The following is a 94,677-nucleotide window of genomic DNA, read 5'->3' as shown; positions in this document are numbered from 1 at the left end:
CCGGCGGCCTGGGTGGCACGCTGGGTGGTTCGTTCGGCGGATCGGGCAGCCTGGATCGCAGCATCGACCTCGACAATGGCCGGGTCGGCGCCAGCGGCAACGGCAATGGCCGCGCCGAAGGATCGGCAAGCCGTCGTGGCAAGAGCCGCTCGGCCAGCGGATCGGGATCGGCCAGCGGCAATCTGGCGGTCGATACGCTGGGCACCAGCGATGTGACCAGCGCGACCGATGCGGCGCGCAGCCGGGCGAGCGACACGGTCGGCGCCGCACGGGACCGGGCGGAAAGCGGCGTCGCGACGGCGCGCGATCGGGCGAGCAGCACCGTGGCATCGGCCCGTGACCGGGCAGGCAGCACGGTTGCCACCGCACGGGATCGAGCCAGCTCGACGGCCAGCGGCGCGCGATCGGCGGCGAGCAATGTCGCGGGCAACGCGACCAATGCCGTCGGCAGCGCCGCCTCGATCGACGCCAGCGGGCAGGTTTCGGGCAGCGGCGAGACCCATGGCAGCACCAGCCAGCCGCAGAGCGAGGCCGCTACCCCTTCCTCTTCCGATCAGGCCACGGATTGACCCCATAACCCCGTAGCCGTCGCCTGACGGAAGCGGCCGGCGATCCCCATAGGATCGCCGGCCGCATCATGTCCGCAATCGGACGACGGGATCAGCTGGACGCGACCACCATGGCGCGGGCGCGATCGGTCGCCGCGCGCGTGTCCCCTGCCAGTTTCTTCACTTCGGCCGCGACCACCGCAAAGCCGCGCCCCGCCTCGCCCGCCCGTGCTGCCTCGATCGTGGCATTGAGGGCGAGGAGATTGGTCTGGTTGGCGATGCCGCTGATCGTGTCGACAATGTCGACCAGCCCGTCGACCGTGCTCTTGAGTTCTGCGCGCAATATCTTGGACGGGGTGGTGTCGGTCGCGATCTTGAGGATACGCTCGACCCGGCCTTCGGCATTGAAGACCGGATTATAGGTGGCCTGCAGCCAGATGTCGCGGCCATGCTTGTCGAGGCGCCGATATTCGCCGGCATCGAAATCGCCCTGCGCCAGCTTGTCCCACAGCGCCGCATAGGCGGCCGAGCGCGCCTGGCCTTCGTCGCAGAAGATGCGATGATGGCGGCCGACAATCTCCCCCAGCGCATAGCCCATGGTCGCCAGGAACAGGTCATTGGCCCAGAGGATCGTGCCGTCCGGCGCAAATTCGATCACCGCCTGCGAACGGCAGATGGCGTCCCAGACGGCATCGCGGCTGTGGGGGTGAATGGCCTGGCCCATGAACATAAAACTCCTTCACCCCCGGCCTAGGCATCGATGGTAAATGGCAGCTTAATTCTATGGAAATTACATAATTTGTAACAATATGGCGGATACGGAAAAGGCCGGCGATCCCATCGGACCGCCGGCCTTTCCACCCCCTGACATGCAATCAGCGGTCGATCAGGCAACCCGCGCTTCGAGCGCCTCGACCTCATCGGGATCACGCAGCACATAGCCGCGGCCCCAGACGGTCTCGATATAATTGTCGCCACCGCAGGCCAGCGCCAGCTTCTTGCGCAGCTTGCAGATGAAGACGTCGATGATCTTGAGTTCGGGCTCGTCCATGCCGCCATAGAGATGATTGAGGAACATCTCCTTGGTGAGGGTCGTGCCCTTGCGGAGCGAGAGCAGCTCCAGCATCGCATATTCCTTGCCGGTCAGATGGACGCGATTGCCGTCCACTTCCACGGTCTTCGCGTCGAGGTTCACCGCCAGCTTGCCGGTGCGGATGACCGACTGCGAATGGCCCTTCGAGCGGCGGACCACGGCGTGGATGCGCGCAATCAGTTCCTCGCGATGGAACGGCTTGGTGACATAATCGTCGGCGCCGAAGCCGAAGGACCGGACCTTGCTGTCCATTTCGGCGACGCCCGACAGGATCAGCACCGGGGTCTGCACCCGTGCCGCCCGCAGCTTTTTCAGCACGTCATAGCCGTGCATGTCGGGCAGGTTCAGGTCGAGACAGATGATGTCATAGTCGTACAGCTTGCCGAGATCGAGGCCCTCTTCCCCGAGATCGGTGGTGTAGACATTGAAGCCCTCGGTCGTGAGCATAAGCTCGATCGCCTTGGCGGTGGTCGGTTCGTCCTCAATCAGCAGCACGCGCATTGGAAGCCCCTTCGTGTCGCAGGTCCGTTCACCCCACCAGAACGGTTTCTGCTCGCAATCATTAACCAAAAAACTTCTGAAGGACAAAGGTTAATTTTTCGCTAACCCGCAGGAATCCGCGAGTCGTATAAAAACGAATCTATTTACAAAGCGTTGACCCCGTAACGATCCCTATCGAGTCAAGCTGGATTCCGGGACGAAACGAGCAAAGTCCTGCCCTGGTTCCGCCTTTCGCAGGGGCGATCCGCGGCCGTCACAAGGCGGAAATTTGCACTTCGTAAACCAGCCTCAGCAACCATGGTGGCGGGTCAGGAAGTCGAGCAGCGCCTCCACCCGCGCCGGCCGCAGGCGCGAGGGCGGCGTCACCAGATGCAGGCCGAAGGGCGGCGGCCGCCAGTCGAGCAATATCTCCTCCAGCTCGCCCGAACGGATCGCGTCGCCGACGATGAAATCGGGCAGACGGGCGATGCCGACGCCAAGCCGCAGCGCGGGCATCATCGCCTCGCCGCTGTTGACGGTGATGCGCGGGCGGACCTGCACCGTCACATTCTGCTGCCCCGGACCGGTGAAGCGCCAGACATCGGGCGCGGTGACGTTGGAATAGCAGAGGCAGTCATGGCTGCCGAGGTCGGACGGATGGGTCGGGCGGCCGCGCTCGGCCAGATAGGCGGGCGAGGCGACGACATGCATATGGACGTCGGCCAGCCGGCGCGCGCGCAGCGAACTGTCGGGCATGTCGGCGATGCGGATGGTGGCGTCGAGGCCGAGTTCGACGATGTCGATCTTCGCATCGGACAGATGCAGGTCGACATCGACCAGCGGGTTTTCCTTGGTGAACTGCGCGATCAGCGGCGCGATCCGCAGCAGGCCGAAATTCATCGGCGCACCCAGCCGCACCGTGCCGGAGAGTTCGGCGGTCTCGTCGCGGGCCGCCTCCTCCGCCGCCTGCCCTTCGGCCAGGATGCGCTGGGCATGGTCGGCAAGGCGCCGGCCGCTCTCGGTCAGCGCCAGGCGGCGGCTGGTGCGGCTGAACAGGCTGGTATCGAGATGCTGCTCCAGGCGGGTCACCGCCTTGGACACGGTGGCCTTGGAGACGCTGAGCGCCTTGGCCGCGTCGGTAAAGCTGCGATGTTCGACCACGGCGGCGAACATCGCCCAGGCCTCGAAATCAGGTAGGCGCATAGGGAAACAATCCGTTTCAACACTGCTTATTCAAGAAACGAACCTGATCGCTAGATTGTCGGAAAGCAAGCCGGAAGCATCCGGCATTCGCATTCGAAAGGCAGACCCCATGAGCACGACAACCGCGAGCCGCATCGAGCGCCGCCCGTTCGCGTCGCTCGGCCATGCCGACCATGGCTGGCTGAACGCACGGCACCATTTTTCCTTCGCCAATTACTATGATCCCGCCCGCATGGGCTGGGGCGCGATCCGGGTATGGAACGACGACGAGATCGGTCCGCGCTCGGGCTTTCCGCCCCACCCGCACAGCGACATGGAGATCATCACCTATGTCCGCACCGGCGCGATCACCCACCAGGACAGCCTGGGCAACAAGGGCCGCACCGAGGCGGGCGATGTCCAGGTGATGTCGGCCGGCACCGGCATTCGCCACGCCGAATATAATCTGGAGGACGAGACCACCACCCTGTTCCAGATCTGGGTCATTCCCCGGTCGGTCGGCGGATCGCCCAGCTGGGGCGCCAAGCCCTTCCCGAAGGGCGATCGCTCCGGCAAGCTGGTGGTGCTGGCCAGCGGCCATGACGAGGACAAGGAAGCGCTGCGCATCCGGGCCGACGCCCGGCTGCTGGGCGGCACGATCAAGGCAGGCGACAGCGTGACCTATGAGACGGGCGAAGGCCGCCATCTCTATCTGGTCCCGGCGACGGGCCGGATCGAGATTGACGGCCAGACCTTCGAGGCGCGGGACGGCGCCGCCATCATCGGCGGCGCGCCCATCACCATCACCGCGGTCGAGGACAGCGAGATCGTCCTGGTCGACAGCGAATAGACATGACGCTTACGCACCGGTCCGTCATCCCCTCCCCCCGACGGACCGGTCCGGGTCGCCCGCATGCTCCCTCCCTTGTGCGGGCGACCACCCTTTCAACCTTTCAGTTTCAGATGAGGAGACGTGACAATGGCTAAGGTTCTGGTTCTCTATTATTCGTCCTACGGGCATATCGAAACGATGGCCAAGGCCATGGCCGAAGGCGCTGCCGCCGCCGGTGCGCAGGTCGACATCAAGCGCGTGCCCGAAACCGCGCCGCTGGAAGTTGCCAAGAATGCGCATTTCAAGCTGGACCAGGACGCCCCGGTCGCGACCGTCGCCGAACTGGCCGACTATGACGCGATCATCATCGGCACCGGCACCCGCTTTGGCCGCATGTCGAGCCAGATGGCGGCCTTCCTGGATCAGGCCGGCGGCCTGTGGGCACGCGGCGCGCTCAACGGCAAGGTCGGTGGAGCCTTCACCTCGACCGCGTCGCAGCATGGCGGCCAGGAAGTCACCCTCTTCTCGATCATCACCAACCTGCTGCATTTCGGCATGACGATCGTCGGCCTGGACTATGGCTTTGCCGGCCAGATGGGCGTCGACAAGGTGCGCGGCGGTTCGCCCTATGGTGCGACCACCCTGGCCGATGGCGACGGCAGCCGCCAGCCGAGCGAGGAAGAACTGGACGGCGCCCGCTATCAGGGCCGCCGGATCGCCGAAACCGCGATCAAGCTGCACGGTTAATCGCCGCCCGCGCCGTCTGGGGAACGCAGCCTGGCTGCGTTCTTCGGTCGCATGGGTGCGCCATCAGGTTGTAGGGAGCTGGCACGCCGGGACTGCGCGCCAGCTCCTTTTTCTTTTTATTATCCCAGCGTCTTGGGCGTGACCCAGACTTCGACCGGGGTGATGAACTTGCCCGGTGCGGGCTTGCCGACGACGACGCGGTCGGCGGTGACCAGTTCGCCATTTTCAAGGTTCAGCGACACCCAGGGCTTGGGCATGCGCTCGAACTTCATTTTCTGGATGGGCTGGCCGGTGGCCGTGTTCATAATGGTGGCAATGATAGACATAGGGCGCGGCCGCTAGCGCCTGCCCCCGCCCCCTGTCCAGAGCAGGAATCGGCAAAATATTTTCGACCCTTGCGAAAAAAATTGCTGCCCATGTCACATCGGGCACGGCCGTCTCGTCATGTCAGCAATAGCAAGCAAAGGAGCTGTATCATGACCGACAAGATCAATCCCTATGCCGCCGCGCCGCAGCTGATGAAGAGCTGGACCGCGCTGTCCACCGCGGTGGCCGACAGCCTGGAGCCAAGCCTGATCGAACTGGTGAAGATCCGTTCGTCGCAGATCAACGGCTGCGCCAACTGCATCAACATGCACACCTATGAAGCCCGCGAGAAGGGCGAGAGCGAACAGCGCATCTACCTGCTGTCGGCCTGGCGCGAGGCGCCCTGCTACACCGACCGCGAGCGCGCTGCGCTGGGCTGGACCGAGGCGCTGACCGAAATCGCTAAGGGCCATGCCCATGAAGCGGCCAAGGAGGCGCTCAACTGGGAGTTCACCGAGGAGGAACAGGTCAAGCTGACCCTGATGATCAACATCATCAATGGCTGGAACCGCATCGCCGTCGGCTTCAACCTCTGGTATGACATGCCGATGAAGGCAGCAGCCTGATGGAAGGGGGGACGCAGATGGACGCCGCCGACAGCTTCGACCCGCTGCGTCCCCGCCTGATCCGGGTCGCCTATCGCATGCTCGGATCGGTCGCCGATGCCGAAGATGTGGTGCAGGACGCCTTCATTCGCTGGATGGGCGCCGACCATGGCGCGGTGCGCGAACCCGAAGCCTTTTTGCGCCGCATCGTCACCCGGCTCTGCCTGGACCAGATGAAGTCGGCGCGGGCGCAGCGCGAAACCTATGTCGGCCCCTGGCTGCCCGAGCCGGTTGTCGAGGAAGCGGACGAGGAAGAGGATGTCACCCTGCCGCTGATGCTGGCATTGGAGCGTCTCTCGCCGCTGGAGCGGGCCGCCTTCCTGTTGCATGATGTGTTCGGCCTCGCCTTTGACGAGGTGGCGAGGACCATCCGGCGCGATGCTGCCGCCTGTCGTCAGCTCGCCGCCCGCGCGCGCGATCATGTCCGCGACGCCCGCCCCCGTTTCCAGATCGAGAAACAGCGCGGGCTGGAGATTGCCGGCGCCTTCTTCGCCGCGTCGCGCAGCGGCGACATGGGGGCTCTGGGCGCGCTGCTGGCACAGGATGTCAGCTTCCACAGCGATGGCGGCGGCAAGCGCCCGGCCGCGATCCGCCCGGCGATCGGCCATGGCCAGGTGATGCAGGTCCACAAGGCGCTGGCGGTGCTGTTCGGCAAATATGGATCGACCCTGCTGCGCACCTGCATGGTCAACGGCCTGCCCGGCTTCGTCACGCGCGAGGCCGATGGCGAGTTGCAGACCACCGCACTGGACATAGAGGATGGCCAGGTGACCGCCATCTACATCATGCGCAACCCGGACAAGCTGCGCCATCTGCACTGAATGCTTAATCGCCGGATAAGCCCGTTCCTTGTCAAATTCGCAGCCCCCGCCGCGCCATGGCAGGATCGGGGACCGGGAGCGAAACAGAGATGGTTGGTGCGATCGGCGGCTCGAGCAATGGCTGGGGCCAGTTCAAGAAGGCGATGGAAGAATTTGCCGAAAAGGTTCGGCAGGCGAACCAGAATAGCGGCAGCACGACAGCGAAAGTGACAGAGGCGAGCACACCGGCGGCCACCACGCCGGTTGCGGCCAGCGAGCCGGTCGCCAGCGTCCAGCCGGCGGTCGAAACGACACCAACTACCGCAGCGACCGCGCCGGCGCCGGTGATCGCGAGCGAATCCGCCGCCGTCGTCAGCGATAGCGTTGCCCTGTCACCTTCGCTGTCGCCCCTGACCTATAGCGCGCCCACGCCAGCGCCGCGATCGCAGGCCGTCGCGGCGCCGGAAACCACGCTGGACACGCAATTGTCCGACGCGGGCTATTACGCGTCGCCAGCGGCATCGGCCGTCGCCGACCCGGTCGCTCCCGCCCAGCAGGAGGATGCCGCCGCGCTGAGCCAGGCGCAGGTGATCGCCCAGGCCGCCTATGCCCTGGTCGCCCGCGCCGGCGAGGATCATCGACTGTCGCTGATCCAGCAGGGCTGACGCCCCGCGCCGTCAGCGCGCCAGATAGCCGCCATCGACCGGATAATAGGTTCCGGTCATGAAGGAAGCGCGATCGGACAGGAGGAAGCTGGTCATGGCAGCGATCTCCTCCGGGCGCGCCAGCCTGTCGAACGCATGCAGGCCGGCGAGGACGGCCCGTTCCGCATCGGTCATGGTCTTGCCGAGCGCCGGGGTTTCGACAAAGGCCGGCCCGACCGCATTCACCCTGATACCCTGGCCAGCATAGTCCAGCGCGGCGGTCTTGGTCATGCCGACGACCGCATGCTTGGACGTCACATAGGCGGCGGAGCCGGCCCAGCCGACCGCGCCCAGGATCGAGGCCATGTTGACGATCGCGCCGCCACCGGATTTCAGCATCGCCGGAATCTGATATTTCATGCCGTAGAAGACGCTGTGCAGATCGACGCCGACAACCCGGTGCCAGTCATCGATGGCAATGTCGGCCAGCGGCGTGGATGGCGCGCCAATCCCGGCATTGTTGACCGCCAGATGCAGTCCGCCGAAGGTTTCGACGGCGAAGTCGACACTGGCGCTGACCGCTTGTGCATCGCTGACATCGACCTTGAAGGCGCGCGCCCGATCCTCGCCACAGGATTGCGCGAGACGCTGTGCCCCCGCTTCGTCGAAATCGGCGATGACGACCTTCGCGCCTTCCGCCAGCAAATCCTTCACCACCGCTTCGCCGATGCCCGATGCACCGCCGGTGACGATCGCGACCCGATCCTGAAACAACGCCATTCCAACTGCTCCTTGATTATCGCCGCCGGGCGACGGCATGACCGATGGGAAATAAACTCGACTCAAAGTATCCGGTTCCGTATCCTTTTATGTCGGAGCCGAATGGAAGGAAAGCAGGGATGGCCACCGATACCAGCCAGCGGGCTGACGGATCAGGGAGCGACGGATCGGCGCGGCCGACAGGCCGGCCGTCGCGCGAGGCGGCCGAACAGATTGAAGCGACGATGCTGGATGCGGCATTGGCGACCTTCATCGAGGCCGGTTTCCAGGGGGCCAGCATGGAAGCCATCGCCCGCCGCGCCGGGGTGACCAAGCGCACCCTCTATCGCCGCGCGCGGACCAAGTCGGACCTGTTCGTCGAGGTGGTCGAGCGCCTGGCCCGCCAGTCGGGCATGCCCAATCTGGCGCGGGTCGAGGCAGGTCCGCTGGAACAGCGCTTGCAAGCGGCGGGCGAGATTTTGCTGGGCTGGCTGCTCAATCCCCATGCGATCGCGCTGTATCGCATGATCGTGGCGGAGGCGGCGCGTCAGCCGGGGCTAGCGCTCAGCGTCGATGGGCCGTTCCAGCGTGCCAGCACGGCGATCGCCGCCATCCTGGCCGAGGATGGCGCCCGGCCGGCAGAGATCGTCAGGCTGGGCGCGGACATGTTCGTGCGGCTGGTCGCCGGCGAGGCGCTGGACCGGGCGGCGCAGGGGATCGAGCCGGCTGGCGTTTCAGACCGGACGCATGCGCGCGCCATGGCGGCCATCGCCTTCTTCCTGGCCGGCTGGCGATCCTGGCCAGCGTCGGCGCCGTCCTTGTCCTAGAGCATCCAACGGCTGAGGCGCGGGGACAGGCGGATGAGGTGCCACAGGGCAAGGGGCGCCAGCAGCGCGAGCGCGAGCAGCCAGGGCTTGGCCAGATAGGGCGTGCCATAATGGATGATCGCGACATGCAGATACATGATGACCAGTGACGCCCGGCCGAGTGCGGCGAGCGGGGCCGCCACGGGCGCGATGCGGGCGGACAGGCGGAACAGCAGCAGCGACGTCGCGATGCCCGAGGCGATCGAGAGCAGGGGCCAGCCATAGTCGGCCGCCTTCATGTTGAGGGTCGGCAGCCAGCCGGCAAGGCCCGCCAGCGCGAGCAGGCCGAGTGGCGCTATCCAGAAATTGCGCCAGTGCAGCCGCGGCCAGAGCGCGCCGACCCAGAGCAGGATCATCGCCATCGGCACGCTCAGCAAGCCGAGCGGCGAGGCCTGCGTCATCCAGCCCAGCCCCTCCGCCAGCACCAGCAGTCCCGGCATCAGGATCAGCCAGCGCCGGTCGAGCGGATCGGGCCAGCGGTTGAGCGCGAGGTTGAACAGGATGCGCGCCAGCATCAGGCAGGGCACGAACCAGAAGATGGTATAGGGACCGCGCAGCCAATAGCCGCCAAGCAGGATCGGCAGCAGATCGCGCGGCCATTGGTGGAAGATCGGCAGATTGCCCTTGGCCGGTTCGATGACCTGATCGGCCAGGATCAGCAGCGCGAGGAAGATCGCATAGGGGCGCATCTGGCTGACCAGTTGCCGCCGGGTGAAGGCGCCGACGGGATGCGGCCGCGAGAGCATGCCCGACAGCAGGAAGAAGAGCGGCATGTGGAAGCTGTACATGGCGTCGCGCAAGGGTCCGCGTGTCCAGACATGGCCGACCACCACGGCAATGATGCCGATGCCGCGCGCGACATCGACCCAGTCTAGCCGTTGCGGCGCATGTTGATAGGCAAGGCCCCTATTCTCCATCGGCTCCACGCCCTATAGGATGCGGCGTGGGCGTCAATCGCCCAACCAGATTACCCGGACGCCAGATTTCCCGATCGGATTGATATTTGACCCTGCTTAGCGACAAAGTGCTGTTCATCGATGGCGAGGCCATCATCCTCGACAAGCCGGCCGGCCTGCCGGTCGATGCGCCGCGCGACGGATCGATCAGCCTTGAAAACCACCTCGCCTCGCTGACCTTCGGCTTCCAGCGCTGGCCGCTGGCGGTCCACCGGCTGGACCGCGACACCAGCGGCTGCCTGCTTCTCGCGCGCAATCCCAAGGCGCACAAGCGCTTTGCTGCCGCGTTCGAGGCCGGCACGGTCGAGAAGCGCTATGTCGCGGTGCTGGAGGGCGTGCCCGAGGCGGATGAGGGCACGATCGCCCTGTCGCTCAAGAAGGTGAGCACGCCGAGCCAGGGCTGGCGCATGATCGCGGCGAAGGCGGGCAAGCCCGCCGTCACCCACTGGCGCAAGCTGGCGGTGAAGGACGGCCGCGCGCTGATCGCCTTCACGCCCGAGACCGGCCGCACCCATCAGATTCGTGTCCATGCCCAGCATGGGCTGGGCTTCGGCATCGTCGGCGATCCGGTCTATGGCGACGGACAGGGCGCGATGCTGCTGCATAGCCGCTTCCTGAGCGTGCCGCGCGGCGACAACAAGCCGCCCGCGCAGGCGACCGCGCCGCTGCCGCAGAGCTTCGTCGATGCAGGTTTCGGCCCCGAGATATTGGATGAGACCGGGCTGTAAGCCCCGGCCCCGCGCCATGGTCGCCATCCCCGTCACCCGCTCCATCGCGATCGATAGCGACGAGATTGTCGAGAGCTTCGCGCGCGCGTCGGGGCCGGGCGGCCAGCATGTGAACACCACCGACAGCGCGGTGATGCTGCGCTTCGACGTCGCCGCCTCGCCGGGGCTGCCCGATGTAGTGAAGCAGCGGCTGGCGGATCTGGCCGGATCACGCATGACCCGCGACGGCGTGCTGATCCTGCGCAGCGAGGGCGCGCGGTCGCAGTTGCTCAACCGGCAGGAGGTGCGCGAGCGGCTGTTCGCGCTGATCCGCGAGGCAACGATCGTGCCCAAGAAGCGGCGCCCGACCAAGCCGACCAAGGCATCGCAAAAGCGCCGCGTCGACGGCAAGGTCAAGCGCGCAGCCGTGAAACAGGGACGCGGCCGGGTCAGGATGGACTGAATTTAGCGGCCATTTACGAATTAACCATCATTGCCTTGCTAGGGAAAATGGGACGCAGGACCGCGTTCCCAGCTTCCCGAGGATGCCATGCCGGCCGAACGCCCGATTCTTCTGCCTCCGCGCCCCTGGAACTGGTTCATGTGGGTTGCCGCCACGTTCCTGGGCGTCTTCCTGATCATCTCGGATTTACGCCAGCTTGACGGTCTGCACCTGCCCGAAGCCCGACTTCTGATCGGCCGCGACTTTCTGAATGTTTGGTCGGGCGGAACACTTACGCTGACCGGCGAACTTGAACGCATTTATGATCTGCAAGCCTACATGAATTGGCAGGCCAGCATTTTCGGCCCGCTGGAGATGCTGAACTACTCCTATCCCCCGCATAGCCTGTTTCTGGCGATGCCCTTTGCGCTGTTTCCCTATCCGGTAGCGCTCGCCTTGTGGACGGGCCTTGGCGCCATCTTCTTTGCTTGGGCCGCCCGCCCCTATATACCGGCCGGCCTGTCCCTCTGGCTTGCGCTGCTGACGCCGGCGGCGATCGTCAATATCTGGGTCGGCCATTATGGGTTTGTCATTGGCGGCCTGTGGCTGCTGTTCTTCGCCCAGTTGCGCCATGCGCCGGTCCGCGCCGGACTTGTCGCCGGGCTGCTGACGCTCAAGCCCCATCTGGGCCTGCTGATTGCCCTGACGCTGGTCCATCGCAGGGCCTTCCGGGCGATAGGCGCGGCACTCGCCGTCACCTTGGGGCTGATCGGGCTGAGCGGCTTGGCGTTCGGCTTCGATCTCTGGCCCACCTGGCTGACGGATACCTCTGCCCTCCAGACCCGGATCATGACCGCAGAAGGCGAAAAATTCTATTTCTTCATGATGACATCAGCCTATGTCGCGCTGCGCGAGGGGCCTTATTGGCTGCCGCTGATGGCCCAGACCCTGTTCGCGGGCAGCGCGCTCTACCTGGCCTGGCGCGCGCGTGACTGCTCCGTCCATCAACTGGCCTTCATCACGGCCACCGCGACGGCCCTGATCACCCCCTATATCTTCAACTATGACCTGACGGTTTGCTGCCTTGGCTTCGCGGTCCTGCTTTATGGCCAATGGCACGCGCTTCATCGCAACGAGCGGGTCATCCTGTGGATGGCCTTTGCCGCCCCCCTGCTGGTGATGGCGTGGAACCTCATTGCACCGATCGCCCTGCTTGCCGGCCTGGTCGTCCAGATACGCTGCTACACGGGCATGTCCTACGCAGATCTGCTGTTGCCGGCCCCTCTCAAGCGGCGATGGATCGATAATCCCGTCCCCACATCCTAGCCTCTGGCCGAGCGGTGCTGGCCATCCTATATGCATGCCCATGTATGATTTCGCTCCCGCTGCCGACGCCGACAAGGCGACGCTTTACGCCGATCTTCTGTCCGCTGCCGACGCGCTGACCCGTGACGAGCCCGATGCGGTCGCCAATATGGCGAACCTGTCGGCGCTGATCTGGCAGTTCCTGCCTGACCTCAACTGGGCGGGCTTCTATCGCATGGTCGAGGATGAGCTGGTGCTCGGCCCGTTTCAGGGCAAGGCGGCCTGCATTCGCATCCCGCTGGGCCGCGGCGTGTGCGGCACCGCCGCGCAGACGCGCGAGACGCAGTTGGTGGCCGACGTCCATGCCTTCCCCGGCCATATCGCCTGCGACGCGGCGAGCGCGTCGGAGATCGTCGTGCCGGTGGTGCATGATGGCCGGCTGATCGGCGTGCTGGACCTGGACAGCCCCCGCCCCGCCCGGTTCGACAGTGCCGACCAGCAGGGGCTGGAAGAACTGGTCGCGCGGATCGCCGGCCGCATCGGCTGATCGCCGCCCTGCCCCGTTCCGGGACAGGATTTCATAAGCCGAACATGGCGTTGCACGGATCGTCATGCTAATTTCCGCGTTAGCATGATGACCGTGCGGGCGGCCTGACGCCCCTGCAGGAACAGGGAGCATGATGATGGCCGCGCGCTTTTTCTTCGCCAGCAGCGCCATGGCGCTGATCGCCAGCCTTGCAGGGCCGGTTGCCGCGCAGGCGCCAGCGACATCCAGTACGGGCGTGATCCACACCACCACCACGGCGACGGCCACGACGGCCCATCGCTGGGGGCCGCGCTATGACGGGCGCTGGTATGCCGGTTGGGCCGCGCCGGGCGGCTGGCAAAGCTATCAGCGGCCGCGGGTGGGCTTTGCCCTGCCCGCCTACTGGGTCCATCCGCGCTTCTTCATCGCCAATTATGGCGTCTATGGCCTGCCGGCGCCGACCACCGGCTATGGCTGGTCGCGCTATTATGACGATGCGGTGATGACCGACCAATATGGCCGGGTGCGCGACGTGCGCAGCGGCATCGACTGGTCGCGCTATGAGGGCGGCTATGAAGAGGGTGCGCCGCAGCCGGCCGTCATCGCCAGTTCCGGTGGCGAGGCCGGCTATAGCGCGCCCGACGACATGGTGACCTATAACCCCGCGCCGCAGCCCGCACCACAGCCCGCCCCGTCCAGCCGCCCCGGCGTGGACTATGACGCGCCGGCCTATGCCAGCAGCGCCGTCAGCCCGAGCGCAACAACGGTGGAGACTGTTGCGGCGGCTCCAACGGCTCCGCCAGTTCCGGTGGCAGCGACGAGCGGCACGCACTGGTCGAACCAGCCGGCGACCACGACCCTCGTGTCGGCCGCGCCGCCAGTGCCCGGCCTGCCGCCGGGAGGCTATATTTCGGGCGGCTTCTATTATCCGCCGCCGCTGGTGACGACCATCATCATCAATCCCGACGGCACGACCCAGGCGACCACCCGCTATGCGACCGAGGCGGCGCCGCGCTGAACCGTCCGGAACCGCGACCATGGGTTGGTGCGTTGACGGGCGGAATCAGGCGACGGGAGTGGCGTTATGCTGCATCATGTATCGGTGGGCACCAATGATGTGGCGCGGGCGCGGGCCTTCTACGACCCGCTGATGGCGCTGCTGGGCTATCGCAGCCTGCGCGACCACCCCCATTCGCTCGACTATGGCGTGACCGACGTGGTGTTCAGCGTCGAGACGCCGGTCGATGGCGCGCGCGCCAGCGCGGGCAACGGCATCCATATCTGCTTCGTCGCTGCCGATCGCGGCGCGGTCGACGGATTTCATCGGCTGGCGCTGGAGCTCGGTGGCAGCGATGCCGGCCCACCGGGCGTGCGGCCACAATATGACGAGCATTATTATGGTGCGTTCGTGCGTGACCCCGATGGCAACAAGATAGAGGCGGTCACTTTTTCGGCGCGATAGGCGCCGCGCCGCGGGCGGCGAGGACCGACGCGGCGGGCTGTGGCCGGCCATAATGATAGCCCTGCGCGATATGGCAGCCATGCTGGAGCAGCAAAGCGGCCTGTTCGGCGGTCTCCACGCCTTCGGCCACCACCTCCATGCGGAAGCTGCTACCCAGCTTGATGACGGCGTCGACGATGGCGGCGTCGCCGGCATCGCTGTCGACATGGCTGACGAAGCTGCGGTCGATCTTCAGCACATTGACCGGATATTGCTTGAGATGGCTGAGCGAGGCGAAGCCGGTGCCGAAATCGTCGAGGGCGATACGCACCCCGCCCCGCGCGAACCGGTCAAGCGCGCGCGCGACCTGATCGGCGCCGCGACCAAGGAAGACCGACTCGGTCACTTCGATCTCGAAATTCTGAGCCGGCACGCCATGCTGATCCAGCCGGGCCAGGACATGATCGGCAAAATCGGCCTGCAGCAGATCCGCCGCCGAGGCATTGACCGCCACCCGGCCGGGATCGAAGCCCATCCCGAGCCAGGTCGCCATGTCGTGCAGCACCGCATCAAGCATGAGGTCCGTCAGGCGGATGGCCAGTTCGCCATGTTCGAAGGCGGCAGCAATGGTGGCGGGCGCCTGCACCCCGAGCCGGGGATGCTGCCAGCGCAGCAACGCCTCATAGCCCAGCACCTGCCCGCTGCGCATGTCGACCTTGGGCTGATAATAGGGTTCGACCAGTCGCTCGGCGATCACCTGGCGCGCCATGTGGATCATCGAACTGCGCTGCTGCGCATCGGCCCGCAACTGGGAATGGAACATGGTGAGCCGGCTACGACCGCTCGCCTTCGACGCATAGAGCGCCAGGTCGGCCGCCTTGAACAGTTCATGCGCATCGTCGCCATGTTCGCCGAACACGGCGCCGCCGACGCTGACCCCGGCTTCGAGCAACTGCCCCTGATAGGCGAAGGGCACCCGCATCTTGTCCAATATCGCCTGGCTGCAGGCCTGCACCGTCGCACTATCCACCAGCGAGGCGGCGATCAGGCCGAACTCGTCCCCACCCAGGCGACCGACCACCGCATCGGCCGGCGCCGCCGCCGCCAGACGCTCGGCAAAGCCGCAGAGCAGCGCGTCGCCCGCATCATGGCCGAGCGAATCGTTGATCCGCTTGAGGTCATCGATGTCGAACAGCATCAGGCCGAAGCCCGCGCCGGTCGGGCGCGCCTGATCCGCCAGTTCCTCCAGCACGCCCTGCCACAATGTCCGGTTGGGCAGCCGCGTCATCGGATCGTGGGTGGCGGCCCAGCGGATGCGTTCTTCCGCATCGCGCTGTTCGGTGACGTCGAGGAAAGTGACGATGATCCGGCGCAACTGGCCGACTTCCGTGCGCGTCGCCCAGCCGGTGCTGCGGATCCAGCGCAGCACGCCGTTATCGGCGCGATGGACGCGCAGGGTCGCCTCGAAATGGGGCGGCAGGACATTGGCGGCAACGCCGTCCATCATCGCCTTGAGCTTGTGCCGATCATCGGGATGGACGAGCGACAGGGCCAGTTCCGTGGTCGCGGGCGCATCCGCCGTCAGGCCCAGCATGGCCCGGAATTCCGCCGACCAGCTGCGTTGGCCCGAGCGGGCATCATAGTCCCATATGCCGAGCCGCGCCGACTGCACCGCAAGGCGGAAATGCTCCTCGCTCTCGGCCACCGCCTGCTGCGCCAGCTTCTGATTATGGATATCCTCCAGCGTGCCATACCAGCGGATGATCGCGCCCCGGCCATCACGCCGTGCGGCCGCGCGCGCGCGCATCCAGCGATAGCTGCCGTCGCGCAGGCGCAGGCGATAATCGACATCGACCGGATCGCCCGACTGGAGCCGCTCGCGCCATAGCGCCAGGGTCCGGTCCATGTCGTCGGGATGCAGGGCGTTGATCCAGCCGGCGCCCATCGCCTGTTCGGGCGAGCTGCCGGTCAGATCGCGCCAGCGCGGCCCGACCTCCTCGATCGCGCCATCGGGCGTGGCGGTCCAGGGAACCTGGGGGCTGAGTTCTACCGACCAGCGATGATGTTCACGACTTTCCGCCAGCGCGGTTTCGAGCAATTCAGCCTGTTTGTCGCGACGATCATGCATATCCTCGACCGTTCCATACCAGCGCCATGCCCCTGCGGGCATTGCCTGCCGCGTCATGCGGAGCAGGCACCAGCGGCTTGCGCCATCTGCGCAACGCAGGCGAACGACCAGCGGTTCCGGCTGCGACGAGGCGGCGGCGGCCCGTATGATGATCCCGATATCGACCGAATCAAAGCCCTTGCGCCAACCATGGCGCATCAGCCCCATGCGAAGCCCCCCGCCCCGCACCTCGCCCTCGACCCAGTAAGTCAGCAGGCGACCGCGATAATCCGCGAACCAGTGAATGACGGGTGGGCGGACATGCTTGATCTTGGACGATAATGTCCTGTGCGCGATGTTGGCGCCGGACGGCATATGGGCCGCAGGCCCGCCAAGTTCGCGGGCGCCATCGGCAAAGCGCCGATCAGCGAAGCGATCCATCGCCCATCCCCGATTGCCGTGCCGCCCTGTTCCTCATGGCAGCGATGATGCAGGAAAAGCTTAAACAAGCCTGCACGTAACCGGAATGATCAGGAATCTGTAATTTACAGAAACTGTGCCGTCAGCGGCGCAAGATGGCGGCCAGTTCGACCGGCAGCGGCGGCTCGTCCCGCGGCATGACGACCCGGATCGCTTGCGCCTGTTCCTCCGGATCGAAGCGGACCCAGCCGGCACGGCTGAGCTTTTCGAGCGGGCGGTAGCGGATCTTGTACTGCATCCGCTGCGAGCCATCGACCCAATAGCCCAGATACACATAGGCGAGGCCCGCACGGGCGGCGCGCTGGATATGATCCATGATGATGAAGTTGCCGAGACCCGGACGATCTTCCAGTTCGGTGTCGAAGAAGCTGTAGATCATCGACAGGCCGTCACCCTGGCGATCGGTCAGGCAGGCGCCGACCAGCTTGCCGGGGCGGCCATCCTCGCCGGGCAGGCGATATTCGACGACATGGCTTTCGACCGGGGTCTGTTCGACCATGTCGGCGAAATCCATCTCGTCCATTTCGGTCATGCCGCCGCCGGGATGCCGCGCGCGCAGATAGCGCTGGAGCAATTCGAACTGCTCCTCGGTCGACCAGGGCTTGCAGGCGGTGACGACGAGGTCGCTGTTGCGGCGGATCAGCTTGCGCTGGGTCGCGTTGGGCTTGAATTCCTGCGCGACGACGCGGACCGACACGCAGGCCGAGCAATCGGCGCAGCTGGGGCGATAGGCGACATTCTGGCTGCGGCGGAAGCCGATGCGGCCGAGCGCATCATTGAGTTCCGAGGCATTGTCGCCGTTGAGTTCGGTGAAGACCTTCCGCTCGCTCTTGCCCGGCAGATAGGGGCAAGGGCTGGGGTTCGTCACGAAGAAACGCGGAAAGCGGAATGGTGCGCTCATGCCTCTCCCCCCGATTCAGTCATGCGAATTTGCCTTTTCATGGTCGGACTATGCCGTCCCGGCCCAACCATGAAAAGGTCATTTACCACGAAATTTTTACCGATGGTTAAGCATGTCCCAAAATCAGGCAACCTCGATCGGCGCGACCTCATAACCCGCCGCGCCCAGCGCCGTGATCAGCCGCTGGAGATGGGCGCCATCGCGGGTCTCGCACTCGACGTCGAGGCTGAGCCCCTTGGCCGGCAGATTGGTGAAGATGCGCTGGTGCGACAGCTCCAGGATGTTGACCGCTTCCTGGTCGAAGATGCGGGCGACATGAAACAGCGCGCCGGGCCGATCCTGCAGGATGATGCGCAGGCGGGCGAGACGGCCCGAGCGGGCGAGATCGCGCAGCAGCACATTGGCGAGCAGGCGGGTGTCGATATTGCCGCCGGTCAGGATCAGGCCGACATTGCGACCGGCAAACTGCTCGCGATAGCTGAGCAGCGCGGCCAGGCCGGCCGCGCCGGCGCCCTCCACCACCGTCTTCTCGATCTGGAGCAGCAGGCTGACCGCCTCCTCCAGCCGGCGTTCGGTGACCAGCAGCACATCGTCGGCGAGACGTTCGACGAAGCGGCGGGTGAGTTCACCCGGCTGCTTCACCGCGATCCCCTCGGCCAGCGTGTCGCCGTCGCAGGCGAGGTCCGCGCCCTTGATGAAGTCATACATCGACGGATACAGCTCCGCCTGGACGCCGATCAGGCGGATATCCGGCTTCATCGCGCGCGCCGCGGTGGCAATGCCCGAAAAGAGGCCGCCGCCGCCGATCGGTATGATCAGCGTGTCGATTTGCGGCGCATCCTCCAGCATTTCCAGACCGACCGTGCCCTGACCGGCGATGATGTCGGGCTCGTCGAACGGATGGATGAAGGTCAGGCCCTGCTCCACCTCCAGCTTGCGGGCATGGGCATAGGCGTCGTCGAACTTCTCGCCATATTGGACGACGGTGGCGCCATGGCCCTGGGTCTGGGTGACCTTCACGATCGGCGTGGTGGTGGGCATGACGATGGTGACGGGCACGCCAAGGCGCTTGCCGTGATAGGCAAGGCCCTGCGCATGGTTGCCGGCCGAGGCGCCGATCACGCCCTTGGCCTTGGCCGCTTCATCGAGTTGCAGCAGACGATTGAGCGCGCCGCGTTCCTTGTAGGCGGCGGTGAACTGGAGATTTTCGAACTTCAGATAGACGTTGCAGCCAAGCATTTGCGAGAAGGTCTGGCTAATGAGCGTCGGCGTCTTGACGATCGACCCGGAAATACGTGTCCGGGCCGCAAGGATGTCATCGACGGTGACGGGCAGCGGCAGGGCGCCCTCTATCTTGCTCAGCGTGTTCATGGCGCAGCGCCCTAACGCAAAATTGCCGGTGAAGAAACTGGCACTTGCCGAAAACTGGCCCTATGGCTTGGTTGCACGCACGAAATGTACGAGGCTTATGGCTAATATCGCGTTTATCGGCCTGGGGGTCATGGGCGGCCCGATCGCGGGGCATCTGGCCAAGGCGGGGCATCATCTGACCGTCTACAATCGATCGATCGGCAAGGCCAAGAGCTGGGCCGAGGCCTATGGCGGCGAGGTCGCGATCAGCCCGGCCAAGGCCGCCGAGGAAGCGGACATCGTCATCAGCTGCGTCGGCACCGACGATGACCTGAGCCAGATCACTCTGGGGCGCGAAGGCGCGTTCCGCACGATGAAGCCGGGCGGCCTGTTCATCGACCATACGACGGTGTCGGCGCGGATCGCGCGGCAATTGTCCGTCGAGGGCGAGAGCCTGGGCCTGCACTGCGTCGATGCGCCGGTGTCGGGCGGGCAGGCAGGCGCCGAAAATGGCCGGCTGTCGATCATGTGCGGCGGGTCCGCCCCGGCGGTGGCGGCCGCGACGATCGTGATGCAGGCCTATGCCGCGCGCATCGTCCATGTCGGCAAGGCCGGCGCGGGCCAGACGACGAAGATGGTGAACCAGATTTGCATCGGCGGCGTTCTGCAGGGCCTGGCCGAAGCGATGCGCTTTGCCCAGGCGGCGGAACTGGACCTGGACAAAGTGTTCGAGGCGATTTCGGGGGGCGCAGCGCAAAGCTGGCAGATGGACAATAGATGGAAGACGATGGCGCAGGACAGTTTCGATTTCGGATTTGCGGTGGACTGGATGCGCAAGGATCTGGGACTGGCGCTGGAGGAAGCGCGGGCCAATGGCGCGACCCTGCCGGTGACGGCGATGGTCGATCAATATTACGCCGACGTGCAGGCAATGGGCGGCCATCGGCAGGACACCAGCGCGCTGGTGCGGCGGATCACCCGCGCATGAGGAAGATGATGCTGGCGGCGATCGCCGTGCTTGCTCTGCCCATGCCGGCCCATGCGTCGGGCGTGATCGACAATGTGAACGGCATCGCCATCGGACCGGATGGCAAGATCTTCCATTTCGGCGCGCTGATGATCGACGATGAGGGCAAGGTCGAGAAGCTGATCCAGGGCCGCTATCAGGAGCCCGAGTACAAGCCCAAGAAGCCCAAGCGCGGCCAGCCCTGGCCCGAGCGACCGAAAGGCCCGAGCTTCAAGCTGGACGCGGGCGGCAAGACGCTGATCCCCGGCCTGATCGATGCGCATGGCCATGTCATGGGGCTTGGCCTGTCGCTGATCACGCTGGATCTGTCCGACACGAAATCGCTGGCCGAGGCACAGGCGAAGATTCGCGCCTATGCGCAGGAAAATACCGGCCGCAAATGGATCATCGGCACCGGCTGGAACCAGGAGACATGGGGGCTGGGCCGGTTCCCGACCGCCGCCGAACTGGATGCGGCCGTGGGCGACATTCCGGTCTGGCTGGAGCGGATCGACGGCCATGCCGGCTGGGCCAACAGCGCGGCTATCCGCGCGGCCGGCGTCAGCGCCACGACCAAGGCACCGGCCGGCGGGCGGATCGAGATGGCGGCGGGCAAGCCGGCGGGCGTATTCGTCGACAAGGCGATGGATCTGATCCAGAAGGTCGTGCCCGCCCCTGCCCCCAAGGATCGCGACAATGCGCTGGAAAAGGCGCAGCGCGCGCTGCTGGCGGTGGGCATCACCGGCATTGCCGACATGGGCACCAGCATCGAGGATTGGCAGGCCTTCCGCCGGTCGGCCGACCGCGGCGCGCTGCGCGTGCGGATCATGTCCTATGCCTATGGCCTCGACAATATGGTGCTGATCGCCGGGCCGGAACCCACGCCCTGGCTGTATGACGATCATCTGCGCATGGGCGGGATCAAGCTGCTGCTGGACGGCGCGCTGGGGTCGCGCGGCGCCTGGCTGAAGGCGGACTATAGCGATGCGCCGGGCCAACGCGGCCTGCCGATGATCCCGTCGACGCAGCTGCGCAACATCATGAGTCGGGCGGCGATGGACAATTTCCAGGTCGCGGTCCACGCGATCGGCGACGCCGCCAATGGCGAAATACTCGACGCGATCCAGGAAATGTCGGACACCTATACAGGCGACCGGCGCTGGCGCGTCGAACATGCCCAGATCATCGATCCGGCCGACCTGCCGCGCTTTGCCCGCTATGGCACGATCGCGTCGATGCAGCCGGTGCATGAAACGTCGGACTGGCGCATGGCGACGGCACGGCTGGGCGAGGCACGGCTGAAGGGCGCCTATGCCTGGACGGCGATGCTGGACAATAAGGTGCCGCTGGCGTTCGGCTCTGACGTGCCGGTCGAAAGCCCCAATCCCTTCCCCGGCATTGCCGCCGCCATGTCGCGACAGGACGCCAGGGGCGAGCCGGCCGGCGGCTGGATGCCCGAGCAGAAGGTGAGCTTCGAGGCGGCGCTGGACGGCTTTACCCGGCAGGCGGCCTTTGCCGGCTTTGCCGAGAAGAAATTCGGCAGTCTGGTGCCGGGGCAGCGGGCGGACTTCCTGCTGATCGACCGCAATATCGAGACGGCCAGCCCGACCGACATTCGCGGCACGCAGGTGCTGGAAACCTGGATCAACGGCAAGCGGGTCTATGTGAAGGGGCAATAGCCCCTTCGCTTACATCGCGTTGTCGGCGGCGTTCATGGCGTCGTCGATCGTCTCGGGCAGCGGCGGCTGGACCGGGCGATCGCAACCGGCCAGCTTCATATGGGCGCGCAGCGTGTCCATGCGCCCGAGATTCCAGCGCGCCAGCGGCACGCCGAGCGGGCGGAATTCGGCACGGTCGAACAGCTCGACAACATAGGTCTTGCACAGCTCGTCCACCTGATCGAGCGTCAGCATGCCGAGGTTCATGACCATCGGCTTGCCCGGCACGCCGTTGCGGCCGCGCACCAGATCGGTGACGTAGAGGCCGCCGCGCGGATCGACCAGCACGACGTCCGCGCGCGAGGCGTCGATCATGCGGTGGCTGGCGGCATAGGGCTCAACGAAGACATGGGTGCGCCAGACCAGGAAGCCGGCGGTCAGCAGCGTCACCAGGAAGCCGATGAAGATCGGCCGCATCGCGCCCTGTGGCCGGAAGCGCGCCCAGCCAAGGCCGCCGAGCAGGCAGAAGGGGCCAATGAAGCCATGGGCATAGCGGAAGCCCCAGCCATAGCCCTGCGCCAGCGCCAGCGCACAGCCCGCCAGGCAGCCGAGCGCCAGCGGCAGGGCGATCTCACGGCCGCGGATCGCATCGCGCCAGCGCATGGCCAGCACGCCCAAGCCCGCGAGCGGGACCATCAATATGTTGTTCCAGGCGGCATAGCGGCTGAGATTGACCAGCGGCTGCCAGCGGTCGCCCAGGCGCTGGAACAGGCTGCCCACCTTGTCGGCGACGCCGGCGGACGGGCGCACATCGGTCGGCGCGCCCAAAGCGTGGAGCAGGAAACCGGGCCAGATCTTGGCCCAGACGATGACGATCGCGACCAAGGTCAGCGCGTGGAAGGCCGCCACGGTCCAGCGCCGCGCCAGCAGCATCCAGAGGATGAAGGGGGCGATGAAGATGGGCGGAAAATGCCATTGATGCAGGCCCGCCGCGATCAGCGCGACCACGCCCGCCGACAGATGGCCGGCAATGCCGCCGCGCAGCACCAGCGCCAGCCAGACCATGTTCAATGCGAAATGGCCGGTCATGGCATAGGGGGTCATCGCCGTGACCCAGAGCTGGGCCGAAGACAGCCCCAGCAGCATCGTTACCCAGACGGCATCGGGCCGGTCGGGGAAGAGATGCAGCGCCACCCGCCATAGCGAGAAGAGGCCGAGCACCAGAAACACCGGGCCAGCGAGATTGGGGTCGCCCATTTGCCAGAACAGGGCCTGGATCGCGCTGTTCACCGGCAGATAGGCAGCGGTCCAGTAATCGGCCGCGCCGAAGGGCGAGAAGAATTCGGGCATGATCGCCCGGCGATAGGGTTCCCATTCGACCGGGATCGGCCGGGCGAACAGGCCTTCGCGCATATAGGCAGCGGCAAAGCGCGCGACCTCTTCATCGCGAGAGACGGAATAATCCTGGAACAGCGCATAATGGCCAGCCCAGGCGGCCAGCCCCAGCAGCACGATGATCGGCACGATGATGCGTGCGCGCGGTTGCGGCAGGCGAAAGCCCATCCCTTCCGCAAAGGGCGCGGCAAGCGCCAGCAGGAACAGGCCGATCATCAGCGCCGGAAAATCCTGGTCCAGGAACAGGATGACGGCGAGGCTGACACCCTGACGCCAGGTCACATGCCACAGGAAGGTCGCGCCCAGCCACAGGGCAAGGCCGATCGCCCCGGCGAGGAACAGGCGCCGCGCGCTGACGAAGGGCATTCCCTTCGGCATCAGCTGTCCAGCAGCGCCTTGTTGACGAAGATGCCGTCCATTTCGACCAGCAGCGGGAAATGGCCCTTGTTGTTAGCGAAGAAGGCGGAGGGGACGAAGGCGCGCGCCTCCAGCCAGTCGATCATCGCGCGATAGCCGGTGCCGCCTTCATAGATGGGACGCACGCCCAGTTCCGTCTGGATGCCGGCCATGTCGGCGATGACGCTCCCCGCCCCTTCGCAGACCGACAGGTCATGGCCCTGCGTGTCCATCTTGAGGAAGGGCCGGGCGAAGCCATGGGCGGCGCGCAGTTCGGGCAGCAGGCTGTCGAGCCGGCGGCACTGCATCTCGACCGTCTTCGTCACCTTGTTGCGATCGGCGAAGATCGCGTCCTGTGCGCCCGACGGCGCCTTCAGGGAGCTGAACTGGTCGGCGGCCATGATGTTGAAGCTGGCGGTGCCGTCGAAATCGGACAGGGCCATGTTGAAGACATGCCAGTTGCGGTCCGACGCGGCGGCCTTGCTCAATTCGGCAAAGACGTCCGGGTTCGGCTCGAAGGAGAGGATGGTGCCGGCAAAGCCCGCATCCTTGCGCGCCATGGTCGCATATTGGCCGCGATTGGCGCCGACGTCGAACAGGCAGTCGATGGCGAAGGCGGACAGGAAGCGCTTGAGCGCCTGGATCTCGGGATATTGGTGGACGCGGCCGGCCAGCGCCAGGCGCACGGCCAGTGCGCGGTCGGACAATTCGCGGACATAGCGGCTCATGCGCGCAGCACCTGGCGGTAAATATCCATCGTCGCCAAGGCCATGTCCTTCCAATTGCCCATAATATCTCCAAAGGCGCGCGCCCGCGCACCCGCTGCCTGCCTGATGGCCGCGCTTTCGATCAGCGGCAAGAGGGCTTGGGCGAGCGCCGCCGCATTTCCGGCCGGAACCCGCGTGGTGACGCCGTCCGGCAGGGTGCCGAACATGCCCGCGTTGGAGGTGACCATCGCCTTGCCATGGTGCAGCGCCGACAGGAAGGCGCCGCTCGAATCGATATGGCGATAGGGAAAGACCATGAGGTCGGCTTTTGCCATATGCGCGTCCAGCCGGGGTTCGGTGAGGAAGCCGAAATCGGTGATGAGGCGGTCGCCGAAGCCGGCGGCATGAACCGGATCGAGGATCGGGGCGACATCCATGAAGGGCTTGCCGGCCAGCACCAGTTCGAAGGGGTGACCCGCGCGCCAGAGCGACAGGCAGGCCTCCACCAGCAGGTCGACGCCCTTATATGGGCGGATCGTGCCGAAGAAGAGGATGCGGGGCGCGGCGGGATCGGGAATGGCCGCAAGGTCCGCCGGGGTGGCGGGCGCGAGCCGCATCGGCGGGTGCGGCGTCACATGGATGCGGGTGGGATCGACGCCCTGCCCGACCAGCGCCGCGCGCGTCGTGTCGCCATGGACGATCAACGCATCGAACCGATCGAGCAGCGCGCGATAGCCGCGCCCCTGCAGGCCGCTGTCGGCATGATAGGCATCGGCATTATGGACGGTATGGACGAGCGCGGTGCGGCCCTTGAGCCGATCGAGCATCAGCCGGTCGGCCGGCGCCAGCGGCAGCCACTGGACATGGGTGACGTCCGCGCCGGTCATCGCATCGAGATTGCCGAGCGCGCAGGTCAGGCCATATTCGGCCGCCTTGGCGAGACGGAAGGCGCGCCCCTCCCCCAGCCGATCGCGCAAAGCCTCGCTGCGGCGGAAGAAGCGCGGCGCGTAAGCATAGCCCTGCGGCACGATCCCATCGGTGGCGCGCATCGGCCGGCCGAGCAGGGTCACGGCCGCACCCGCCTGCGCCAGGCCCGCGCACAGCCCGTCATCATAGCGCCCGGTGAAGAGCGACGGATCGAGCATAGCGATCTTCATGCGCGCACTAGCCGGCGCAGCGAGACGAGATGCAGGCTGGCGGCCAGCATCAGGGTCAGGGCATAGAGGCCGAGGAAGCCGAGATCGAAGCGATCGGGCCAAAGCGCGCCGGCGAGCGGCACGCTGAGCAGCGAACCGGCAAGGAAAGGCAGCGAGCGCTGGAGCAGATGGGCGAAGCGGCCGAGCGCGGCCTGGACATAGACCGAGACGCAGATGACCGAGAGCGCGACCAGTGCCAGCGCGGTGAGGCCCAAGTCGGCCTGATCGATGGCCGCGCGGCCGTCGAACAGCTTGTCGAACAGCCAGCCGCCGATCAGCATCAGCAGCGCCGAACCGGCGAGCGCGAAGAAGAGCGCGGCGCCGAGCGCACGGGTCAGGAGCTGGCGCACCCGCGCGCTTTCGCCGGCATGATAGGCGCGGGTGATGCGCGGCAGGGCCGCCTCCACCATGGCGCGCACCAGCATCGAGAGCGAGCGCGACATCTTGAAGAAAAAGTCGAACAGCAGCATCGGCCGGGCATCGCTGGTGGCCATGGCGATGGTGAAATAGGGCGCGTTATAGGCGACGATATCCGACACGGTGAAGGCCGCCGACGCACCGATATCGCGCAGATAATGGCGGCGCACATGCCCACCACCAACCCGGAAGGCGAACCAGTGGCTGCGGCGCATATTGAGGCGGCGATGGACATGGACGATGGCATAGCCGATCACCAGAACACTGATCGCCAGTTGCAGCGCGACCGACAGGCGCGGATCGAGCCCGAACAGGATCGCCGCGAGGAGCCCGATCGTCACCAGGCGGCGGGCGCAGTCCAGCCCTTCCCACAAGAAATTGCCGTCGATCGCCGCCAGCGCCCGCTTGGCAAGCAAAGCCGGCAGGTTGAGGCAGGCGGTGAGGAAGAAGAGCAGGAACAGCATCGGCATGGCGGTATGCAGCCCGCCCAGCGCCAGCGCACCGAGCAGGATAGCGACCGCGCCGGCGATCAGCAGCCCCAGGAAGAGGAAGAGGACCCCCATTTCCTCCAGCCGGAAGCCGCCATCGGCCGCCTCCTCATCGCTGCCCAGCCAGAAGCGGCGCAGGCGCGCATAGATGATGCTGGTGAGGCCGAATTCCGCCGAGATGGTGAAATTGCCGAAGGCGACCAGCAGCAGGAAGGCCTGGAACTCCGCCAGCGGCAGCACCCGCACGAAGACGAAGGTGACGGCGAAGCCCCAGATCATCACCAGCCCGACATTGGCGAGCTTGACCAGCGCGAGGATGCGGGCGGATGCCTCCATCCGCGCGAGCATGCTCACTGCGTCGCAGTTCCCAGCGGCTTGCGCGCGCGGAACAGGCGGTCGTCGAGCGCATAGAAATGGCGCGTGTCAGCGTCAATGTCGCGCGCGTCGATCTCCTCCAGCTCGAAGCCGGCAGCCCGGATGCGATCGGCAAAGTCGAGGCCGTACTGCCGGACATGATCCCACTGGCCGAAGCGGCGCTCGCGCTCGCGCGGGGGGATATCGAAACTGCCATCCTCGGTCGGCTTGTCCCACAGCGGCACGATCAGCCAGGCTTCGCCGCCGGGCTTGAGCGCGCGCAGGATATTGCGCAGCACGGCCATGTCGTCGGGCACATGCTCCATCACATGGCTGGCATAGAAGAGGTCGTAGCGATCGGTGTCGGACAGCGCCATCAGGTCGACCTTGTGCATGCCGGGCACGGTATAGCGCGCGGGATCAAGATCGGCCGGGACATAGTCGGCCGCTTCAGAAAAGCGCTTGACCAGGCTCCCCTCATTGGGGGCCATGTGCAGGATCGCGCCGTCGGTCGGCACGGTCAACACGCCCTTCATGAGGAGATAGTTCATCAGCCGCTCGCGCGGCGAGGCGTTGCAATTGGGGCAGCCCCATTCGCCATTGTCGCCATAGCGGAAGAAGCCGACGACCGTCGTGCCGCAGGCCGGGCAGCCACGATTGGCGCGCGCGCCCAGCGCCTTGCGCAGGTCGAGACCCAATTTGGTCAGATGCTTGCCGGCGGCCTTGGCCACCCGCTGGACAGTAATCACGCCATTCTCCGCTCGGTATCAGCTTCCGGCCTATACAATATGGCGCGGCTTTGGCGAGGGGGATCCGCGCGAAAGATTATCGCGACTGGGCCGGATTCCAGATCGTGACGGTGCGGCCGCGCATCGCCTTGAGCACGCCCTGAAGCGTGGCGGCGTAGGCGATCAGTATGTCGACCAGTGCCGCCAGAGGTCCGCCGCGCGACCGCAGGCCGATCCAGGCGAGCAGCGCAAGGCCGATCGCGCCGGCCATGTAGAGCATGGGCGAGAGGCGCAGCGCCAGAGCGCCAGCGGCGATCGCGCCGGTCAGGATGAAGGCACCACCGAACCAGCGGACGATCTTGCGCGAGGCATATTTGAACCGGTCGACCGCCGCCATGCGGCGCAGTTGCGGGCGCAAATGGCTGTGCGTGTGCCAGGCGCGGGCGGCGATCCGCACCTTGCGCCGATACTCGTCCCCGCGCCCGGTCACCAGCCGCTCGCGCGCGATCACATCCTTCGCCTTCACCAGCCGCTTGCCGGCGAACACAACTGCCATGGAAACGGTGAGGTCGTCGAGCACGCTATCGGGAAATTCCGGATAGAGGCTGCGACGGATAGAGAAGATCGAGCCGTCGGCCCCCAGCACATTGCCGGTGCGCGACTCCTCGTCCTTCAGCCGTTCCTCGATCCGCCAGTAGAGCGAACCGACGGCGGCGGTCGCGCTGTCGCCCTCCCCCAGATAATGGAGCGATCCGAGCACGCCGCCGATATCGGGATCGGCATAGCGAGCGAGCAGATTGTCGATCGCGTCGGCATCCAGCAGCACATTGGCGTCGGTGAAGATCAGCACATCGCCGCGCGCACGGGCGGCGAGCAATTTCATGCCATGCGCCTTGCCGCTGCGTCCGGGGCCCTGCAACAGGGTGATAAATCCGCCGCCCCCCTGCGCCGCGATCAACCCGGCGGTGCCGTCAGACGATCCATCATCGAAGGCCAGGATTTCGAGAGTGGGATGCCGATCCTTCAGCATCGCCAGGTTGGCGAGCTTGTCCGGCATCGAGGCAGCCTCATTATAGGCGCAAAAAAGCAGCGAGGCGCTGGGCAGCGGGCCATCGGCCGGCGCTTCCGCACGGGTCGGTAACAGGCGCAGGATCAGCGGATAGAAGAAGAAAGGCCAAGCGACCGCGACAAGCGAAAGCAGCAGGACAAGGACAAGCAGAAGGTCGATCATGATCAATAGGCCTTGTGATGCACCAGAACACCCAGCGTCGCGACGATGATGCGCAGGTCGCGCCAGATCGACCAGTCGCTGACATATTCCAGATCCGACTGGAGCCGGTCGATCAGATCCTGATGATGGTCGGTCGCGCCGCGATGGCCGCGCACCTGGGCAAGGCCGGTCATGCCCGGCTTGATGCAATGCCGTTCCCAATAGCGGGCATCGACCTCCCAATAGAGGCTGTCGCCTGCCTTGGCGGCGGCGGCATGGGGGCGCGGGCCGACGACGCTCATGTCGCCGTTCAGCACGTTGAAGAGCTGGGGCAGTTCATCGATGCTGGTCTTGCGCAGGAAGGCGCCGACGCGGGTCACTCGATCATCGTCGCGCCTGGTCAGCGTTGCGGCCTTGTGGTCGCTCGCCTCGGTCCGCATCGAGCGGAACTTGTAGATCGAGAAGGGCCGCCCATCCTTGCCGATGCGCGGCTGGCGGAACAGAATAGAGCCGGGGCTGGTCAGCTTCACCGCCAGAGCGGCGCCGAACAGGACGGGCGACAGCGCGATGGTGGCGATGGTGGCGACAATGATGTCGAACAGCCGCTTGATCAGGCGGTCACGGAACTGCAACGGGCCACCGGCGACGATGATCGTCGGCTGGCCGTCAAACTCATCGACCCGTGCAGGGGCGAAGCGCAGCAGTTCGGGGACGACGATCTCGCCGCGCGCCGAGAGCGACTTGAGCGCCGCCGACCAGTCGTCCATCCGTTCGAGCGGACAGGCGACGATCACGCGCTCCGCCATGCCGACCGCAGCGGCCAGGCGTGCGGCCATGTCGGCGTCATGGCGTTCGGGGTGGAGATTGGCGGCGTCCGCCTGGATCACCTCCATATGGGCGCCGGTCTCGATCGCGACCCCGTCCATGATGACGGCCGTGAGGTGCGGCACGTCGCCCAGCAGCCGGACGGCGAGGCGCGCGACAGCCAGGCGCACCAGCGCCAGCGTCGCCGCGCCCAGCAGCAGGCCGGTGAGGAAGGTCAGACGCGACAGCTGTTCGGCGATCTTGCCCAGATAGACGATCAGCAGCATCAGCAGCGCCGCCTGCGCCAGCGCCAGCAGGGCGCGGAAGATGCCGCGGCGCACACGATCCAGCGTGTTGATGCCATAGGCACCACCCTGCACCGCGAGGATCGCATAGAGCGGCGCGACCATCGAGAACATCACCAGGCCATGGGGCTTGCCCGGCTCGCCGAGGAAGGCGCCGACGACCAGCCAGTTGGCGAGGAGGAAGGCGATGAACAGCCCCGCCATGTCGCCGGCCAGGCACAGCGCATAGAGGCGCAGCCGCACAATTTCCTTCGAGACAGTCAATGAGGCGCCCTGCATGATCATTATGCTGTCCCGTTGGCACCGGGCGGGGCCGGTTGCAAGGGGATCACGCGCCGAACAGCCGGCCGAGCGCCTTGTCGAGCATCACCATTTGCCAGAGCAGCCGGCCATGATCGGCCATGCCAGCCTTGTGATCGGCCGCGACCTTGGCGAGCATCTTCGTGTCGAACCAGCCGGTGCGGGCCAGCGCCGAGCCGCCGGCGACCGCTGTCGCCTCCCCCGCCAGCGCGCCGCGGAACCAGGCGCTGATCGGCGTCACGAAGCCCATTTTCGGGCGATAGAGAATATCCTGCGGCAGGAAGGGCTCCATCGCCTTCTTCATGAGGTACTTGCCGCTATTGCCGCGAATGCGCTGGGCAACCGGCAGACGCGCGGCAAATTCGACCAGCCGATGGTCGAGCAGCGGCTCGCGCGCTTCCAGGCTGACGGCCATGCTCATCCGGTCGCTCTTGGTCAGGATGTCGCCGGGCAGCCAGATGCGGATATCGGCATATTGGGCGCGGTCGAGCGGGTCGCGCGCCGGGGCGTCGGCCATCGCCTTGATATAGCGATCCTCGGCGCGATAGGCGCCCAGCCGGCTTTTCATGTCCTGGCTGAAGAGGCGCTGGCGCAGCGCATGGGGCGTGACCCCGACCGAGGCGGCATAGGCTTCGCCGCCGTCGCCGGCCAGCTCCAGGAAGGTCGATTTGGCGCGCAACGGGCGCGGCGCCCAGTCGGCCTTGGGATAATAGCGGCCGAGCGTGCCGAACAAGGGTTCGCGTACCGACGCGGGGATCAGGCCACGCAGCCTTTCCCCCTGCATCTGGAAACGGTGGCGGCGATAGCCGGCGAACGCCTCGTCCGCGCCATCGCCGGACAGGGCCACCGTCACCTGTTCGCGCGCCAGTTCGCAGACCCGGTAGGTCGGCAGCGCGGAGGCATCGGCAAAGGGCTCGTCGAAATGGAAGGCCAGCGTGTCGGCCAATCCATAATCATCGGGTGATACGATGCGCGTGCGGTGATCGGTCGCGAAGCGCCGCGCGATCCGGTCGGCATAGGCGGTCTCGTCCAGGCTGGCGACATCGAAGCCGATGGTGCAGGTCTTGACCGCCTGGTTCGAGGCCTCGGCCATCAAGGCAACGACGCTGCTGCTGTCGACACCGCCGGACAGGAAGGCGCCGAGCGGCACGTCGGACACCATGCGCGAGCGCACCGCCTGACGCATCAGAGCGACCAGTTCCTCCTCCAGCACCTCCGGCTTGGCCTTGCTGCGATCGGCAAAGCTGATGTCCCAATAGCGTTGCGGATGGGCCAGCGGACGACCGCGCACCAGCCGCAGCGTCTCGCCCGCGCCCAGCTTGCGCACGCCCGCGACCATGCAGGCATCGTCGGGGACATAGCCATAGGCGAGATAATCCTCGACCGCGCTCAGGTCCGGCGCACGGCGGAGAAGCGGATGGGCAAGCAGGCTCTTCAGTTCCGATCCGAAGATCAGGCTGCCATCCGACAACAGGGCATAATGGAGCGGCTTCACCCCCAGCCGGTCGCGCACCAGCCAGAGCGACTGGGCGCGCGCGTCGAACAGGGCGAAGGCGAACATGCCGTTGAAGCGACTGACGCACTCCTCGCCCCATTGGCGATAACCATGCAGGATGACTTCGGTATCGCTGTCGGTGCGGAAGACATGGCCCTTCGCCTCCAGTTCGGCGCGGACCTCGGCGAAATTGTAGATTTCGCCGTTGAAGGTGACGACCAGGCTTTCATCCTCGGTCAGCATCGGCTGGGCGCCGCCGCCAAGGTCGATGATCGACAGGCGCAGATGGCCAAGGCCCACGCCCGGCGCGGTCCAGATGCCGCTGCCGTCCGGGCCGCGATGCGGCATCACGTCCAGCATGGCGCGCACCCGCGCACGATCGACCGGCTTGGCCGTTTCGAGATGGAAGATGCCCGCAATTCCGCACATTGTTACGGTCCTAGCCTATGCCCGCGCTGCGGTCAGCCAATTCCTTCACATTGCCCAGATCGCGCAGGAAGGCGGCGATCGCCGCGTCGGAGGAATGGCCGGGATGTTCTTCGGCGGAAACGAGGATCGCGACCGAGCGCGGATCGCGGCCGAGCAGGCGGGCGAGCATGGTCTGGATCTTCACTTCCGGCTTGCTGCCGGTCGGCGCGCCCTGCCCCACCACATAGAAGCTGACGACATGGCGGACGAGCGGGCCGGGACCGGTGATCTGCTCGCCGCGCGCTTCGGCGGGCGCCGGTGCGGGCGAGGACCAAGTCCATTCCTTGTCGGGGTCGACCGCGCCCTGGCCGAAACCGACCAGTTCGCGCTTGTCCTCCTGCCGGTCAAAGGCGGCGACGACGAGGTCCACGACCTGTCCGTGCGCGTCGGCAAAGCGGCCAGAGATGAAATGATCGGCGCCATCGAAGCGCGGTTTCCAGGGGTAGGTCTGGGCCGCACTGGTGCGGGTCCAGCCCGGCACCGCCGGCAGATCGATGCGCGATGGCAGCGGCCGGGCAGTGGCCGCGGTGGCCGCCAGCCACAGCGGCGCGGCAACGATGATGCCGAGTGCGATCGCCGCCATCATGCCGGCCGGCGCCTGCCGCCGGACAAGGCGCTGCAGCGGCACGGGATCGAACCAGGGATCGCCGGGCTTGCGATCGAAGAAGGGCCAGGCGGTCGCCATCACGATGATCATGATGATCGCGAAGAACACCCAGCCATAGACGACATGGTCGAAGCCGACGGCGGCATCGACCGTGGTCAGATGGGCGACCAATATGGTGGCGAAGGCGCGCACGCCATTGGCCAGCACCGACAAGGTGAGCGCCCCGGCCATGAACAGGATGCGACGCGGCCAGCTCTGGAAGCAGACATTGCAGACCAAGGCGCCATAGGCTGTCATGGCGATCAGGAACTTGGCGCCCGAACAGGCCTCCGCCACCTCGAAATAGCCGGTCGGGGTGGTGATGAAGATGCCCTCCATATGGGCGGGCACGCCGGCCAGCGTCAGGAACATCATCGACAGATGCGCCGTCACCAGCTGAAGATGCGGCACGATCTCCTCACCGAAGGGGACCATGAAGAAGGCGTAGAAGAGCGGGAAAAGCAAGGCGCGCGCCACCATCGGCCCGAGCAGCGCGATCACCGCGCCCTGAAGCATCAGGACCAGCGCGCCATGGCGGACCATCGCAACGCCCGCCGCCGCGCCGAGCAGCCAGACAAAGGCGCCAAGGCCAAGCCAGATCAGGCCCGGCGGCCAGGCGACCGGATCCAGCTGGCGCAGGCCGGGCAGACGCTGCTGCACCAGCCAGGCGATGAGGATCGGGATGAAGAGGCAATGGCCGAAAGTGGAAGCGTTCCACCAGATCGAGACCATCGAATAGAGATCGTCGAAGAAGAGCGTCAGGATGGCGGCGGCCACCACGCCCAGCGCGGTCAGATGACCACGCCAGCCGGCAAGGCCCATGCGCGGCATGTCGGCAAGGGAACGGGCGCGATCGGTCATGCGGCCTGCGGATCGGCCTTGCCCGACGCGCCGAGCAGCAGGTCGGGCAGACCGCCGAGCGTCGCCGACCAGCGATAGCGGTCCTCGACACGGCGACGGGCGGCAAGGCCGAGCTGCGTTCCTCGCGCCGGATCGGTGAGCAGCGACAGGATCGTCTCGGCTTCGGCCGCCGGGTCATCCGCGACCAGGAAATCGCGGCCATCGACCGCATCAATGCCTTCGGCGGCCTGGGGCGAGGCGACGACCGGACGGGCCATCGCCATGGCTTCGAGCACCTTGTTCTGGATGCCGCGCGCGATGCGCAGCGGCGCGACCACCAGATCGGCGGCGGCCAGCCAGCCGCGCACATCGGGCACGCCGCCGGTGACGATGACGCCCGGCAGATCCGCGAGCGCCTGCACCGGCTTCGACGGGTTGCGGCCGACTATGGCGAAGCGCACATCGGGGCGTACGGCCTGGATGGCGGGCAGCGTCTGGCGCGCGAAACTCTCGACCGCCTCGACATTGGGGCGATAGTCCATCTGGCCGGTGAACACGATCACCGGCCCTGCCCCCTTCTCGACGGCCGGAAAATCGGCCGCCGGGTCGAAATAGTCGAGCGCCACGCCATTTTCGAGCGCTACGATCCGGTCGGCACCGAGGCCGCAGGCATCGCGAAACAAGGCCGCTTCGGCTTCGCTGACGAAGCTGCAGATATCGGCGCGGGTCGCGACCTGCCGCTCGAAATCGAGCAGCACGCGGCCCTCGCGCCGGTTGATCCAGCCCATCGGGCCGGAACCCTGCGCGCCATAGGCGGCATATTTGGCCGAATCGAAATCGACGAAATCCATCAGGAACCGCACCCCCGCCGGCAGCATGGGCACGAAATGCGCCATCTGCGCCGAATAGGCAATGACGGCGCGGATCGGCCGTTCGGCCATGACCTGGGCGACCCAGCGATGCAGGTCCGGATGATCGAACAGCGACACCAGCAGCGACTGGCCGCGCGCCAGACCCGAGAGGCCGGCGACGATGCGCGAACGGTCGCGCATCAACACGCACTGGCTGGCCGTCAGTTGCGCCATATCCGGAGCAAAGCCCATGTCGCGATCATCATCGGCAAAGCAGCCGACATGGACCGGCGCCATCTGCGCCAGCCGCTGGAGCAGATGATAGGACCGGATCTTGTCGCCCCGGTCGGGCGGGAACGGGATGCGATGGCAGAGGAAAAGCAACTCGCCCGTCATCCAAGGCCCCGCGCGATATGCGGACCGATCAGGTTGGCGACGGGCAGCGGCAGCTTCTTCCACAATTCCACCTTGCGCCGATATTGGGGCGAGAGCGGGTTGACGTCACGCGTCTCCTTGCCCGGCGCGGTGCGCAGATGATAGCCGAGCGGATCGCCCTCGAACCCCCAGGTCTTCTTCCAGGCGGCGGGACCGGTGCCGACTTTCGAGCGGCCAAAATCGAAATGGGTGAGGCCGCGCTCGCGGGCCTGGCGCATCAGGGTGAAATAGAGGACTTCGTTGGAGCGCATCGCCCGCGCCTCCAGCCCGGCGCCATGCCAATAGGGCATGCAGGCACCACCATGATAGAGGCTGATGACCGCCGACAGGGGCTTGCCGTCCTTCGATACCATGGCAATGTCCGCATCCGCCCCGAAACGGTCGAGGATCGCATCGAACAGCGCGCGCGGGAAGACCGGCGTGCCGAGATTATGGACGCTCTGGCAATAGAGGCGATAATGGATGTCGCGCAGCCGCTGGTCGTGCCCGGTCTCGAAATTGAGGTCGTTGCCCAGCCCCTTGCGGATTTCCGCACGATGGCGCTTGGGCACGGCTTTCAGTTCCGCTTCGTCATCGGCGGCAAGCGCGCGCGAGAAACCGAGATAGGCATCGGCCTTGTTCTGCCATGAGGCGCCGCCGGGCGCTTCGCCACCGCGCAGCTCCAGCGTGTCGCAGCCGAGCTTTTCCGCCTGATACCAGGCGGCATCGGCCAGCCTGGCGATCGCCTTGCGGTGGGACGCAAGGATGCCGCCATCGACAGCGAATCCGCTGCCGACCAGCGCCTTGCCGAACAGGGCCGAACGGATATGGGTGAGCGGCAGCACGCCGTTGATCTCGCCCGAGGGCGTGCGGGCGACCAGCATGATCGCCTTCTGGCCGGTGCCGGCCTCCACGCCCATGATCCAGGCCGGTCGATGAAAGGGCGTCGAGCCCGGCTGGGCGCAGACCCAGGCATCGATTTCCGCCACGACAGCCGGATCGGACAGGCGCGCCTCTCCGACGATGACGCTCAGATCGACAATCGCATTCATCTGGTCATTCCCTCAGTACCCTGGCACCGGCATAGGCCCAAAGGGCTGAATATATGGTAATCAGCCGAGGCCCCGACTGATCATCGGCCCCAGCAGATTGGCGACCGGCAGCGGCAATTTCTTCCACAGTTCGATCCGCCGCTGATATTTTGCGCTGGTCGGGCTGACGTCGCGCAACTGGCCGGTGGGCGACCAGTCATAATAGACGAGCGGCTGCGGATCGAAGCCGAAGCTCTTCTTCCAGGCGGCCTGGCCGCTGCCGACCTTGGACCGGCCAAAGTCGAACCGGCCCGCACCGCGCGCGCGGCCATGGCCCATCAGCCGGTAATACATGAGTTCGTTGGAGCGCAGCCGGCGGGCATCGGCGCCGCCACCACCCCAGAAGGGCATCACCCGGTCGCCATGATAGAGGGTCAGCACCGCCGAGACCGGGCGATCGCCATCGCGCACGATGCTGATGTCGGCGTCCGCGCCAAAGGCGGCGATTACCTCGCGGAAGAGGCGCGCGGGGAAGACCGGGGTGCCGAGGTTACGAACGCATTCGGCATAGATGCGATAATGGTCGCGCAGATGCGCCGAGGAGCGGCCATGATCAACGCTGAGCGCGGGATTGGCGAGCGCCTTGCGCAGTTCGGCGCGATGCTTGCGCGGAATGGCGAGTAGTTCGGCCTCTTCATCGGCGGCAAGCGGGCGGACGAAGGCGACATGCTCGCCCTCGCAGACGCGCCACCCCTCCCCCGGTGCGACACCGCCGCGCAGTTCGACCGGCGCATCTCCGCGTGCCCGCGCCTCATTCTGGGCAGCAGCAGCCAGGGCGGCGATCACGGCCGGATCATCGGCCAATATGCCACCATCGACGGCGAAGGCGGCGGACACCAACGCCTGGCCGAACAGGCGGCTGCGCACATGCTGGAGCGGCAGCAGGCCGCAAATCTGGCCCGATGGCGCGACCGCCGCGAGCATCAGCGCCCGGTTCGCGGTCGCCCGCTCGATCGCGATCAGCCAGGCCGGACGATGGAAGGGCGTGCTGGCGCCATGAGCCAGCACATAGGCATCGGCCGCCTGCGCCTGCGCCGGATCCTTGAGGTCCAGCGTGGTGATCGCCAGATCGGCCCGGTTGCCCGCGATCATGTGGCGCGCGCCGCTTCCTGCGCAACCAGCGCGTCGACGCGGGTCCAGGCGAAATCCTGGGTCAGGCGGCGCAGCTTGGCGGCCATGACGGACAAATTGGTATAGTGGCGCACCCGCGAGCGCAGTGGCGCGCCGGCGACGCGTGGCTGATCCGGGTCGATTTCCCAGGGGTGGAAATAGATGATCGCGGGCCGCTGCGCCTGGCCGTTCACCTGGCGGATCGCCCAGCGCGAAAAGCCATAGGGCAGCAGGCGGAAAAAGCCCCCGCCGCCGGCCGCCAGCGTGCGCTGGCCCAGCTTTGCCGTGGTGACCGGCAGTTCGAGCAGCTCCGATCCCGCCACCGGCTTCCAGGCGAAGCGGGGCGAGTCGGGCCAGCCATAATGGTCATGCCGGATCGGCGCGACGCTGCTGGAATAGGCATAGCCTTCTTCCGCCAGGATCGGATGCGCCCAGGGCGTGCGCGGATCGATCGAGAAGCTGGGCGCGCGATAGCCCGACACCTTCTGCCCGCTGGCATCCTCCAGGATTGCGCGGGACTTGCGCAGGTCGGCGCGAAACTGTTCGGGCGTGAAGGTGAAGACGCGGGCATGGTCATAGCCATGGCTGGCGACTTCATGCCCGGCTTCGGCAATGCGGCGCATCAAAGCGGGATAGCGTTCGGCGACCCAGCCCAGCGTGAAGAAGGTCGCGGTGACGCCGGCCTGCGCGAACAGGTCCAGCACCGCATCGGTGTTGCGCTCGACGCGATGCGTCAGCCCCTCCCAATCGGAACGGTCGATCGTCCGCTCGAAGGCGCCGACCTGGAACCAGTCCTCGACATCGACGGACAGGGCATTGTGCATCATGATCTTGTCCCGGTGTTGCCGCGCGGGCGCGATCAGGCGGCGTTACGCTCCGGATCGGCGGCGCGTTCGTCGCGCTCGACCCAGTCGACCAGCAGGGTCAGCACGCGGCGCAACGCCGCATCCTGTTCCTCGACACGAAATTCGAGACCCGACAGGCGCTCCTCGATCAAGGCGAAGCAGCCCTTGAGCGCTTCGGGATCGACCGTCGGCGCGGCATAGGAGGCATGGTTCTGCATCGCGCGCAGGGCGGCGATCTCGGCACGCAGCGCCTCGATCTCCTCATGCACGGCGGGCGACACGAGATCGGGCTGCGCCGGCGCCTGCCAGGCAACCGCCTGCGGTGCGGGGGCAGCGGCGACCGGTTCGGCCGGTGCGATCGGTTCCGGCGCGGTTTCGCCAGCGGTATCCAGCACGGACGGCGCGATCGGTTCGGCGCTGACATCCTCGTCCACGCCCATATCCTCGATCACTGCCTGGACCGCCTGACCGTCAATCTCGGTCAGTTGCTCCAGCGCGCCCAGCAGCAGCACGCGGCTGACCAGCGCGTTGATGCGGCGCGGCACGCCGCCGGTGGCGGCATAGATGGCGTCAAGCGCATCGTCGGTGAAATAGGGATTGCCGGTCCAGCCGACGAGCGTCAGGCGATGGCTGATATAGGGTTCGACTTCCTGCGGCAGCATCGGGTCGAGATGATGGGTCGCGATCACGCGCTGGCGCAGCTGCTCCAGCTCGGGCGACCGGACAAGGTCGCGAAATTCGGGCTGGCCGAGCAGGAATATCTGCAGCAGCGACTGGCCGCCCAACTGGAAGTTGGACAGCATGCGCAGTTCCTCGATCGCCGAGACCGGCAGGTTCTGCGCTTCGTCCACGATCAGCAGCGAACGGCGGCCGGCGCGGGCCTGGCCCTGCAAATAGGCCTCGATCTGGCGCAATATCTGCGCCTTGGCGACGCCGTCGGTGGCCAGGCCGAAGCTCTGCGCGGCAAGGCGCAGCATGTCATCGCCCTCGACCTGGGTCGACACGATCTTGGTCGCGGTAAGGCGCGCCGGGTCGATCGTGCTCATTAGATGGCCGACCAGCGTCGTCTTGCCAGCGCCGATGTCGCCGGTGATGACGATGAAGCCCTCGCCCTGCGCCAGACCATAGCCCAGATAGGACAGTGCCTTGCGATGCGTCGTGCTCTCGAAATAGAAATGCGGGTCCGGCGTCAGCTGGAACGGGCGTCCCTGCAATCCATAGAACTGATCGTACATCTGTCGTCTCCATCCGGCCGACCGGCGTCGTACAGACGCCGTTATAGCCCGAATTTCCTTAAAAGCTGTAACGCAGGCCGACCTGGCCCATCGCGTTGATCAGCGTGTCAAAATCATCCGCCTTCGCCGCATCGACGCCAAGCGAAGCCGATGCCGTAAGTTTCCTGGTCAAGCCCCTGAAATAGCTTGTGAAGGCACCATAGTTCAAGACATCGGCGCGCGCGCCGCTGGCATCGAAATAATTGATGTAGACCGCCGTATCCAGGGAATCGCGATCGTTGAACGCGTAGGTGACGGTGCCATTGCCATACCAATTCTGGTCGCGGGTGCCGCTGATCAGCACGCTCTGGGTCGTCGGCGTGATGAACTTGCGGTTGGAATAGCCGCCGCCCAGACCAAAGCCCCAGGGGCCGCGTCGGGTGGAATATTGGCCGGCGACGCCGCGGTAGCGGAAATTGGCGCCGGTGATGCCGGCCAGCGCATCGTTGAAACATTCGCCCCCGCCGGTCGGCGAGAAGGCGCAGCCGGTGAGATCACCGGTGAAGGGATTGCGCGGCACGATCAGGTTGGTGCCGGTGAAGGCGGCCGCATCCGCCGTGATCATCCGGCCGAAGCTTTCAATGCCGTCGAACACGGCGATGCCGATGCTGCTATTGCGCCCCTGCCAGGTGAACTGGCCCTGATAGGACATGCCGCCATAGCGTTCGCCCACCGTCGCCTTGAGCGACGTGCGGCGATTGGGCCGCCACAGCACGCCCACATCCCAGATCAGGTCGCCGAAATCATAATAAAGTTCGCGCGGCGAACTCTTGTCGGTGACATAGCGGCCATTGCGGATGATCGGCACGCCATCCTCGTCCAGCAAGGGCGCGCGCTGGCTGATCTCGATATCCTCATAGCCGATGCCGCCGAGCAGCGCGACCGTGGGCGAGACCGGCATGATCGCATCGACCCGGCCCCAGACATCCTCGAACCGCTGATCGAGCTGGCTGGCATCCTCGCGGCTATAGCCGGCACTGGCGGTCAGGCCGACCGGCAATATGGTGCCCGGCGCAAAGCCGACGGAACCGTTCAGATCATGCGACCAGCTTTGTGCGAAGGAGCCATTGGCGATCGCGGCGCCGGGGACATTCACATCGACATCGTCATCGACGCGGGCATAGCCCAGCCGATAGGAAGCCTTGATGTCGAGATCGCCAACCTTCGTGGCGTAACTGGGCCCGATATAGCCGCCCCAGATCTGGCTGGTAAAACGGTTGTCGATCGCCGCAGCGCCCGAATAGCCGTCGGTGCGCACGCGCGAGGCGATGCCGCCGGCCTGCAGGGTGAGTTCGGGGGTCAGCTTGTAGCCGGCGTTGGCGATACCGCTCAGCACGTCGGAATCGGTTGCGTGGCCCCAGCCGAAACTGTGCATATATTGTACGTCCGCGGCGGCATTGAGCCGGCGGGTCTGGACTTCCACCGTCACGCCGGCGGTGAGATTGGTGTAGGTCACGACATCGCCGTCGCCCTTGAGCGGCACCATCACCACCTGGTCGATACCAAGATAAGGCGTGACATCGACCTTCCTGGTCGACGCAGGCGTGACTTGCGCCAGCGCCGGTGCGCTGACACTGGCAAGCACCAGCAGCGAGGTGCCGGCGATCAGGGCGCGCGCGGTCATCCCGCCTCCCCCTTGCCATAATAGGAACCGAAGCGACGGGCGCCGCCGGTGTAGCGGACGGCGTTGAGCAGCAACTGGACCTGCGCCCCGCCCTTGAGCAACGCGGCCGCCTCCCGCAGTGCGCTTTCCGATGTCTTGTCGGCGCGCACCACCAACAGCGCGACCGCGACATGGCTGGCCAGCACGGCGGCGGGCGAGGCCGCGAGCAAGGGCGGGGAATCGAACACGATGATGCGATCGGGCCGCCCCTCGGTCAGCCGTTGCAGCAGCATCTCGGTGCGCGCGGAGGCGAGATATTCGGTGTCGGCATGGCTGCGCTGGCCCGCCGGCAGGACCGACAGCGAGGGAATGTCGGTGCGCAGTACGCAATCCTCGATCGCGACCAGCGGATCAGCGAGCGCATCCATCAGCCCCGGCCCGGCCTGCAGGCCCAGCGTTTCGGGGATGCCCGGATTGCCGAAATCGGCATCGACCAGCAAAATCTCGCGATCCTGTTCGGCCGCGAGGCTGAGCGCCAGGTTGATCGCGCAGAAGGTCTTCCCCTCGCCGCTATGGGGCGAACAGAGGAGGATGCGGTTGCCGCGCGGATTGTCCTGAAGATGGGTCAGCAGCCCGCGCTTGAGCAGGCGGAACTCCTCGCTCATCGCGGTGACCGGCGCGCCGGGCACCAGGAAGCCGGCTTCGGTCAGTCGGTCGCGATCGACCGGCTGGGCCGGGCTGGTCCAGGCCTGTGCGCGGAAGATCGGCGCTTCATCGGACGCGACCGGGGCCGGCGCCTGCGGCGCGGGATCGAACATCGGCGGCGGTGGCGGCGCATCGGCCGGCACATCGACGGCCGGCGCCGCACGACCACGCAGGGCCGCCTGGAAATCGAAAATCTCGGTGGCGCGTTCGATCAGCGAGCCGCGGCCCTTGATGGGGCTATGCTGGTTCATGGGATCAGGCTCCTTCACGCCGTACCGCGCTGGATGAATTCGACGACGATCAACAACAGGCACAGGGCCGCCAGGCCGCCGCTGGCGCCCGCAAACCATTTCATCCGCTGCTTGTCGAGAGCGACCTGGGCCGTGCTGGCAACCTGGGTGATCGACCCGGCGACCGGAATGCCCACCGCCCGTTCCAGACGGGCGGCCGTCGGGAAGGTGCCCTTGAGCTGGCCGATCGCGAAAGCGACGCCAATCCCGGCGCCGATGCCGAGGATCAGCACGCCCAGCAGCAGCAGCGGCCGGTTGGGCGCAGCCGGCGCCGTCGGCAGGCTGGCGGGCTGAAGCACGCTGAACTGCACCGCGCCGGTTTCGGTCTTCACGTCGCCACGCAGGCGGATTTCCTCGCGGTCGGCGAGCAGCTTGTCATATTGGGTCTGGAGCGCGGCATAGTCGCGATCCAGCTTTTCCTGTTCGGACGCCACGCCCGGCTCATCGATCTGATGCGCGGTCATGGTGTTGAGATCGGCCTGAAGCTGCGCCTTGCGGGTCGACAGCGCCTGCACGGTGGCGGCCCGTTCGGCCTGCATCGACTTGATCGACAGATAGGCGGGATTGGGCGTGCCGGCAGCGGCCGCGCCATTGGCGCCGCCCTGGCGACGCAGATTATCGACCTGCCGCTGGGCGGCGATCACGTCGGGATGGCTGGCGGTCCAGCCACGCGCGCGCATGCCGGCGAGTTCGGCCTGGGCCTGGGCCAGCGGGGATGCACCGCCGCCGACCGCCACGCCCGGCAGGGTCGCCGGGGTGCCAGCCAATTGGCCGTTCATTGCGCTGAGCGCGCTCTGCGCCTGCACCAGTTGGGCATCGATATTGTTGATCTCCAGACGAGCCGCATCCATCCGCTGGCTGATCGTGCCGGCGCCCGGCAGCACGCCGGCATAGCGCTGGGCAAATTCGACGCGCCGCTTGTCGGCGGCTTCGAGCTGCTTGCCGCGACCGGCGATCTGCTGGTCGAGAAAGGCCAGGCTCTGGCGGGTTTCGGTGCGGCCGCCAGTCAGATTTTCTTCCTGGAAGATGTCGATCAGCTTCTGCACCACCTGCTGGGCGATGCGGGCATTGGCGCCATCCGACAGGCCGCTGTCGGCCGAGGTCGCGCTGATGTCGATCATGCTGGGGTCCGCCTGGGCCAGCACGGTGATATGTTCGCGCAGGGTGGTGATCTTGCCCGCCACGTCGCGCGGCCCGGAAATGGTCTGGGCAAGGTCAGTGCCGCGCACGACCTTTTCCAGATTTTCCGCGCTCAGCAGCGTCTGGCGCACCCGGTCGAGATCCTGCTGGGACTGGACCTGGGTGATGCCGATCTTGTCCTCCAGCAGCGACTGGGTGTTCACATAGACCCGCGCCTTGGATTCATAGCCATTGGGGATGAGCGACACGCCCAGCCAGCCCAGCATGCACACGCCCCAGGCCACGGCCAGCGCGATCCAGCGCCGGCTCCATATGCCGTGGAGAAGGACCAGCAGCTCGTCGTACAGACCCGCCATGATCAGAACATGCTTTCGGGAATGATGATGACGTCGCCGGGCGCCAGCATGACATTGGCCTTGGTGTCGCCCTTCTTGAGCAGGTCGCCGATGCGGACCTGATATTCCTTCTGCTTGCCGCTGGCCTTGTCGAAGCGGACCAGCCGGGCGCGATTGCCGGACGCATATTCGCTGAGGCCACCGACCGAGATCATGGCGTCAAGCAGCGTCATGTTCGCGCGATAGGGGATGGAGGCCGGCTTTTCAGTCGCGCCGACGATCCGCACCTGCTGGCTGTAGGTGCCGGAGAAATTGTCGACGATCACCGATACCAGCGGATTTTCGATATATTGGGTCAGCGCCAGCTTGATGTCGTCCGACAGCATCTTGGGCGTCTTGCCGACGGCCGGCATGTCGGTGATCAGCGGCGTGGTGATGCGGCCATCGGGACGCACCTGCACCTTGGCGCCCAGTTCCGGGTTGCGCCAGACGAAGATGGTCAGGTTATCGAGCGGGCCGATGATATATTCCTCGCCCGGCCCTTCCTGGGTCGCGACGAAGGATGCGGGGGGAAGCTGCGGCGCGGAGCCGGTCGAAGCGCAGCCCGACAGGGCCACCGCAGGCAGCGATGCACCGATCAGGAGCCTGGAAATCCGCTGGAAACGCATAAAATTCACCCCTTCATACCATCATAGCCGACGCGCGATCGGAAAAAATGATCGCGTGCAGGCCCATGGCTTCATCCTCGTCATGCCCAAAAAGGGTAAAGATAGGGTTAGGCCTGCTGTCGGACTTGGATTAGCCAAGTAATAGTTCACGAGGACTTGGGTGGCCAAGAAAGGCCGCGGGACTCGCCGACGCGCCATAGGCACCGGCAAGGAAGATCGCGATGAAATCGCCGACATCGACTGGCGGCAGCGCCACCTTTTCGCCCAGCCGGTCGATCGGCGTGCAAAGGCAGCCCACGACATTGACCGGCTGGGTGGTCGGCTCGCGCCCGAAGCGGTTGGCCACCGCGATCGGATAGTTGCGCCGCACGACCGTGCCGAAATTGCCGCTGGCAGCCAGTTGATGGTGCAAACCGCCGTCCACGACGACGAAGCTTTCGCCCTGGCTCTGCTTCACATCGACGACACGGGTCAGATAGATGCCTGCCTCCCCCACCAGCCAGCGGCCCAGTTCGATCGCGAATGCGCTGTCGGTCAGGATATCGGGCAGCGCGTTGAGCGCGGTGTCGAGCGCGACCCCGATCGGCCGGATGTCCAGCCGCTCGTCACCGGGGAAATAGGGGATGCCGAAACCGCCGCCCAGATTGACGAGCGGCGGCGCAGCGCCGACGGCGTCGGACAGGCGCGCCGCCAGATCGATGGTTGCCGCCTGGGTCTCGATGATCGCCATCGGATCGAGCGCCTGACTGCCGGCGAAGATATGCCAGCCGCGCCAGTCCGCGCCGCCATCGATCATCGCGCGCGCCAGCGCGGCCGCGCGATCGGCATCGACGCCGAAGGGCTTGGCGCCGCCGCCCATGCGCATGCCGGACCCTTTGAGGTCGAAATCCGGGTTCACCCGCACGGCCAGGCGCGGCACCTTCCCCAGACGCTCCGCCACGGTCAGCGCGCGCGCGCCCTCCCCCTCGGACTCCAGGTTGATGGTGATGCCGGCATGGATGGCGGCTTCCAGTTCGTCATTGCGCTTGCCCGGCCCGGCAAAGCTGATCCGCGCCGGGTCCATGCCGGCCTCCAACGCCATCGCCAGTTCACCGCCCGATGCTATATCGAACCCGTCGACCAGCCCCGCCATGCGCGAGAGCAGCGGCGCATAGGGGTTGGCCTTGATCGCATAATGCAGATCGATCTTCTTGGGGATCGCCTCGCGGAAGCGGCGGACCTGCGCCTCGATGATCCCCATGTCATAGACGAACAGCGGCGTGTCGCCCGCTTCGTCGACCAGGCTCGCCGCGCCGCAGCCGCCGATCAGCAGCATGCCTTCTTCTTCGGCAAACCAGGCGGGAATGGGGCCCATGGGCTTCATGACGCATACTCCTTGGCCAGCGCGACTCGATCGATCTTGCCATTGGGGTTACGCGGGAACTGTGCAAGCACTAGCGTCTCGCGCGGCTGCATGAAATTGGGCAGTTCGGCCTTCAGATGGGCGGCAACAGCCGCGGATATAGCGGGATCGGCGGCGCGCAGCAGCAGCAGCACCGCCTGCCCCAGCCGCTCATCCCTGACGCCAAGAGCGACAGCCTCCGCCACGCCAGCGACGGCGACCGCCGCCTCCTCGATCTCGGTCGGGCTGATGCGATTGCCGGCCGACTTGATCATCGCATCGTCGCGGCCGACGAAATAGAGCAGCCCATCCGCGTCGCGGCGGACGGTGTCGCCGGACCATACGGCGGTGCCGCCATGGCGCGCGGCGGACGGAGCGGGCTTGAAGCGCTCGGCCGTGCGCGCCGCATCCTGCCAATAGCCCTGCGCCACCAGCGGGCCAGCATGGACCAGTTCGCCCGGCTCGTCATCCTCGGCCAGCGAGCCGTCGGGACGGACCACCAATATCTCGGCAAAAGGAATGGCCGACCCCATCGAATCCGGGTGACTGTCAACCAGCGCGGGCGACAGATAGGTGGAGCGGAAGGCTTCCGTCAGGCCATACATGGGATAGAGATCGGCCTGCGGGAACAGCGCACGCAGCCGCGCGACCAGCGGCCGGGTCAGTGCCCCGCCGCTATTGGTCAGGCGCCGGAGCTTGGTCGCGATCTCCGCCGGCCAGTCCAGTTCGGTGAGTTGTACCCAGAGCGGCGGCACCCCGGCCAGGGTGGTGATGTCCCAGCGATCGACCGCCTTCACCACGTCGCGCGGGGTCAGATAATCGAGCGGATAGGCGCAGCCGCCCGCATACCAGGTGGAAAGCAGCTGGTTCTGGCCATAGTCGAAGCTGAAGGGCAGCACGCACAGCGTCCGGTCCTCCGGCGCCAGCCCCAGATAATGGGCCACCGACACCGCACCGAGCCAGAGATTGGCGTGGCTGAGCATCACCCCCTTGGGCCGGCCGGTCGATCCGCTGGTATAGAGGATGGCGGCCAGAGCATCGGGCGCGGCATCGGACGGCGGCAATGCCGCGCCGCCGCTCATCCCCGCCGCCGCATCATCCTCGCGATGGAGATGACAGCCGGCCGGAATATCGCCGGGTGCCAGCGTCGACAGGCGGCTGGCCGTGCCGATCAGCAGCGCCGCGCCGCTATCGGCCAGGATATGGGCGACCTGCGCATGTTTGAGCAGCGGATTGATGGGGACATGGACAAGCCCCGCGCGCGGCGCGGCGAGCGGCATCAGCGCCGCGACCGGCCCCTTGGCCACCCAGCTCGCCACCCGCGCGCCGGGCGCGAGGCCGAAGCCCGCCAGCCATCCGGCAAGACGACCAAGCGCCTGTTCCAGTTCGGCATAATCCTGCGCGCCCGATCGCCCTGCGAGCGCCGGCCGTTCCGGATCGCCACGCAGCAGCAGATGGTCTATCGGCTGCACATCCGCATCGTCGATTGGCGCCTTGGAAGCCAACAGGGGGTCGCTTAACGTCATGTCCAGAATTAGGTCCTAAGGGCAGCTAAGGTGCCGGGAGATAATAGGTTGCTGGTCCCAAGGGAATATCGGACGCTGTCGGAAGTGCGGTCGGCGATCGGCGGCCGGATGGACCGCGCCCATATCGACAGCCTGTTCGACCGGCTGGACTGGTTTGAAACATTGCACCCCCTTTGCCTTGGCGACACCCCGCTCAGGGTGTTCCAACAGACAGAGGACGCCTGCGAGGCCTGGTTGTTCCTTCTCGCGCCCTCGGCTCGTCGCCTAACTGCCCTTGCCAATTGGTATAGTTTCGCCTGGAGCCCCATTTTTCTCGGGGAGCCGGACGCGCGGCAACAGGCCCGGCTGCTGGAAAATATCGCCCGCCATCTGCTGCGCGAACAGGCGCAGATCAACCTCTATCCCCTTGCCCTGCCCGGCTCGCTGATCGGCGCCTTTCGCCGCGCCGGCTGGTTCGCGGTGCAGCGGCCGATGGGCGGCCGATATCTGCTGCATGTCGATGGCCGGGATTTCGCCAGCTATTGGGCGCAGCGCCCCGGCCGGTTGCGCAACCAGGTGCGGCGCAAGGCCCGGCAGGAGCGTTACGACCTCAGCATCCACAACAAGCTGACCGATACGCTGTGGCAGGATTATGTCGATGTGCAGGCGCATAGCTGGAAGGCACCCGAGCCTGGCCTCAACTTCCTGCGCGTCCTGGCGCAGCGGGAAAGCGATGCCGGCACCTTGCGGCTGGGCTTTGCCCGACTGGACGGCCGCGCCGTGGCGACACAATTATGGACGGTGGAACATGGCACGGCGCTGATCCACAAGCTGGCCCATGACAGCACCCAGGACGAAGGATCGCCCGGCACCTTGCTGAGCCATGCGATGTTCGCCCATGCCATCGACCAGGATCGGGTCGCAACGATCGATTATGGCACCGGTGACAATGACTATAAGCGCGAATGGATGGATGAGCGCATTCCCCTCTACCAGATCGACCTGTTCAATCCGCGCCGCGCATCCAGCTGGATTCCCGCCGCGCGCACCTGCATTTCCGCGCTTGTCGGATAGGCGGCGAGCCATTAGATAGCCGCCATCATGCGGGCGCAAACCACTCAGCCGGTCGACCGGACAGACGATATCGAAACCCTGGTGCGGGCGCTGCTGCGCGACGTGCTGAGCCTGTCGCAGGAGCGGGCCGATGCGTTCGAGGCCGACACGCCGCTGTTCGGCGCCCTGCCCGAGCTGGACTCGATGGCCGTCGCCGGCCTGCTCACCGAGATGGAAGATCGCTTCGACATCCTGATCGAGGATGAGGATATCGACGGCGACACGTTCGAGACCTTCGGCACGCTGGTCGCCTTCCTGCGCGCCAAGCTGGGCTGAAAGTCGCCCTTTCCAAAAAAGTTCGGGCTGAGCCGTTTCCGGCCCAGCCTTTCTTTTCTTACGCTTCGACCAGTTGCTCGAAGTCGGCTTCGGCGAGGAAGCGTTCGACGTCGAGGGCGGCCATGCAGCCCATGCCGGCCGCAGTCACCGCCTGGCGGTAAATCTTGTCGGTCACGTCGCCGGCCGCGAAGACGCCCGGAATGGCGGTGTGGGTCGTGCCCTTCTCTACCACAATATAGCCTTCATCGAGCGGCAGCTTGCCGTCGAACAATTCGGTCGCAGGGTGGTGGCCGATCGCGACGAAGCCGCCATCGGTCGGCACATGCGACTTCTCGCCGGTGACGGTGTCGATCAGATCGACGCCGACCAGACCTTCGGGCGTGCCGCCGCCGACGAACTTGTCGACCGCCTTGTTCCACAGCACCTTGATGTTGGGATGGGCGTGCAGGCGCTGCTGCAGGATCTTTTCCGCGCGCAGCGAGTCGCGGCGGTGGATCAGGGTCACGTCATGGCTGTGATTGGTGAGGTAGAGCGCTTCCTCGACCGCGGTGTTGCCGCCGCCGATGACCACGACCTTCTTGCCGCGATAGAAGAAGCCGTCACAGGTGGCGCAGGCGCTGACGCCCTTGCCCTGCAGATGCTCCTCGCCCTCGACGCCCAGCCACTTGGCCTGGGCACCGGTGCAGATGACCAGCGTGTCGGCGACATAGAGGGTGCCGCTGTCGCCCTTCAGCTTGAAGGGACGTTCGGACAGGTCGACGTCGACAATCTGGTCATACATCATCTGCGCGCCGACATGTTCGGCCTGGGCCTGCATCTGCTCCATCAGCCAGGGGCCCTGGATCACATCCTTGAAACCCGGATAATTTTCGACGTCGGTGGTGATGGTCAGCTGCCCGCCCGGCTGCATGCCCTGCACCACGATCGGCGCCAGGCCGGCGCGCGCGCCATAGATGGCGGCGGACAGGCCGGCCGGGCCGGAACCGAGAATGAGCATGCGGGTGGAGTGGGTGGCGGTCATCGATAATTCCAGCTGCGATTCGTGTGGCCGCCAGAGATAGGCCCTGCCAGCCCCCACGCAAGCAGGAGTTGGGCAGGAGATTTGCTTGGGACGGCCAAAGGTTGAGGCGCAGCATCGCCGAGGCGTTGCACAAGCCGCGTTGCCCTATGATCCATTATGTATCACAAATAGCAGATCGATGGATAATGGGAGAGACGGAGCATGGCGACATTCGTGCTGGTGCATGGCGGGGGACATGGCGGCTGGTGCTATCAGAAGGTCGCGCGGCGGCTGCGCGCGGCGGGGCATGAGGTCCATTGCCCGACGCTGAGCGGCCTTGGCGAGCGCGCCCATCTGCTCAACGCCGACATCGATCTCGACACGCATATCCAGGATGTGGTGGCGCTGATGACGTTCGAGGGGCTGGAGGATGTCATTCTGGTCGGGCACAGCTATGGCGGGATGGTGATCACCGGTGTCGCCGATCGTGCGGCCGAGCGCATCCGCGAGCTGGTCTATCTGGACGCCGCCCATCCTAGGGACGGGGAATCGCTGGAAATAGTGGCACCGGCGCAGATGGAGCCGACCCGTGCCATGGGCCGCACCGTCGACGGGATCGAACTGGTGATGTGGCCTTTCCCCGGCATGGCGGGGTTCTTCGGCATCACCGATCCGGCCGATGTCGCCTGGACCGAGGCGCGGCTGACGCCGCATCCGTGGAAATGCTTCGGCCAGCCGCTACGGCTGGAAAATGGCGACGCCGCCTTTCGCCTGCCGCGCACCAATATCAATTGCACCCATGCGCTGCAGAACAGCCCGGACGCGGCACGCGCCCGCCAGCTCGAAGGCCATCGCAATTTCGAGATCGATACCGGCCATGACCTGATGATCACCGAGCCGGAGGCGGTCGCGACCATGTTGATGGAGGTGGCGGGTTAGAGCCTCACCTTACCCTTAGTCGAGGACGTTGGGCAGATCCTCGAACCCCTTGCGCAGGGCGGCGGACCAGCCCTGCGAAATCATGGCGAATTCCTCATTGTCCGCCTCGATCCGGGTGCGGACGCGGAAGTCGAACGTGTCGGTCTCGATCACGGTGAGGTCGAGCGGCATGCCGACCGACAGGTTGGAGCGCAGGGTTGAATCCATCGACACCAGCACCGCCTTGGTCGCATCCTCCAGGCTCGTCTCGCGCTGGATGATGCGGTCGAGGATCGGCTTGCCATATTTATGCTCGCCAATCTGGAAGAAGGGCGTGTCCTCGGTCGCTTCGATGAAATTGCCGGCCGAATAGATGAGATAGAGGCGCGGCTTGCCGCCCTTGCGCTGGCCCGCGATCATGATCGAGGCGCTGGCGGCCGATCCGTCCATGGCGATGCTCTCGCGGTAGCGTCCCTGCATGGTGCGCATCGCGTCGCCAACCAGTTGCGCCGCACGGTGCATCGTGTCGCAATTGAGGATGGTTTCGACCTCCGGGTCGCTCTCCGCCTCGCGGATCGCGCGCGACAGCATCGTCTTCACCCCCTGGGTGATCGACAGATTGCCCGAACAGAGCAAGGTGATCGCCCGCTCACCCTCGACATGATAGGTGAAGCTTTTCCGGAAGCGGGCAATATTGTCCATGCCCGCATTTGTCCGGGTGTCCGACAGCATGACCAGCCCCTGGTCCACGCGTACCGCCACACAATAGGTCATCGCCCCGAAGTCCTGCTTATCTCTACCCTAGGAGCGGGGCGTGGGCGTGCTCTGCTGTTGCTGGCGTTGCAATTGCCGTTCCTCGACTCCGTCTTCCGCCTGCGCGATCCGGACATCGGCGTCAATGCTGATATCGCCCGCGACCGTAACGGAGCCCCGTATCGGGGCAGCTTCATCGGCATCCAGGCCGCTAGCCAGGCGCAGATAGCGTTCGGTGACGCAGACGCGGTTGGACGGATCGAAGCCGACCCAGCCCAGCCCCGGCACCAGCGCTTCGGCCCAGCCATGGGTTTCGTGCAGCAGATCGCCTTCGGCCGCGAGCAGATAGCCCGAGACATAGCGAGCCGGGACGCCCAGCAGGCGCGCACCGGCCAGGAATATCTGGGCATGATCCTGGCACACGCCAGCACCCAGCGCGAAGGCCTGCGCCGCGGTCGTGTCGGCGCCGGTCACGCCCGGCCGATACTGAACGGCATCGCTGATCGCGGCCGACAGGGCATGGAGCTGTGCAAGCGGCCCGTCGCCCTCGGGAAGAGCGGCGACCATGGCGCGGATCGCATCGGACGCTCTGGTCAGCGCCGTGTCGCGCAGGAAATAGCGGGCATCGACCCGGCATTGCGGCAAGCCACCAATACCATGGGTCTCGCGCGTCTCGACCAGCCCCTCGGCCACGATCACCGCCTCGTTCAGGCTATCATGGCGGACCCACACCGCCTCCATCTCGCCATAGCTATTGGGACGGAAATTGGTCAGCGCCTCACCATTGATGCTGACCTGCCAGTCATGGACCTTCTGGCCCGGCGTATCGACCGGCACCAGCTTCAGCCGCATGGCGACGCGGCCGGCCGAGGCGGGATAGCCATAGACGGTCTGGTGACGGACGAGCAATTTCATGGCGCGCTTCCCCTCCCCCTTCAGCCGAAATGATAGGTTTCGGCGATTTCGACGCCGAGCCGGTTGCTCATCATCAGGCTGTACTGCACCGTTTCATGCAGGCCGCGGCGGAAAATCTCGCCGGCGTCCAGTTCCTCCAATTCACTCACCAACTGCTTCACCGTGTCATGACAGGTGCCGCGCGCATTGTGCCAGCCAGCCAGCCGGTTGAGCCGATAGGCGAGCTGATCGCAGCAATAGGCGACGCTGCGCGGAAACAGCCGGTTGAGCATCAGGAAGTCGGTGATCTGCCAGGGCGTATAGGTGCCGCCATAGACATGATGATAGGCGCGCGCGCCCGACAGGGCATAGAGCACCGACGTCCATTGATAATGATCGCGATTGCCGCCGATCACCTCGGTCTCGGGCAGCAGCACATAATATTTCACATCGAGCAGCCGCAGCGTCATCTGCGCCCGTTCGAGCGCGGAGCCGCAGCGCAGGAAGTCATGGCCTTCATTGCGCAGCTGGCCCGAATGGGCCGCGCCGCGGAAGGTCATGACACGGGTCTTCACCCAGTCGATCAGCGCGGGCAGCTGCGCCTTGGCCTCGGCCACGTCATAGCTGTCGAGCTTGCGCCAGCCGTCGTTGAGCGCCTCCCACATGTCCTGGGTCAGCATGGTGCGCGCCGATTTGGCATTGGCGCGGGCCTTGAGCAGGCAGGAACGGATCGAGCTGGGATTGTCGGCGTCCAGCATCAGGAAGGACACGACATCGCTTTCCGTCACCGGGACGCCATCGGGAAACTGATGCCCGGCGCCGGTCGCGCGCACGACCGACCGCCATTCGTCGCGATGATGCGCGCCCGGCAGGATCGCCATGCGCTGCCCCATCGACAGCAATCGGGCGGTGGCTTCGGCGCGCTCCATATAGCGCGCCATCCAGAAGAGATTTTCGGCGGTCCGGCTCAGCATGTCTTGGCTCTTTTCACCGTGGGGGCCGACGTCGTTGCGCCCGGCCCTGCATCATCAGGGGTAATCGAAAGGAGAGAAGCGGCTGCGCCCATCAATCCTGCAACACCCAGGTATCCTTGACCCCGCCGCCCTGGCTGGAATTGACCACCAGCGACCCTTCGGTCAGCGCCACGCGGGTCAGGCCACCGGGGACCAGCCGCAACTGCTTGCCGACCAGGCAATAGGGGCGGAAATCGGCATGGCGGCCGACCACGCTGGCCGGACCGAGCGTCGGCACGGTCGACAGGTCCAGCGTCGGCTGGGCGATGAACTCGCCGGGATTGGCCTTGATCCGCTCGGCATAGGCCTCGACCTCCGCCTTGCTCGCCTTGGGTCCGATCAACATGCCATAGCCACCCGAGCCATGGACTTCCTTGGCCACCAGTTCGTGCAGATGCTCCAGCACATAGGCCATTTCGTCGGGCTTGGAGCATTGCCAGGTCTGGATATTGTCGAGGATCGGCTCCTCGCCCAGATAGAAGCGGATCATCTCGGGCACATAGATATAGACCGCCTTGTCGTCGGCGATGCCCGATCCGGGCGCAGACGCCAGCGTCACGCCGCCATTGCGATAGACGCTGAAGATACCGGGGACGCCGAGCAGGCTGTCGGGGCGAAAGACCAGCGGATCGATATATTCGTCGTCGATGCGGCGATAGATGACATCGACCGCCTTGGGGCCGAGCGTCGTCTTCATCCAGACCCGGTCATTGTCGACGAACAGATCAGCAGGCTCGACCAGTTCCACACCCATCAGGTCGGCGAGGAAGCTATGCTCATAATAGGCGCTGTTGAGCGAGCCGGGCGTCAGCACCACCACCACCGGATCGCCCTTGCAGGCGGGCGGCGCGACTTCCTTCAGGCTCTTGAGCAGTTCGGCGGGATAATCGTCGACCGGCGCGACCATGCCCTGCGCGAACAACTCGGGGAACATGCGCGTCATGATCTCTCGATTTTCGAGCATGTAGGACACGCCCGAGGGGGTGCGGCAATTATCCTCCAGTACCTCGAAACTGCCCGGCCCGGTGCGCACGATATCGATGCCGACGATATGGCTATAGACCTTCCCCGGCGGGGTGAAGTCCGCCATTTCGGCCAGATAGGCGCTGTTGCGATAGATGATGTCGGCCGGCATGATGCCCGCCTTCACGATCTCGCCGCGATGATAGACGTCGTGCAGGAAGGCGTTGAGGGCGCGGGCCCGCTGGCGGATACCCTTGTCGAGGATGCGCCATTCGTTCGCGGTGAAGATACGGGGCAGCAGGTCGAAGGGGATCAACCGTTCCGGGTCGCCACCCTCGCCATAGACGGCGAAGGTGATGCCGATGCGCCGGAAGATCGCTTCCGCCTCATCCATGCGACGATTGAGCCCGGCTATGCCTGTCCGCTCCACCCATTTCTGCACTTCGTCGTAACAGGGGCGCAGCGAACCATCAGGCTCAAACATTTCATGGAAGGGCAAGTTGTCGTTCCTCCCTCGGCCCTCGGCCGGTTGTGCATTGCAACAATAGTGCGCCGCATCGTTGCGATTGCAAGACAAAAATGGCGGAGCGGAAAAAGCGTTCCTTCGGCGATGCCAGGATTGCGGAAATAGGTCGCGCCGATCGTTTCTACGCGCGCAGATGGGCGCGCGACGGGGGCTCTGGCAGGGCGTTCAAAAAAGAATGCAGATTTTTGCAATCGCCCCGTTGACCACCGTCCATCCCCTGCGTATAGCGCCGCCTCACCGCAGGGAAACACCCCCTGCGAGGCCCATGGGGCGGAGTAGCTCAGCTGGTTAGAGCAGCGGAATCATAATCCGCGTGTCGGGGGTTCAAGTCCCTCCTCCGCTACCATTTCCAAGACATCGAAAATGGCCCTTAGGGGCGCATTCAGGCGAGAGACCAGGCCGCAGACGCCGCCCTTCTCAACTTGATCGCAGCAATTCTGTGGCGATGCCCTGTCGCTTGCCGCCGCAGCCGCCCGACGCCTCAATGCAGCTTGAGGCGGGGGCGCACGAAGCGGTTGATATGGCTGACCAGGATCAGCGCGGGGCCGCGTATGTTGCCGTGAACGGCGAGCAGATGCATGCGATAGAGCGACATATAGACGAAGCGGGCCAGCCGCCCTTCCACCGCCATGCGCCCGCCGACCAGCTTGCCCATCAGCGATCCGACCGTCGAATAGCGGCTGAGCGACACCAGCGAGCCATGATCCTTGTAGACAAAGGTCTTGAGCGGGCGATCGGCCATCAGTCGGCCGAGATTGGCGAACACCGTGTCGGCCATCTGATGCGCGGCCTGCGCGCGCGGCGGGATCGGCCGATCAGCGCCCTGTGGCGTGTAGGAGGCGCAATCGCCCATCGCGAAGACGCGGTCGTCGGCCAGGCTCTGTAGCGTCGGGCGCACGATCACTTGGCCGGCGCGGGACAGTTCCAGCCCATCCAGGCCATCGCGGATCGCCGCCGCCTTGACCCCGGCGGCCCAGACCTGAAGATCGGCGGGGACGAAACCGCCATCCTTCGTCTCCATCCCCTCAGGCGTGGAGGCGGTGACGGCGACGCCAGCGCGCACCTTGACACCCAGCACCTCCAGTTCCTCGCGCGCGGCGTCGGCCAGTCGGTCGGGCAAGGCCGGCAGGATGCGTGGTCCCGCCTCCAGCAGGGTGACGTCGAGCCGCTGGCGATCAAACACCTCCAGCCCATAATAGCCTAGCGCATCGGCGGCATTATAGAGTTCGGCGGCCAGTTCGACCCCGGTGGCGCCACCGCCGACGATCGCGATCCGCACCCGCGCATCCGACGCGGGATCGGCCGACATGGCGCGCGACACGCGCAGGCAATGGTCGAGCAACTGGTCGCGAAAGCTGTCGGCCTGGGCCCGGCTGTCGAGGAACAGGCAATTGTCGGCAACGCCCGGCGTCCCGAAATCATTGGTGACCGATCCATAGGCCAGCACCAGATAATCATAACGCACCGAATGGGCGCTCACCACCTCGCGCCCCTTGGGATCGAACACCGGCGCGACATGGACCCGCCGTGCAGTTCGATCGATGCCCTGCAACGTGCCATAGAGATAGCGATAGCCCCAGCGGTGGCAGTGGCTGCGATAGCCGACCTCGTCCAGGCTGGCGTCGAGCGATCCGGTCGCGACCTCGTGCAGCAGCGGTTTCCAGATATGGGTGCGGTTGCGATCGATCAAGATGATGTCATGCCGCTTGCGGCCATAGCGGGCGCCGAGCTTGCGCGCGAGTTCGAGGCCGGCGGCGCCGCCCCCGACGATGACGATCTGGGTCTTCTTGTCGGGGATCAAGCGCATTCCTCCTCGATCGACAGACCGGCGGATCGCGATCCGGCGCGCCGGTTGTGCATTGCAATAGGCCGCCCGGCGTCGCAAAGCGAGGCGTGGACAAGCAGAATTTCACCGAACGCAACCGGCGCGACATCATCGAGATCGCCACCCGGCATTTCGCGGAAAAAGGCTATGCCGGCGCGCGGGTGGACGAGATCGCGGCCGCGACCGCGACGTCCAAGCGGATGATCTATTATCATTTCGGCAGCAAGGACGGACTCTATCGCGCGGTCCTGACCGAAGCCTATCGCGGCATCAGATCGGCCGAGCTTGAGGCCGAACTGGGCGACCTGCCACCGCTTGCCGCGCTGGAGCGGCTGACCGCCCTCACCTTCGACTATCATTTCAACCATCCCGAACTGGTGCGGCTGGTGATGGACGAGAATATCCGGGGCGGCCCGCATGTCGGCGAGATTTCGGAAGGGCATAATGAGATCGTCCTGCCCAAGACCCAGGCGCTGATCGATCGCGGCATTGCCGATGGCAGCTTCCGCGCCGGGCTGGACGCCGTCGACCTGCACATGACGATCAGCGCCCTCGCCTTCTACTTCGTGTCCAACCGCCACAGTTTCCACGCGATCTTCGGCGTCGACATGACCAGCGAAGCGGCGGCCAAGCGGCGCCGCGCGCAGGTGATCGACAATGTGCTGCGCTATTGCCGGGCAGACGCCTGAAGACTGGGCCGAGACCATGGGCCGGATCAGAACTGCATCTTGACCTGGCCGCCCAGCGCCAGCGCATCATTGGTGCGGCGGTAGGAAAAGGCACCGGGATCAAGAATATATTGGACGTCCGGCCGGATGCTGAGCCAGCGCCGCAACTGGATGCCATAGCTCATCTCGATCGCGGTCTCGCCCACCGGCAGCGCGGCGTAGCCGCCGGGAATATCCTGCGCATCGGCGGCTGCGCGGCGCAGGCGTGGATTGACCTGTGCATGGACGATGCCGATCGAGATGCTGTCGGCGTCCCGGCCGGCAAAGGTGCCGGTCTTGACCAGCCCGGCGGCATACCAGTGGGTGATCTGGGCCGACGCCTCCGGATTGGCGGTGAACTGGGCGAAGATGGAAAGGCCGCGATTGCCCGTTCTTTCGCGCAGGATCATCTGGTCGGCCAGCGCATAGACGCCATAGCGGCCCCGCAGCATGCCCTGCTCGCCGCGCCGGGCGGCGCGTGACGTGTCATAATAGGCGCCGATCTTGTAATGGCCCGGCAGCACATGACTGCCCGGCGCGAGGCCGGGGTCATATTCCAGCTCCAGCGGCAGCAATACGCCGGTCGTGCCGCCGGCAAAGGGGCGGAACGCATTGTCGGGATCGTTGAGGCGGGGATTGACTTGATAGACGCCGGCGCGCAGCGCCAGATCCGGCCGGATGCGATAACGCACCGCCGCGCCCCAGCGGGCATTGGGATAATTATACCAGCCGCTATTGCCCGATTCCGACAGCGGATGGGCACAGAAGGCCGCATTGACGAAATTGCAGCCCAGGATCATCCCGCCCAGATCATTGCCCATGGCAAAATAGCCCAGCCGCAGGTTGAGCCGGCCATTGTCGATATTCTGTTCGTAGCTGAGTTCCGACAGACGGGTATAATTGCCGCCGGCCGCCTCCTGGATCGGCAGGCGATTGCCGACGATGTCGGAGGAAAGGCCGACGCCGCGCCGGTCGTTGATGGTCACATGCACGATGCCGCCGGACAGGCCGACGATCCGGTCCATGTCGAAATCGAGGCTGGCGCGCAATTGCTGGGTATAGGCGCTGCCCCGCCGCTGGCCGCCATCGACCGCGGCAAAGGCTTCGCCGACATAGTCCGCGCGCACGGTGACGCCCGCCTGCTTCAGCCGCGTACGCAGCCCGCCCCAGTCGCCGGTCAGCGTTTCGCGCGGGGCCGTCACCGGCTTTTCCGGCGCGACCTCCTGCGCATGGGCGCCCGCAACCGGCAGCAGGGTCAGCAATGCCGCCAGGGGCAGGCGGGCATGGAGGTGAAGATGTTGGGCCAAAGCCCCTCCCTTCCGCGCGGCACATCTGCGCGCGGTGACATGATAAAAGACGACAGACAGGCGGAGCGGCGCCGGGCCGCCCCGCCCATGGTTCAGCGCAGCGTGTAGGCGATCACATAATCGCCCCGGTCGGGCGACTGGCGCGCACCGCCCGCCGTCACGACCACATATTGCTTGCCGCTCTTGGGCGACTTGTAGCTCATCGGGCCGCCCTGGCTGCCGACCGGCAGGCGGGCCTTCCACACTTCCGCACCGGTCGCCGCGTTGAAGGCGCGCAGATAGAAATCCTGCGTGCCGGCGATGAAGATCAGGCCGCCCTGCGTCGCCAGCGTGCCGCCCAGCGTCGGCATGCCGATCGGGATCGGCAGGCCCATGCGGATACCCATCGGCCCGGTGTCGCGCACCGTGCCCACCGGCACCTGCCACTTGATGGCCCGGCTCTTGAGGTCGATCGCGGTCAGCGTGCCATAGGGCGGCGCCTGACAGGGAATGCCCAGCGCCGACAGGAAGCGGTCCTTCACCACCGAATAGGGCGTGCCCTTCAGCGGGACGCTGCCCATGCCGGTATTGACCGCCTCGCCCGCGCTGCCCGACTGGCCCTTCTGCGCTGCGGTCTGCGGGAACATCTGCACCCACAGGCCAAGGCGCATGTCGTTGACGAAGATGGTGCCGCTGGTCGGGTCGGTCGAGATGCCGCCCCAGTTCATGCCGCCCAGCGATCCGGGGAAGCTCAGCGACTTGTCGGTGCCCGGCGCGGTGTAGAGCCCTTCATAGCGCATGCCCTTGAAGGCGATGCGGCAGAGCAGCTGGTCGAACGGAGTGGCGCCCCACATGTCCGCCTCGGTCAGCGGACCGACGCCGATCTGCGGCATGCCGAGCGACTTGGGCTGGGTCGGCGAATAAGGCTCGCCCGGAATATTTGCCGGCTTGACCGGCACTTCCTTCACGTCGGTGAGTGGCTTGCCGGTGGCGCGATCGAGCACATAGACCTGCCCCGCCTTGGTGCCGAAGACGAGCGCAGGCACCTTGCGGGCGGCATCGACGGGAAAGTCTACGAAGCTCGGCTGCATCGGCAGGTCGAAGTCCCACAGGTCGTTATGGACCGTCTGGAAATGCCATTTCTCACGGCCGGTGGTGGCGTCGAGCGCCAGCATCGACGCGCCATATTTATGATCGAGGGCGCTGCGGGTGACGCCATAGAGATCGACCGAGGCGCTGCCGACCGGCATGAACACGGTGTTGGACGCGGGATCATAGGACATGGCGGCCCAGACATTGGGGGTCGATCGGGCATAGCTCTTGCCCGCCGCGGGCGCGCCGGTGATGGCCGGGTTGCCCGGATCGAAGGCCCAGCGCAGCTTGCCCGTAATGACATCGAAGCCGCGCATCACGCCGCCCGGCATGTCGACCTGCACATTGTCGGCGACACGGCCGCCGACCACGACCGTCGTGCCGGCCAGCGTCGGCGCGGAGGTCAGCTGATATTGGGGATCGGGCGCATCGCCGAGGCCGGCCTTCAAGTCGACCCGACCGTTGGTGCCGAAATCGGCGCAGAACTTGCCGGTGTCGGCATCCAGCGCGATCAGTTCGGCATTGATCGTGTTCATCAGGATGCGGCGCTGGCAGGCGGCGCCCGTCGGCACCGTCACGGCGGTCACCGGCGTCGCGCCGGGCAGGCTGGGCTGCTGGATCGGCGCATGGGCGTCGAAATAGGCAAGGCCCCGGCAGCGCATCCAGACCGATGCCTTGGCATGGATCAGCGTCTTCCACTTCTCGCGCCCGGTATCGGCGTCGAGAGCGATGACATTGTTGTGCGGGGTGCAGATGAACAATGTATCGCCGACCTGCAGCGGGGTATTCTGGTCCTCGGCGCCATTGCCGTCGCTCTGCGCGACGTCGCCAGTGCGATAGGTCCAGGCGACCTTGAGCTTGTTCACATTGTCGCGGGTGATCTGGTCGAGCGCGACGAAGCGGCTGCCACCTGGCGTATTGCCATAGGCGGTCCAGTCCTTCTGCTCGCGCGCCGGATCGACCGGCACCAGCGAAGCCACCTGCCCGGCAAAGGGCACGGTCGGATGGACCATGAACATGCCGGCCGCACCGGCCGCCGAACCCAGGCCGACCAGCGTTGCCATCAGCAATGCAGGCCGCCAGGCAGGCGCCGAACCGTCGCCGCGCCGCAGCAGCGGATAGGAGAGCGCAACGACGGTCGCGCCGACACCCATCGCCAACAGGCGGGAAATGAGCGGCCAGAAGCTGAAGCCGACTTCCCACAGCGCCCAGAGGACCGTCACCAGGAAGGTGGCGCCGAACAGCAGGCCGCCGCTGGTCTTGCGCAGGGCGATGAGGCCGCCCGCAAAGACCAGCGCGATGCCGGCGATCAGGAAATAGGGACTGCCGCCCAAGCTGACGAGCTTGCCGCCGCCGATGGCGAAAAAGAGGCCAGCGGCAAGGATCACCGCCCCCAACAGAAGCAGCCAACCGCGAACGAGCGGCTGGCCGTGCATTTTCGTGCCTAACACGCGGCACCTCCTTCATCTCTTATGGTCGTCGGAGAGCGGTGCCCACGGGTCCACAGGCCGATCGAGTCGCCCAGCCCTGACGGCTGCGACATTGTGTACCATTTAGTACACTCCTGCCTCGCTGGCAAGTTGGGCGCAAATCCCGCGAGGGACGTGCGATGCCGCTGAGGGTTTCCCATAGCGATACGTTATCCCCGACATGAGCCCATGGGATCGCAGCCCAGCATTTTCCGCGACTTGCACAGATATCGTTGAGGTTTGGCCAACTGCTAGCGTTTTGGGGGTTTCGATGAACCTGGACGAAACTGACCGGAAGATATTGAACAAGCTTCAGACCGATGGTCGCATAACCAACCAGGATCTGGCCAAGCATTGCAATCTCTCGCCATCGGCCTGTTTCGACCGGACGCGCAAGCTGCGCGACAATGGCTATATCTCTTCCTATGTCGCGCTGCTCGACCCGCACCTCAACCAGCGGCCGCTGCTGATCTTCATCGAAGTGCTGCTCAACCGCACGACCGGGGACATCTTCCGCCAGTTTGCCGAAGCGACACGGCGGCAGCGGGACATATTGGAGTGCCATATGGTGGCCGGCGGCTTCGACTATCTGATCAAGGTGCGGATGAAGGACATGGCCGCCTATCGGAAATTCCTGGCCGAGGAACTGGTCGACATGCCGGGTGTGCGCGAGACGCGGACCTATGCGGTGCTGGAAGAGGTCAAGTCGACGACGGCGCTGCCGCTATGACATGAAAGCGGCGCCCTTTCCCAGGGCGCCGCTTTCGATCCATTACATGGCGTTGGGATTGGCCGGGCCGGCGCCAGCCTGGCCGGTGCGCGCCTTTTCCGCCTTCACCATCTCGGCCACTTCGGCCAGCAGCTTCTTGGCATCATAGACGATGCCGTCCTTGACCGTGTAGCTGACGCCGCCGACCATTTCCTGCTTGTTGGTTTCCGGGTTCAGGCGCGAATGACCGGTGCCATAGAGCGTCTTGAGATTGGCCAGCGGGTTTTCCCTGGTGATGACCATGTCGGCCAGCATGCCGACGCGCAGCACGCCAGTCGGCGGCGCCATGCCCTTGGGCTCATAGAGGGTCTGCGAACCCCACATGGTGGCCGAGCGCATGATCTCCAGCGGCGAGAAGCCGGCTTCGCGCAGCAGTTCCAGCTCCTCGATATAGGCGAAGCCATAGACTTTGTAGATGAAGCCGGAATCAGTGCCGACCGTCACCCGGCCGCCGATATTCTTATAGTCGTTCACCAGCTTGAAATAGTTGTTGTAGAATTTCTTCCACGCAAACTCGTTCTCGGTGCCCCAGTCGTAGAAATAGGAACCGTGATTGTCGCGGGTCGACTGGAAATAGGCCCAAAGCTGCGGCGTGGTGTACAGGTTCTGCCAGTCGGCATTGCGCGCCCGCATCAGGTCGCGGGACGCGGCATAGATGTTCATCGTCGGGTCGAAGGTGACATGCTTCTCCTTCTGATGCTTCAGATAATCCCACCAGCGTTCGGATTCCGGCTCGACCGTCTGGTTCCAGATTTCCGCCACCTCGCCGAAGCGATGCTGTTCGTTATTATAGTCATAGTCGGACGGAAAGCGCTGGATCGTCCCGTCCTTCAGCAGGGATTCGAAATGGCCATAATAATGGGTGACGGTATCCAGTCCCGCCTCGGCCGCGTCATAGGCGTTGAAATTGGCGACGCCGGTCTGTGACAGATGGGCCGTGGTGCCCATCTTGTTCTTGTGCGCCTCGTCAATGGCGGCGGCGATGATCTGCGGCGTTTCCTCGGGCCGGTTGAAGAATTTGATGCCGTCGATATTGTGCGCGGCAGCCCATTTGACCCAGGCGCGCGCCTTGTCCGGGCTGTCGATCGGCCCGCCGTCCCAGCCGGCACCCAGCGTCTGGTAGTTGAAGATGCGCGGTGCCGCGATCTCGTTGGCGGCGGAGCGGTTCTTTTCCGAACTCGCCACGACCGGATCGGCGAGCGGCACGCCGCGCACCGTGGTCACGCCATGGGCCAGCCACAGCTTGTAGGCATAGCTCATGTCCGGCGCCTTGTCGCTGGCGGCGGTGTGGACATGCATGTCGTTGAAGCCGGGCATCACATACATGCCGGTCGCGTCGATCTCATAATCGGCGTCGGTCGGCGCACGCCCCTTCGCCTGCGGCAGGCCGGGCCAGCCGGCCTGGGTGATGGCGGTGATCTTGTTCCCTTCCACCACGATGTCATAAGGGCCGCGCGGCGGTGCGCCGGTGCCGTCGATCAGGGTCGCGCCACGGATCACCAGCTTGCGGAAGGGGCCGACATTGTCAGCGCTGCCGCGCGCCGGCGCGGGCACGAAGGTCGGCTTCTTGCCGTTGACGATGCCGGCAGCGCCGCCGACATACCATTCATCCGGATCATGCGCCTGGGAGGCGCTGGCGACCGTCATGAGGGCGAGCGCCGCAAGGCCCGACCGGATCAGCATCTTGTTCTTCATTCTTTTCCCGTCCCTGTTGAATTATGATGCCCCGCCCCGTCAGGGATGGGGCAGCCCCTGTTCCGGCATGCCCATGCGCCGCTTTTCCGCAACGACCATGTCCGCGACATCCGCCAGCAATTTCTTCGCGTCATAGACGATGCCGTCCTTGACGGTGTAGCTGACGCCGCCCACTCGTTCGAGCCGCTGGGTCTGTTCGTTGAGGCGCAGCGTGCCGGTGCCGTAGAGCGTCTTGAAATTCTGCAGCGGATTTTCCTTGAGGATGACGAGGTCCGCCAGCTTGCCGACGCGGACCGTACCGATCGGTGGCACTTCGCCCCTGGGATCATAGAGCGTCAGCGCGCCGTTCAGCGTCGCCGACTGGATCACCTGTGACGGATTGAAGCCCGCTTCCTGCAGCAGCTCCAGTTCCTGGACATAGCCAAAGCCATAGGGCTTGAAGATGAAGCCGGAGTCCGACCCAGTGGTCACGCGCCCGCCGATAGTCTTGTAGTCGTTAATCAGGCGCATATATTTGTGGTAGAAATTCCGCCACTTCACCTCGATCGCGGTGGTCCAGTCATAGAAATAGGAGCCGTGGTTCTCGCGCGAGGACATGTAGAAATTCCACAGCTGCGGCATGGTATATTTGTCGTGCCAGTCGGCATTGCGCGCCAGCATCAGATCGCGGCCGGCAGCATAGATGGTCATGGTAGGATCGAAGGTGACATGATTGGCCTTCTGATGCTCCAGATAGGCCCACCAGCGGTCCGATCCCGGCTCGACGCTTTCTTCCGCCAGATTGGCGACATTGCCGAACCGATCCTGCTCGTCGGCATAATTATAGTCGACCGGCCAGTTCTGGACCGGGCCATTTTTCAGCAGGGATTCGAAATGGCCGTAGAAATGGGTGACGGTGCCAAGGCCCGCATCGCCGGCTTGTTCGGCATTCATGCGCCCCACGCCGATCTGGGACAGATGCGCCGTGGTGCCCAGTTTCAGCTTCTTCGCCTCATCCATGATGGCGGCCATCACTTCGGGCGGCTGGTCCGGGTCGTCCAGCAGCTTGATGCCGTCGATCCCCTGCTTGGCCGCCCATTGCACCCAGGCGCGGGCCTTTTCGGGCGTATTGGGGCGGCCGCCGGTCCAGCCCTTGCCTTGCCCCGGCCGCTGATAGGCGAAGATCCGCGGCGCGACGATCTCGTTACGGGCGGAGCGCGCGCGTTCGCTCAGCGACACTTCCATCGGCGCGAGGTCGACACCGCGCACCGTGGTGACGCCATGGGCGAGCCACAGCTTGTAGGAATAGGACAGGTCCGGCGCCTTATCGTCGGTCGAGCCATGGACATGCATATCGATGAAGCCGGGCGTCACGAACATGCCGGTCGCGTCCAGTTCATAATCGGCGTCGGTCGGTGCGCGTCCCTGCTTGAATGGCAGACCGGGCGTTCCGGCCGGCAAGATGTCGGCGATGACGTCATTTTCGATGACGATGTCGACCGGGCCGCGCGGCGGCGCACCGCTGCCGTCGATCAGGGTGACGCCGCGGATCACCATCTTGCGGAACGGACCGGCGCCTTCGCCGGCAGCGCGCGCCGGTGCGGGATTGGCGCCGGCGCGGGGCTTGACCGCTTCCACCGGCGTCTTGGCGGGCTGGGCGATCGCCCCTCCGGCAACCAGCGCGAGCAGTGAAAGACCGGCGAAACACATGTGTCGCTTGAACATATCATCCCCCTGTATCGATCATGGGGCCGCCATAAGGCCCCCAAAAAGGTAGGCGACCGACAGGCCGCCCCCGTGCCAGGCGATCAGAACTTCTTGGTGAGGTTGATGCCGTAGGTGCGCGGCGGCGCGGTAAACACCACCGTCTTGCCGCCGGTGTTGCTGCTGGAACTGGAGCTGACCACCGCCAGTTCATTGAAAAGATTGTTCACGAAGAAATGGGCGCCCCAATTATTGTCGCTGGCCTGCACGCCCAGGCGCAGGTTGGTCAGCGTATAATCGTCCAGCCGGCGCCGATAGGTGTCGGTCGGGCTGATCGTGCTGTAGGAGCTGCCATTATAGGCGACGTCGGTGCGGATGACGGCGTCCATCGCATCGGTCAGCATATGCTTATATTCGGCCGATCCGCCGAAATTCCATTTCGGCACATTGGCGATCCGGTCGCCCTTGCGGCCCGATGCCACGACGATGGTGCTGACCTGGTCCTCGGTCAACTTGGCATCGGTGTAGGAACCATTGGCGCTGAAGCTGATGCCGGCGATCTCGGTGGAGAATTCCGCCTCGACGCCGCGAATGCGGGCCGCGCCGACGTTGGAGATGAGGCCGAAGACCGAGCCGGTGCCCGCCGTGCGGGCCGACACCTGCATGTTGCTCCAGTCGATCTGGTAGGTCGCCATGTTGAGATAGGTGCGCGGCAGGATCTTGCTCTTGAAGCCCAGTTCATAGTTCCACAGGCTGTCCGATGTGTAGGCGGCCAGCGCCGCCGACAGGCCGATCACCTGGTTGACGCCGCCCGGCCGGAAGCCCTGCGCCGCCTGGGCATAGATCATCACATCGGGGGTCGCCTGATAGGAGATGTTGAACTTGGTAAGCACGCCGTCCTCGGACGACTTGGCTTCGGTATAGGGCGTCACGACCGAGGCATAATGTTCCTGGCCCATGTCGATCCGGCCGCCGACCGTCTTCTTATAATCATAATAGCGCGCGCCTGCGGTCAGCGTCAGCTTGTCGAACAGCTTGTAGGAAATTTCGGCGAAGACCGCCTTCTGCTTCAGCTTGTCGTTGATGGTGCGATCATAGGCGAGATTGGCGATATCGTCCGGATCGTAGAGGAAGCCAGTGTCCGGATCGGCCTTGAGCAGGGTCGAGCGCACCACCGTCTTGCGGTCCTCGCTGAACAGGCCGACGGTCCAGTTGAGCGGGCCATCCCCGGTCGAACTCAGGCGGATTTCGTTGAGCCAGTTCTTGACCGATTGCGGCTGGTACAGGCTGGACGACAGCAGGGCGCGGGTGTCGGACAGATAATCGGCCAGCACGTCGGCGGAGCAGGCCGCGCCATTGCCGCGATAGGTCTGGCAGCGGGCGGCGGTGTCGCGGCCGTTGAACGTATCGCTGACATCGCCGACGACGATGCGGTCGCGGTCGGTGTACGTGGTGATGGCGGTCAGCACGACCGGGCCGAAATCATAGTTGAGCGTCGCATTGTAGATGCGGTTGGTGTCGTAATTGCCCGATTCCGATCGCGCGTCGGTGGTCCAGCGCTTGCCGGTTTCGGCATACCAGCGCGGCGATTCACCGGCCGCCTTCTCGTAATTGGCGCTCAAGTCCAGCGTCAGCGCCTCGGTCGGCGTGAAGCGCAGCATGATGCGGCCGCCATAGGTGTAGGGATCGTTGATATTCTTGTAGCCATAATAGCTGTTGTCGACATAGCCCGCGACCTGGGTGGCGTTGCCGACGATGCGGATGGCCAGCTTGTCCTCGATCAGCGGGACGTTCAGCATCCCGTCGAAGGAGGCGCCCATCGATCCGCCCTCGACCGCCGACATGGTGCTGGCAAAGGCCGCCTCGATCTTGTCGGTCTTGGGCTTGTTGAAGATGATGCGCAGCGTGCCGCCCATCGAACCGGAGCCGTAGAGCGTGCCCTGAGGGCCGCGCAGCACTTCGGCGCGCTCCACGTCGAAGATGCGGAAATCGGGCGTGGCGCCGGCAGCATCGCTGGTGGTGCCGACCGAGCCGGATACCGGCGCTTCGTCATAATAGACGCCGACCGTCGGTTCGCCGGCAGCGGTCACGCCGCGCAGGATGACGCGCCGATTGCCGGGGCCGCCATCGACGATGCGCAGGCTGGGCGTATCGCGGGTCAGTTCGGTGAAGCTGCTGGTGCCCGCCGCTTCCAGGCTTGCGCCGGTGACTGCAGTAATGGCGATCGGCGTGTCCTGAACGCGGGTGTTGCGCTTGAGCGCGGTAACGACGATTTCGCCCTGATCCTGTTCCTGGGCCTGTGCAACGCCGCCAGCCATGGCGACCATGCAGGATAATGCACTGCCGGCCTGCAACAGCATGAGAAGGCGGCCCTTGTGAGATGACAACATAAAAACCCCCTGTTTTTATTTGTTTTCCTCGCCACATTTCTGTTCTTTTCTGGAGGAAACGGTATCAAGGGGGCAGCCGAATGTGTTTCGTAACATTTGACGATTTTGGAAATAATCCGCAGATTATTCGGTGATTACGGTAAAATGCCGATAATCTTGCGAACGGGAATCGCGGACGCTGATCCGGCAGCGGGCATCATGGCCTGACCGCAATTTGTGCCATGACGCCCCGCCTCCGTTCAAGGCCGCAGCACCCATCCGCCATCGACATGGATCGTCTGGCCTGTAATCCAGCGCCCCGCGTCCGAACAGAGCAGCAGCGCCGTGCCGACCAGTTCATCCGGCTCGCCACGCGGGCGCAGGGCACAGCTCATCTGCAGGAACTGGATGAACGGGGAATCGTCGGGCACCAGCATCTTGCCGGCGTCAGATGTGACATTGCCCGGCGCGATCGCGTTGCTGGTGATATTGTCCTTGCCCAGTTGCTTTGCGAGCGTCGTCGTGAGGCCCACCAGCGCCAGCTTGGAAATGCCGTAGAGGCCCGTCGCTGGAAATGCCCCGCCCGACGTCTGGTTGATGATCCGTCCGCCACCACGCGCCCGCATCGAAGGGATCACCGCGCGGGCACAGAGCAGCGCACCATTGAGATTGACCGCAAAGGCCCGGTTCCAGGCGTTGAGGCTGACGGCTTCGATATTGTCGTAGCTGATATCGACCATCAGCGCGGCATTGTTGATGAGGATGTCGACGCCGCCAAAGGCATCACTGGCCGCCGTCGCCATGGCCAGCGTTGATGTCTCATCAGCTACATCGACCTTGACGGCAATGGCGCGTCCGCCACCGGCGACGATCTCGTCGGCCACCGCCTGCGCGCCTTCGCCATTGAGGTCGGCGACGACGATGGCGGCACCGGCCGCCGCCAGCCCCAGCGCATAGGCCCGGCCGATGGAATTGCCGCGTCCGCCGGCGCCCGTGACGATCGCGACTTTATCGTCGAGGCGGAACTGGTCGAGAGTGAAGGACATGGATCGGTCTCCTGAAAAGTCAGTCGCCGCAGGCGGCGGATAGGAAGGGCGTGGCGGCGCGGGACAGGGCTTCGGCACTGGCATCATCGGGCAGGCTGGCCATCAGCAGACCGACATCCTTGCGCAGCAGTGGCGCGCCATGGGCAAAGGCGCCGGGCGTCGGCAGGCGGGCATAAACCTCGAAACCGAAGCTGCGGCCGCTGCTCGCCTTGATGAGGTCGCGCAGGGCCGTGCCATCCAGCTCCAGCGCCCTGCCCGCCTCTATCGCGGCGTGGGCCAGACCCATATTGGCCGCCATCAGCGCATTGTTGACGATCTTGGCGCGCTGCCCCGCGCCGACATCACCCATTCGCACGATCAGGCCGCCAAAGCTTTCCAGCACCGGCCGGGCCGCCTTGAAGACATCGACCGCACCGCCACACATCAGGGTCAAGGTGCCGGCCGCCGCGGCCGGGCCACCGCCACTGACCGGCGCATCGAGGAAGGCAATGCCGCGTTTCCCGCAGCGTTCGGCCAATGCGACGCAATGGTCGGGCAATATCGTCGAATGGACGACGATGCGGCTGCCCGGTCGCATCGCCGGCAGCAATTGCCCGACGATCTCGCCCACGCCGGCGTCATCGACGACGCAGATGCCGACATGATCGCAGGTCGCACCCAAAGTCGCGATGTCCGGCGCTGCCGTGGCGCCCTTTTCGAGGAAGGGCGCCAGCGCATCCGCACGGCGGGCCCAGAGCATGAGCGGATAGCCAGCGGCAGCGATCCGTTCAGCCATGGGACCACCCTGGCTACCCAGGCCGATGAAGCCGATCCGTTCCATCCCGCTCATCCTGCGGTGATCCCGGCATCGATCGAGATGCAATTGCCGTGGAAGCCACGCCCGGCCGGCGAGGCGAGCAGCGCGACCATGTCGGCGACATCATCGACCTCGACCGTGCCGCGCATCCCGGAAAAGCGCTTGAGCAATTCGAAGTCACAGCCTTCGGGCGGTCGGAAATTGGTGGCGATATTGGTCATCATGCCGCCGGGCGCGACGGCGTTGATGCGGATCGGATGCTTCTGATACTCCATCGCCATCGCCTTGGTGAGGTTGAGGAGGCCGGCTTTCGACGCGCAATAGGCGGCGGCATAGGCCTCGCCGATGAAGGCGGCCGAGGAGACGACATTCACGATCGCGCCATTCACCTTCAGCAGATGCGGGATTGCCGCCTGCGACAACAGGAAGGGCGCGGTCAGGTTGACCGCCAGCGTCCTGTCCCACAGCGGTCGGGCCATGTCGGGCGAATTGGCGAGATAGATGAGGCCTGCGATATTGCACAGCGCATCAAGCTGGCTGAAATGGGCGACAGCCGCATCGACGGCGGCACGGCAAGCGTCAGGATCGGCCAGATCGACAACCGCCGTCTGATGCTCGCCCTCACGAAGCAGGCTCAGCGTTTCGGCCAACCCTTGCGCATTGATGTCCACCAGCCACAGCCGGGCGCCGGCCTGTGCCAGTTTCACCGCCGTCGCGCGGCCAAGGCCTGAAGCCCCGCCAGTCACCAACGCCACCTTGCCGCGCATGTCGATCGCGATGCTCATCGCCCTTCCTCCCGCGCGTTCCAGGCCAGGCCCTTGGCGACCTTCCCGGCCATTTCCAGCACCACGCCCTGGATCACCGACGCCTTGGGCCAGCCGGCATGGACCGCATATTGGAGGACGAATTCGTTGAGTTCGGCGGCGGTGCAATTGCCGCTCGCCATGGCTGCGTGGAAATGGCTGGCGATCGGCACGGTGGCCGCGGAATCTGCGACGCCCACCAGCGTGAGGAAGCGGCGCGACCGCTGATCGATGCCTGGCCGGCACCACATTTCGCCGAACACGAAGTTCAATATGCCATCCTGCAGATAGGGGAGGCCATTGCCGACGCGCGGGCCGTCAAAAGTCATCACCGCACGAAATTCAGCAAAGCCCTGCTCCATGCGCTGCTGCGCATCCCAGGGTTCGGCCCGGATTGGCGCCAGCAGAACCGGCGCCAGCCCCTGCTCCGCTTCGACCCGATCGATCGCCGCATCGATCGCGCCCCCTTTATCCCAGCCGGAATAGACCGCGACATGCAGCGCCGCCTCGCGCAATTCGGCCTGGGTCAGCGCGCCGGTCGCCAGTGCCCCACGGACATAGCCGTCCAGCCGGTCGGCGGGCGCATCGGCGCCGGCCGCCGAAGCCAGCGCGATCAGGAAGCGCGCGCGTCGATCGAGCCCCGGACGAGACCAGATTTCGGCATAGATGAAATCGCGCCAGCTCTCCGCCACCGGTGATTGCGGCGCGGGATCATCCCGCCCCGTCAGTTCCGCCTGAAGCCCGCTGCCGAGAGCGCTGCGCGCTGCGGGATCGCGCAGGCTCATTGCCCGCCCTCCGGCGCGGCCATGCTCATCCAGACATTCTTGGGCTGGAGGAACTCATGCAGCCCCTCGATCCCGCCCAGCCGGCCATGACCGCTCTTCTTGAAGCCGCCGAACGGGCAATTGGGCTGCATCGCCTCACCCGAACCGTTCACATGGATCATGCCCGCCTGCAGTTCGCGCGCCATATGATGGGCGCGGCGCAAATTCTGGGTGTGGACATAGGCGCCCAGACCATAGTCGGTGCCGTTGGCTAGCGCGATCGCCTCCTCCTCATCATCGAACGGGGTCACGACCAACACCGGCCCGAAAACCTCATTCCGGGCGATCTCGCATTGGTCCGGCACGTCCGCCAGGATCGTCACCGGCAGGTAGAAGCCATCGGCAAAATCGCCGTCCAGCCGCTGCCCACCCGCGATGATGCGGCCGCCATCGGCGACGCCCCGCGCCACCATCCCGCTGATCCGATCGAGCGCAGTCTGGCTGATCACCGGCCCCAGCACCGTCGCGGGATCAAACGGATCGCCCGACTGCACATGGCCCGCCATCGCCCCGATCAAGTCGAGATAACGGTCATAAATACCGCACTGGACCAGCAGGCGTGTACCGTTGATGCAGCCCTGCCCATTGGAGGAAATCGCCCCGGTCAGCCCCTTCTTCGCCGCGAGCATCAGGTCGGCATCATCGAACACGACCACGGCCGACTTGCCGCCCAGTTCCAGGCCGACGGGCTTGAGCGACTGGGCCGCATTGGTCAGCACATGGCGCGCGGTCGCGCCCGATCCGATGAACTCGATCTTGTCGATGCCGGGATGGCTGACCATCGCCGCGCCGACATCGGCGCCGCCCGTGACCAGATTGACGACGCCATCGGGCAGGCCCGCCTCATGCAGCAGTTCGACCAGTTGCATGACGCTGTAGGGCGCGAGTTCGGGCGCCTTGATGACCACGCAATTGCCCGCTGCCAGCACCATGGTCGCGGCGAACAGCGGCCCGTTCCACGGCACGATGATGCCGATCACGCCATAGGGATCATAGCTGACATAATCATGGGCCGGCGCGCCCCACATCGGGATGGTGCGCCCGTGCAGCTTGTCGCACCAGCCGCCGAAATAGCGGAATTTCTGGGCGGCATCATAACCCATATAGGGCGCCACCATCGCCACCGATCCATTTTCGGCGATCAGGCTCGGCGCGAAATCCGCCGACTTCGCCTCCAGCAGCCCGGCGATGCGGAACATGAGGTCGCGCCTCTTGTCGCCGGGCATGGCACGCCATGCCGGAAAGGCCCTGCGCGCGGCGGCGATGGCCCGGTCGACATCCTCAGCGTCCGCCAGAGCCAGTTCCTGCGTCACCTTGCCGGTGCCGGGATAGACATGGAGGTGGCGCGCCGGGCCGGTCGGCACTTCGCGCTGTCCGCCAATGATGATGGGGTGACGCGGCAATGCGTCGATCACGGGATCCCTGAACGCCATGGCTCTCTCCTTCCGGCGCGGCAAGCGCAGCGGCACCGCTCCAGGACCGGGCGGCGACTCTTGGGATCGTTATTAATATGCATATTATTAGATCATCAAGGCGATGATACTGAGTATCGCCCTTGCGAAATATCAATCAACATGCACATTAATTCATATGAGCCTCATCCAGCAAAATGACCTGACCGAACCTGCGATCGGCAAGCGGCAGATCGTCCGCCATACCGCCGACACCCTGCGCCGACGCATCCTCGCCGCGCCGGCCGGCGAACAGATTGGTTCGTTGCAAACCCTTGCCCGCGAGTTGGAAGTGGGCATCGTCACGATCCAGCAGGCGGCACGCATCCTGGAGCATGAGGGCTTGCTGGAGGTTCGGCGCGGTCCGGGCGGCGGCTATTATGGCCGACGACCGCAAATGGCAGATCTGGAACGGATGCTGAGCGCTTATCTATGCGGCGAGCCGGGCTCCTGGCGCGAGATACTCGACATCACCTCGCTGCTGTTCAACAGACTCTGCGCCGCTGCCGCGCGATGCGACGACCAGGCCCTTCACAGGGAATTACTCGATCTGCGCAGTCAGATCGATGCATGCGACAGCATGGACGGGCTCGGCCAGTTGGAAGGCCGGCTGCAGGACATATTGTTCAAAATGGTCAGCCAGCCCCTGTTCGAGCTGTTGACCCGTGTCGCGCTGGGGAGCGCGCGCGATGTGGAGCGCGACGGCACCGGGGCCGACATGTTCGACCTCGGCATATGGCGCCACGGTCGTCTGCGCATCATCGACGCAATCGCCGATCATGACCCAGCCCTCGCCCATTTTGAGGCGGACCGCCAAAATCGGCAGGTTCTGGCCACCCTGTGCGCATTCGACCGCCTTTGAAGCGACATCGCACGCGATAAAGCGATGCTCGGGTGCCACTGACAGGCACGCGCCGCTGATGGGCCGTCATGATCCATATGTTGGCCGTTAGCGACTTTGCCGACTGTGCGACTTTTACATCATTTAGCAAAAAAGCATCGTCGAACAGATATCCACTCGCAATAGCATTGACAATGCGAATAGGTCGCAATAGCAGCCCCTGCAACAATCGAAAGGGGTTCTGAAACAATGGCGAAATATGGAAACACTCCATCCTTCCTCGCACTGAGCTGCGTCGGCGCAATGGCCTTCGCATCCGGCGCGCATGCGCAGGATAATGGCCAGGGCCAGGCACTGGGTGGCGTCACGGTCACCGACACGGCGATCGACGACAATTCCATCAAGGTGGACAAGCCCGAATCGCCCAAATATGTTCGCCCCCTGCTCGACACGCCGCAGACCATCACGGTGATCGGCAACCAGACCATCCAGAAGCAGAACCTCCTCACCCTGCGCGACGTGCTCTCGACCGTTCCGGGCATCACCTTCGGCGCGGGCGAAGGCGGCGGCGGCTATGGCGACAGCATCAACCTGCGTGGCCAGAGCGCCAACACCGACATCAGCATCGATGGCGTGCGCGACAGCGCCCAATATAGCCGCACCGACCCGTTCAACCTGGAGCAGATCGAGGTCACCAACGGCGCCAATTCCGTCTATGGCGGTTCGGGCGCGATCGGCGGCAACATCAACCTCGTCACCAAGCGCCCCAAGGCCGACAGCGAAACGCTGGTGCAGGGCGGCATCGGCACGTCCGACTATTATCGCGCGACCATCGACAGCAATGTCCGCGTCAACGACCTGATCGCCGTGCGCCTCAACGCCATGTATCATGAAAATGACGTGCCGGCCCGCCAGGTCGACCGCTACAAGCGCTGGGGTGTCGCCCCCTCGGTCAAGCTGGGCGTCGACGGCCCGACCTCGGCCACGCTGATGTTCGTCCATCAGGAAGACAAGAACACGCCGCTCTATGGTGTGCCCTATTACAAGAATGCGGTCTATGACGGCCCGCTGCCCGGCGTGCCCTATAGCAGCTATCTGGGCTATCCCAATCTCGACAAGCAGGACCAGACGGTCGATCAGGCGACCCTGATCTTCGACCATCAGTTCAGCGACACCGTGTCGCTGCGCAACCTGTCGCGCTGGCAGCACGTCCAGCAGGATCTGGTGGTGAACCCGCCCCAGGGCGCCTATTGCCTTGCCAACGGCACCAGCGCGACGGGCGCGGCCTGCGCGGCCGGCCAGCAGCCGGGCTATTATTATCCCAGCGGTCCGCGCGGCGGCTTCCGCAACTCGGACAACCAGTCACTCTACAACCAACTCGACCTCACCTTCAACATCCCGGGCGGCCACACGCTGGTCATCGGCACGTCGGCGATGCAGGAAGATTATGTCCTGGATAACGGCAATGTGGAACGCAATCCGAGCGGCGCCACGCCCAACCCGACGCTGAACCCGATCCCGATCGGCGTGCCGACCGACTATACCGGTCCCGTCAACGCGATCCAGTCTGGCCACCAGGTCGGCGACACGTTCAATTTCGCAGCCTATGCCTTTGCCGCGGCAAAGATCGTCGACCAGCTTGAACTGAACGGCGGCATTCGCTGGGAGCATAACCGCGCCCGCTTCCGCTCCGACACGATCGCGACGCCGGCTCTTGGCGGTGCCTACACCACCGGTGCGCAGCAGAATGCGACCGACAATCTCTTCTCCTACCGCATCGGCCTGGTGTTCAAGCCGGCCGAGAATGCCAGCCTCTACGCCGCCTATGCCAACAGCCTGACGCCCACGTCGAGCAGCGTGCGCGGTGGTTGCGGCATCGCTTCGGTCGACCAGGTCAACCTTGGCCTGGAACCCTGCGGCGTCGATCCGCAGAAGGCCGAGAATTTCGAGGTGGGTGGCAAGATCGACCTGTTCGACAACGGCCTGCAACTGACCGCCGCGCTGTTCCGCAACAAGCGCACCAATTATTCGGTGGCCAGCAACGATCCTTCGATCGGCAACCTCAACGTCAATGACGGCCGCAACAAGGTGGACGGCATCACGCTGGGCGCGACCGGCAACATCACGTCCAACTGGACGATCTTTGCCAACTACACCTATCTCAAGAGCAAGGTGCTGCAGAGCATTTCGGACTATTGCCTTGCAAATCCGGGCAAGTTCTACACGCCTACCGGCGCGACCCAGCCCGTTACCTGCGCCATGTCCGATCCGCAGGCCGGCAATCCGCTGACCAACACGCCCAAGCATTCGGGCAGCCTGTTCACCACCTACACCCTGCCCTTCGGGCTGCAGCTGGGCTATGGCCTGACCTATCAGGGCAGCTGGTATCTCAGCAATTCGAGTGCCGCGACCATGTATAAGGCGGACGATTATCTCGTTCACCGGGCGATGCTGTCCTACACCTTCGACGAGAAGCTGACTGCGCAGCTCAACGTCCAGAACTTCACCAACGAAAAATATTATACCAGCATCCGCAACAATGGCTGGGCCAATCCGGGCGAAGGCCGCTCCTGGGTGCTGACCCTGGGCTACAAGCTCTAACAACCTCTCTCCCCGCCGGGCCGGCCATGCCCTCCTCGACATGGCCCGGTCTGGCGAACGGAACGCCCGCAGCCCGCTGCGGGCGTTCTTTTTTGCCTGACGGGCATGGCGATGGCAGCGCCGCCTGCTAAGGGAAGCGCCATGACCGCCACCGCCGATCTTGCCATCCGCCTGCGCCGCGCCAGTTTCAACCGGGCGCTCGCCGATGCCGACCTGGCCGCCATCGGGCCGATCCTGGCGCAGAATGTCGTGATGGTGACCGGCACCGACAGCGGCGTCTTCGCCGGGCGCAAGGCGCAGCTGATGGCCTGGAAGCGCGAATTTGCCGCACCCGACCGCAGCATCTACACCCGCACGCCCGACACGATCCTGGTCTCGCCTGTCGAACCGATCGCCTTCGAACATGGCCAGTGGCAGGGCGTCGCCGCCTCGTCCGGCATCCTCATCGCCTCGGGCGCCTACACCGCCAAATGGCGGCAGATTGGCAGCGAGTGGCTGATCGAGGCGGAACTTTACCTGACCCTCGCCTGAAAAGTCCGCACCTTCCCTCGCCAAGACGAGCCGCCACGCTCTTCGTGCAATAGTTAATAAAATATTGCCGCACTGGCCCGACAGGACTATGGCGCGCCCACCCTGTCCTTGGCGCTCCGGCGCCGGAGTCGGGGCCGACAATCCAGAGAGCGGAAGGGGGGACTTCGCCACGCGTCACGCAATCCATTGTGACGACATGCGAAGACTTGGCGTTATCTATTATGAAAAAGACCGGTTTCATGATTTCAGCGTCGCTGGCGCTGCTGGCTGCCGCCCCCGCTCATGCCTCGCCCGTCACCGGCACCGACGCGCTGCGCGAATGGAATCTGATCGTGCTGGGCGACCTCAGTTCCTCTTCCGAAGTGGAGGGCCGCACCTTCGTTGGCGGCGACCTCACCGGCACATCCTCCAGCTACCAGATCAGCACCCCCGCCACCTCCGCGACCGGACAGGCGGGCCTCACCGTGGTCGGCAATGTCACTGGCGGCATCAAGAATTTGAACAACGGGTCGGGCGCGCTGGTCGGCGGCAATGTCGAAAGCGGCTTCAACCTCAATGGCGCGGCCCAGACGGTGAAGGTCGGCGGCACCATCAGCAACACCAACATCAACCAGAACAGCGTCCAGTCCGGCCTGGCTACGTCGGACCCCGGCTTCGCATCCAGCCTGGCGACGCAGGGCACGGTGCTGGCCGGCAGCATGAAGCAATTGTCGACCAACCTGTCGGGCCTGGCCGCCAACAGCGACATGGTGATCAGCGGCAACCGCGCCACCTTCAACGCCAGCCCCGACGCCAACGGCCTAGCCGTCTTCTCGATCAGCGCCGCCGACCTCGACAAGGTGGGCGAAATCGCCTTCAACCTGAACGGCGCCGACACCGCGATCGTCAATGTCAGCGGCAGCGCGGTCAGCCTCAACGACAATTTCCTGGGCGGCACCGCCAATCTGGGCGAACATGTGATCTGGAATTTCGGCGACGCCCAGTCGCTCGACCTCACCAATAGCTGGGGCGGATCGCTGCTCGCGCCCTGGGCCGATGCGACCACCGCCAACTATATCCAGGGATCGGCCGTGTTCGGCAACCTGACCCAGAATGGCGAGATGCATCTGGGCACCTATACGGGCGGCTATACCCCGCCGATCGATCCGCCGACCGGCAGCAGCTCGGGCGGCACGCCGGTGCCCGAAGCGCCGGGCTGGACCCTGTTCCTGCTCGGCATCGTCGGTGTGCTGCTGGGTCGCCGCCTGATCCGCAAGACCGCCTGAACCGCCCTTTATCGCGCTTTTCCGTCCCTTCAGCCTCGGCCAGACGCGGGAAACGGACGGACTGGCGCAGCGCCCTTCTGATCGCCGCCGGGCGGCGGCACAGGGAGCCATTGTTTCACAATCTTTGCAGATCGCCGCTTTCCCATGAAAATGCCCCGCTTCTTCTCCTCGACCGCCTGCGACATGGCGATCGATCTTGGCACCGTGAATACCGTCATCCACGCCCGCGACCGGGGCATCGTGCTGAACGAACCCTCCGTCATCGCGATCGAGACCATTCGCGGCATCCGCAAGGTCAAGGTGGTGGGCAATGAAGCCAAGCTGATGATGGGCAAGACCCCGGCCAATATCCAGGCGATCCGCCCGCTGCGCGACGGCGTGATCGCCGACATCGACGTGGCCGAGCAGATGATCAAGCATTTCGTCGAGAAAGCGCAGGACGGCGGGCGCTTCGGCCGCCGCTACGACGTGGTGATCTGCGTGCCGACCGGTTCCACCATGGTCGAGCGCCGGGCGCTGCGCGACGCTGCCTCCAACGCCGGCGCGGCGCGGGTGCAGTTGATCGAGGAGCCGATGGCCGCGGCGATCGGCGCCGGCCTGCCCGTCACCGAACCGCGCGGCGCTATGGTGGTCGATATCGGCGGCGGCACGACCGAAGTGGCCGTGCTGTCGCTCAACGGCATCGCCTACAGCAATTCGGCCCGCGTCGGCGGCGACAAGCTGGACGACGCGATCGCCTCGCACATCCGCCGCGTCCATAATCTGATGATCGGCGAAGCCACCGCCGAACGGGTCAAATGCGCGATCGGCTGCGCCACCCCGCCCGATGGCGAGGGCGAGCGGATCATCGTCAAGGGCCGCGACCTGGTGAATGGTCGCCCGGCCGAAATGACCATCAGCGAAGCGGAAATCTGCGACGCCCTGTCCGAACCGGTCGGCCAGATCGTGATGGCGGTGATGACCGCGCTGGAACAGACCGCGCCCGAACTCTCGTCGGACATCATCGATGAGGGCATCACCCTGACCGGTGGCGGCGCGCTGCTGCGCAGGCTGGACGAGGCGCTGTCCGAAGCCACCGGCCTGCCCGTACGGATCGCCGACACGCCCCTGATGTGCGTCGCCATGGGCGCCGGCAAGGCGCTGGAAGACCGCGCCTATGAGGGCGTTCTGACCATGTCCTGACCGGCGCGCACCGCCCCGACGATGGTTGGCGGGCATCGCTTGCCCGTCCCGCCACATCGGCGCTTGCCAGCACTGCCAAATGCCGCCAAGCAAAGCCCCGGATAAAAGAGGATGAGCGGGCGGATGAGCTATTATGACGTTCTGATCGTGGGGGCCGGCCATGCCGGCGCGCAGGCGGCGATCTCGCTGCGGCAGCACGGTTTCGAAGGCTCGGTCGGCATGATCGGCGACGAGAAGGATCCGCCCTATGAGCGCCCGCCCCTCTCCAAGGAATATTTCGCCGGCGACAAGAGCTTCGACCGTATCCTGATCCGCCCCGCCGCCTTCTGGGACGAGCGCAAGATCGACATGTTGCTGGGGCGCCGGGTCAAGAGCGTCGATCCGGTCGGCAAGTTCGTCACCGTCGGCGACGTGGAAATCGGCTATGACAAGCTGATCTGGTGTACCGGCGGCAGCCCCCGGATGCTCACCTGCAGCGGCGCCGAAGCCGCCAATGTCCATGCCGTGCGCCGCCGCGACGATGTCGACGCGATGATGGCGAAGATCGACAGCGTCAGCCATGTCACCATCATCGGCGGCGGCTATATCGGGCTGGAGGCGGCCGCCGTCCTCTCCAAGTTCGGTAAGACCGTGGTGCTGCTCGAAGCGCTCGACCGGGTGCTGGCCCGCGTCGCGGGCGAGGATCTCTCGCGCTTCTACGAGGCGGAGCATCGCGCCCATGGCGTCGATTTGCGCACGGGCGCGAAGATGGACTGTATAGAGGTCAAGGACGGCCGGGCGACGGCAGTGCTGATGCAGGACGGCGAGCGGATCGAGACCGACATGGTGATCGTGGGCATCGGCATCGTGCCCGAAACCGGCCCGCTGATCGCGGCGGGCGCGGCCGGTGGCAATGGCGTCGATGTCGACGAATATTGCCGCACCTCGCTGCCCGACATCTATGCCGTGGGCGATTGCGCGTCCCATGCCAACCGCTTTGCCGGCGGCGCGCAGATGCGCCTCGAATCCGTCCAGAACGCCAATGACCAGGCCAAGACCGCCGTGGCCCATATCCTCGGCAAGGAAGAGGCCTATGACGCCGTCCCCTGGTTCTGGTCGAACCAATATGATCTCAAGCTCCAGACGGTGGGCCTCTCGACCGGCTTCGACCAGACGGTGCTGCGCGGCGATCCCGCCACCCGCAGCTTCTCGGTCGTCTATCTGAAGGGCGGCAAGCTGATCGCGCTCGACTGCGTCAATGCGGTCAAGGACTATGTCCAGGGCCGCGCCCATGTCCTGTCGGGTGCGCATCTCGATCCCGCACAACTGGCCGATGTCGACATCCCGCTCAAGGAAGTGGGCCTGGCCTGATCGGTCGGCGACGACGCGACAATCGGATTCTCCTACGAAGTTCACAGTGTCGTCGCCCCGTTTTGCGCCATTTTCCCGGCATAGGGTCATCGGAAAGCGACGGCGGCGCGACAATCGCGCGCCTGTGAAGCGACACCGACGCGCCAGCGAAGCGACGATCAGGCGACCAGGACGCGACAGGGCGGTTGCGGCGGGCTGTGGCAATGCGGTCGATGTGGGAGCGACAAGAGCGGCCAATTCCATCCCACAGGGTGGACCAGAAAAATGCCGAGTAGGAAAGACGGCCGGGAAGCGAGCGAACCCCGGCATTGCAAGCGTAGCGAAGCAATGACGATATCGGGGTTTGACGGCTGACGACCAGTTTTGGCCATTCGATCATCGTCACCCTGAACTTGTTTCAGGGTCCATTTCTCCCAATAGACCAATGGTTTGTTAGGCTTGATGGATGCTGAAACAAGTTCAGCATGACGTTGGTGGGATGGCCGCAATCCACCCAAATCCCCTACCCGCGAAACCGGGTCTCGCTTGCCAGTTCCCATGGTCCGCCGCGATAGTGCCAGGCGGCCAGGCCTGCGATTGCGATCGGGCGGGGATGGAAATCGGCGCGCAATCGGTCGGCCAGCGCCCGCGCGACCCTGGGCTCCACCTTGTTCTGCACGGTCAGATGCGGGCGAAAGCCGGCCTGGTCCTGCGGCGTCAGCAGGCCTGTGAAGGCGTCCGCCAATTCGTCCCGCAACGCCGCCAGATCGGGACTGTCGATGCGATAGGCGACCCCCTGCCCCAGCAGCAACACATCGCCCAGCCGCGCCCGTGGCGCCGGGCCGGCGCATCTCTGTTTCATCCGCGTCCTGAGTTCCGGCAGCAGCGAAGGCGGCAGATGATGGAACAGGGTGACATGCGCCGGCACCTGATTGCGTTCGGGCGGAAAATGGGCGCGGCGCAAGCCATCCGCCCAGGCGAAATCGGCGGCGCCCAGCAGCGCGGTGACAATGATCGGATCAGCCAGAACCGCCTCCCTGCAACCCGATGGCGGACTTTCGCCCGGCCGGGACAGGCTATATGATGACAGATGCCGCGCCCGGCAAGCAGGCGTGGATCAGGAGGGGAAGCATCATGCGCGCACCGGCATCCTTCGTCATCATCGCCGTCATCCTGCTGCTATGGAACCTGATGGGGGTCGCCGCCTTCGTCATGCAATATGGCGCCGACCTCGGCGAACTCGCCAAAACCGATCCCGACACCGCACGCGCCTTTGCCCAGATGCCCGGCTGGGCCTGGGCCGTCTATGCGGTGGCGGTGGGCGCTGGCACGCTGGGCGCGATCGCCCTGCTGCTGCGCCGCCGCGTCGCGGTGCCGCTGTTCCTGCTGTCGCTGCTCGCGGTGATCGTCCAGTTCGGACACACGTTCCTTGGCACCGACCTGCTGGCGGTGAAGGGCGCGGGCGCGGCGATCTTCCCGGCCGTCATCATCCTGATCGGCATCGGCCAGTGGCTCCACGCCCGCAGTCAGGCGGCCAAGGGCCTGCTGCGCTGATCGGCGCCGATCAGGCCGCGCTCTGCAATATCTCCTGGCCGATCATGTCCACGTCGAACGGCGCGGTCTGGTAGAGATCGTTGATCCAGTTGCCGAACAGCAGATGGGCATGGCTGCGCCAGCGATTTTCCGGCGGGCGGGTCGGGTCGTCGTCGGGAAAATAATGGGCCGGCATCTGGCGGCCGCCGTCGCGCGCATATTCGTCGCCCAGGGTGCGCGTGTCATATTCGACATGGTTGAACATGTGCAGGAAGCCATGGCGCGGATCATGGACCAGGCAAGGCCCGGTCTCCGCGCTGTCGGCCAGCAATTGCAGCCCGCGATCGACCGGCAGCGATTCCCGCCGCACTTCCGACCAGCGCGACACCGGGATCGAGAAATCGTCCGAAAAGCCCCGCAGATAGGGCGAGGCCGGGGCATGGTTGCGATGGCGGAACACGCCGAACGCCTTGCGCTCCAGCGCATGTTTCTCGACCCCGTGGAAATGATGGAGCGCCGCCTGCGCCGCCCAGCAGATGCTGAGCGAACGATGCACATGGGTCTGGGTCCAGTCGAAGATCGCGCGCAGTTCCTGCCAGTAGCTCACCTCCTCGAACGGCAGATGCTCGACCGGCGCGCCGGTGATCAGGAAGCCGTCGAACCGCTCGTCGCGCACATCGGTCCAGGCGCGGTAGAAGGACTGCATATGATCGGCCGAGGTGTTGCGCGACACATGGTCGCTGATCCGCACCAATGTCAGTTCCACCTGCAACGGCGAGGCGCCAAGCAGCCGGGCAAGCTGCGTCTCGGTATCGATCTTGTTGGGCATCAGGTTCAGCAGCGCGATCCGCAGCGGGCGGATATCCTGCCGCACCGCATCCGCCTCGCCCATCACGGCAACGCCCTCGGCTTCCAGCGTGCGGCGGGCGGGCAGGTCGTCGGCAATCTTGATCGGCACGTCTCGTCAGTCCTTCCTGGCGGGGCGACGATCGGTGGCTGAGGTCCGCTTTGTTGCCGGATCGGCCACATCCTCCCGGATCGGGAGTGCCACCTTGCCCGGAACGGCAGGTTGGCGTTGGGCGTCGCCCCAACTCTTGATGCTGGACTATCCCTAGCGCGCGCCGGACCATGTGGCAAGCCCGGCTATATATCGGCCAAGCCGGGCTTTACAGCTCGCCCCGCGCGCGGCGGATCTCGAACCACTTCCGCACATTCTCATTATGCTGCTGATAGGTGTCGGCAAAGATATGGCCGCCCTTCCCGTCCGCGACGAAATAGAGCGCATTCGTCTCCGCCGGGTGCAGCACCGCCAGGATCGACAGGCGGCCCGGATTGGCGATCGGCCCCTTGGGCAGGCCGGTCATGGCATAGGTGTTGTAGTCGTTGACGTCGGCGATCTCGGACTTCTTGATCCGGCGGCCGAGCGGCTTGCCCCTGGTGATCGGATAGATGATCGTCGGATCGGCCTGCAGCATCATGTTCTTGCGCAGGCGGTTGCTGTAGACGCCCGCGACCATCGGTCGCTCCTTGGCGATCGCGGTCTCCTTCTCGACGATCGAGGCGAGGATGATCGCCTCCTGGGGCGACTTGGCGATCGTATTGGGCGCGCGTTCGGCCCAGAGCTTCGCCAGCGCCTTGTCCATCGCCGCCTGCATCCGCTTCAGCACGGCGGCGCGCGGCTCGCCCTTGTCGAAGGCATAGCTGTCGGGCAGCACGCTGCCCTCTTGCGGCACCGTGACTTCGCCGGTCAGCTCGTCATTGGCCATCAGCCGTTCCTGCACCAGGATCGACGGCATGCCTTCGGGGATAGTGACCAGCCGGGTCAACGTCTTGCCGCCCTGCAGGATCGACAATATCTCGCGGTTGCTGGCGCCCTTAGGCACCACGAACTCGCCGGCCTTGATCGGCTTGGCGCCGCCAAAGACCTTCGCGCGGGTCAGGAAGGCATCGGCAGAACGCACCGCGCCGGCCGATTTCAGCAGCACAGCAGCGTCGGACAGGGTCGATCCCTCCGGCACGACGATGCTGATATCCTGGGTGGCCGGCCCCGTCTCGGTCCAGCCATGGACGAAGCGGAAACCGACAAAGGCGACAACGGCTAGGCCGATCAGAAGGATGATGCAGCCCAGTCGCCGCACCGGATTTGCGCCGGATCGTCTTGCCATCATCCCAACTGCCCGACCCAAATAATGCCCAACCGGCTATGGCTTACATGATCCTCCCCTTTGCAGGGGAGGATCAGGCGTATCAGATCGCCTTCATGATGAGCGAGGCGTTGGTGCCGCCGAAGCCGAACGAGTTGTTCAGCACCGCGCGCACCTTGCGTTCCTTGGCGACGTGCGGGACCAGGTCCACGCCCTTGCAGCTTTCGCTCGGCTCGTCGAGGTTGAGCGTCGGCGGCACGATCTGGTCGCGCATGGCGAGGATGCAGAAGATGCTCTCCACCGCGCCCGCGCCGCCCAGCAGGTGGCCGATCGCCGACTTGGTCGACGACATCGACATGCTGCCCAGATGATCGCCGAACAGACGCTTGACCGCGCCCAGTTCCAGTTCGTCGCCCAGCGGGGTCGAGGTGCCATGCGCGTTCACATAGTCGATATCTTCCAGGCTGAGGCCCGAGCGCTTGAGCGCCATCTGCATCGAACGGAAACCGCCATTGCCTTCCGGGTGCGGCGCGGTGACATGATAGGCGTCGCCGGTCAGGCCATAGCCGATGACTTCGGCATAGATTTTCGCGCCGCGCGCCTTGGCCCGCTCATATTCTTCCAGCACGACCACGCCCGCGCCTTCGCCCATGACGAAGCCGTCACGGTTGACGTCATAGGGACGCGACGCCTTTTCCGGCGTGTCGTTGAAGCCGGTCGACAGCGCACGCGCCTGGGCGAAGCCGGCGATGCCGATCGGGCAGATCGCGCTTTCCGCGCCACCCGCCAGCATCACGTCAGCATCGTCCATCGCGATCATGCGCGCAGCGTCGCCGATCGAGTGGGCGCCGGTCGAGCAGGCGGTGACGACGGCATGGTTCGGACCCATCAGACCGTATTTGATCGAGACCTGGCCCGAGATCAGGTTGATCAGGCGGCCATGGACGAAGTGCGGCGAAACCCGGTTGGGGCCCTTGTTGGCCAGCACCAGCGATTCGCTTTCGATGCCCGGCAGGCCGCCGATGCCCGAACCGATCGAGCAGCCGGCGCGCAGGCGCTCTTCTTCCGACATATTGTCCAGGCCCGCGTCGCGCAGCGCCTGGCTGGCGGCGGAAATGCCATAGACGATGAACGGATCGACCTGGCGCTGGATCTTGTGGTCGACGTCCAGCGAGGCGTCATAGCCATATTCATGATCCGCCGGCTTCACTTCGCAGGCGATGCGGCACTTGTAATCGGTGGCGTCGAAGCGGGTGATCGTCGCCGCGCCGGATTTCGACGCGATGATGTTCTTCCAGGTGGTTTCGACATCCCCGCCAAGCGGGCTTACCATGCCAAGGCCGGTTACGACGACGCGACGCATATGCTTGCTCCGAAATTCCAATTTTTGGTTCCGTGCCGCTCATCTAGGCGTTCCACACGCACTTGTGAACGGCAGGCCAGATACGAAAAGGCTCCCCAAGCTCCGGGATCACCGGACAGGAGGAGCCAATCCTTGTGCAAGGAGGGCGGCCCGCCACTGAGGGCAGGCCGCGAAGCCCTTAGGCCTTGCTGTCGATATAGTCGATCGCGTCCTTGACGGTGGCGATCTTCTCAGCCGCATCGTCCGGGATTTCGACGCCGAATTCTTCTTCGAACGCCATCACCAGTTCAACGATGTCCAGGCTGTCTGCGCCCAGATCGTCGATGAAGCTGGCGTCCTCGGTCACCTTCTCGGCTTCGACGCCCAGATGCTCGACGACGATTTTCTTTACGCGATCCGCGGTCTCACTCATGAGTGGTCCTTCTTACTGGGTATCGTTGGTGGTTCTGAATAACCGTTAAGGCATTGCCCTAGTGCCAAGCCCCGATAGAGGCAAGAGGGAAGGCCGCCAAGCCCCTAGATGGAGGGACAGGTGCGTTTCGGCAATAAAAAGCCGGAAAAAACCCGGAAACAACGGGTTGTTTACCAAAATTTCAGCCGCTTGTGCCAGTCAACAGCGATGATCGACCGCCTGTGCCCCGACCAGTTCATCACCCCCGAACGGGTCCGAATGACCGCCTGGCTGATGCTGGCTGCGACGCTGATCGGCCTCGCCTACCTGTTCGCGACGGCGCATGGCACGGTAGATTCGCTCGGCCGGCCGCTTGGCACGGACTTCTCCAACGTCTGGACGGCGGGATGGATGGCCGATCAGGGTCAGGCCGCGCAGGCATGGAACTGGCCCGTCCATTATGAAGTGCAGAAGGCGATCCATCATAATCCCGCCATCCCCTTCTATGGCTGGCACTATCCCCCGCCCTTCCTGATCCTGGCCACGTTGCTGGCGCAAATCCCCTACGTCCCCGCCCTGATCCTGTGGCAGGGATTGACGCTTGGCGGAGCATTGATGGTCATCCGTCATGTCCTGCCGGATCAGCGCGACGCGCTGCTCATCGCACTCGGCGCACCTGTGGTAATGGTGTGCCTGGGCCACGGCCAGAATGCCTTCATGACCGCCGGCCTGCTGGGTGGTGGCATGGCCCTGCTCGACCGACGCCCTTGGATCGCCGGCATGCTGCTGGGCGCGCTCGTCTACAAACCGCAATTTGCGGTGCTGATCCCTGTGCTGATCATCGCACGCGGCAATGCCCGCGCCTTCCTGGCCGCCGGTCTGACCTCGGCCGGCCTGTGCCTGCTGACATTGCTGATCTGGGGCTGGCCGGTGTGGCAGGCGTTCATCGATTCTCTGCCCCTGACGCAGCATATCATCATCGAAAATGGTGCCACCGGCTGGGAAAAGATCCAAAGCCCCTTTGCCGCCATTCGCCAATGGGGCGGCAGCATTCCAGCCGCCTATGTGGTGCAGGGCCTGGTGACAGCCATCGCCATCGGCATCGCCGCGCTGGTCGCCCACCGTGGGACGATGGAAGTGCGGGGCGCCGCTGCGCTCAGCGCCGCCCTGCTCTGCACACCCTATGTGCTCGATTATGACTATGTGCTGCTGGGGATGGCGATCGCCTTCGTCGCCGCCGACATGGGCAAGCGCGGCATGCTTGGCTGGGAACGAAGCTGGCTGGCCTATGCCTGGATGGCGCCTTTGTTCGGCCGGGCCGTGTCGGAATGGACCCATGTGCCGGTCAACCTGATCGCCGCGATCGCGGTGCTGGCGCTGGCGATGCGACGCGCCATCCTGCTGGACGGCGCGCTCGCTTATAGTCTGCCCGGCCGGACGAAGATCGCCTGACCGGGCGATCGATCAGATCATCGCCATGCCGCCGTTGACGTGCAGGGTCTGGCCGTTGACATAGCCTGCTTCCTTGCTCGCCAGATAGGCGACTGCTGCGCCGATATCGTCGCCATCGCCCAGATAGCCAGCGGGGATCTTGGCCAGGATCGTGCCCTTCTGCGCATCGTTCAGCGCATCGGTCATGGCCGACCGGATGAAGCCGGGGGCCACGCAGTTCACGGTTATGCCGCGGCTCGCCAGTTCCTGGCCCAGCGACTTCGACATGCCGATGATGCCGGCCTTCGACGCGCAATAGTTGGACTGGCCCGGATTGCCGGTGACGCCCACGACCGAGGTGATCGAGATGATGCGGCCAAAGCGCGCCTTCATCATCGGCTTGGCGGCGGCGCGGCACAGGCGGAAGGCGGCTTCCAGATTGACCGCGATCACCTGCGACCATTCCTCGTCCTTCATGCGCAGGATCAGGTTGTCGCGGGTGATACCGGCATTGTTGACCAGGATGTCGATCTTGCCGCCCAGCGCTTCCACCGCCTGCGGCACCAGCGCGTCGACGGCGGCCGGATCGGACAGATTGCAGACCAAGGTCTTGTGATCCCCGCCCAGTTCAGCGGCGAAGGCCTTGAGCTTTTCCTCATTGCTGCCCGACAGCGCCAGCGTGGCGCCCTGCGCGGCCAGCGCCTTGGCGATGGAGGAACCAATGCCCCCCGAAGCGCCAGTCACCAGCGCGGTCATTCCCGTCAGATCGAACATTCTAGTCTCCCTTGAAGTGTGGCGGCCGGCGGTCGAAGAAGGCGGTGATCGCCTCGTCATGATCCGCGGTCGCGTGGGCCAGCGCCTGCATGGCGCCCGCCATTTCCAGTATCTGTGATAGTTCGGCCGTCTGCGCCGCGCGCAGCAGCCGCTTGGTCATCCGCGTCGCGTGCGGCGGATTGGCGGCGATGGCGTCAGCCTGCGCCCGCGCCACCGTCATCAAGTCCGCGTCGGGCACGACATCGCCAACCAGCCCGATCCGCAGTGCCTCGCCCGCGTCGATCGTCTCGCCGGTCAGCGAGAGTTGCGACGCCTTGGAAAAGCCGATGATGCGCGGCAGTAACCAGGCCCCGCCATCGCCCGACACCAGGCCTAGCTTCACGAAGCTTTCGGCGAAACGCGCGCTTTGCCCCGCGATGCGCAGGTCGCACATGCAGGCCAGGTCCAGCCCCGCGCCGATCGCCGGGCCATTGACCGCCGCGATCACCGGCAGCTCGATCGCCTGGAACAGCAAGGGCAGGCGCTGGATGCCCGCGCGATAATTGCGCCGCGTCTGTGCCGGCAGGCTGGCGCGCAGCCCGCCGGCATCCGGCCGCATCGCGTTGAGATCGCCGCCGGAGGAGAAGGCACTGCCCGCCCCGGTCAGGATCGCGACATGGATGCTCGCATCCCGGTCCGCCGCCTCGAACACGTCGCACAGCGCATCCACCATCGCCGGATCGGAGATGGGATTGCGCCGGTCGGGCAGGTTCAGCGTGACCGTCAGGACGGCCCCGTCGCGGCTGGCAAGAACCGGGCTCTCGCTCACAGCGCGCCCAGTACCGCCTCGATATCGTCCATCGTCACCACGCTGCGCACGGTGGCGTCGGGCGCGATGCGCTTGACCATCGGGCCGAGCACCTTGCCGCCCAGTTCGACGAAATCGGTGACGCCCGCGTCCCACATCGCACCGATCGACTCGCGCCAGCGGACGCGACCGGTGACCTGCTCGACCAGACGCTCGCGAATGTCGGTCGGGTCGCTGATCGGCGCGGCCAGCACATTGGCATAGACCGGCAGCAGCGGCGCGTTGATCGTCGCCTTGGCGAGCGCTTCCGCCATAGCATCGGCGGCCGGCTGCATCAGCGGGCAGTGGAAGGGCGCCGACACCGGCAGCAGCACGCCGCGCTTGATGCCATAATCCTTGACCAGCGCGACGGCACGCTCGATCGCGCCCTTGTGGCCGGAAATGACGACCTGGCTGGGATCATTGTCGTTGGCGACGGTGCAGACTTCGCCCTCCGCAGCGGCATCGGCCAGCGCCTGTGCCTTTTCGATGTCGGCGCCCAGCAGCGCGGCCATCGCGCCCTCGCCCACCGGCACGGCGGCCTGCATCGCCTGACCGCGCAACTTGAGCAGGCGAGCGGTGGTGCCAAGGTCGAACGCCTCGACCGCGCAGAGCGCGCTATATTCGCCCAGCGAGTGACCGGCGACATAATCGCCCTTGTCAGCCAGGCTGAAGCCGCCTTCCTTCTGCATCACGCGCAACGTGGCGAGGGCATTGGCCATGATCGCCGGCTGGGCGTTCTCGGTCAGGGTCAGGTCGCTCTCGGGGCCTTCCACCATGATGCGGAACAGATGCTGCGACAGGGCGTCATCGACTTCCTGGAACAGTTCCTTTGCCGCCGGGCTTGCCTCGGCCAGCGCCTTGCCCATGCCGACCGACTGGCTACCCTGGCCCGGGAAAAGAAATGCCCTCATCTTCCATCCTCTGATCTACTGGTGTCTTTCCTGGGAAAAACACGGGAATTCACGCACGTTACACTTTGAGACATATATGGCATTGAGGCGTACATTGCTTTTCGGCACGTAACGACCTGACATACCTGCCCCCTGTCTCTCCGGGGGAATATTGCTGGCCCCTTTAACGACGACGGAGTGCAAGGAAAAGGTGCGATATCGCATTGCATGGCTCACGGGATCGGTGCTTGCCCTGTCCGCCTGCGCGGCGGGACCGAACTATCACGCGCCGCAATCCGCCGTGCTGGGCGTGCCTGCCGGCTATAGCCAGGGCAGCGGCGCCGCGCTGGACGACGCCACCCTCGCCACCTGGTGGACGCGGCTCAACGATCCGACGCTGACCGGCCTGATCGATCAGGCGATCGCCGGCAACCTGGACATCGTCCAGGCGCAGGCACGGCTGCGGCAGGCGCGGGAATCCCTGCGCCAGGCCAATGCCGCCTTCCTGCCGCAGGTGAACGGATCGGCCAGCGGCGGCAAGAATTACCGCAGCCAGGCCGGCGGCACCCGTGTCGACGACAGTGGCAACGTCATCTCCACCGGCGCCAGCAACTGGTCCAGCAGCTACTCGGCCGGCGCCAATGCCAGCTGGCAAATCGACCTGTTCGGCGAATTGTCGCGCTCGGCCGAAGCCGCGCGGGCCGATCTTGCCGCGTCCGGCTATGACCTCGCCAATGTGCGGATGACCATCATTTCCGAACTGGTCACCAACTATGTCCAGGCGCGCGCATCACAGGAACAGCTGCGCATCGCCCGCGAGACGCAGAAGGTGCAGCAGGACAATTACGACATTGCCCGCTGGCGGTTGCAGGCTGGACTGGTCTCCTCGCTCGACGAGCAGCAGGCCAGGGCCCAGCTCGCCCAGACCAACGCCACCATCCCCCAGCTCGAAGCCAGCCTGAAGGGCAGCCTCAACCGCATCGCCGTGCTGACCGGCCAGGCGCCGGGCGACGCGACCCGCGCGCTGGAGACCCCGGCACCGATCCCGACCGCCGCGACCGACATCGCCACCGGCATTCCCGCTGACACGCTGCGCCAGCGGCCCGATGTGCGGTCCGCCGAACGGGCGCTGGCCGCCGCCACCGCACGGATCGGCGTCGCCCAGGCGCAGCTCTATCCCTCGCTCGGCATCAGCGGCAACATCGGCACCACGTCGAACGCCTTCAAGGATCTGTTCGACCTCATCACCGGCGGCGTCTTTGCCAATGTCGCCCAGACCATCTTCGATGGTGGTCGCCTCGCCTCGCAGGTCCGCGCGCAGAAGGCGGCGACCGATGCCGCCTTCGCCGCCTACAAGCAGAGCGTTCTCGGCGCGCTGGAGGATGTCGAAAATGGCATGGCCTCGCTCGACAGCGCCCGCCGGCGCAAGATCGAGTTCGCCACCGCCTATGAAGCGTCGAACAATGCCGCAATCCTGGCGCGCAGCCAGTATCAGTCCGGCCTGATCGACTTCCAGACCCTGTCCAGCAGCGAAACCACGTTGCTGAACGCCCGCAACAGCCTTGCCAGCGCCCAATCGGACGAGATCCTGGCCATCGCCCAGCTCTATAATGCGCTGGGTGGCGGCTGGCAGAATATGGATGACCGCCCCCATGAGCAATGACGCCAGCCCCGACCAGGATCTCAACGACTTTCTGGGCGCCAAGCCGGAAAAGCCGCATCGCAAATGGATGATACGCGGGATTATCGGCGTCGTGCTGCTGATCCTCGTCCTGCTTGTCGCCCGCTGCTTTGCCGGCGACGACAAGCCCAATTATGCGACCCGCGAGGCGCGCCAGGGCGACCTGACGGTCAGCGTGTCGGCCACCGGCAATCTGAAGCCGATCAACCAGGTCGATGTGGGGTCCGAACAGTCGGGCAAGATCACCGCCGTCTTTGTCGACGTCAATGATCGCGTGACCAAGGGGCAGAAGCTCGCCGAACTGGACACCCGCCGCCTGGTCGACACGATCAACCAGACGCAGGCCCAGGTCGCCTCCTCCCAGGCCGGCGTCGCCCAGGCACAGGCGCAGGTCGCGCTGGCCAAGGCGACACTGGACCGCCAGCTCAACGTCTATCAGCTTTCCGGTGGCAAGGTGCCGGCCAAGACCGAACTGGATTCGGCCCGCGCCGACTATAATGGCGCGCTCGCCAATCTTCGTTCGGCGCAGGCGCAGGTGAATGTCTCGCGCGCCCAGCTGTCGACCGCCCAGACCAACCTGTCGATCGCCCAGATCGTCTCGCCGGTCACCGGCGTGGTCCTGTCGCGCGACATCGAGCCGGGCCAGACCGTCGCCGCCTCGCTCAACGCGCCGGTGCTGTTCACCATCGCCGAGGATCTCACCAAGATGGAGGTCGAGGTGTCGGTGGACGAAGCCGATGTCGGCCAGGTCAAGGAAGGCCAGACCGCCAATTTCGCCGTCGACGCCTTCCCCGGCCGCACCTTCCCGGCAAAGGTCACGCGGGTGAATGTCGGATCGAACAGCTCCAGCAGCAGTTCTTCCTCCTCTTCCTCGACCAGCACGACCAGCAGCTCGACCGGCACGGTCGTCGCCTATACCGCCGTGCTGTCGGTCGACAATGCGGACGAAACCCTGCGTCCGGGCATGACCGCGACCGCCGACATCGTGACCCAGGAACTGCATGATGTGCTGCTCGTCCCCAACAGCGCGCTCCGCTTCAAGCCCAGCAGCGGCGCCGGATCGGGCGGCGGCATCACCAGCGTCCTGCCCGGCCCCGGCCGCATGCGCCGCAGCGGCGCCAACCGCCAGGTCAATTTCGGCGCGGGCAGCAGCCAGACCCTCTATGTCCTCGACGAAAAGGGCGATCCCAAGGCGATCCAGGTGACCGTCGGCGCCAGCGACGGATCGCGCACCGTCATCACCGGCGGCGATCTGAAGCCCGGCATGAAGGTCATCACCGGCCAGCTTGCCGCCGGCGCGCAGCAGCCCGCCGAGGATCAGAAGGCAGACCCTGCCGCTGGCGACACGAAGGATCGCCCGCGCAATCCCGCCGCCGACGGCAGCCCCGCCAGCGTCAAGTCGCTCGGCAATTCGGGCGACGCAGCGCCCCAGACCGCCCCGGTCGCCCCGACGCCCGCCGCCCCCCAGGGCAGCGGCGGCGCGGAGAGCCGGGGCACCGGCCGGCAGAGCGGAACCTGACCCCATGGCCGCCGATCCCATCATCTCGCTGCGGGGGATCACCAAGATCTTCGGCAGCGGCCCCACCGCCTTTCAGGCGCTCAAGGGCATAGACCTCGATATCGAACAGGGCGATTTCGTCGCCGTCATGGGGCCGTCGGGCTCGGGCAAGTCGACGACGATGAACATATTGGGCTGCCTCGACGTGCCATCGGGCGGGCAGTTCCTGTTCAAGGGCCGCCACGTCGAAACGCTGGACCGCGACCAGCGCGCGCTGCTGCGCCGCCGCTATCTCGGCTTCGTCTTCCAGGGCTTCAACCTGCTCGCCCGCACCAGCGCGCTCGAAAATGTCGAGCTACCCCTGCTCTATCGCGGCGAGGACAAGAAGACCCGTTACGAGATGGGCATGGCCGCGCTCGACAAGGTGGGCCTCAAGGACTGGTGGGACCATACGCCCGCCGAATTGTCCGGCGGCCAGCAACAGCGCGTCGCCATCGCCCGCGCCATCGTCACCCAGCCCGACGTGCTGCTGGCGGACGAACCGACCGGCAATCTCGATTCCGAACGGTCGGTGGAGATCATGCAATTGCTGACCGACCTCAACCAGAATAGCGGCATCACCGTGCTGATGGTGACGCACGAACCCGACATGGCCGAATTTGCCCGCACCATCGTCCATTTCAAGGATGGTCTGGTCGAGCGGATCGAAAAGGGCCTGGGCGGACCGCAGAAGGGAGCCGTGGGCTGATGCTGGGCACCACCGTCATCCTCGCCTTCAGGGCGATCAACCGGCACAAGATGCGCAGCTTCCTCACGACGCTCGGCATCATCATCGGCGTCGCCGCCGTCGTCACCATGGTGACGCTGGGCAATGGCGCGACCGCCGCCGTGCGCGAACAGATCAGCTCGCTGGGCGCCAATGTGCTGCAACTGCGCCCCGGCCAGGGCTTTGGCCGTGGCGGCGGCGGGCCGCGCCCGCCCAATTTCAAGGAAGCGGACCTGACCGCGATCGAGAACCAGCTGACCGGCGTGCGCGCCGTGGCGCCGGTGGTCCAGTCGAGCGGCACCGCCATCTATGAAGGCAATAACTGGTCGACCACCGTCTATGGCACGACGTCGGCCTATTCGCAGGTCCAGTCCTGGAATGTGTCGGAAGGCCGGCTGTTCATGCCGGACGAGGAAGAGGCCGGCAAATCGGTCTGCATCATCGGCAATACGGTGCGCACCAACCTGTTCCAGGGCAATGACCCGATCGGCAAGCGGATGCGGATCAAGGGCGTGAGCTGTCAGGTGGTGGGCGTGCTTGCGACCCGCGGCCAGGGCGGCTTTGGCGACCAGGACGATGTCGTCGTCATGCCGATCAAGTTCGTCCAGCGCCGCTTCACCGGCGATCGCGACATCAGCCAGATCATGGTCGCGGTTGACGACGCCTATGACAGCGCGACCGTGCAGGACAGCCTGGAACAGCTGATGCGCGAGCGGCGCAAGATCAAGGCGGGCGCGGAGGATAATTTCAACGTCTTCGACACCAAGCAGATCAGCGACACGCTGACCGGCACCACCACCATCCTGACCCAGATCGTCGCGGCGGTCGCGGCCATATCCCTGCTGGTCGGCGGCATCGGCATCATGAACATCATGCTGGTGTCGGTGACGGAGCGCACCCGCGAGATCGGCATCCGCCTCGCCATCGGTGCGGTCGCACGCGAAGTGCTGATGCAGTTCCTGGTGGAGGCGATCGTGCTGTCCTGCATGGGCGGCCTGATCGGCCTGGTCATTGCCCTCATCGCATCGGTCGGCATCGCGCCGCTGATGAAGGTCCCCTTCACCTTCGATCCGCAAGTCAATCTGATCGCCTTCCTCTTCTCGGCGGCGATCGGCGTGGTGTTCGGCTATTTCCCCGCCCGCCGGGCGGCCAGCCTCAACCCGATCGACGCGCTGCGGCACGAATAGACTGATACATTTTCCGACAAAAGGGCGGTTATCCGGGATAATGCTGCGACATCTTCTGCCTAATCCCTCCTTCCATAGCGCCGCTCCGGCGCTTTGGAAGGAATGCCTCCATGAAGATGATCGCCGCCAGCCTCATCAGCAGTGCGCTGCTGCTCGGGGTCAGCCTCACCCCCTTTGCCGACGCGCAGGCACCGCAGACGGCGCAATTGCTGGAGGGCAAGGATCATCCCATCCTGCTCGCCCGCATGACCGTCACCGCCACGCCCCTGCCCCCCGTCTCTCTGCCCACTTCCACCGACTGAACCGCCGCGCGCGGGAGCGGCGAGCATGAACGGCGTCATCGGCCCGCTCGGCACACTGGCGCTGCTGCTGGCCGCGGGCGGTGCGATCGGCCTGATCGATCGGCGC

At 65.4% G+C, this 94,677-nt stretch carries 87 protein-coding genes, 1 tRNA gene and 1 riboswitch (1 of these 89 running past the window's edge); of the genes, 35 read left to right on the top strand and 53 right to left on the bottom strand.

What is annotated here, in order from left to right; genetic code table 11:
* On the top strand, window positions 1-569 hold a 569-nt coding region (locus tag BRX37_RS12050; RefSeq protein WP_125987204.1), incomplete at its 5' end, for a hypothetical protein.
* Window positions 570-660: 91 nt separating this feature from the next.
* On the opposite strand, the gene BRX37_RS12045 is transcribed toward BRX37_RS12050, so the two are convergent.
* From BRX37_RS12045 to BRX37_RS12035, 3 genes are all read right to left on the bottom strand, one after another.
* Window positions 661-1,278, bottom strand: a complete 618-nt coding sequence (locus tag BRX37_RS12045) for a methyl-accepting chemotaxis protein (RefSeq protein WP_017502956.1) — start codon at window positions 1,276-1,278, stop codon at window positions 661-663.
* A 156-nt stretch (window positions 1,279-1,434) separates the two neighbouring features.
* A complete protein-coding gene (gene ctrA / locus BRX37_RS12040; RefSeq protein WP_004212203.1) occupies window positions 1,435-2,142 on the bottom strand; it encodes a response regulator transcription factor CtrA in 708 nt (235 codons plus the stop codon).
* Window positions 2,143-2,430: 288 nt separating this feature from the next.
* Complete coding sequence (locus BRX37_RS12035; protein WP_029548055.1) at window positions 2,431-3,324, bottom strand: LysR family transcriptional regulator; 894 nt, start codon at window positions 3,322-3,324, stop codon at window positions 2,431-2,433.
* A 109-nt stretch (window positions 3,325-3,433) separates the two neighbouring features.
* Here BRX37_RS12035 and BRX37_RS12030 point away from each other — a divergent pair, with 109 nt between their 5' ends.
* Window positions 3,434-4,153 carry a pirin family protein gene (locus BRX37_RS12030; protein ID WP_125987202.1) on the top strand — a complete coding sequence of 240 codons (720 nt, stop codon included), beginning with the start codon at window positions 3,434-3,436 and terminating at the stop codon, window positions 4,151-4,153.
* Window positions 4,154-4,282: 129 nt separating this feature from the next.
* Window positions 4,283-4,882, top strand: coding sequence for an NAD(P)H:quinone oxidoreductase (gene wrbA, locus BRX37_RS12025; protein ID WP_125987200.1), 600 nt, complete (start codon window positions 4,283-4,285; stop codon window positions 4,880-4,882).
* Between the two features lie 119 nt (window positions 4,883-5,001).
* Here the strand turns inward: wrbA and BRX37_RS12020 are convergent, their stop codons facing one another.
* Window positions 5,002-5,187 carry a hypothetical protein gene (locus BRX37_RS12020; protein WP_004212193.1) on the bottom strand — a complete coding sequence of 62 codons (186 nt, stop codon included), beginning with the start codon at window positions 5,185-5,187 and terminating at the stop codon, window positions 5,002-5,004.
* A 171-nt stretch (window positions 5,188-5,358) separates the two neighbouring features.
* On the opposite strand from BRX37_RS12020, the gene BRX37_RS12015 reads away from it, so the two are divergent.
* The 3 genes from BRX37_RS12015 to BRX37_RS12005 all read left to right on the top strand — a co-directional run bounded on the left by BRX37_RS12015 (window position 5,359) and on the right by BRX37_RS12005 (window position 7,318).
* Complete coding sequence (locus BRX37_RS12015; RefSeq protein ID WP_125987198.1) at window positions 5,359-5,814, top strand: carboxymuconolactone decarboxylase family protein; 456 nt, start codon at window positions 5,359-5,361, stop codon at window positions 5,812-5,814.
* Window positions 5,814-6,674 (top strand): sigma-70 family RNA polymerase sigma factor, encoded by an 861-nt coding sequence (locus BRX37_RS12010; RefSeq protein WP_125987196.1) that lies wholly within the window; start codon window positions 5,814-5,816, stop codon window positions 6,672-6,674. The genes BRX37_RS12015 and BRX37_RS12010 overlap by 1 nt, the downstream gene beginning before the upstream one ends.
* 89 nt (window positions 6,675-6,763) lie before the next feature.
* Window positions 6,764-7,318 (top strand): hypothetical protein, encoded by a 555-nt coding sequence (locus BRX37_RS12005; protein WP_125987194.1) that lies wholly within the window; start codon window positions 6,764-6,766, stop codon window positions 7,316-7,318.
* 12 nt (window positions 7,319-7,330) lie between these two features.
* On the opposite strand, the gene BRX37_RS12000 is transcribed toward BRX37_RS12005, so the two are convergent.
* Window positions 7,331-8,077 (bottom strand): SDR family NAD(P)-dependent oxidoreductase, encoded by a 747-nt coding sequence (locus BRX37_RS12000; RefSeq protein WP_125987192.1) that lies wholly within the window; start codon window positions 8,075-8,077, stop codon window positions 7,331-7,333.
* A gap of 119 nt (window positions 8,078-8,196) precedes the next feature.
* On the opposite strand from BRX37_RS12000, the gene BRX37_RS11995 reads away from it, so the two are divergent.
* Window positions 8,197-8,883: a TetR/AcrR family transcriptional regulator gene (locus tag BRX37_RS11995; protein WP_125987189.1), complete on the top strand. Its 687-nt coding sequence runs from the start codon at window positions 8,197-8,199 to the stop codon at window positions 8,881-8,883.
* Here the strand turns inward: BRX37_RS11995 and BRX37_RS11990 are convergent.
* Entirely contained in the window at window positions 8,880-9,839 is a 960-nt protein-coding gene (locus tag BRX37_RS11990; protein WP_125987187.1) for an acyltransferase family protein, read from the bottom strand. The genes BRX37_RS11995 and BRX37_RS11990 overlap by 4 nt on opposite strands.
* A gap of 86 nt (window positions 9,840-9,925) precedes the next feature.
* Here BRX37_RS11990 and BRX37_RS11985 point away from each other — a divergent pair, with 86 nt between their 5' ends.
* From BRX37_RS11985 to BRX37_RS11960, 6 genes are all read left to right on the top strand, one after another.
* On the top strand, window positions 9,926-10,606 hold the full coding sequence (locus BRX37_RS11985; RefSeq protein WP_037516870.1) for an RluA family pseudouridine synthase: 681 nt from the start codon (window positions 9,926-9,928) through the stop codon (window positions 10,604-10,606).
* A 16-nt stretch (window positions 10,607-10,622) separates the two neighbouring features.
* Window positions 10,623-11,048, top strand: coding sequence for an alternative ribosome rescue aminoacyl-tRNA hydrolase ArfB (gene arfB / locus BRX37_RS11980; protein ID WP_010339963.1), 426 nt, complete (start codon window positions 10,623-10,625; stop codon window positions 11,046-11,048).
* A 138-nt stretch (window positions 11,049-11,186) separates the two neighbouring features.
* Entirely contained in the window at window positions 11,187-12,353 is a 1,167-nt protein-coding gene (locus BRX37_RS11975) for a glycosyltransferase 87 family protein (protein ID WP_318276674.1), read from the top strand.
* 40 nt (window positions 12,354-12,393) lie between these two features.
* Window positions 12,394-12,879 (top strand): GAF domain-containing protein, encoded by a 486-nt coding sequence (locus tag BRX37_RS11970; RefSeq protein WP_125987183.1) that lies wholly within the window; start codon window positions 12,394-12,396, stop codon window positions 12,877-12,879.
* Window positions 12,880-13,009: 130 nt separating this feature from the next.
* Complete coding sequence (locus BRX37_RS11965; protein WP_125987181.1) at window positions 13,010-13,876, top strand: RcnB family protein; 867 nt, start codon at window positions 13,010-13,012, stop codon at window positions 13,874-13,876.
* Window positions 13,877-13,942: 66 nt separating this feature from the next.
* Window positions 13,943-14,320: a VOC family protein gene (locus tag BRX37_RS11960; protein ID WP_125987179.1), complete on the top strand. Its 378-nt coding sequence runs from the start codon at window positions 13,943-13,945 to the stop codon at window positions 14,318-14,320.
* On the opposite strand, the gene BRX37_RS11955 is transcribed toward BRX37_RS11960, so the two are convergent.
* The 3 genes from BRX37_RS11955 to BRX37_RS11945 all read right to left on the bottom strand — a co-directional run bounded on the left by BRX37_RS11955 (window position 14,301) and on the right by BRX37_RS11945 (window position 19,158).
* Window positions 14,301-16,847 carry a sensor domain-containing protein gene (locus tag BRX37_RS11955; protein WP_125987177.1) on the bottom strand — a complete coding sequence of 849 codons (2,547 nt, stop codon included), beginning with the start codon at window positions 16,845-16,847 and terminating at the stop codon, window positions 14,301-14,303. The genes BRX37_RS11960 and BRX37_RS11955 overlap by 20 nt on opposite strands.
* 121 nt (window positions 16,848-16,968) lie before the next feature.
* Window positions 16,969-17,787, bottom strand: a complete 819-nt coding sequence (locus BRX37_RS11950) for an arginyltransferase (RefSeq protein WP_004212177.1) — start codon at window positions 17,785-17,787, stop codon at window positions 16,969-16,971.
* Between the two features lie 123 nt (window positions 17,788-17,910).
* Entirely contained in the window at window positions 17,911-19,158 is a 1,248-nt protein-coding gene (locus BRX37_RS11945; protein ID WP_004212176.1) for a threonine ammonia-lyase, read from the bottom strand.
* 97 nt (window positions 19,159-19,255) lie between these two features.
* Here BRX37_RS11945 and BRX37_RS11940 point away from each other — a divergent pair, with 97 nt between their 5' ends.
* Both BRX37_RS11940 and BRX37_RS11935 read left to right on the top strand, forming a co-directional pair.
* Window positions 19,256-20,125, top strand: coding sequence for an NAD(P)-dependent oxidoreductase (locus BRX37_RS11940; RefSeq protein WP_010339958.1), 870 nt, complete (start codon window positions 19,256-19,258; stop codon window positions 20,123-20,125).
* A gap of 8 nt (window positions 20,126-20,133) precedes the next feature.
* A complete protein-coding gene (locus BRX37_RS11935; protein WP_125987226.1) occupies window positions 20,134-21,822 on the top strand; it encodes an amidohydrolase in 1,689 nt (562 codons plus the stop codon).
* 9 nt (window positions 21,823-21,831) lie between these two features.
* Here the strand turns inward: BRX37_RS11935 and BRX37_RS11930 are convergent, their stop codons facing one another.
* The 20 genes from BRX37_RS11930 to BRX37_RS11835 form a co-directional block, all read right to left on the bottom strand.
* Complete coding sequence (locus BRX37_RS11930) at window positions 21,832-23,574, bottom strand: MFS transporter (RefSeq protein WP_125987175.1); 1,743 nt, start codon at window positions 23,572-23,574, stop codon at window positions 21,832-21,834.
* A complete protein-coding gene (locus BRX37_RS11925) occupies window positions 23,574-24,320 on the bottom strand; it encodes an FkbM family methyltransferase (protein ID WP_125987173.1) in 747 nt (248 codons plus the stop codon). The genes BRX37_RS11930 and BRX37_RS11925 overlap by 1 nt, the downstream gene beginning before the upstream one ends.
* A complete protein-coding gene (locus BRX37_RS11920) occupies window positions 24,317-25,456 on the bottom strand; it encodes a glycosyltransferase family 4 protein (protein ID WP_125987171.1) in 1,140 nt (379 codons plus the stop codon). The genes BRX37_RS11925 and BRX37_RS11920 overlap by 4 nt, the downstream gene beginning before the upstream one ends.
* Window positions 25,453-26,736: a hypothetical protein gene (locus BRX37_RS11915; RefSeq protein WP_125987224.1), complete on the bottom strand. Its 1,284-nt coding sequence runs from the start codon at window positions 26,734-26,736 to the stop codon at window positions 25,453-25,455. The genes BRX37_RS11920 and BRX37_RS11915 overlap by 4 nt, the downstream gene beginning before the upstream one ends.
* A gap of 14 nt (window positions 26,737-26,750) precedes the next feature.
* The gene (locus BRX37_RS11910) at window positions 26,751-27,503 is read right to left on the bottom strand and encodes a class I SAM-dependent methyltransferase (protein ID WP_125987169.1); all 753 of its coding nucleotides are present in this window, start codon (window positions 27,501-27,503) and stop codon (window positions 26,751-26,753) included.
* A 76-nt stretch (window positions 27,504-27,579) separates the two neighbouring features.
* The gene (locus tag BRX37_RS11905; protein WP_125987167.1) at window positions 27,580-28,713 is read right to left on the bottom strand and encodes a glycosyltransferase family 2 protein; all 1,134 of its coding nucleotides are present in this window, start codon (window positions 28,711-28,713) and stop codon (window positions 27,580-27,582) included.
* Window positions 28,714-28,715: 2 nt separating this feature from the next.
* Window positions 28,716-30,086 (bottom strand): exopolysaccharide biosynthesis polyprenyl glycosylphosphotransferase, encoded by a 1,371-nt coding sequence (locus BRX37_RS11900; RefSeq protein WP_125987165.1) that lies wholly within the window; start codon window positions 30,084-30,086, stop codon window positions 28,716-28,718.
* Window positions 30,087-30,129: 43 nt separating this feature from the next.
* A complete protein-coding gene (locus BRX37_RS11895; RefSeq protein WP_125987163.1) occupies window positions 30,130-32,025 on the bottom strand; it encodes an XrtA/PEP-CTERM system amidotransferase in 1,896 nt (631 codons plus the stop codon).
* Window positions 32,026-32,035: 10 nt separating this feature from the next.
* Complete coding sequence (xrtA, locus tag BRX37_RS11890) at window positions 32,036-33,571, bottom strand: exosortase A (protein ID WP_125987161.1); 1,536 nt, start codon at window positions 33,569-33,571, stop codon at window positions 32,036-32,038.
* A complete protein-coding gene (locus BRX37_RS11885) occupies window positions 33,568-34,797 on the bottom strand; it encodes a TIGR03087 family PEP-CTERM/XrtA system glycosyltransferase (RefSeq protein ID WP_125987159.1) in 1,230 nt (409 codons plus the stop codon). Before BRX37_RS11885 ends, xrtA begins: the two co-directional genes overlap by 4 nt.
* Entirely contained in the window at window positions 34,794-35,867 is a 1,074-nt protein-coding gene (locus BRX37_RS11880; RefSeq protein ID WP_125987157.1) for a FemAB family XrtA/PEP-CTERM system-associated protein, read from the bottom strand. Before BRX37_RS11880 ends, BRX37_RS11885 begins: the two co-directional genes overlap by 4 nt.
* A 60-nt stretch (window positions 35,868-35,927) precedes the next feature.
* Window positions 35,928-36,998 (bottom strand): FemAB family XrtA/PEP-CTERM system-associated protein, encoded by a 1,071-nt coding sequence (locus BRX37_RS11875; RefSeq protein WP_125987155.1) that lies wholly within the window; start codon window positions 36,996-36,998, stop codon window positions 35,928-35,930.
* Window positions 36,995-37,843: an XrtA system polysaccharide deacetylase gene (locus BRX37_RS11870; protein ID WP_080993530.1), complete on the bottom strand. Its 849-nt coding sequence runs from the start codon at window positions 37,841-37,843 to the stop codon at window positions 36,995-36,997. The genes BRX37_RS11875 and BRX37_RS11870 overlap by 4 nt, the downstream gene beginning before the upstream one ends.
* A gap of 32 nt (window positions 37,844-37,875) precedes the next feature.
* Window positions 37,876-39,096, bottom strand: a complete 1,221-nt coding sequence (locus BRX37_RS11865; RefSeq protein ID WP_037507928.1) for an XrtA/PEP-CTERM system-associated ATPase — start codon at window positions 39,094-39,096, stop codon at window positions 37,876-37,878.
* 58 nt (window positions 39,097-39,154) lie between these two features.
* Entirely contained in the window at window positions 39,155-40,759 is a 1,605-nt protein-coding gene (locus BRX37_RS11860; RefSeq protein ID WP_125987153.1) for a TonB-dependent receptor, read from the bottom strand.
* Window positions 40,756-41,694: an AAA family ATPase gene (locus BRX37_RS11855; protein WP_125987151.1), complete on the bottom strand. Its 939-nt coding sequence runs from the start codon at window positions 41,692-41,694 to the stop codon at window positions 40,756-40,758. Before BRX37_RS11855 ends, BRX37_RS11860 begins: the two co-directional genes overlap by 4 nt.
* A 14-nt stretch (window positions 41,695-41,708) precedes the next feature.
* Window positions 41,709-43,229: an XrtA system polysaccharide chain length determinant gene (locus tag BRX37_RS11850; RefSeq protein WP_010339940.1), complete on the bottom strand. Its 1,521-nt coding sequence runs from the start codon at window positions 43,227-43,229 to the stop codon at window positions 41,709-41,711.
* 2 nt (window positions 43,230-43,231) lie between these two features.
* Window positions 43,232-43,876: an XrtA/PEP-CTERM system exopolysaccharide export protein gene (locus BRX37_RS11845; protein ID WP_097382816.1), complete on the bottom strand. Its 645-nt coding sequence runs from the start codon at window positions 43,874-43,876 to the stop codon at window positions 43,232-43,234.
* 130 nt (window positions 43,877-44,006) lie between these two features.
* Entirely contained in the window at window positions 44,007-45,239 is a 1,233-nt protein-coding gene (locus tag BRX37_RS11840) for a pyridoxal-dependent decarboxylase, exosortase A system-associated (protein WP_125987149.1), read from the bottom strand.
* Window positions 45,236-46,783 (bottom strand): acyl-CoA ligase (AMP-forming), exosortase A system-associated, encoded by a 1,548-nt coding sequence (locus BRX37_RS11835; protein WP_125987147.1) that lies wholly within the window; start codon window positions 46,781-46,783, stop codon window positions 45,236-45,238. The genes BRX37_RS11840 and BRX37_RS11835 overlap by 4 nt, the downstream gene beginning before the upstream one ends.
* 48 nt (window positions 46,784-46,831) lie before the next feature.
* Here BRX37_RS11835 and BRX37_RS11830 point away from each other — a divergent pair, with 48 nt between their 5' ends.
* Window positions 46,832-47,836, top strand: a complete 1,005-nt coding sequence (locus BRX37_RS11830; RefSeq protein ID WP_125987145.1) for a GNAT family N-acetyltransferase — start codon at window positions 46,832-46,834, stop codon at window positions 47,834-47,836.
* A 27-nt stretch (window positions 47,837-47,863) separates the two neighbouring features.
* Window positions 47,864-48,151 carry an acyl carrier protein gene (locus BRX37_RS11825; protein ID WP_125987143.1) on the top strand — a complete coding sequence of 96 codons (288 nt, stop codon included), beginning with the start codon at window positions 47,864-47,866 and terminating at the stop codon, window positions 48,149-48,151.
* A gap of 58 nt (window positions 48,152-48,209) precedes the next feature.
* Here BRX37_RS11825 and trxB read toward each other — a convergent pair whose 3' ends face one another.
* Window positions 48,210-49,172, bottom strand: a complete 963-nt coding sequence (gene trxB / locus BRX37_RS11820; RefSeq protein ID WP_004212146.1) for a thioredoxin-disulfide reductase — start codon at window positions 49,170-49,172, stop codon at window positions 48,210-48,212.
* A gap of 201 nt (window positions 49,173-49,373) precedes the next feature.
* Here trxB and BRX37_RS11815 point away from each other — a divergent pair, with 201 nt between their 5' ends.
* Complete coding sequence (locus tag BRX37_RS11815; protein WP_125987141.1) at window positions 49,374-50,090, top strand: alpha/beta hydrolase; 717 nt, start codon at window positions 49,374-49,376, stop codon at window positions 50,088-50,090.
* Window positions 50,091-50,105: 15 nt separating this feature from the next.
* Here the strand turns inward: BRX37_RS11815 and BRX37_RS11810 are convergent, their stop codons facing one another.
* The 4 genes from BRX37_RS11810 to BRX37_RS11795 form a co-directional block, all read right to left on the bottom strand.
* Window positions 50,106-50,843: a proteasome-type protease gene (locus BRX37_RS11810; RefSeq protein ID WP_004212142.1), complete on the bottom strand. Its 738-nt coding sequence runs from the start codon at window positions 50,841-50,843 to the stop codon at window positions 50,106-50,108.
* A gap of 27 nt (window positions 50,844-50,870) precedes the next feature.
* Entirely contained in the window at window positions 50,871-51,737 is an 867-nt protein-coding gene (locus tag BRX37_RS11805) for a transglutaminase family protein (RefSeq protein WP_010339931.1), read from the bottom strand.
* 20 nt (window positions 51,738-51,757) lie between these two features.
* Complete coding sequence (locus BRX37_RS11800) at window positions 51,758-52,690, bottom strand: alpha-E domain-containing protein (protein WP_004212140.1); 933 nt, start codon at window positions 52,688-52,690, stop codon at window positions 51,758-51,760.
* Window positions 52,691-52,781: 91 nt separating this feature from the next.
* The gene (locus tag BRX37_RS11795) at window positions 52,782-54,191 is read right to left on the bottom strand and encodes a circularly permuted type 2 ATP-grasp protein (RefSeq protein ID WP_004212139.1); all 1,410 of its coding nucleotides are present in this window, start codon (window positions 54,189-54,191) and stop codon (window positions 52,782-52,784) included.
* A gap of 296 nt (window positions 54,192-54,487) precedes the next feature.
* Between BRX37_RS11795 and BRX37_RS11790 the strand changes: the two genes are divergently transcribed.
* Window positions 54,488-54,564 (top strand) — tRNA-Met (locus BRX37_RS11790).
* A gap of 135 nt (window positions 54,565-54,699) precedes the next feature.
* Here the strand turns inward: BRX37_RS11790 and BRX37_RS11785 are convergent.
* Entirely contained in the window at window positions 54,700-56,025 is a 1,326-nt protein-coding gene (locus BRX37_RS11785) for an NAD(P)/FAD-dependent oxidoreductase (protein ID WP_125987139.1), read from the bottom strand.
* Between the two features lie 86 nt (window positions 56,026-56,111).
* Between BRX37_RS11785 and BRX37_RS11780 the strand changes: the two genes are divergently transcribed.
* Window positions 56,112-56,732, top strand: a complete 621-nt coding sequence (locus BRX37_RS11780; protein ID WP_125987136.1) for a TetR/AcrR family transcriptional regulator — start codon at window positions 56,112-56,114, stop codon at window positions 56,730-56,732.
* 26 nt (window positions 56,733-56,758) lie between these two features.
* Here the strand turns inward: BRX37_RS11780 and BRX37_RS11775 are convergent, their stop codons facing one another.
* Window positions 56,759-58,057: a carbohydrate porin gene (locus tag BRX37_RS11775; protein WP_125987134.1), complete on the bottom strand. Its 1,299-nt coding sequence runs from the start codon at window positions 58,055-58,057 to the stop codon at window positions 56,759-56,761.
* 92 nt (window positions 58,058-58,149) lie between these two features.
* Window positions 58,150-60,564 (bottom strand): membrane-bound PQQ-dependent dehydrogenase, glucose/quinate/shikimate family, encoded by a 2,415-nt coding sequence (locus BRX37_RS11770; RefSeq protein ID WP_125987222.1) that lies wholly within the window; start codon window positions 60,562-60,564, stop codon window positions 58,150-58,152.
* A 304-nt stretch (window positions 60,565-60,868) separates the two neighbouring features.
* On the opposite strand from BRX37_RS11770, the gene BRX37_RS11765 reads away from it, so the two are divergent.
* On the top strand, window positions 60,869-61,327 hold the full coding sequence (locus BRX37_RS11765; protein ID WP_010336120.1) for an Lrp/AsnC ligand binding domain-containing protein: 459 nt from the start codon (window positions 60,869-60,871) through the stop codon (window positions 61,325-61,327).
* Between the two features lie 42 nt (window positions 61,328-61,369).
* Here the strand turns inward: BRX37_RS11765 and BRX37_RS11760 are convergent, their stop codons facing one another.
* From BRX37_RS11760 to BRX37_RS11725, 8 genes are all read right to left on the bottom strand, one after another.
* A complete protein-coding gene (locus BRX37_RS11760) occupies window positions 61,370-63,061 on the bottom strand; it encodes an amidohydrolase family protein (RefSeq protein ID WP_125987133.1) in 1,692 nt (563 codons plus the stop codon).
* A gap of 39 nt (window positions 63,062-63,100) precedes the next feature.
* The gene (locus tag BRX37_RS11755; RefSeq protein WP_125987220.1) at window positions 63,101-64,750 is read right to left on the bottom strand and encodes an amidohydrolase family protein; all 1,650 of its coding nucleotides are present in this window, start codon (window positions 64,748-64,750) and stop codon (window positions 63,101-63,103) included.
* Window positions 64,751-64,848: 98 nt separating this feature from the next.
* Complete coding sequence (locus tag BRX37_RS11750) at window positions 64,849-67,104, bottom strand: TonB-dependent receptor (RefSeq protein WP_318276673.1); 2,256 nt, start codon at window positions 67,102-67,104, stop codon at window positions 64,849-64,851.
* Window positions 67,105-67,373: 269 nt separating this feature from the next.
* The gene (locus tag BRX37_RS11745; RefSeq protein WP_125987131.1) at window positions 67,374-68,159 is read right to left on the bottom strand and encodes an SDR family oxidoreductase; all 786 of its coding nucleotides are present in this window, start codon (window positions 68,157-68,159) and stop codon (window positions 67,374-67,376) included.
* A gap of 19 nt (window positions 68,160-68,178) precedes the next feature.
* Complete coding sequence (locus tag BRX37_RS11740) at window positions 68,179-68,988, bottom strand: NAD(P)-dependent oxidoreductase (RefSeq protein ID WP_125987129.1); 810 nt, start codon at window positions 68,986-68,988, stop codon at window positions 68,179-68,181.
* On the bottom strand, window positions 68,985-69,740 hold the full coding sequence (locus BRX37_RS11735; protein ID WP_125987127.1) for an SDR family NAD(P)-dependent oxidoreductase: 756 nt from the start codon (window positions 69,738-69,740) through the stop codon (window positions 68,985-68,987). Before BRX37_RS11735 ends, BRX37_RS11740 begins: the two co-directional genes overlap by 4 nt.
* Window positions 69,737-70,543, bottom strand: coding sequence for a carboxymuconolactone decarboxylase family protein (locus tag BRX37_RS11730; protein WP_125987125.1), 807 nt, complete (start codon window positions 70,541-70,543; stop codon window positions 69,737-69,739). Before BRX37_RS11730 ends, BRX37_RS11735 begins: the two co-directional genes overlap by 4 nt.
* A complete protein-coding gene (locus BRX37_RS11725) occupies window positions 70,540-72,015 on the bottom strand; it encodes an aldehyde dehydrogenase family protein (protein ID WP_125987123.1) in 1,476 nt (491 codons plus the stop codon). Before BRX37_RS11725 ends, BRX37_RS11730 begins: the two co-directional genes overlap by 4 nt.
* 157 nt (window positions 72,016-72,172) lie before the next feature.
* Here BRX37_RS11725 and BRX37_RS11720 point away from each other — a divergent pair, with 157 nt between their 5' ends.
* The 6 genes from BRX37_RS11720 (at window position 72,173) to BRX37_RS11695 (ending at window position 79,803) form a co-directional block, all read left to right on the top strand.
* Window positions 72,173-72,895: a GntR family transcriptional regulator gene (locus BRX37_RS11720; protein WP_125987120.1), complete on the top strand. Its 723-nt coding sequence runs from the start codon at window positions 72,173-72,175 to the stop codon at window positions 72,893-72,895.
* 228 nt (window positions 72,896-73,123) lie between these two features.
* Window positions 73,124-75,475, top strand: a complete 2,352-nt coding sequence (locus tag BRX37_RS11715; protein ID WP_125987118.1) for a TonB-dependent receptor — start codon at window positions 73,124-73,126, stop codon at window positions 75,473-75,475.
* A gap of 141 nt (window positions 75,476-75,616) precedes the next feature.
* Window positions 75,617-76,006, top strand: coding sequence for a DUF4440 domain-containing protein (locus BRX37_RS11710; protein WP_125987116.1), 390 nt, complete (start codon window positions 75,617-75,619; stop codon window positions 76,004-76,006).
* A 221-nt stretch (window positions 76,007-76,227) separates the two neighbouring features.
* Window positions 76,228-77,271: a choice-of-anchor A family protein gene (locus tag BRX37_RS11705; protein WP_125987114.1), complete on the top strand. Its 1,044-nt coding sequence runs from the start codon at window positions 76,228-76,230 to the stop codon at window positions 77,269-77,271.
* Between the two features lie 144 nt (window positions 77,272-77,415).
* The gene (locus tag BRX37_RS11700) at window positions 77,416-78,453 is read left to right on the top strand and encodes a rod shape-determining protein (protein ID WP_004212110.1); all 1,038 of its coding nucleotides are present in this window, start codon (window positions 77,416-77,418) and stop codon (window positions 78,451-78,453) included.
* Between the two features lie 123 nt (window positions 78,454-78,576).
* Window positions 78,577-79,803 (top strand): NAD(P)/FAD-dependent oxidoreductase, encoded by a 1,227-nt coding sequence (locus tag BRX37_RS11695; RefSeq protein ID WP_125987216.1) that lies wholly within the window; start codon window positions 78,577-78,579, stop codon window positions 79,801-79,803.
* A 502-nt stretch (window positions 79,804-80,305) separates the two neighbouring features.
* Here the strand turns inward: BRX37_RS11695 and BRX37_RS11685 are convergent.
* The gene (locus BRX37_RS11685; protein ID WP_164522450.1) at window positions 80,306-80,809 is read right to left on the bottom strand and encodes a 2'-5' RNA ligase family protein; all 504 of its coding nucleotides are present in this window, start codon (window positions 80,807-80,809) and stop codon (window positions 80,306-80,308) included.
* 107 nt (window positions 80,810-80,916) lie between these two features.
* Here BRX37_RS11685 and BRX37_RS11680 point away from each other — a divergent pair, with 107 nt between their 5' ends.
* Window positions 80,917-81,336 carry a sugar transporter gene (locus tag BRX37_RS11680; protein WP_125987214.1) on the top strand — a complete coding sequence of 140 codons (420 nt, stop codon included), beginning with the start codon at window positions 80,917-80,919 and terminating at the stop codon, window positions 81,334-81,336.
* Window positions 81,337-81,346: 10 nt separating this feature from the next.
* Here BRX37_RS11680 and BRX37_RS11675 read toward each other — a convergent pair whose 3' ends face one another.
* The 4 genes from BRX37_RS11675 to BRX37_RS11660 all read right to left on the bottom strand — a co-directional run bounded on the left by BRX37_RS11675 (window position 81,347) and on the right by BRX37_RS11660 (window position 85,234).
* Window positions 81,347-82,273, bottom strand: a complete 927-nt coding sequence (locus tag BRX37_RS11675; protein WP_004212101.1) for a homoserine O-succinyltransferase — start codon at window positions 82,271-82,273, stop codon at window positions 81,347-81,349.
* Between the two features lie 39 nt (window positions 82,274-82,312).
* A riboswitch (SAM-I-IV-variant riboswitch) is annotated at window positions 82,313-82,421 on the bottom strand.
* Between the two features lie 60 nt (window positions 82,422-82,481).
* A complete protein-coding gene (gene mltG / locus BRX37_RS11670) occupies window positions 82,482-83,453 on the bottom strand; it encodes an endolytic transglycosylase MltG (RefSeq protein ID WP_125987212.1) in 972 nt (323 codons plus the stop codon).
* Between the two features lie 109 nt (window positions 83,454-83,562).
* Complete coding sequence (gene fabF, locus BRX37_RS11665) at window positions 83,563-84,822, bottom strand: beta-ketoacyl-ACP synthase II (protein ID WP_004212097.1); 1,260 nt, start codon at window positions 84,820-84,822, stop codon at window positions 83,563-83,565.
* Window positions 84,823-85,000: 178 nt separating this feature from the next.
* A complete protein-coding gene (locus tag BRX37_RS11660) occupies window positions 85,001-85,234 on the bottom strand; it encodes an acyl carrier protein (protein ID WP_004212096.1) in 234 nt (77 codons plus the stop codon).
* Window positions 85,235-85,441: 207 nt separating this feature from the next.
* Between BRX37_RS11660 and BRX37_RS11655 the strand changes: the two genes are divergently transcribed.
* Entirely contained in the window at window positions 85,442-86,665 is a 1,224-nt protein-coding gene (locus BRX37_RS11655) for a glycosyltransferase family 87 protein (RefSeq protein WP_125987108.1), read from the top strand.
* A 12-nt stretch (window positions 86,666-86,677) separates the two neighbouring features.
* On the opposite strand, the gene fabG is transcribed toward BRX37_RS11655, so the two are convergent.
* The 3 genes from fabG to fabD are packed head-to-tail and all read right to left on the bottom strand — an operon-like array spanning window position 86,678 to window position 89,158.
* A complete protein-coding gene (fabG, locus tag BRX37_RS11650; RefSeq protein ID WP_125987106.1) occupies window positions 86,678-87,418 on the bottom strand; it encodes a 3-oxoacyl-[acyl-carrier-protein] reductase in 741 nt (246 codons plus the stop codon).
* 1 nt (window position 87,419) lies between these two features.
* A complete protein-coding gene (locus tag BRX37_RS11645) occupies window positions 87,420-88,226 on the bottom strand; it encodes a crotonase/enoyl-CoA hydratase family protein (RefSeq protein WP_125987104.1) in 807 nt (268 codons plus the stop codon).
* Entirely contained in the window at window positions 88,223-89,158 is a 936-nt protein-coding gene (gene fabD, locus BRX37_RS11640) for an ACP S-malonyltransferase (protein ID WP_097382735.1), read from the bottom strand. Before fabD ends, BRX37_RS11645 begins: the two co-directional genes overlap by 4 nt.
* A gap of 190 nt (window positions 89,159-89,348) precedes the next feature.
* Here fabD and BRX37_RS11635 point away from each other — a divergent pair, with 190 nt between their 5' ends.
* From BRX37_RS11635 to BRX37_RS11610, 6 genes are all read left to right on the top strand, one after another.
* The gene (locus BRX37_RS11635) at window positions 89,349-90,800 is read left to right on the top strand and encodes an efflux transporter outer membrane subunit (RefSeq protein WP_125987102.1); all 1,452 of its coding nucleotides are present in this window, start codon (window positions 89,349-89,351) and stop codon (window positions 90,798-90,800) included.
* Complete coding sequence (locus BRX37_RS11630) at window positions 90,790-92,337, top strand: efflux RND transporter periplasmic adaptor subunit (protein ID WP_164522449.1); 1,548 nt, start codon at window positions 90,790-90,792, stop codon at window positions 92,335-92,337. The genes BRX37_RS11635 and BRX37_RS11630 overlap by 11 nt, the downstream gene beginning before the upstream one ends.
* Window positions 92,338-92,341: 4 nt before the next feature.
* Complete coding sequence (locus BRX37_RS11625) at window positions 92,342-93,064, top strand: ABC transporter ATP-binding protein (RefSeq protein WP_125987098.1); 723 nt, start codon at window positions 92,342-92,344, stop codon at window positions 93,062-93,064.
* Complete coding sequence (locus BRX37_RS11620; protein ID WP_004212085.1) at window positions 93,064-94,269, top strand: ABC transporter permease; 1,206 nt, start codon at window positions 93,064-93,066, stop codon at window positions 94,267-94,269. Before BRX37_RS11625 ends, BRX37_RS11620 begins: the two co-directional genes overlap by 1 nt.
* Before the next feature lie 110 nt (window positions 94,270-94,379).
* Window positions 94,380-94,571 carry a hypothetical protein gene (locus BRX37_RS11615; RefSeq protein ID WP_048937008.1) on the top strand — a complete coding sequence of 64 codons (192 nt, stop codon included), beginning with the start codon at window positions 94,380-94,382 and terminating at the stop codon, window positions 94,569-94,571.
* A gap of 25 nt (window positions 94,572-94,596) precedes the next feature.
* On the top strand, window positions 94,597-94,677 hold the 5' end (the start) of the coding sequence (locus BRX37_RS11610; protein WP_125987096.1) for a CPBP family intramembrane glutamic endopeptidase, BDIM_20840 family. 636 nt of this gene lie beyond the right edge of the window; only the first 81 of its 717 coding nucleotides appear in the window; its start codon is at window positions 94,597-94,599; its stop codon lies off the right edge, out of view.

Origin of the sequence: Sphingomonas sp. S-NIH.Pt3_0716 (assembly GCF_003950715.1) — a bacterium.
GTDB classification, from domain to species: Bacteria; Pseudomonadota; Alphaproteobacteria; order Sphingomonadales; family Sphingomonadaceae; genus Sphingobium; species Sphingobium yanoikuyae_A.
Note: the sequence above shows the minus strand (reverse complement) of the source record. Positions and strands in the feature narration are given on the sequence as shown.

What these genes read in the sequence shown, in the direction of transcription:
- BRX37_RS12045 (WP_017502956.1), bottom strand. Translation starts at nt 1,278, where the DNA reads ATGTTCATGGGCCAGGCCATTCACCCCCACAGCCGCGATGCCGTCTGG.
- ctrA (WP_004212203.1), bottom strand. Translation starts at nt 2,142, where the DNA reads ATGCGCGTGCTGCTGATTGAGGACGAACCGACCACCGCCAAGGCGATC.
- BRX37_RS12035 (WP_029548055.1), bottom strand. Translation starts at nt 3,324, where the DNA reads ATGCGCCTACCTGATTTCGAGGCCTGGGCGATGTTCGCCGCCGTGGTC.
- BRX37_RS12030 (WP_125987202.1), top strand. Translation starts at nt 3,434, where the DNA reads ATGAGCACGACAACCGCGAGCCGCATCGAGCGCCGCCCGTTCGCGTCG.
- wrbA (WP_125987200.1), top strand. Translation starts at nt 4,283, where the DNA reads ATGGCTAAGGTTCTGGTTCTCTATTATTCGTCCTACGGGCATATCGAA.
- BRX37_RS12020 (WP_004212193.1), bottom strand. Translation starts at nt 5,187, where the DNA reads ATGAACACGGCCACCGGCCAGCCCATCCAGAAAATGAAGTTCGAGCGC.
- BRX37_RS12015 (WP_125987198.1), top strand. Translation starts at nt 5,359, where the DNA reads ATGACCGACAAGATCAATCCCTATGCCGCCGCGCCGCAGCTGATGAAG.
- BRX37_RS12010 (WP_125987196.1), top strand. Translation starts at nt 5,814, where the DNA reads ATGGAAGGGGGGACGCAGATGGACGCCGCCGACAGCTTCGACCCGCTG.
- BRX37_RS12005 (WP_125987194.1), top strand. Translation starts at nt 6,764, where the DNA reads ATGGTTGGTGCGATCGGCGGCTCGAGCAATGGCTGGGGCCAGTTCAAG.
- BRX37_RS12000 (WP_125987192.1), bottom strand. Translation starts at nt 8,077, where the DNA reads ATGGCGTTGTTTCAGGATCGGGTCGCGATCGTCACCGGCGGTGCATCG.
- BRX37_RS11995 (WP_125987189.1), top strand. Translation starts at nt 8,197, where the DNA reads ATGGCCACCGATACCAGCCAGCGGGCTGACGGATCAGGGAGCGACGGA.
- BRX37_RS11990 (WP_125987187.1), bottom strand. Translation starts at nt 9,839, where the DNA reads ATGGAGAATAGGGGCCTTGCCTATCAACATGCGCCGCAACGGCTAGAC.
- arfB (WP_010339963.1), top strand. Translation starts at nt 10,623, where the DNA reads ATGGTCGCCATCCCCGTCACCCGCTCCATCGCGATCGATAGCGACGAG.
- BRX37_RS11975 (WP_318276674.1), top strand. Translation starts at nt 11,187, where the DNA reads ATGTGGGTTGCCGCCACGTTCCTGGGCGTCTTCCTGATCATCTCGGAT.
- BRX37_RS11970 (WP_125987183.1), top strand. Translation starts at nt 12,394, where the DNA reads ATGTATGATTTCGCTCCCGCTGCCGACGCCGACAAGGCGACGCTTTAC.
- BRX37_RS11965 (WP_125987181.1), top strand. Translation starts at nt 13,010, where the DNA reads ATGATGATGGCCGCGCGCTTTTTCTTCGCCAGCAGCGCCATGGCGCTG.
- BRX37_RS11960 (WP_125987179.1), top strand. Translation starts at nt 13,943, where the DNA reads ATGCTGCATCATGTATCGGTGGGCACCAATGATGTGGCGCGGGCGCGG.
- BRX37_RS11955 (WP_125987177.1), bottom strand. Translation starts at nt 16,847, where the DNA reads ATGGATCGCTTCGCTGATCGGCGCTTTGCCGATGGCGCCCGCGAACTT.
- BRX37_RS11950 (WP_004212177.1), bottom strand. Translation starts at nt 17,787, where the DNA reads ATGAGCGCACCATTCCGCTTTCCGCGTTTCTTCGTGACGAACCCCAGC.
- BRX37_RS11945 (WP_004212176.1), bottom strand. Translation starts at nt 19,158, where the DNA reads ATGAACACGCTGAGCAAGATAGAGGGCGCCCTGCCGCTGCCCGTCACC.
- BRX37_RS11940 (WP_010339958.1), top strand. Translation starts at nt 19,256, where the DNA reads ATGGCTAATATCGCGTTTATCGGCCTGGGGGTCATGGGCGGCCCGATC.
- BRX37_RS11935 (WP_125987226.1), top strand. Translation starts at nt 20,134, where the DNA reads ATGCTGGCGGCGATCGCCGTGCTTGCTCTGCCCATGCCGGCCCATGCG.
- BRX37_RS11930 (WP_125987175.1), bottom strand. Translation starts at nt 23,574, where the DNA reads ATGCCGAAGGGAATGCCCTTCGTCAGCGCGCGGCGCCTGTTCCTCGCC.
- BRX37_RS11925 (WP_125987173.1), bottom strand. Translation starts at nt 24,320, where the DNA reads ATGAGCCGCTATGTCCGCGAATTGTCCGACCGCGCACTGGCCGTGCGC.
- BRX37_RS11920 (WP_125987171.1), bottom strand. Translation starts at nt 25,456, where the DNA reads ATGAAGATCGCTATGCTCGATCCGTCGCTCTTCACCGGGCGCTATGAT.
- BRX37_RS11915 (WP_125987224.1), bottom strand. Translation starts at nt 26,736, where the DNA reads ATGGAGGCATCCGCCCGCATCCTCGCGCTGGTCAAGCTCGCCAATGTC.
- BRX37_RS11905 (WP_125987167.1), bottom strand. Translation starts at nt 28,713, where the DNA reads ATGATCGACCTTCTGCTTGTCCTTGTCCTGCTGCTTTCGCTTGTCGCG.
- BRX37_RS11900 (WP_125987165.1), bottom strand. Translation starts at nt 30,086, where the DNA reads ATGATCATGCAGGGCGCCTCATTGACTGTCTCGAAGGAAATTGTGCGG.
- BRX37_RS11895 (WP_125987163.1), bottom strand. Translation starts at nt 32,025, where the DNA reads ATGTGCGGAATTGCGGGCATCTTCCATCTCGAAACGGCCAAGCCGGTC.
- xrtA (WP_125987161.1), bottom strand. Translation starts at nt 33,571, where the DNA reads ATGACCGATCGCGCCCGTTCCCTTGCCGACATGCCGCGCATGGGCCTT.
- BRX37_RS11885 (WP_125987159.1), bottom strand. Translation starts at nt 34,797, where the DNA reads ATGACGGGCGAGTTGCTTTTCCTCTGCCATCGCATCCCGTTCCCGCCC.
- BRX37_RS11880 (WP_125987157.1), bottom strand. Translation starts at nt 35,867, where the DNA reads ATGAATGCGATTGTCGATCTGAGCGTCATCGTCGGAGAGGCGCGCCTG.
- BRX37_RS11875 (WP_125987155.1), bottom strand. Translation starts at nt 36,998, where the DNA reads ATGATCGCGGGCAACCGGGCCGATCTGGCGATCACCACGCTGGACCTC.
- BRX37_RS11870 (WP_080993530.1), bottom strand. Translation starts at nt 37,843, where the DNA reads ATGATGCACAATGCCCTGTCCGTCGATGTCGAGGACTGGTTCCAGGTC.
- BRX37_RS11865 (WP_037507928.1), bottom strand. Translation starts at nt 39,096, where the DNA reads ATGTACGATCAGTTCTATGGATTGCAGGGACGCCCGTTCCAGCTGACG.
- BRX37_RS11860 (WP_125987153.1), bottom strand. Translation starts at nt 40,759, where the DNA reads ATGACCGCGCGCGCCCTGATCGCCGGCACCTCGCTGCTGGTGCTTGCC.
- BRX37_RS11855 (WP_125987151.1), bottom strand. Translation starts at nt 41,694, where the DNA reads ATGAACCAGCATAGCCCCATCAAGGGCCGCGGCTCGCTGATCGAACGC.
- BRX37_RS11850 (WP_010339940.1), bottom strand. Translation starts at nt 43,229, where the DNA reads ATGGCGGGTCTGTACGACGAGCTGCTGGTCCTTCTCCACGGCATATGG.
- BRX37_RS11845 (WP_097382816.1), bottom strand. Translation starts at nt 43,876, where the DNA reads ATGCGTTTCCAGCGGATTTCCAGGCTCCTGATCGGTGCATCGCTGCCT.
- BRX37_RS11840 (WP_125987149.1), bottom strand. Translation starts at nt 45,239, where the DNA reads ATGAAGCCCATGGGCCCCATTCCCGCCTGGTTTGCCGAAGAAGAAGGC.
- BRX37_RS11835 (WP_125987147.1), bottom strand. Translation starts at nt 46,783, where the DNA reads ATGACGTTAAGCGACCCCCTGTTGGCTTCCAAGGCGCCAATCGACGAT.
- BRX37_RS11825 (WP_125987143.1), top strand. Translation starts at nt 47,864, where the DNA reads ATGCGGGCGCAAACCACTCAGCCGGTCGACCGGACAGACGATATCGAA.
- trxB (WP_004212146.1), bottom strand. Translation starts at nt 49,172, where the DNA reads ATGACCGCCACCCACTCCACCCGCATGCTCATTCTCGGTTCCGGCCCG.
- BRX37_RS11815 (WP_125987141.1), top strand. Translation starts at nt 49,374, where the DNA reads ATGGCGACATTCGTGCTGGTGCATGGCGGGGGACATGGCGGCTGGTGC.
- BRX37_RS11810 (WP_004212142.1), bottom strand. Translation starts at nt 50,843, where the DNA reads ATGACCTATTGTGTGGCGGTACGCGTGGACCAGGGGCTGGTCATGCTG.
- BRX37_RS11805 (WP_010339931.1), bottom strand. Translation starts at nt 51,737, where the DNA reads ATGAAATTGCTCGTCCGTCACCAGACCGTCTATGGCTATCCCGCCTCG.
- BRX37_RS11800 (WP_004212140.1), bottom strand. Translation starts at nt 52,690, where the DNA reads ATGCTGAGCCGGACCGCCGAAAATCTCTTCTGGATGGCGCGCTATATG.
- BRX37_RS11785 (WP_125987139.1), bottom strand. Translation starts at nt 56,025, where the DNA reads ATGCGCTTGATCCCCGACAAGAAGACCCAGATCGTCATCGTCGGGGGC.
- BRX37_RS11770 (WP_125987222.1), bottom strand. Translation starts at nt 60,564, where the DNA reads ATGCACGGCCAGCCGCTCGTTCGCGGTTGGCTGCTTCTGTTGGGGGCG.
- BRX37_RS11765 (WP_010336120.1), top strand. Translation starts at nt 60,869, where the DNA reads ATGAACCTGGACGAAACTGACCGGAAGATATTGAACAAGCTTCAGACC.
- BRX37_RS11760 (WP_125987133.1), bottom strand. Translation starts at nt 63,061, where the DNA reads ATGAAGAACAAGATGCTGATCCGGTCGGGCCTTGCGGCGCTCGCCCTC.
- BRX37_RS11755 (WP_125987220.1), bottom strand. Translation starts at nt 64,750, where the DNA reads ATGTGTTTCGCCGGTCTTTCACTGCTCGCGCTGGTTGCCGGAGGGGCG.
- BRX37_RS11750 (WP_318276673.1), bottom strand. Translation starts at nt 67,104, where the DNA reads ATGCTGTTGCAGGCCGGCAGTGCATTATCCTGCATGGTCGCCATGGCT.
- BRX37_RS11745 (WP_125987131.1), bottom strand. Translation starts at nt 68,159, where the DNA reads ATGTCCTTCACTCTCGACCAGTTCCGCCTCGACGATAAAGTCGCGATC.
- BRX37_RS11740 (WP_125987129.1), bottom strand. Translation starts at nt 68,988, where the DNA reads ATGAGCGGGATGGAACGGATCGGCTTCATCGGCCTGGGTAGCCAGGGT.
- BRX37_RS11735 (WP_125987127.1), bottom strand. Translation starts at nt 69,740, where the DNA reads ATGAGCATCGCGATCGACATGCGCGGCAAGGTGGCGTTGGTGACTGGC.
- BRX37_RS11730 (WP_125987125.1), bottom strand. Translation starts at nt 70,543, where the DNA reads ATGAGCCTGCGCGATCCCGCAGCGCGCAGCGCTCTCGGCAGCGGGCTT.
- BRX37_RS11725 (WP_125987123.1), bottom strand. Translation starts at nt 72,015, where the DNA reads ATGGCGTTCAGGGATCCCGTGATCGACGCATTGCCGCGTCACCCCATC.
- BRX37_RS11720 (WP_125987120.1), top strand. Translation starts at nt 72,173, where the DNA reads ATGAGCCTCATCCAGCAAAATGACCTGACCGAACCTGCGATCGGCAAG.
- BRX37_RS11715 (WP_125987118.1), top strand. Translation starts at nt 73,124, where the DNA reads ATGGCGAAATATGGAAACACTCCATCCTTCCTCGCACTGAGCTGCGTC.
- BRX37_RS11710 (WP_125987116.1), top strand. Translation starts at nt 75,617, where the DNA reads ATGACCGCCACCGCCGATCTTGCCATCCGCCTGCGCCGCGCCAGTTTC.
- BRX37_RS11705 (WP_125987114.1), top strand. Translation starts at nt 76,228, where the DNA reads ATGAAAAAGACCGGTTTCATGATTTCAGCGTCGCTGGCGCTGCTGGCT.
- BRX37_RS11700 (WP_004212110.1), top strand. Translation starts at nt 77,416, where the DNA reads ATGAAAATGCCCCGCTTCTTCTCCTCGACCGCCTGCGACATGGCGATC.
- BRX37_RS11695 (WP_125987216.1), top strand. Translation starts at nt 78,577, where the DNA reads ATGAGCTATTATGACGTTCTGATCGTGGGGGCCGGCCATGCCGGCGCG.
- BRX37_RS11680 (WP_125987214.1), top strand. Translation starts at nt 80,917, where the DNA reads ATGCGCGCACCGGCATCCTTCGTCATCATCGCCGTCATCCTGCTGCTA.
- fabF (WP_004212097.1), bottom strand. Translation starts at nt 84,822, where the DNA reads ATGCGTCGCGTCGTCGTAACCGGCCTTGGCATGGTAAGCCCGCTTGGC.
- BRX37_RS11660 (WP_004212096.1), bottom strand. Translation starts at nt 85,234, where the DNA reads ATGAGTGAGACCGCGGATCGCGTAAAGAAAATCGTCGTCGAGCATCTG.
- BRX37_RS11655 (WP_125987108.1), top strand. Translation starts at nt 85,442, where the DNA reads ATGATCGACCGCCTGTGCCCCGACCAGTTCATCACCCCCGAACGGGTC.
- fabG (WP_125987106.1), bottom strand. Translation starts at nt 87,418, where the DNA reads ATGTTCGATCTGACGGGAATGACCGCGCTGGTGACTGGCGCTTCGGGG.
- fabD (WP_097382735.1), bottom strand. Translation starts at nt 89,158, where the DNA reads ATGAGGGCATTTCTTTTCCCGGGCCAGGGTAGCCAGTCGGTCGGCATG.
- BRX37_RS11630 (WP_164522449.1), top strand. Translation starts at nt 90,790, where the DNA reads ATGAGCAATGACGCCAGCCCCGACCAGGATCTCAACGACTTTCTGGGC.
- BRX37_RS11625 (WP_125987098.1), top strand. Translation starts at nt 92,342, where the DNA reads ATGGCCGCCGATCCCATCATCTCGCTGCGGGGGATCACCAAGATCTTC.
- BRX37_RS11620 (WP_004212085.1), top strand. Translation starts at nt 93,064, where the DNA reads ATGCTGGGCACCACCGTCATCCTCGCCTTCAGGGCGATCAACCGGCAC.
- BRX37_RS11615 (WP_048937008.1), top strand. Translation starts at nt 94,380, where the DNA reads ATGAAGATGATCGCCGCCAGCCTCATCAGCAGTGCGCTGCTGCTCGGG.